97 protein-coding genes and 1 other RNA gene (2 of these 98 running past the window's edge) are annotated in these 115343 nt (G+C 33.8%); 58 read left to right on the top strand and 40 right to left on the bottom strand.

Translation table 11 applies throughout. From position 1 onward, the window contains the following. The 8 genes from G7A72_RS02610 to G7A72_RS02575 all read left to right on the top strand — a co-directional run. On the top strand, positions 1-296 hold the 3' end of the coding sequence (locus G7A72_RS02610; protein WP_165151315.1) for a TonB-dependent receptor. It extends 2800 nt beyond the left edge of the window; only the last 296 of its 3096 coding nucleotides appear in the window; its start codon lies off the left edge, out of view; it ends in the stop codon at positions 294-296. A gap of 12 nt (positions 297-308) precedes the next feature. Continuing rightward, complete coding sequence (locus tag G7A72_RS02605) at positions 309-1934, top strand: RagB/SusD family nutrient uptake outer membrane protein (RefSeq protein WP_165151314.1); 1626 nt, start codon at positions 309-311, stop codon at positions 1932-1934. Positions 1935-2048: 114 nt separating this feature from the next. Next, on the top strand, positions 2049-2996 hold the full coding sequence (locus G7A72_RS02600; protein ID WP_241258567.1) for an alpha/beta hydrolase: 948 nt from the start codon (positions 2049-2051) through the stop codon (positions 2994-2996). After that, complete coding sequence (locus tag G7A72_RS02595) at positions 2993-3949, top strand: DUF4861 family protein (protein ID WP_165151313.1); 957 nt, start codon at positions 2993-2995, stop codon at positions 3947-3949. The genes G7A72_RS02600 and G7A72_RS02595 overlap by 4 nt, the downstream gene beginning before the upstream one ends. Before the next feature lie 23 nt (positions 3950-3972). Next, on the top strand, positions 3973-5169 hold the full coding sequence (locus G7A72_RS02590) for a glycoside hydrolase family 105 protein (RefSeq protein WP_165151312.1): 1197 nt from the start codon (positions 3973-3975) through the stop codon (positions 5167-5169). 44 nt (positions 5170-5213) lie between these two features. Next, positions 5214-7265 carry a pectate lyase gene (pelA, locus tag G7A72_RS02585; RefSeq protein ID WP_165151311.1) on the top strand — a complete coding sequence of 684 codons (2052 nt, stop codon included), beginning with the start codon at positions 5214-5216 and terminating at the stop codon, positions 7263-7265. A 31-nt stretch (positions 7266-7296) separates the two neighbouring features. After that, positions 7297-8664, top strand: coding sequence for a glycoside hydrolase family 28 protein (locus tag G7A72_RS02580; RefSeq protein ID WP_165151310.1), 1368 nt, complete (start codon positions 7297-7299; stop codon positions 8662-8664). 10 nt (positions 8665-8674) lie between these two features. Beyond that, positions 8675-9421, top strand: coding sequence for a rhamnogalacturonan acetylesterase (locus G7A72_RS02575; RefSeq protein WP_165151309.1), 747 nt, complete (start codon positions 8675-8677; stop codon positions 9419-9421). Positions 9422-10112: 691 nt separating this feature from the next. Here G7A72_RS02575 and G7A72_RS02570 read toward each other — a convergent pair. The 3 genes from G7A72_RS02570 to G7A72_RS02560 all read right to left on the bottom strand — a co-directional run bounded on the left by G7A72_RS02570 (position 10113) and on the right by G7A72_RS02560 (position 13608). Further along, positions 10113-10310 (bottom strand): hypothetical protein, encoded by a 198-nt coding sequence (locus tag G7A72_RS02570; RefSeq protein WP_165151308.1) that lies wholly within the window; start codon positions 10308-10310, stop codon positions 10113-10115. Positions 10311-10712: 402 nt separating this feature from the next. Then, on the bottom strand, positions 10713-13166 hold the full coding sequence (locus tag G7A72_RS02565; RefSeq protein WP_165151307.1) for a TonB-dependent receptor domain-containing protein: 2454 nt from the start codon (positions 13164-13166) through the stop codon (positions 10713-10715). A gap of 97 nt (positions 13167-13263) precedes the next feature. After that, positions 13264-13608 (bottom strand): ArsC/Spx/MgsR family protein, encoded by a 345-nt coding sequence (locus G7A72_RS02560; RefSeq protein WP_165151306.1) that lies wholly within the window; start codon positions 13606-13608, stop codon positions 13264-13266. A 97-nt stretch (positions 13609-13705) separates the two neighbouring features. Between G7A72_RS02560 and G7A72_RS02555 the strand changes: the two genes are divergently transcribed. Together G7A72_RS02555 and G7A72_RS02550 are read left to right on the top strand one after the other, a co-directional pair. Further along, the gene (locus G7A72_RS02555; protein WP_165151305.1) at positions 13706-14617 is read left to right on the top strand and encodes a CPBP family intramembrane glutamic endopeptidase; all 912 of its coding nucleotides are present in this window, start codon (positions 13706-13708) and stop codon (positions 14615-14617) included. 39 nt (positions 14618-14656) lie between these two features. Further along, positions 14657-15706, top strand: coding sequence for an AMP-binding protein (locus G7A72_RS02550; protein WP_165151304.1), 1050 nt, complete (start codon positions 14657-14659; stop codon positions 15704-15706). Between the two features lie 76 nt (positions 15707-15782). Here the strand turns inward: G7A72_RS02550 and G7A72_RS02545 are convergent, their stop codons facing one another. The 4 genes from G7A72_RS02545 to prfB all read right to left on the bottom strand — a co-directional run bounded on the left by G7A72_RS02545 (position 15783) and on the right by prfB (position 20658). Then, positions 15783-16415 carry a hypothetical protein gene (locus tag G7A72_RS02545; RefSeq protein WP_165151303.1) on the bottom strand — a complete coding sequence of 211 codons (633 nt, stop codon included), beginning with the start codon at positions 16413-16415 and terminating at the stop codon, positions 15783-15785. Between the two features lie 150 nt (positions 16416-16565). After that, the gene (locus G7A72_RS02540; RefSeq protein ID WP_113665664.1) at positions 16566-18194 is read right to left on the bottom strand and encodes an acyl-CoA carboxylase subunit beta; all 1629 of its coding nucleotides are present in this window, start codon (positions 18192-18194) and stop codon (positions 16566-16568) included. A 165-nt stretch (positions 18195-18359) separates the two neighbouring features. Next, positions 18360-19358: a UDP-3-O-(3-hydroxymyristoyl)glucosamine N-acyltransferase gene (gene lpxD / locus G7A72_RS02535; protein WP_165153596.1), complete on the bottom strand. Its 999-nt coding sequence runs from the start codon at positions 19356-19358 to the stop codon at positions 18360-18362. A 201-nt stretch (positions 19359-19559) separates the two neighbouring features. Continuing rightward, a protein-coding gene (gene prfB / locus G7A72_RS02530; protein ID WP_113665666.1) for a peptide chain release factor 2 occupies positions 19560-20658 on the bottom strand; the annotation gives its coding sequence in 2 pieces (ribosomal slippage) (positions 19560-20594 and positions 20596-20658; 1098 coding nt in all). A 191-nt stretch (positions 20659-20849) separates the two neighbouring features. On the opposite strand from prfB, the gene G7A72_RS02525 reads away from it, so the two are divergent. Then, on the top strand, positions 20850-21872 hold the full coding sequence (locus tag G7A72_RS02525) for a low specificity L-threonine aldolase (protein WP_165151302.1): 1023 nt from the start codon (positions 20850-20852) through the stop codon (positions 21870-21872). Between the two features lie 72 nt (positions 21873-21944). Here the strand turns inward: G7A72_RS02525 and G7A72_RS02520 are convergent, their stop codons facing one another. Then, positions 21945-22265, bottom strand: a complete 321-nt coding sequence (locus G7A72_RS02520) for a YbaB/EbfC family nucleoid-associated protein (RefSeq protein WP_113665668.1) — start codon at positions 22263-22265, stop codon at positions 21945-21947. Between the two features lie 145 nt (positions 22266-22410). Between G7A72_RS02520 and G7A72_RS02515 the strand changes: the two genes are divergently transcribed. Next, on the top strand, positions 22411-24471 hold the full coding sequence (locus G7A72_RS02515) for a S9 family peptidase (RefSeq protein ID WP_371807556.1): 2061 nt from the start codon (positions 22411-22413) through the stop codon (positions 24469-24471). A 68-nt stretch (positions 24472-24539) separates the two neighbouring features. Continuing rightward, positions 24540-25580 carry a PLP-dependent cysteine synthase family protein gene (locus tag G7A72_RS02510; RefSeq protein WP_113635574.1) on the top strand — a complete coding sequence of 347 codons (1041 nt, stop codon included), beginning with the start codon at positions 24540-24542 and terminating at the stop codon, positions 25578-25580. Between the two features lie 83 nt (positions 25581-25663). Here G7A72_RS02510 and G7A72_RS02505 read toward each other — a convergent pair whose 3' ends face one another. Beyond that, a complete protein-coding gene (locus G7A72_RS02505) occupies positions 25664-27736 on the bottom strand; it encodes a hypothetical protein (protein ID WP_165151301.1) in 2073 nt (690 codons plus the stop codon). A gap of 675 nt (positions 27737-28411) precedes the next feature. Here G7A72_RS02505 and G7A72_RS02500 point away from each other — a divergent pair. Further along, positions 28412-30037 carry an amidase gene (locus tag G7A72_RS02500; RefSeq protein ID WP_165151300.1) on the top strand — a complete coding sequence of 542 codons (1626 nt, stop codon included), beginning with the start codon at positions 28412-28414 and terminating at the stop codon, positions 30035-30037. 36 nt (positions 30038-30073) lie between these two features. On the opposite strand, the gene G7A72_RS02495 is transcribed toward G7A72_RS02500, so the two are convergent. The 3 genes from G7A72_RS02495 to G7A72_RS02485 are packed head-to-tail and all read right to left on the bottom strand — an operon-like array spanning position 30074 to position 32015. Beyond that, complete coding sequence (locus tag G7A72_RS02495; protein WP_241258566.1) at positions 30074-30721, bottom strand: endonuclease III; 648 nt, start codon at positions 30719-30721, stop codon at positions 30074-30076. A 1-nt stretch (position 30722) separates the two neighbouring features. Continuing rightward, positions 30723-31112, bottom strand: coding sequence for a peptide-methionine (R)-S-oxide reductase MsrB (gene msrB, locus G7A72_RS02490; RefSeq protein WP_113633934.1), 390 nt, complete (start codon positions 31110-31112; stop codon positions 30723-30725). A gap of 36 nt (positions 31113-31148) precedes the next feature. After that, a complete protein-coding gene (locus G7A72_RS02485) occupies positions 31149-32015 on the bottom strand; it encodes an alpha/beta fold hydrolase (protein ID WP_113665672.1) in 867 nt (288 codons plus the stop codon). A 169-nt stretch (positions 32016-32184) separates the two neighbouring features. On the opposite strand from G7A72_RS02485, the gene G7A72_RS02480 reads away from it, so the two are divergent. The 6 genes from G7A72_RS02480 to G7A72_RS02455 all read left to right on the top strand — a co-directional run bounded on the left by G7A72_RS02480 (position 32185) and on the right by G7A72_RS02455 (position 41879). Further along, positions 32185-33606: a glycogen synthase gene (locus tag G7A72_RS02480; protein WP_113665673.1), complete on the top strand. Its 1422-nt coding sequence runs from the start codon at positions 32185-32187 to the stop codon at positions 33604-33606. Continuing rightward, positions 33603-34883 carry a glucose-1-phosphate adenylyltransferase gene (locus G7A72_RS02475; protein WP_165151299.1) on the top strand — a complete coding sequence of 427 codons (1281 nt, stop codon included), beginning with the start codon at positions 33603-33605 and terminating at the stop codon, positions 34881-34883. The genes G7A72_RS02480 and G7A72_RS02475 overlap by 4 nt, the downstream gene beginning before the upstream one ends. A gap of 67 nt (positions 34884-34950) precedes the next feature. Beyond that, positions 34951-36858, top strand: a complete 1908-nt coding sequence (glgB, locus tag G7A72_RS02470; RefSeq protein ID WP_165151298.1) for a 1,4-alpha-glucan branching protein GlgB — start codon at positions 34951-34953, stop codon at positions 36856-36858. Between the two features lie 196 nt (positions 36859-37054). Beyond that, positions 37055-39454 (top strand): glycoside hydrolase family 31 protein, encoded by a 2400-nt coding sequence (locus G7A72_RS02465; RefSeq protein ID WP_165151297.1) that lies wholly within the window; start codon positions 37055-37057, stop codon positions 39452-39454. A gap of 88 nt (positions 39455-39542) precedes the next feature. Next, the gene (locus tag G7A72_RS02460; RefSeq protein ID WP_165151296.1) at positions 39543-40358 is read left to right on the top strand and encodes a M48 family metallopeptidase; all 816 of its coding nucleotides are present in this window, start codon (positions 39543-39545) and stop codon (positions 40356-40358) included. A 195-nt stretch (positions 40359-40553) separates the two neighbouring features. Then, positions 40554-41879 (top strand): MFS transporter, encoded by a 1326-nt coding sequence (locus tag G7A72_RS02455; protein ID WP_165151295.1) that lies wholly within the window; start codon positions 40554-40556, stop codon positions 41877-41879. Positions 41880-41913: 34 nt separating this feature from the next. On the opposite strand, the gene G7A72_RS02450 is transcribed toward G7A72_RS02455, so the two are convergent. The 4 genes from G7A72_RS02450 to G7A72_RS02435 are packed head-to-tail and all read right to left on the bottom strand — an operon-like array spanning position 41914 to position 44797. Further along, positions 41914-42648 carry a head GIN domain-containing protein gene (locus G7A72_RS02450; RefSeq protein ID WP_165151294.1) on the bottom strand — a complete coding sequence of 245 codons (735 nt, stop codon included), beginning with the start codon at positions 42646-42648 and terminating at the stop codon, positions 41914-41916. A 16-nt stretch (positions 42649-42664) separates the two neighbouring features. Then, the gene (locus tag G7A72_RS02445; protein ID WP_165151293.1) at positions 42665-43726 is read right to left on the bottom strand and encodes a hypothetical protein; all 1062 of its coding nucleotides are present in this window, start codon (positions 43724-43726) and stop codon (positions 42665-42667) included. Next, positions 43710-44246: an anti-sigma factor gene (locus G7A72_RS02440; RefSeq protein ID WP_165151292.1), complete on the bottom strand. Its 537-nt coding sequence runs from the start codon at positions 44244-44246 to the stop codon at positions 43710-43712. The genes G7A72_RS02445 and G7A72_RS02440 overlap by 17 nt, the downstream gene beginning before the upstream one ends. Beyond that, positions 44243-44797, bottom strand: a complete 555-nt coding sequence (locus G7A72_RS02435; protein ID WP_165151291.1) for an RNA polymerase sigma factor — start codon at positions 44795-44797, stop codon at positions 44243-44245. Before G7A72_RS02435 ends, G7A72_RS02440 begins: the two co-directional genes overlap by 4 nt. A gap of 308 nt (positions 44798-45105) precedes the next feature. Here G7A72_RS02435 and lon point away from each other — a divergent pair, with 308 nt between their 5' ends. From lon to G7A72_RS02385, 10 genes are all read left to right on the top strand, one after another. Continuing rightward, complete coding sequence (gene lon / locus G7A72_RS02430; protein WP_165151290.1) at positions 45106-47556, top strand: endopeptidase La; 2451 nt, start codon at positions 45106-45108, stop codon at positions 47554-47556. A gap of 169 nt (positions 47557-47725) precedes the next feature. Further along, entirely contained in the window at positions 47726-48745 is a 1020-nt protein-coding gene (gene porQ / locus G7A72_RS02425; RefSeq protein WP_165151289.1) for a type IX secretion system protein PorQ, read from the top strand. A 37-nt stretch (positions 48746-48782) separates the two neighbouring features. Further along, on the top strand, positions 48783-49478 hold the full coding sequence (gene cmk / locus G7A72_RS02420) for a (d)CMP kinase (protein WP_165151288.1): 696 nt from the start codon (positions 48783-48785) through the stop codon (positions 49476-49478). Between the two features lie 75 nt (positions 49479-49553). Next, on the top strand, positions 49554-50930 hold the full coding sequence (locus G7A72_RS02415; protein WP_165151287.1) for a nucleoside permease: 1377 nt from the start codon (positions 49554-49556) through the stop codon (positions 50928-50930). A gap of 388 nt (positions 50931-51318) precedes the next feature. Continuing rightward, the gene (rpsA, locus tag G7A72_RS02410) at positions 51319-53097 is read left to right on the top strand and encodes a 30S ribosomal protein S1 (RefSeq protein WP_113665688.1); all 1779 of its coding nucleotides are present in this window, start codon (positions 51319-51321) and stop codon (positions 53095-53097) included. Positions 53098-53325: 228 nt separating this feature from the next. Further along, positions 53326-53880: a fasciclin domain-containing protein gene (locus G7A72_RS02405; protein WP_165151286.1), complete on the top strand. Its 555-nt coding sequence runs from the start codon at positions 53326-53328 to the stop codon at positions 53878-53880. Positions 53881-54088: 208 nt separating this feature from the next. Further along, a complete protein-coding gene (locus G7A72_RS02400; RefSeq protein ID WP_165151285.1) occupies positions 54089-54355 on the top strand; it encodes a hypothetical protein in 267 nt (88 codons plus the stop codon). Positions 54356-54749: 394 nt separating this feature from the next. Then, the gene (locus G7A72_RS02395; protein ID WP_165151284.1) at positions 54750-56744 is read left to right on the top strand and encodes a gliding motility-associated C-terminal domain-containing protein; all 1995 of its coding nucleotides are present in this window, start codon (positions 54750-54752) and stop codon (positions 56742-56744) included. Positions 56745-56775: 31 nt separating this feature from the next. Next, positions 56776-57711, top strand: coding sequence for a type IX secretion system membrane protein PorP/SprF (locus G7A72_RS02390; RefSeq protein ID WP_165151283.1), 936 nt, complete (start codon positions 56776-56778; stop codon positions 57709-57711). 10 nt (positions 57712-57721) lie between these two features. After that, positions 57722-59851: an OmpA family protein gene (locus G7A72_RS02385; protein ID WP_165151282.1), complete on the top strand. Its 2130-nt coding sequence runs from the start codon at positions 57722-57724 to the stop codon at positions 59849-59851. Positions 59852-59911: 60 nt separating this feature from the next. Here the strand turns inward: G7A72_RS02385 and pheT are convergent, their stop codons facing one another. Further along, positions 59912-62332: a phenylalanine--tRNA ligase subunit beta gene (pheT, locus tag G7A72_RS02380; RefSeq protein WP_165151281.1), complete on the bottom strand. Its 2421-nt coding sequence runs from the start codon at positions 62330-62332 to the stop codon at positions 59912-59914. Between the two features lie 265 nt (positions 62333-62597). On the opposite strand from pheT, the gene G7A72_RS02375 reads away from it, so the two are divergent. The 3 genes from G7A72_RS02375 to G7A72_RS02365 all read left to right on the top strand — a co-directional run bounded on the left by G7A72_RS02375 (position 62598) and on the right by G7A72_RS02365 (position 65690). After that, positions 62598-64103 (top strand): aldehyde dehydrogenase family protein, encoded by a 1506-nt coding sequence (locus G7A72_RS02375; RefSeq protein ID WP_113665694.1) that lies wholly within the window; start codon positions 62598-62600, stop codon positions 64101-64103. A gap of 65 nt (positions 64104-64168) precedes the next feature. Beyond that, on the top strand, positions 64169-65236 hold the full coding sequence (locus G7A72_RS02370) for a 2,3-butanediol dehydrogenase (protein ID WP_165151280.1): 1068 nt from the start codon (positions 64169-64171) through the stop codon (positions 65234-65236). Between the two features lie 79 nt (positions 65237-65315). After that, the gene (locus G7A72_RS02365; RefSeq protein WP_165151279.1) at positions 65316-65690 is read left to right on the top strand and encodes a DUF779 domain-containing protein; all 375 of its coding nucleotides are present in this window, start codon (positions 65316-65318) and stop codon (positions 65688-65690) included. Between the two features lie 2 nt (positions 65691-65692). On the opposite strand, the gene G7A72_RS02360 is transcribed toward G7A72_RS02365, so the two are convergent. The 5 genes from G7A72_RS02360 to G7A72_RS02340 all read right to left on the bottom strand — a co-directional run bounded on the left by G7A72_RS02360 (position 65693) and on the right by G7A72_RS02340 (position 73207). Beyond that, on the bottom strand, positions 65693-66619 hold the full coding sequence (locus G7A72_RS02360) for an AraC family transcriptional regulator (RefSeq protein ID WP_165151278.1): 927 nt from the start codon (positions 66617-66619) through the stop codon (positions 65693-65695). Between the two features lie 77 nt (positions 66620-66696). Beyond that, positions 66697-67560 carry a bestrophin family protein gene (locus G7A72_RS02355; protein WP_113665698.1) on the bottom strand — a complete coding sequence of 288 codons (864 nt, stop codon included), beginning with the start codon at positions 67558-67560 and terminating at the stop codon, positions 66697-66699. Between the two features lie 28 nt (positions 67561-67588). Then, a complete protein-coding gene (locus tag G7A72_RS02350) occupies positions 67589-68902 on the bottom strand; it encodes a TolC family protein (protein WP_165151277.1) in 1314 nt (437 codons plus the stop codon). A 78-nt stretch (positions 68903-68980) separates the two neighbouring features. After that, complete coding sequence (locus G7A72_RS02345) at positions 68981-72076, bottom strand: efflux RND transporter permease subunit (RefSeq protein WP_165151276.1); 3096 nt, start codon at positions 72074-72076, stop codon at positions 68981-68983. Between the two features lie 72 nt (positions 72077-72148). Continuing rightward, positions 72149-73207: an efflux RND transporter periplasmic adaptor subunit gene (locus tag G7A72_RS02340; protein WP_165151275.1), complete on the bottom strand. Its 1059-nt coding sequence runs from the start codon at positions 73205-73207 to the stop codon at positions 72149-72151. 398 nt (positions 73208-73605) lie between these two features. On the opposite strand from G7A72_RS02340, the gene G7A72_RS02335 reads away from it, so the two are divergent. The 5 genes from G7A72_RS02335 to G7A72_RS02315 all read left to right on the top strand — a co-directional run bounded on the left by G7A72_RS02335 (position 73606) and on the right by G7A72_RS02315 (position 79412). Next, positions 73606-74199, top strand: coding sequence for a 2OG-Fe(II) oxygenase family protein (locus tag G7A72_RS02335; protein ID WP_165151274.1), 594 nt, complete (start codon positions 73606-73608; stop codon positions 74197-74199). A 719-nt stretch (positions 74200-74918) separates the two neighbouring features. Beyond that, positions 74919-75419 (top strand): CAP domain-containing protein, encoded by a 501-nt coding sequence (locus G7A72_RS02330; protein ID WP_165151273.1) that lies wholly within the window; start codon positions 74919-74921, stop codon positions 75417-75419. A 462-nt stretch (positions 75420-75881) separates the two neighbouring features. Then, the gene (locus G7A72_RS02325) at positions 75882-76367 is read left to right on the top strand and encodes a histidine phosphatase family protein (protein ID WP_165151272.1); all 486 of its coding nucleotides are present in this window, start codon (positions 75882-75884) and stop codon (positions 76365-76367) included. Next, complete coding sequence (gene ppk1 / locus G7A72_RS02320) at positions 76364-78451, top strand: polyphosphate kinase 1 (RefSeq protein ID WP_165151271.1); 2088 nt, start codon at positions 76364-76366, stop codon at positions 78449-78451. Before G7A72_RS02325 ends, ppk1 begins: the two co-directional genes overlap by 4 nt. A 70-nt stretch (positions 78452-78521) precedes the next feature. Then, positions 78522-79412, top strand: a complete 891-nt coding sequence (locus G7A72_RS02315; RefSeq protein ID WP_165151270.1) for a Ppx/GppA phosphatase family protein — start codon at positions 78522-78524, stop codon at positions 79410-79412. 12 nt (positions 79413-79424) lie between these two features. On the opposite strand, the gene G7A72_RS16570 is transcribed toward G7A72_RS02315, so the two are convergent. From G7A72_RS16570 to G7A72_RS02300, 3 genes are all read right to left on the bottom strand, one after another. Continuing rightward, on the bottom strand, positions 79425-80000 hold the full coding sequence (locus G7A72_RS16570; RefSeq protein ID WP_241258565.1) for a DNA polymerase III subunit gamma/tau: 576 nt from the start codon (positions 79998-80000) through the stop codon (positions 79425-79427). A gap of 74 nt (positions 80001-80074) precedes the next feature. Then, entirely contained in the window at positions 80075-81160 is a 1086-nt protein-coding gene (gene dnaX / locus G7A72_RS02305) for a DNA polymerase III subunit gamma/tau (RefSeq protein WP_113665706.1), read from the bottom strand. Positions 81161-81427: 267 nt separating this feature from the next. Further along, positions 81428-81727 (bottom strand): hypothetical protein, encoded by a 300-nt coding sequence (locus G7A72_RS02300; protein WP_113665707.1) that lies wholly within the window; start codon positions 81725-81727, stop codon positions 81428-81430. A gap of 118 nt (positions 81728-81845) precedes the next feature. Here G7A72_RS02300 and rnpB point away from each other — a divergent pair. Both rnpB and G7A72_RS02290 read left to right on the top strand, forming a co-directional pair. Then, positions 81846-82169, top strand: an RNA gene (rnpB, locus tag G7A72_RS02295) — RNase P RNA component class A. A gap of 221 nt (positions 82170-82390) precedes the next feature. Further along, positions 82391-83326 carry a ketopantoate reductase family protein gene (locus tag G7A72_RS02290; RefSeq protein ID WP_165151269.1) on the top strand — a complete coding sequence of 312 codons (936 nt, stop codon included), beginning with the start codon at positions 82391-82393 and terminating at the stop codon, positions 83324-83326. Between the two features lie 149 nt (positions 83327-83475). On the opposite strand, the gene G7A72_RS02285 is transcribed toward G7A72_RS02290, so the two are convergent. From G7A72_RS02285 to G7A72_RS02275, 3 genes are all read right to left on the bottom strand, one after another. Next, on the bottom strand, positions 83476-84309 hold the full coding sequence (locus G7A72_RS02285) for an OmpA family protein (RefSeq protein ID WP_165151268.1): 834 nt from the start codon (positions 84307-84309) through the stop codon (positions 83476-83478). Positions 84310-84360: 51 nt separating this feature from the next. After that, entirely contained in the window at positions 84361-85362 is a 1002-nt protein-coding gene (locus tag G7A72_RS02280) for a glycosyltransferase family 2 protein (protein ID WP_165151267.1), read from the bottom strand. A 66-nt stretch (positions 85363-85428) separates the two neighbouring features. Then, positions 85429-85875 (bottom strand): type I restriction enzyme HsdR N-terminal domain-containing protein, encoded by a 447-nt coding sequence (locus G7A72_RS02275; protein ID WP_113633896.1) that lies wholly within the window; start codon positions 85873-85875, stop codon positions 85429-85431. A gap of 91 nt (positions 85876-85966) precedes the next feature. On the opposite strand from G7A72_RS02275, the gene holA reads away from it, so the two are divergent. From holA to ettA, 3 genes are all read left to right on the top strand, one after another. Continuing rightward, positions 85967-86971 carry a DNA polymerase III subunit delta gene (gene holA / locus G7A72_RS02270; RefSeq protein WP_165151266.1) on the top strand — a complete coding sequence of 335 codons (1005 nt, stop codon included), beginning with the start codon at positions 85967-85969 and terminating at the stop codon, positions 86969-86971. 75 nt (positions 86972-87046) lie between these two features. Then, on the top strand, positions 87047-87229 hold the full coding sequence (locus tag G7A72_RS16565; protein ID WP_113665712.1) for a CAL67264 family membrane protein: 183 nt from the start codon (positions 87047-87049) through the stop codon (positions 87227-87229). Between the two features lie 86 nt (positions 87230-87315). After that, positions 87316-89010: an energy-dependent translational throttle protein EttA gene (gene ettA, locus G7A72_RS02260; protein ID WP_113633893.1), complete on the top strand. Its 1695-nt coding sequence runs from the start codon at positions 87316-87318 to the stop codon at positions 89008-89010. A 64-nt stretch (positions 89011-89074) separates the two neighbouring features. Here ettA and G7A72_RS16670 read toward each other — a convergent pair whose 3' ends face one another. From G7A72_RS16670 to G7A72_RS02250, 3 genes are all read right to left on the bottom strand, one after another. Beyond that, positions 89075-89200 (bottom strand): hypothetical protein, encoded by a 126-nt coding sequence (locus tag G7A72_RS16670; RefSeq protein ID WP_256371164.1) that lies wholly within the window; start codon positions 89198-89200, stop codon positions 89075-89077. A 78-nt stretch (positions 89201-89278) separates the two neighbouring features. Then, positions 89279-89695, bottom strand: a complete 417-nt coding sequence (locus tag G7A72_RS02255) for a thiol-disulfide oxidoreductase DCC family protein (RefSeq protein ID WP_165151265.1) — start codon at positions 89693-89695, stop codon at positions 89279-89281. A gap of 105 nt (positions 89696-89800) precedes the next feature. Beyond that, the gene (locus G7A72_RS02250) at positions 89801-91966 is read right to left on the bottom strand and encodes a DNA mismatch repair protein MutS (protein ID WP_165151264.1); all 2166 of its coding nucleotides are present in this window, start codon (positions 91964-91966) and stop codon (positions 89801-89803) included. 146 nt (positions 91967-92112) lie between these two features. Here G7A72_RS02250 and ung point away from each other — a divergent pair, with 146 nt between their 5' ends. Next, positions 92113-92793 carry a uracil-DNA glycosylase gene (ung, locus tag G7A72_RS02245; protein ID WP_165151263.1) on the top strand — a complete coding sequence of 227 codons (681 nt, stop codon included), beginning with the start codon at positions 92113-92115 and terminating at the stop codon, positions 92791-92793. A 220-nt stretch (positions 92794-93013) separates the two neighbouring features. On the opposite strand, the gene G7A72_RS02240 is transcribed toward ung, so the two are convergent. From G7A72_RS02240 to G7A72_RS02220, 5 genes are all read right to left on the bottom strand, one after another. After that, on the bottom strand, positions 93014-93388 hold the full coding sequence (locus tag G7A72_RS02240; RefSeq protein ID WP_165151262.1) for a DUF4258 domain-containing protein: 375 nt from the start codon (positions 93386-93388) through the stop codon (positions 93014-93016). A gap of 36 nt (positions 93389-93424) precedes the next feature. Then, positions 93425-94624: an alanine dehydrogenase gene (locus G7A72_RS02235; RefSeq protein ID WP_165151261.1), complete on the bottom strand. Its 1200-nt coding sequence runs from the start codon at positions 94622-94624 to the stop codon at positions 93425-93427. A gap of 94 nt (positions 94625-94718) precedes the next feature. Then, positions 94719-95192, bottom strand: a complete 474-nt coding sequence (locus G7A72_RS02230; RefSeq protein WP_165151260.1) for a GNAT family N-acetyltransferase — start codon at positions 95190-95192, stop codon at positions 94719-94721. Between the two features lie 8 nt (positions 95193-95200). Then, entirely contained in the window at positions 95201-95608 is a 408-nt protein-coding gene (gene tsaE, locus G7A72_RS02225; protein ID WP_121365308.1) for a tRNA (adenosine(37)-N6)-threonylcarbamoyltransferase complex ATPase subunit type 1 TsaE, read from the bottom strand. A 72-nt stretch (positions 95609-95680) separates the two neighbouring features. After that, a complete protein-coding gene (locus tag G7A72_RS02220; protein WP_165151259.1) occupies positions 95681-97234 on the bottom strand; it encodes a PglZ domain-containing protein in 1554 nt (517 codons plus the stop codon). A gap of 535 nt (positions 97235-97769) precedes the next feature. Between G7A72_RS02220 and G7A72_RS02215 the strand changes: the two genes are divergently transcribed. The 6 genes from G7A72_RS02215 to G7A72_RS02195 all read left to right on the top strand — a co-directional run bounded on the left by G7A72_RS02215 (position 97770) and on the right by G7A72_RS02195 (position 101412). Next, complete coding sequence (locus tag G7A72_RS02215; RefSeq protein ID WP_206531525.1) at positions 97770-98432, top strand: PIN domain-containing protein; 663 nt, start codon at positions 97770-97772, stop codon at positions 98430-98432. Between the two features lie 84 nt (positions 98433-98516). Beyond that, complete coding sequence (locus G7A72_RS16505; RefSeq protein WP_206531524.1) at positions 98517-98672, top strand: hypothetical protein; 156 nt, start codon at positions 98517-98519, stop codon at positions 98670-98672. A 183-nt stretch (positions 98673-98855) separates the two neighbouring features. After that, positions 98856-99722, top strand: a complete 867-nt coding sequence (locus G7A72_RS02210) for an alpha/beta hydrolase (protein WP_165151258.1) — start codon at positions 98856-98858, stop codon at positions 99720-99722. 500 nt (positions 99723-100222) lie between these two features. Then, positions 100223-100504, top strand: a complete 282-nt coding sequence (locus G7A72_RS02205; RefSeq protein WP_165151257.1) for a hypothetical protein — start codon at positions 100223-100225, stop codon at positions 100502-100504. Positions 100505-100522: 18 nt separating this feature from the next. Beyond that, the gene (locus tag G7A72_RS02200; RefSeq protein ID WP_165151256.1) at positions 100523-101062 is read left to right on the top strand and encodes a GNAT family N-acetyltransferase; all 540 of its coding nucleotides are present in this window, start codon (positions 100523-100525) and stop codon (positions 101060-101062) included. Between the two features lie 23 nt (positions 101063-101085). Next, a complete protein-coding gene (locus tag G7A72_RS02195; protein WP_165151255.1) occupies positions 101086-101412 on the top strand; it encodes a hypothetical protein in 327 nt (108 codons plus the stop codon). 116 nt (positions 101413-101528) lie between these two features. Here G7A72_RS02195 and G7A72_RS02190 read toward each other — a convergent pair whose 3' ends face one another. From G7A72_RS02190 to G7A72_RS02175, 4 genes are read right to left on the bottom strand one after another with little or no spacing between them, the layout of a single operon-like run. Beyond that, positions 101529-102929, bottom strand: a complete 1401-nt coding sequence (locus G7A72_RS02190) for an efflux transporter outer membrane subunit (RefSeq protein WP_165151254.1) — start codon at positions 102927-102929, stop codon at positions 101529-101531. Next, the gene (locus G7A72_RS02185; RefSeq protein ID WP_165151253.1) at positions 102919-106089 is read right to left on the bottom strand and encodes an efflux RND transporter permease subunit; all 3171 of its coding nucleotides are present in this window, start codon (positions 106087-106089) and stop codon (positions 102919-102921) included. The genes G7A72_RS02190 and G7A72_RS02185 overlap by 11 nt, the downstream gene beginning before the upstream one ends. A 33-nt stretch (positions 106090-106122) precedes the next feature. Beyond that, positions 106123-107229 carry an efflux RND transporter periplasmic adaptor subunit gene (locus tag G7A72_RS02180; RefSeq protein WP_165151252.1) on the bottom strand — a complete coding sequence of 369 codons (1107 nt, stop codon included), beginning with the start codon at positions 107227-107229 and terminating at the stop codon, positions 106123-106125. A gap of 22 nt (positions 107230-107251) precedes the next feature. Further along, positions 107252-107749 carry a GbsR/MarR family transcriptional regulator gene (locus tag G7A72_RS02175; protein WP_165151251.1) on the bottom strand — a complete coding sequence of 166 codons (498 nt, stop codon included), beginning with the start codon at positions 107747-107749 and terminating at the stop codon, positions 107252-107254. A gap of 163 nt (positions 107750-107912) precedes the next feature. Here G7A72_RS02175 and G7A72_RS02170 point away from each other — a divergent pair, with 163 nt between their 5' ends. The 8 genes from G7A72_RS02170 to G7A72_RS02135 all read left to right on the top strand — a co-directional run. Further along, positions 107913-108779 carry a DUF1080 domain-containing protein gene (locus tag G7A72_RS02170; protein ID WP_241258564.1) on the top strand — a complete coding sequence of 289 codons (867 nt, stop codon included), beginning with the start codon at positions 107913-107915 and terminating at the stop codon, positions 108777-108779. Between the two features lie 121 nt (positions 108780-108900). Next, complete coding sequence (locus G7A72_RS02165; protein WP_165151250.1) at positions 108901-110130, top strand: HD domain-containing protein; 1230 nt, start codon at positions 108901-108903, stop codon at positions 110128-110130. 40 nt (positions 110131-110170) lie between these two features. Next, positions 110171-111214 (top strand): UDP-3-O-(3-hydroxymyristoyl)glucosamine N-acyltransferase, encoded by a 1044-nt coding sequence (lpxD, locus tag G7A72_RS02160; RefSeq protein WP_165151249.1) that lies wholly within the window; start codon positions 110171-110173, stop codon positions 111212-111214. Then, complete coding sequence (locus G7A72_RS02155) at positions 111207-112595, top strand: bifunctional UDP-3-O-[3-hydroxymyristoyl] N-acetylglucosamine deacetylase/3-hydroxyacyl-ACP dehydratase (protein WP_113666049.1); 1389 nt, start codon at positions 111207-111209, stop codon at positions 112593-112595. Before lpxD (G7A72_RS02160) ends, G7A72_RS02155 begins: the two co-directional genes overlap by 8 nt. 87 nt (positions 112596-112682) lie before the next feature. Then, on the top strand, positions 112683-113468 hold the full coding sequence (lpxA, locus tag G7A72_RS02150; protein WP_113665729.1) for an acyl-ACP--UDP-N-acetylglucosamine O-acyltransferase: 786 nt from the start codon (positions 112683-112685) through the stop codon (positions 113466-113468). A 59-nt stretch (positions 113469-113527) separates the two neighbouring features. Beyond that, positions 113528-114094, top strand: a complete 567-nt coding sequence (efp, locus tag G7A72_RS02145; RefSeq protein ID WP_113665730.1) for an elongation factor P — start codon at positions 113528-113530, stop codon at positions 114092-114094. Positions 114095-114162: 68 nt separating this feature from the next. Continuing rightward, positions 114163-115092: a UDP-3-O-(3-hydroxymyristoyl)glucosamine N-acyltransferase gene (locus tag G7A72_RS02140; RefSeq protein WP_165151248.1), complete on the top strand. Its 930-nt coding sequence runs from the start codon at positions 114163-114165 to the stop codon at positions 115090-115092. A 1-nt stretch (position 115093) separates the two neighbouring features. Further along, positions 115094-115343, top strand: partial view of a hypothetical protein gene (locus G7A72_RS02135; RefSeq protein ID WP_091169631.1) — the 5' portion only. 113 nt of this gene lie beyond the right edge of the window; only the first 250 of its 363 coding nucleotides appear in the window; its start codon is at positions 115094-115096; its stop codon lies off the right edge, out of view.

Raw genomic sequence — 115343 nt, 5'->3', positions numbered from 1 at the left:
CTTCAAACCAATATCCAATGGCTCAAAACGAAGGGACGTATTGGAATTCTAATGGTGTAGGATACTACAGAGACAACTCATTTGTGAAAATTAAAAATATTACTCTAGGGTATACTTTTGATAAAAATATCATAGAGAAATTTAAAATGAAGTATTTGCGTTTTTATGTAAATGTTCTGAACCCGTTTGTATTTACTCGTTATGACGGTTATGATCCAGAATGGGCTGCCGCAGGATTCGGTGTAGGACGTGTAGCATCGATTACTTATCAAATGGGAATGAGTATTAAATTTTAAAACAAAATCAAAATGAAAAAAATAATAGTAAGCCTGTCAATAGCTTTATTAACACTAAGTTCTTGTAGCGATTTCATAGAAGAAGATAATAGATCTAATGCAGAAACGAATGAATATCTTAAAGCATCCGGATTTGAGTCTTTAATTAATGCAAATTATGCGCAATTAAAAGATATTTATGGTGGTGAACCATGGTTATTTGTTGCAGGTACTGATTTATATTCCGAAGGGAGAAATAGAGAACCGATAGAATTGAGTCAATACACACAACTAACTCCAGCATCTCCAAATGTTGATTACTTATACAGAGAGTGTTATAAAGCTATTCAGAGAGCTAATACGGCATTGTATTATAGTACATTAACCGAAAAAACGACCACATTAACAAATCGTATCGGAGAAGTAAAATATTTAAGAGCAAATGCTTATTTCTTATTGGTGCAAACCTATGGCGGTGTAAGTTTAGATACGGAGTATCATGCTTCTCCAGTACTTTCTTTTGAAAGAAATACCGCTGAAGAAGTCTATACTTTTATTATTAAAGAATTAGAAGAATCACTTTCTTTATTACCAGCAGGTGCCTTTACAGGTCGCGTTACTAAAAGAGCTGCACAAGATTTATTAGCAAAAGTTCATTTGACAAGAGGATATGAAACTTTTGGAGCAGCCAGTGATTTTACAACTGCGGCTAAATATGCAGATGAGGCCATTGCAGGAGAAACATTAACGCTTAATTATAATGATTTATGGTTTCCGTCTACTACTGCTATAGATATTAATAAGGAAACTATATTCTCAGTTCAGTTCAGCGCTGGTTCTAATAGTTCTAATCCACAAACCACGGGTAATGGTCAAGCCAGTTATTTCAGTTCTTATTTAGGAGGTTCAGAAGTGGCTACGAAAGCACCTTACCGATCTTATACTTTATTACCAACGGATTTCGCTATAGGACTGTATGAAAAAGGAGATAAGAGATGGGAAGGAACGTTTATGACGCAAGCGTATGCGACCTATTATGATTTTTATACAAAAGCAGATAAAACAGGTTTAACAGTAGCACATTTTTATGTGCCAAAATGGATGACAGATGCTGAACTAGCAGCTTATAAATTGGCAAATCCTAAAGCAACAATACATTTATATGGTTCTTACGGTACTTCGGTTACTTTCAGTAATGATTATCAAACCATACCTGTTCGTAAATTCGATGATCCAAAAGCACCTTTTGCCACCAGCGCATCAAGTCCTAGAACAAGTACACGTGATTTTGTAGTTTCAAGATTAGCGGATACCTATTTGATTGCTGCCGAAGCTTATTTGCGCACCAATCCGACAACTGGATTGGCAAGGCTTAACGAAGTAAGAAGGAGAGCTGGTGTTATAGCTGCTACAAGTGGGCAGTTCAATATTGATTATATTTTAGATGAAAGAGCAAGAGAAATGATTGGAGAATATAACCGTTGGTTCGATTTGAAACGTACTGGAAAATTGATTGAAAGAGCTTCTTTATACAATCCAAAAATCAAAGCTTCGAACTTTGACGGAGCTAATGGAGAGAAGAAAATTTTAAGACCAATTCCACAGGAAGCATTAGATTTAAATCAAAATAAAAGTTACCCACAGAATACTGCGTACTAAATAATAAAATTAGTTTTTGGTTGAATTTTTTGAGTTTGTTAAAAAAGGGGCTTGATTGGTTTATCAAGCTCCTTTTTTCATAAGGAATACATTTAATCCGTTATTTTAAATAAAATGATAAAACCTTGCTGTCTCATTTTGATTTTATTTACAAATTTGCTTCATTCACAGATTCACTCTAATAGAGATACTTCTTATACGGTGCAAAGCACTTTTAATAAAGACAAAATCAAGTTTCCCTTTATTGAAATCGTTCAGGAACAAGAATATGAAAGTGTGAATCAGATACAGGAATTGGTTTATAAAAAAACGGAGACAAGGGAACTGCATTTAGATGCCTATTTTAAAAAAGGGAATTCATTAAAACCAGCGGTAGTATTAATTCATGGTGGCGGATGGAAATCAGGGAATAAATCACAGATGAAATTTTTAGCACAAGAAATCGCTTCAAGAGGGTATTCTTGTTTTGCTGTTGAATATAGATTATCTCCGGAAGCAGCATATCCAGCAGCAATATTTGATGTAAAAGAAGCCATTAAGTACATTAAAGAGAATGCTAAAAATTTTAATGCAGATCCAAGTAGATTTGCTGTGTTAGGTTGTTCTTCAGGCGGACAAATGGCGGCTTTGATTGGGACTACAAATGATAATCTAGAATTTGAAGATCAAAAAAGTGATTTTAACCAAAACGCAAATGTGCAAGCCATTATAGATATGGATGGTATTCTGGCTTTTAAACATCCGGAATCTCAAGAAGGGAAAGTTGCCGGTGAATGGTTAGGCGGAACTTTTGAAGAAAAATCAGATATTTGGAAGCACGCTTCGGCCTTGACACATACGGACAAAAATACTCCGCCCGTATTATTTATAAACAGTGATATGGTGCGTTTTCATGCAGGACGAGAGAATATGATTGCCATTTTGAAGCAAAATAGAATTTATAATGAAACTAAAGAATTACCAAACGCACCACATTCCTTTTGGTTTTTCCATCCCTGGTTCGAAAAAATTGTAACAGATACAACTGATTTTTTAGATAGAATTTTAAAATATAAAAGATGAAAACAGTAAAAATAATAGCTTGCTTTACGTTGCTTGGAGTATTAAATATTCAAGCCCAAAAAAAGAATGATTCAAAAACCTATGCTGAAATCTCCTTAAAGGAAGGGGGCAAATGGGAAGGTAGAAAATACATTGGTGGGACTTTCAAAAATGTTGAAAAACTCAAATTAGCTCCGGAACATACGGATCATTCGTTTGATATTCGCTATGAAGGTCCGGGTTGGGAAAGCAACAAAATTGGATACCGATTGTATCTGGACTGGAGAAATGCTATTGATATTTTTGGAAAAAAAACCGAAGCGATCATTCTTCCGCAAGTTGGTCAGGATGGTTTTGATTCCTACCACGAAATGAGCGATTGGGGTTCGGATATTTTAAAAGCTGGAAAAGGAATCGGAATTGGTTCCATCGATCGGTATTTAAATAAACAAAGAGTACACTTTTATGAAGTGGATTCGACTATTGCCAAAGTAGAAAACAAAGTGAAATCTTCCGGTGTGAAAATCAATTACTACGGATGGAAATCAGCTTCGGATAAAATTGATTTCACCTCAGAATTAACTATTAATCCTGATCAGCGTTATACTAAACACACTATTCAAGCCTCACAAGCAATTGCGGGCATTTGTACCGGAATTGTAAAACAAAAAAACACCGAAGTACTCAAAAAAGTAAGCCGAAACAAAAAATGGGCATACCTAGCTACTTATGGCGCACAGACTTTGGTGCCAGATAAATTGGGGATGGCTATTTTCTATGAAATTAAAACCATCGAATCTGAGGTGGATGCTGAATTTGATCATCTTTTAATTTTTAAACCAACAACAAAACCTACTTCTTTTTATTTTTTAGGTGCATGGGAACAAGAGGTAAACGGGATTAAAGCCAAGGAAGATTTCGTGAAATACTTAGATGAAAAATTAGCCCTATTGAATAAAAAAAGAAAAATGTAATCCTTTACTATTACAATCTTACTATGAAAAACAACATTTTAAAACCACTAATAGCAGTCCTTTTAATCGCTTTTGTTTCATTGCAAATGAACGCACAAAAGGACAAAACCATTTCAAAAAAATTAAAATGGTCGGAGCGAATGGCTTTGTCAATCATGATGCAACACAAAGAATCCTATATGATAGATGATGCCATTACCCCAAAATGGGATTATGTGCATGGTTTAGTGTTGACCTCTTTTGATGAATTGAACAAAAAGCATCCAAACCAAAAATACAGTGCGTATAGTAAAACATACGTTGATAAACTGGTTCAAGAAGATGGTACGATTGATACTTATAAATTAGAAACTTATAACATAGATATGGTTGTTGCCGGTCGCTTATTATTTGATTTGTATGCAACTACCAAAGAGGCTAAATATTTAAAAGCACTTCAAACACTACGAAAACAAATTGAAGAGCAACCTAGAACAGCCAGTGGCGGTTTTTGGCACAAGAAAATCTATCCAAACCAGATGTGGCTGGATGGCTTATACATGGGGGAACCTTTTTATGCGCAATTCACCGTAACCTTCGAAGACGGAAAGAACTTGTTTGATGTTGCCAAACAATTTGAATTGATTCAAAAAAACGCTCGAGATTCAAAGACTGGATTGTTTTATCATGGTTGGGATGAGAGCAAACAAATGCCTTGGGCAAACAAAACAACCGGAACTTCCCCTAATTTTTGGTCGCGTTCTTTGGGTTGGTATGCAATGGCTCTTGTAGATGTATTGGATTATTTTCCAAAAGACCATCCCAAGCAAAAAGAATTGGTGAGTTACTTGAATCAATTAGCGAATAATTTAGTTAAGTTTCAGGATAAATCCGGACTTTGGTATCAAGTTACAGACAAAGGTGCTGTAGGCGGAAACTATCTAGAAGCTTCAGGAACTGCAATGTTTACATATGCTTTTGCAAAAGGGGTGAACAAAGGGTATTTGCATAAGAAATTCAAAACTGCGGCTAAAAAAGCATTTTCAGGTATGACAAAGCACTTAATTAAGGTTGGTCAAAATGGTGAAGTTACTATTACACAAGCATGCGCCGTAGCAGGTTTAGGAGGTAATCCATATCGTGATGGCTCTTTTGAATATTATGTAAACGAAAGAAAAAAAGACAACGACCCAAAAGCTACCGGACCTTTTATTTTAGCGGCTTTAGAGTTGAATAAATAAACTTGAATTTTTAAAGTGCAATTGTTTTCCTAATAGTTTAAAAAATGAGTTGTTTTCAAAAAATAATAATTGCGTTCGTATTTGTTTGCACTGCAGGTTCAGGTCTTCAATCACAAATATTGAATAAAAACTGGAAAGATATTGTTGCCATAGATGACAAAGCTTGGTTCAGTTCCACGGAAGCGCGAGAGATTGCCGAAAATGTGTTGCTTTACCAACGCAACATTGGCGGATGGCCAAAAAACATTCAAATGCAGAAAATACTTTCAGAGGAAGAAAAACAAAATCTGGAAGCGCTTAAAACGGATCCGATGGATTCGACTACTGATAATGGTGCGACTTGCATGGAAATGCTTTTTTTGTCTAAAATATATGCACAAGTTCCCAATGAAAAATATAAAAAAGCATTCTTAAATGGTTTGGATTACTTGCTGGCCGCTCAATATGAAAATGGCGGATGGCCACAGTTTTGTCCGTTAAAAAAAGGATATTATTCGCACATTACGTTTAATGATGATTCGATGGTGAATATTTTGGAAATTTTAAAAAATCTAATAGACGGAACGGATTATTATTCCATAAAACCATCGCAAGAAACGCTTTTGAGACTACAGAAAGCTTTTGATAAAGGAATTGATTGTATTCTAAAAACGCAATACAAACAAAACGGACAGTTAACGTCTTGGTGCGCCCAGCATGATGAGTTTACCTTGCTTCCTGCTAAAGCTAGGGCTTACGAATTACCATCATTAAGCGGAAAAGAATCGGCTAAAATAGTACTGCTTTTGATGGCTATTGAAAATCCATCCAAGGAAATAATTACTGCGATAAATAGCGCAGTGGTTTGGTTCGAAAAAACAAAAATAACAGGAATTAAAGAAGAGCGTCAGAGGGTTGGGAATACTAAAGTCTTCGATAAAGTGATGGTGAAAGATCTAAATGCAGCTCCTTTATGGGCTCGTTTTATGGAATTGGATAGTAATACTCCTTTTTTCTGTGATCGCGATGGTGTCAAAAAAGGAGCTTTAGCGGAAATTGGTTCAGAGCGCAGGAATGGTTATGCGTGGTACACCAATGAACCAAAGGAGGTTTTGAAAAAGTATCCGCTTTGGAAAAAAACACACATGGTTTCGCTTGACAAATCGAGTATAAAAAACACTAAATCTTCAAAAAACGAATGGTACAGTGTCGTTGCAAAAGATGGAAGCGGTGATTACAGTTCAATTCAAGAAGCGATAAACGATTCGAATTCATTTCCGTATCAAAGGAAAACTATTTTTATAAAAAACGGAATTTACTACGAGAAAGTAAAAATTCACGAGTGGAATACTAACATTTCTTTGATTGGAGAAAGTAAAGAGCAGACGATAATTGCCTACGATGATTATTTCAACAAGATTAATTTAGGCAAAAACAGTACTTTTTATACCTACACGATGTTAGTGGAAGGGGAAGGTTTTGTGGCTCAAAATTTAACCATACAAAATTCCTCCGGTGAAGTGGGGCAGGCGGTAGCTTTGACTTTAAATGCCAACAAAGTCTTGATTTCGAATTGTATTATTTTAGGCAATCAGGATACTTTGTACGCAACAGGAAATGGAAACAAACAGTATGTGAAAGACTGTTATATCGAAGGAACCACGGATTTTATTTTTGGAAAAGCAACTGTTTTATTTGAAAATTGCACTTTGCATAGCTTGAAAGATTCCTATATAACGGCAGCTGCTACTCCAGAAGACGTTGCTTATGGGTTTGTTTTTAAAAACTGTAAATTGATTGCTGCTCCAGAAGTTACGGCTGTTTATCTCGGACGCCCTTGGCGCATTCATGCTAAAACAGTTTTTTTAAATTGTGAAATGGGAAAACACATCAAACCGGAAGGATGGCACAACTGGTCCAAACCAGAAGCTGAAAAAACGGTACTTTATGCCGAATACAATTGCACTGGTGATGGATTTCTTCCCAAGAGCAGAGTGACTTGGTCGCATCAATTACGGAAATCAGAAGCGAAGAAATATACGCTAGAAAACTGTTTGGGTTCGGATTTTTCCAATGCGATAAAAGCAGGTTTGTTGGAATCAAAAATAAAGTATTAAACAACTTTTTTTCAAATCAAGATTAAAAATCATGAAATATAAACTTCTCCTTTTATTGCTGGTTTCGTTAAATTGTTTTGCCCAAAACAACAGTTTTCCATCGGACAGCGTTGATTTAATCCTAAAGCGGATTCAATTGCCTCAAATCCCATCCTTTAAAATTGTAGTTACTGAATTAGGAGCAAAAGGAGATTCCATTAGTGATGCGAAACCCGCTTTTGATAAAGCGATGGCACTTTGCAAAAAGAATAATGGAGGTACAATCGTAGTTCCTAAAGGCGTTTATACGCTAAACGGACCCATTCACTTTGTGAGTAATGTGAAGCTTTTAATTGAAAAAGACGCTAAAATCCGCTTCAGTGATAATCCTAAACATTATTTACCACTGGTACTCACGAGCTGGGAAGGAACTATGATTTACAATTACAGTCCGCTTATTTATGCCTACGGCTGTACTGATATTGCTATAACTGGAGAAGGAACCATTGATGGAGAAGGAAGTAAAGTCTGGCATAGTTTTAAGGCAAAAGAAGGAGCCGACAAACTATTAACCCGAGAAATGAATCATAAAAATGTGCCTTTGAAAGACCGAAAATTTGGACCGGAACATTTTCTGAGACCGCAATTAATTCAGTTTTTTAATTGCAAAAATATTTTGGTAGAGAATTTGAAAATTGAGGATTCCCCTTTTTGGTGTCTTCATTTATTGAAATCGCAAAGTATTACCGTCAGAGGATTAAGATACAAAGCTTTTAACACTAATAATGACGGAATTGATCCGGAATATGCCAAAGATGTTTTAATCGAAAATATTGATTTTGATAATGCGGATGATAATATTGCCATTAAAGCAGGTAGAGATCATGAAGGCAGAGCAAACAGCGAAACCCCGAGTGAAAACATCGTGATTCGCAATTGCAATTTCAAAGGATTGCACGGAGTGGTTATGGGCAGTGAAATGTCAGCGGGCATCCGAAACGTTTTTATTGATAATTGCAAGACTGTTGGGTATTTGAAACGGGGAGTTTATTTTAAAACCAATGCCGACAGAGGTGGCTTTATCAAAAATATTTATGTCAGAAAAATTCAATTGGATGAGGTTGAGGATTGTATTTATATCACTGCGAATTATATGGGGGAAGGCTCAGGTGATTTCCCATCGGATGTATCCGATATTTTCTTGTCCAATATTTTTTGTAAAAAGGCTAAAGAAACCGCGATTATTATTCAGGGATTTGCCCAAAAGAAAGTACGAAACATACATTTGGACACCATTGAAGTACAATCCGCAAAAAACGGAATGACGATTCTGAACACGGAAAATGTAACCATGAATGATGTTATAGTTGGTCAAAAGGCTACAATTCCCACTTCAGCAAGTAAGTCCGTTAAACATTAAACAGAAGATTATGAAACACTCATTTTTCTTATTATTGTTTATTTCGCTCAACTGCTTAGCTCAAAAAACAACGATTTACGGCATAGGCGATTCTACGATGGCCAATAAAATCAAACCGGAAGAAAATCCGGAACGCGGCTGGATGCAAATGATATCGCAGTTTTTTAGTGCAGATGTTGTGATTGATAACAGAGCAGTCAACGGTCGCAGTACACGCAGTTTTATCAATGAAAAAAAATGGGATTCGGTTTATAAAGTGTTGAAGCCCGGAGATTATGTTTTCATACAATTTGGGCATAACGATCAAAAAAATGCAGATTCCACCAGATATACCAATCCTCATACGAGTTATCGCTATAATCTAATTCGTTTTGTTCAAGAAACGAGAGAAAAAGGTGCCGTTCCAATTTTATTTTCTTCCATTGCCCGACGAAATTTTAACGAACAAGGTGTATTAATTGGTACACATGGCGATTATCCGCTCGAAACCCGTTTGGTAGCCCAGCAATATAAAGTACCTTTTATTGACTTGGAATATTTTACAGAACAATTAGAAGAATCGTACGGTCCCGAAAAATCAAAAGAATTGCATTTGCATTTTAAAGAGGGTGAACATCCCTATTATCCCGAAGATAAAGAAGATAATACCCATCTTTCTGAAAAAGGGGCTACAGCAATCGCAAAATTGGTTATTGATCAAATACGATTATTGGAAAGTCCTTTGGTTAAAAAGCTGAAGAAAGGAATTAGAAAATAAGTTTTAAATCTACGTTGTTTTTTATTTTAATACTGCTATCCGAAAGTCTTAATTTAATCGAAAAAAAGAAATGGCTACAAATTAAATATAGGTTTTAAGTAAATTTAGTCAAAGCTTAGATATCTTTAAGCACCATAAATAAGCACCAAAACGGGGCTTTTATCATTACTAAGTTACATTCAGATTAAATGTAACATCAGAGATATTATTTATATTAAATTTACTATAAATTATACTTTGCTTTGCTGATTTCAGCAAGAACTAACAATATGACTTTTCTATCTGATGCCATTCATTGTGAATAAGTTAGATGTTGTAACTGCTACTAAAGTTAAATAATAATAACCAAAATTAACAAACTTGCTGTTTAAGTATTTGAAAAAAAAATTAAATTTATTGATCCTGATCAAGAAGAAACCGTGGAAAAATACAATCCAAAATAAAATGAAAGAAAATAAAGAGGTTAAAAAAGTTATTACAAAAAGAATAATTAGAACTGAAAGCTATAACGACAAAACTAAAAATAATAATTAGAACCTTTGCATTTCAAAAAATCAGCTAAAAGCTTTACATCTTCTAGTAAAAGGTTCGAATTTTGTACCATAAGGTTCACATACTGGGACAAATCAGATTTTTCTGATTTGTTTCTTTTTTTTACTGTTTAAATTATTGTATATCAGTAACATAAGTCTTAATTCTTCATTGATTCTAATGTTCGAACTTGATTATTTTCAAAAGTGAGTTTTTCAGAAAATAATGAACCAATTATCTTTGTTTTACTTTTAGCAAATCCCTCTTCGTACAATGTCAAAAATTGTGAAATTTGGTTTATAGCCTTATCTAAGAAAGGTTCAACATTGGTGACTTTACTGTTTTTTGTATTTAGCATCGATCCAAGTCTTTTTATTCGTTCACCTGTTTCTTTTTTATCTTGCGATAATCATTTGGATCTAAATCTCTTGCAACCAATAAATTTCTTGCTTTGGCCAATCTTAATATTTGTCTCTTCAAGTTCTTTTGTAAATTGATTACTATCTTTTCGCCGGTATTTAGTTTTATTTTGAAATACTGATGTTATTGCTTCTCTATTTAAACTCTCATTTTAAATTTATATTTATCAATGTTTTTTTTGCTATTTATAGATGTTAAAGTATCAAATCTCAAAAACCGGGAAAGAGCAAAAAATTGGACCAAGTTCAAAAGTTGTGGATTATCTAAAAGGGTTAGATAATCTGAAAATAAAAAAATGATTTATAAAAAAAGGACCCATTTTCATGAGTCCTTAATTTTGTTATCCTTGATAATCACCTTCATTATCACCTTGATTTCGTTTAGGTTGTTCTCTTTCGTTTTTAGGTTTGTTAAAACGATAAGTAAACGATAAATTAAATTGTCTTTCTCTCCATTGCATTTCGCTGTAAGAATCAACAATTCCCGGAAGGTTAGCTTCCATCATTCTTTTTCTTGAATTGAAAACATCACTCACGTTGAATGAAAGTGTTCCTTTGTCTTTTAGAACATCTTTACTGAATGCTATATTTGCAGCAAAAATTCCTAAGCTTCTTCCTTGAGCATTATTTTGAGGACCGTTATACGTTGCATTAGTCTGCCAGTCAATTTTGTAAGGCAGTGTGATTTTTGAAGTTAGTCTTGTAGACCATGAAGTTGCGATGTTATCAAAATTTTGTACAATTTCAATATTGTTAAAATCAGTATAAGTAAAATCTCCTTGAGTTTCGTTTCTGAAGAAATTGAAATTACTGTTTAATTTCCACCATTTGAAAGGAGAATAGTTTAATGTGAATTCAAATCCTGTTCTATATTCAGTTGCCAAGTTGATTGGAGAACTAATAATAATAGGAATTCCGTTTACAAAATCACCTGATTCTCTTCTTGCAAATTGGAATACATCAGTTGTTTTATTAACGTATAATGAAGTATTGAATGTTAGTTTCTCCCATCTTTTAATGTAACCAAAATCAATAGCATCTGAAAACGCTGGATCTAAATCTGGATTTCCAACAAAAATATTGATGTTACTTGACAAGTTGCTGAACGGATTCAACATTCTTCCTCTTGGTCTTTGAATTCTTCGGCTGTAACTTACAGAAGCGCTACTTTTATCTGAGATTTCGTAAGTGAAAAACGCACTTGGAAAAAAGTTATTGTACTTTTTAGTATTGAAATCGTTAGTCGCTAATTGATTGATTTCAATATTGGAATCTTCAAAACGCAATCCAAATAAAGCTGAAAGTTTATTGATTTTCACTCCGTATTGCGTGTAAAGTGCATTTACTTTTTCTTTGTATTCTAATGTATTCGTGAAATTTTCGTTGATTACGCCATCATTATCAACTCTGTAATCTGTAAGTAATTCCGAGAAATCACCACGGTAACCTGCTTCAAATTGACTTCCTTTTCCAAAAGGTAAAACATAGTCCATTTGAAGTAAATTTCTGCTTTGAGTTTGATTGTTGATAGTATTGTCAAATTTTACTACACTTGTATTTGTTGCTGTGTCTGTAATTAAAGCGTCATTAATGTCATCATTTGTAGAGAACGAACCGTCAATTGTTAATTTATGACCGTCTTTTTTAAATTTCTTAGTAAAATTAGTTGCAAATTCTACGTTTTCACTGTCGCTATTTTCTAAATTGATACGGTTACGAGTGTAGTCATAATTAAAACCGGCATCATAATTATTTTGGAAAACGTTATCCACATTGTTACCATTACTTTTTCGGTAGTTGAAAGTGTTAGTCCAAGAAAGGCTTTCACTTAAATACCATTCCATTCCAAAGTTTCCATTGTAACCTTTGCTGTCTCTTTCGTTTTCTCTAGTTTCGTTTACATAATTTCGAGTTGTATTATCAGCATTTAAATATCTTGAATCTGTAAATGCATTTCCAGGATTACTGCGGTCATTGTATCCCTGTGTTGTAAAAAGATTGAAGTTCTTTGATTTATAATTTAAGGTTCCGCTTAAACCATAATTTTCAGGATATCCGGCAGATGCAATGATTGTTCCGTTTAAACCTTGGTTTTTCCCCTTTTTTAATATAATATTCAGTAATCCTCCACCACCTTCGGCATCATATCGTGCCGATGGATTAGTGATTACTTCAACTTTTTCAATCGCATCAGCAGGAATCAATCGCAATGCTTCAGCAATATTAATAGCATTTGAAGGTCTGCCATCAATAAGAACTCTTACATTTTCATTTCCACGAAGGCTTATGTTTCCTTCAACATCAACAGCAACAGAAGGAATGTTGTCTAAAACATCACTTACAGTTCCTCCTTTTACCATGAGGTCACTACCTACATTATATACTTTTTTATCTAATTTTATTTCAACTGTCGTTTTTTCGGAACGAATGATAACCTCATTCAATTGATTAGCATCTTCCTCTAAACTGATTAAACCTAAACTGGTAGTTTTTTGAAGATTTTTTACTTTAAACTCGCTTAATTTAAATGATATAAACTCGATTTTTATGTCATAAATACCGGGGTTTACTTCAATATCAAATTCTCCAGTCGCGTTTGTAATTCCACCGGCTACTGGTTTTGGATTATTAGGCACTGAGAAAGTAATTGTTGCGTATTCAAGTGGTTGTTTGCTTATTTTTTCTACTACCTTTCCGGTAATTTTGATTTTTGGAACAGCAGGACCTTGTTGGGCAAAACTGAATAAGGTTGTTAAAAAGAGAACAAGAATTAATACGGATTTTATTTTTTTCATTTTAAAAAAACTTAGGTTATGGCATTTAGATTGCAAAAGTAAGATTTGGTTTAATACTATAAATCACAAATAAATGTTAATTAAAACATGCGAATTTTCATAATATAAACGATTCTATTTTCTCTAAGTCACGTCCAATAATCGCCGATTCCCCAATAACAACAATGGGTCTTTCTATAAGAATTGAGTTATCGACCATTGCTTGGATGATTTCTTCTGAATTCATTTTTTTATCTCTAAAAATTTCAATCCAAATTTTTTCTTTTTGGCGAACTAATTCAATAGGTTTTTTGTTCAGTTTTTGAAGGATGGAGGATAATTCTTCAAAAGATGGCGGGTTGGTCAGATAATTAATAACTTCGAACTCTTTTTTAGAATTTTCTAGAAGTGCTAAACAATTTCTTGATTTTCCACAGCGTGAATTATGGTATATTTGTATCATATTTTAATGAAAGTAAGTAAGGATTGAAAAGTATATTAAGTGTAGCAAAAATAACATTTGTTATAGTAATTAGGTAAAAATATTAAACTAAAAATACATGTTTATAGAACAAGGTTTTAAATCAGAAAATAAGTTTTGGAAGTATATTGTGGGCTCTCTACTAATTATTTTCGCTTCATTTCTGGGTCAGTTGCCACTCCTGATGGCTTTGCTTTTTGAGACATTTGCAAATGGAAAACCTTATCCTTCAAGCAATGAGGCAATCATGCGTTTTTTTGAACCTAATTTCACTTTGTTTTTAATCATGATTTCGTTTGTATTTATTATGCTTGGAATCATTTTGGTCATCCGCTATTTGCACCATCAAACGGTACTTTCTGTAACCACTTCAAGAGCGAAAGTAGATTGGAACCGAATCGTGTTTTCATTTTTGATTTGGGCAGCAATAACTATTGTATCGACATTGTTATTTTATTATTATTCTCCAAGTGATTTTGTCATCAACTTTAAACCTGTTCCATTTGCTATTTTGGCAATAATCGGGATAGTACTTATTCCTATTCAAACCAGTTCTGAAGAATATATTTTCAGAGGCTATTTGATGCAGGGATTTGCGAATCTTGCTAAAAACAAATGGTTTCCGTTACTGATGACTTCACTTATTTTTGGGGGCATGCATTGGTTTAATCCAGAAGTAACTAAGATTGGTCCAATTGTTCTGGTTTATTACATTGGGACTGGATTGTTTCTGGGAATTATAACGCTTATGGATGAGGGAATGGAATTGGCTTTGGGCTTTCATGCAGCTAATAATTTAGTTGGTGCATTGTTAATCACTTCGGATTGGTCTGCTTTTCAAACGCATTCTATTTTTAAAGATATTTCAGATCCTTCAGCAGGATTAGATGTAATTTTACCAGTTGTCATAATTTACCCGATACTTTTATTTATCTTTAGTAAAAAATACAACTGGACGAACTGGAAAGAAAAATTAAGCGGCAATATCTAGTTGATTTAAGCATTAAATAATTTAAAAAAATACTCGCTCATGACCAATACAATAACTTATCAGAATGTTCATAATCTGTTTAAATTGAACGGATTTCACCTAAATCGAAATGATTTATGTCGAGTTGCGTATAGTTTTATCAAAGAAGGTGATGAATATGAAAAGTCTGTTGGAGACTTCATACTTGATTGGTTTGACAATAAATCCTACTTGGAACTCAATACATCCGGGACTACGGGAACGCCAAAAATAATCCGAATTGAGAAACAAGCAATGGTCAATTCAGCGATTGCTACTGGTGATTTTTTTGATTTACAACCGGGCGATAGAGCATTACACTGTTTGCCAACGAAATACATCGCTGGAAAGATGATGTTTGTTAGAAGCTTTATTCTTGGTCTTGATATCGATTTTGTGGCGCCAAGTTCGCATCCAATGTTGAAAAATGACACTAAATATGATTTTGCAGCTATGGTTCCTTTGCAAGCCCAAAACTCTTTAGCAGTATTAAATAATGTGAAGAAGATGATTATTGGCGGAGCAAAAATGAACAATGGTTTAGAAAAAGAACTTTCTAAATTGAAAACACAGGTGTATGAAACCTACGGTATGACTGAAACTATCACGCATATTGCAGCTAAAAAAATAGGAGAGAAGGCATTTTCAGTTTTACCTAACATAAAAATTGCCAAAGATGACAGAAATTGTCTGGTGATTGATGCACCTAAAATTTCAGAAGAATCTATTGTTACGAATGATTTAGTGGAATTAGTTGGTGAGAATCAATTTGCTTTTTTAGGAAGAATAGATAATGTAATCAACAGCGGTGGGATTAAATTAATCCCTGAGAAAATTGAGGAGAAATTGTCTGCAAAGATTCAATCCAGATTTTTTGTAACTGGAATACATGATGTTGATTTAGGCGAAAAATTAGTTTTAGTAATCGAAGGTGAAGATCAAACTTTAGAGGATAGTATTTTTGATGGTTTAGATAAATATGAAAAACCAAAAGAAGTATTTTATGTAGCAAAATTTTCCGAAACCGAAAATGGTAAGCTCAAAAGAAAAGAAATACTGGAGGGTATATAAATTAGTATAAGTATCAAATTCAAAAATAATCTTTTCTAAAAGACACTTTTGAATTTGATACTTTTTTTAATGAAAATCAGTTTATAAATCGGTAATTGAATTTCAAACCTAAACTATTTTCAGCATGTCCAAGCGCCAGAAATTGGGTTAAATTCATGGAAACTCCAAATTTATTTTTATTAGGGCTAATTATGAAATACCGACCCACATACAATCCGGAACATATACCAAATTGTTGATCACTGGCATATTCTGAAACAAAACCCATTCCTATTTTTCTGTCTTCATCAGATAAAACATATCCCACTCCCGTTTCTGCACCCCAAAACCAATGCGAATTCATATTGAATTGAATATTAGGTTTGAGACTAAAGAGGCTAAAGTTATTATGACTGGCCCTTTCTTGAAGTGTACTTTCAGGGGTTAGAATTCGGGTGTTTTTTCGGATGAACCGATAATCATAATCAAATCGGAGTCCTAACTCTATTTTCTTTGAAATCAATTTCCCAGCTCTCGCATTCAAACCAATCGCCAGTCGGTGAGTCCGATACATCATGATATGAACCGGCAAAGATGCATTGAGTCCTGATTCAAAATAAATAGGTTTCTTTTCTTTTTGAGTACCAGCATTGCCTAATTTGTTTTGTGCACAAATTGAATGGCCTATTAGTAGCATTATACTAAATAGTAAAACCAAAATCTTTTTCATTTCTTATTCAAGTTTAAATTAATAAAATGAATTAGGTTAAGATTTTTTAAATATCGTATAACAAATGAGGCTATTTTACAACTGCCACGAAGCAGGAGTAAAACAGCCATAAATATACAAAACATTAGTATAAGTATTTGAAAATCAGTACTAAACTTGAATGACTCCTAAATTAAATTTTTTCTCAATTGGCGAGTGGTTTGCCGCTTCAATTCCCATAGATATCCAAGTTCTGGTGTCTTTTGGATCGATAATCGCATCTGTCCATAAACGTGATGCAGCATAATAAGGAGAAACTTGTTCGTCATATCTCGCTTTTATTTTATCAAACAACTCTTTTTCTTTGATTTCATCTACGACTTCACCTTTTGCTTTAAGCGATGAAGCTTCTATTTGTGCCAATACTTTTGCAGCCTGCGTTCCGCCCATAACGGCTAATTCAGCACTTGGCCAGGCAAAAATTAATCTTGGGTCATACGCTTTGCCGCACATTGCATAATTTCCTGCTCCGTATGAATTGCCTACAATGACTGTAAACTTTGGTACAACCGAATTTGAAACGGCGTTTACCATTTTGGCACCGTCTTTTATGATTCCGCCATGTTCAGATTTAGATCCAACCATGAATCCGGTTACATCTTGTATGAACACTAAAGGGATTTTTTTCTGGTTGCAATTGGCAATGAAACGCGTGGCTTTATCCGCACTATCAGAGTAGATTACACCACCAAACTGCATTTCGCCATTTTTAGTTTTCACTACTTTTCGTTGATTAGCCACAATTCCTACTGCCCAACCGTCAATTCTGGCATAACCGGTAATAATGGTTTGACCGTAACCATCTTTGTAGGCTTCAAATTCAGAATTATCAACTAAACGATTGATGATTTCCATCATGTCGTACTGCTCATTTCTGGCTTTTGGCAAAACGCCATAGATTTCATTTTCGTCTAAAGCCGGTTTTTCAGCTTTAATTCGGCTGAAACCTGCTTTGTCAAAATCACCTATTTTGTCGACTATATTTTTAATTTTATCTAATGCATCTTTATCATCTTTGGCTTTGTAATCCGTAACGCCCGAAATCTCACAATGGGTTGTTGCTCCTCCCAATGTTTCATTATCGATGCTTTCGCCAATAGCAGCTTTCACTAAATAACTTCCTGCTAAGAAAATACTTCCCGTTTTATCTACAATCATGGCTTCGTCGCTCATAATTGGTAAATAAGCACCTCCGGCAACGCAACTTCCCATTACAGCAGAAATTTGAGTTATTCCCATACTGCTCATCAGGGCATTATTTCTAAAAATACGTCCGAAATGTTCTTTATCAGGGAAAATTTCGTCCTGCAATGGCAAGTAAACTCCTGCACTATCCACTAAATAAATGATTGGCAATCTATTTTCCATTGCAATTTCTTGCGCGCGTAAGTTTTTCTTTGCGGTGATAGGAAACCAGGCACCTGCTTTCACGGTAGCGTCATTAGCCACAACAATACATTGTTTCCCTCTAATGTACCCTATTTTTACCACAACACCTCCTGATGGACAGCCGCCGTGTTCCGCATACATTCCTTCACCAACAAACGCTCCAATTTCTATACATTTCGCCTTCGGATCCAATAAATAATCGATACGTTCGCGTGCAGTCATTTTGCCTTCTCCGTGTAATTTCTGGATGCGTTTTTCACCGCCTCCCATTTTAACTACGCTCAATTTTTGACGCAAAGCGGAAAGTAAAAGTTTATTGTGGTCTTCGTTTTTGTTGAAGTTCAAATCCATGATGAAATAATGTTAAAAAAGTTTGCGCTAAAATACAAAATCCAACTAAATAAATTTTATTATTTTAAAGTGTAAATAATGAAAATCGAATATTTGTTTACTATTAAAACAAAAAAACAGAAGCGAACTTCTGTTTTTTTGTGAATTCAATAAAAAAGCTAGTAATTATTTTTTAGATTCATTTACGAGTCTTTTCAAAATTGCCCATTGTTTCAATGCATCTCGGGCTTCTACAGCCGGATATCCTAACATGGTTTTTCCCGCTGGAATATCTCCTGTAACACCTGAACCGGCACCTACAATAGCTCCGTCACCAATAGTGGTATGGTCTTTTATAGATGCGCTTCCACCAATGATTACGCCGTTACCTAAAGTTACGGATCCTGCCAGTCCACTGTTTCCAGCCATAATACAAAACTTACCTAATTTACTGTTATGACCTATTTGGACTAAATTATCAATTTTGCAACCGTCACCTAAAATGGTAGAACTGAATTTCCCTCTATCAACGCATGTATTGGCGCCAATTTCTACATTATTACCTATAATTACATTTCCAATTTGTGGAATTTTTACCAAACCTCTTTGTGGATCAGGACGAAAACCAAAGCCATCAGCTCCAATTGTTGCATTGGGATGTAAAATACAGTCGTTTCCTATATGGCAACGTTCTCTGATTACAGTTCCTGACCAGATAACCGTATTTTTTCCAATGGTGCATTCATCTAGAATGGTCACGTTAGGATAGATTGTTGTGTTGTCACCAATGACAACTTTTGGTCCAATATAAGATCCAGCACCAATTCTGACTCCATTGCAAATAGTTGCTGTTTCGTCTATTATTGCAGTTGGATGAATGTCAATATTGAATAATGGTGTAGGAGGAGCAAAAAGTTCTAATACTTGTGACATTGCCAAATCAGCATTTTTTACTTTTATAAAAGCTCTATTTTCGCCAGGTTGTATCGATATGTCTTCATTAACAACGGCAACAGAAGCATTAGATGAAGCCCATAGTTTTTCATATTTCTTGTTTCCAATAAATGAAATTTCAGATTCATTAGCGGCTTCAAGTTGTTCAGGAGCCGTAATTTTTTGCGTTATGCTTCCTACGATAGTGCCCTTAAGAATATCGTTTACTTCTTCAATTGAATAAGATTTCATGGAGTATATAGGAATTAGTTTTGTTATCGTTTTCAAATAAAATCATTTAACGTTGAAATTGCAAATGTTTTTTTGAATTAAAAATAAATGTTTACTTTGGTTAAAAATAAAACCCCTTAAATTCATCGATAATATGATGTTTAGGGGGTAATATTTATGAGAGCATTGTGAAAATTTATAAATCGTGCTTATAATAATATCTTATTCTTCTTCTTTTTGCCCCATCATCATTAAATAGGCTTTCAGAAATTCATCAATTTCTCCGTTCATAACACCATCAACATTACTGGTTTCATATCCGGTACGAACATCTTTGACCAATTTATAAGGTTGCATTACATAATTCCTGATTTGGGAACCCCATTCTATTTTCATTTTTCCTGCTTCAATATCCGCGCGTTGTGCCTGTTTCTTTTTTAACTCAATTTCGTATAATTGCGATCGTAACATTTGCATGGCACGTTGTCTGTTGTCTTGCTGGGAACGTGTTTCAGAGCATTGTATTTGAATTCCGGTTGGTTTATGAAACAATTGCACTTTGGTTTCCACCTTATTTACATTTTGTCCTCCCGCACCGCTGGATCTCGAAGTCGTAATCTCGATATCAGCAGGGTTTATCTCAATTTCTATACTGTCATCTACAAGTGGATAAACATATACTGAAGCGAATGAAGTATGACGTTTGGCATTGCTGTCAAACGGTGAGATTCGAACCAATCGATGTACTCCATTTTCTCCCTTTAGATAGCCAAAAGAATAATCACCTTCAAATTCAAGGGTTACAGTTTTTATACCTGCTGCTTCTCCTTTTTGGAAATTCAGTTCTTTGATTTTATAGCCATATTTTTCGCCCCACATCATGTACATGCGCATCAGCATTTCGGCCCAGTCACAACTTTCGGTTCCACCGGCACCAGCAGTTATTTGTACCACGGCACTCAATGTATCACCTTCGTCCGAAAGCATGTTCTTGAATTCGATGGCTTCTATATGTGCTTGAGTAGCGATGTAATGTTCGTCTAATTCTTCTCCGGTTAGTTCACCTTCTTTATAAAAATCATAGGCGAGTTGCAATTCTTCAGTCATTTCGACTGCTTTATTGTAGTCTTCAATCCACTTTTTCTTGTTTCGGAGATTTTTTACAATGAGTTCAGCATCTTTGGCATTGTTCCAAAAGTCAGGCGCAAAAGTTTTCTCTTCTTCGTTCGAAATCTCAATTAGCTTGGCATCAACGTCAAAGATACCTCCTCAACGCACCAAGGCGCTCTACAATACCTTTAATTTGTTCGGTAGTTGTCATAAAATTATATTAATTTGATAGGTCTGTTTTCAATATTTATCAAAAATGCCGTTGTGTACTACAATTAGTTTAGTTTTAACGGAACTAGTTGGAATTAACAAACGGTATTGTGTAAATTTGTGGCACAAAAATAGAAAAATTTTACGCAGGGGCAAGTCGTGATTTGTCCTTATCAAAAATAAAAAAATAATATGGAAATAAATTTAGTTAGCGATACGATTACAAAACCTTCACGCGAAATGTTGGTTCACATGTTGAATGCCGTAGTAGGTGATGACGTTTACAAACAAGATCCTACGGTTATTGAACTTGAAGCTAAGGTTGCAGAAATGTTCGGAATGGAAGCGGGACTTTTCTTTCCTTCAGGAACTATGGCCAATCAAACGGCGATAAAACTACATACACAGCCTGGAGAACAATTGATTGCCGACAAATATGCGCATGTTTATCATTACGAAGGCGGTGGAGTTTCCTTTAACAGTGGTGTTTCGTGTTGTTTGTTAGATGGAAATCGAGGAATGATAACTGCGGAACAAGTGGCTGGAGCGATCAATGATCCGGAATTTTACCACAGTCCGTTAACGAGTTTAGTTTGTGTGGAAAATACAACCAATAAAGGCGGTGGTGCTTGTTATGAACTGGAAGATTTGCAAAAAATAAAGATGGTTTGTGATGCCAACAATTTGAAATTTCACATGGATGGTGCCCGAATCTGGAATGCTTTGGTAGCCAAAAATCAAGATCCAAAAGCATTTGGGAAATTATTTGATACCATTTCAGTTTGTTTGTCAAAAGGTTTGGGAGCACCAATTGGTTCGGTATTGTTAGCTGATAAAGCTACTATTCACAGAGCGTTGCGTATCCGAAAAATATTAGGTGGCGGAATGCGTCAGGTAGGATATTTGGCGGCAGCCGGAATTTATGCTCTAGATAATAATGTAGAACGTCTTGCTGAAGATCACCGAAGAGCTAAAGAAATTGGAGAAGTTTTGAAAAACTTAAGCTGGGTTGCATCAGTAGAGCCTGTTGAAACTAATATTTTGATATTCACACTGGTTCCAAATTGTATAGAGAAGAATTTAATTGAATTGTTGAAACAAAAAAATATTTTAATCAGTTCGATGGGTCATGGAAAACTGCGAATCGTTACGCATCTTGATTATAAAGAAGTAATGCACACGTATGTTTTGGAAACGTTGCAAAAATTGGTTTAAAAAAGTTATGAGTTATGAATTATGAGTTTTTCAAGTTGTCAAAACTCATAATTCATACTTTATAATTCATAATTACTTAAACAAATCTTCCATTCCGGGAATCATTGGCATATCCATTTTAGTAACGGCATCCAGTTCGTTCTGATTCACATTTGTCGCTTTTTCAATCGCTTTATTCAATACTAAAATTAAATAATCTTCCAGTTGATCTTTATCTTCTAATAAAGTGTCGTCAATGGTGATTGATTTTATAGTTCTGTTAGCAGTCAAAGTAACTTTTAATAAAGTATCGGTACTTTGCTCGTCAATTAGAACAGTATCTAAACGTTTTTTTGTGTCTTCTATCTTTTGTTGGGTCTCTTTAAGTTTGCCCATCATTCCCATTAAATCCATGTTTTAATTTTTTAAATTAATTTGATTTACAAAATTACTATATTGCATAGTCATAATCAATAAAATATTCATGAAAAATAAACTCATCCTCAGTTGTCTTTGTGTTATTTTTGCAGCATCAAATACTAAAATTAAAGCACAAAAAATGTCAAAAAATATTCCAACTCCAATAGCTAAAATAATTCCAAAAACTTTAGAAAAACACAATCAAAAACGTGTTGATAATTATTTTTGGTTAAACGACAGAGAGAATCCTGAAGTAATCGATTATTTGAATCAGGAAAATACTTATTATGACGCTATGACTGCGGATACGAAAGGTTTTCAGAAAGAATTATACGAAGAAATGAAAGCCCGCATCAAGGAAGACGACCAATCGGTTCCTTATTTATACAATGGTTATTATTACATTACGCGTTTTGAAACCGGAAAAGATTATCCTATTTATTCTCGAAAAAAAGGAAGTCTTACCGCTAATGAGGAAATTTTATTCAACTGTAATGACTTGGCCAAAGGGCAAACCTACTTTCAATTAGGTGGTTTGAGTGTGAGTCCAGATAATAAATTTGCGAGTTTTGGTATTGATACTGTGGGAAGACGTATTTACACAATACAAATTAAAAATCTTGAAACAGGAGAAATTCTTTCGGATAAGATTGAAAATGCTACCGGAAGTTCGGTTTGGGCCAATGATAATAAAACAATATTTTATATCAGACAAGACAAAGTTACGTTGCGTTCTGATAAAGTTTTCAAACATAAATTAGCCTCAGATGCTGCCGATGATGTATTGGTTTTCAATGAAAAAGATGATACATTCAATGTTTCTGTAGGGAAAGAAAAATCAAAAAAATACATTGTAATAGGTTCTGGAAGTACATTAACTACTGAATATAGAATTTTAAATTCGGATAATCCAGACGGAGAATTTGTCGTTTTTCAACCAAGGGTTCGCGGATTAGAATATAGTATTTCTCATTTTGGTGATTCTTTTTACATCATGACCAATAAGGACAAAGCGACTAACTTCAAGTTGATGAAAACGCCGGAGAACGCTACTGCAAAAGAAAATTGGAAAGATGTAATCGCGCATAGAAAAGATGTTTTACTGGAAGATATTGAGATTTTCAGCAACTATTTGGTTGTAGAAGAACGTTCTAATGGTTTGAATCACATTCGTATTATGCCTTGGAGTGGAGAAGGAGAGTATTATTTGCCTTTTGGGAGCGAAACATATAGCGCTTACACAACGACAAATGTTGATTTTGACACTGATATTCTGCGTTACAGCTACCAATCATTAGCCACGCCATCTTCGGTTATTGATTTTAATATGAAAACCAAGGAGAAAGAAATCAAGAAAGAGCAACAAGTTCTAGGAGGCAAATTTGATAAAAATAATTATATCGAAGAGCGTGTTTGGGCTACAGCAACAGATGGAACCAAAGTGCCAATCTCATTGGTTTACCACAAAGGATTGAAAAAAGACGGGAATAATCCGGTATTGCTTTATGCCTATGGTTCGTATGGAGTGACAATGGATGCTTATTTTTCATCGACACGTTTGTCGATTTTGGATCGAGGATTTGTTTTTGCAATAGCGCACATTCGTGGTGGCGAAGATTTAGGAAGACAATGGTATGAGGACGGAAAATTATTGAAAAAGAAAAACACATTCACTGATTTTATTGACTGTTCCAAGTTTTTGATTCAGGAAAAATATACTTCACCACAACATTTATATGCCGAAGGCGGTTCAGCAGGCGGATTATTAATGGGAGCAGTAGTCAATATGGCACCGGAATTGTACAATGGAGTAATTGCCCAAGTCCCTTTTGTAGATGTAATTACCACGATGCTTGATGATACTATTCCGCTTACAACTGGAGAATATGACGAGTGGGGAAATCCAAACGAGAAAAAATCGTATGATTATATGTTGTCGTATTCGCCTTATGATAATGTAAAGGCTCAAAAATACCCTAATATGTTTGTTTCTACCGGACTTCATGACTCTCAAGTTCAGTATTGGGAGCCTGCAAAGTGGGTTGCAAAGCTACGAACCCTAAAAACAAATGATACTTTTTTATATCTTAATACGAATATGGATGCCGGTCACGGTGGTGCTTCAGGACGATTTGAAGCTCTAAAGGAATTAGCAAAGGAATATAGTTTCTTATTAGATTTAGAAGGAATTAAAAACTAATCAGATTTTTTTGTTAAATTTGTAACATTCGTGTTTAATGAAAAATTGCCACGACTAACTATTTTTTTATGAAAAAAGAAATAACAGCTTATAATAATGTCTTAGAATTAATAGGTAATACTCCGCTTATTAAGCTAAATAAAGTAACTGAAAATTTAGAAGGAAATTTTTACGCTAAAGTAGAAGCTTTTAATCCAGGACATTCCTCAAAAGATAGAATAGCATTATACATAATTGAAGAAGCTGAAAAGAAAGGTATTTTATCTCCGGGTGATACCATAATTGAAACCACTTCCGGTAATACTGGTTTTAGTTTAGCAATGGTCAGTATCATAAAAGGCTACAACTGCATTCTTGCCGTTAGTTCTAAATCATCTAAAGATAAAATAGATATGCTTCGCAGCTTAGGTGCTAAAGTGTACGTTTGTCCTGCGCATGTTTCTGCTGATGATGAGCGTTCTTATTATAACGTAGCCAAACGTTTGCACGAAGAAACTAAAGGTTCTGTTTATATTAATCAGTATTTCAATGAGTTGAATGTTGATGCGCATTATAAGTCTACCGGTCCGGAAATTTGGAAACAAACTAACGGAGCAATTACACACTTAATTGCTTGTAGTGGTACAGGTGGTACTATTTCAGGAACTGCAAAATACCTAAAAGAACAAAATCCAAATATTAGAATTCTTGGCGTGGATGCTTTTGGTTCAGTATTGAAAAAATATCATGAAACCAGAGAATTTGATAATGATGAAATTTATCCATACAGAATAGAAGGTCTGGGGAAAAATTTAATTCCATCTGCAACGGATTTTGATATTATTGATAAGTTCATGAAAGTGACGGATGAGGAAAGCGCTCATGCTGCCCGAGAAATCACTAGAAAAGAAGGTTTATTTGTTGGATATACTTCAGGAGCAGTGATGCAAGCGATAAGACAATATGCAGAAGAAGGTGAATTTGACGCCAACAGTAATGTAATCGCAATTTTCCCTGATCATGGTTCTCGTTACATGAGTAAAGTATTTAGCGATGATTGGATGAACGAACAAGGTTTCTTTGACAGCATCAACGAAGAAGAAGTTCAAAAAATTGAAATGATAAAATAAGTTAAAAATTATACATGAAAAAGTCCCATCTGCTTTTGCGAATGGGACTTTTTTATTGAGTTTAAATAAGAATACTTTTTTATTTAATCCAATAATTCAGGATTATTAAGTATCAATTCAATTTTTTTAATAGTGATTGTGATCTGACTCATTTGTAATTCTATATTTCTAAAAAAGAGGCTAATATCTCTATTGACCCAACTTTCAGAAATAACTCTGGCGCCCAAACTAATTCTTAAAATAGCACTTTCAATTTCATTAGTATATTTTACATTAACTGCTTGACCAATATGACATTTTTGGGCAGCAAGACGAATGATTTCTAAAGAGGACCCTTCAAACTGATCCGATAAATCAGAATTTAATAAAGTGTATAATTTCTTTACTTTATCAACAGATAAGACTTCATTGTTTTTAAAAATAAAGAAAGGAAAAATGGTACGTATATTTCTTATTCCAAATTCTTTACTGCTGTAGCTCTTGGTTTTAGTTTCGTCCCCATAAATAGGCTGTAAAAAAGTAGCTTCTTTTATGGAGTCATCCACAAAATTGCAAAACATCTCAATACCCATATTTCGATATAAAATAGGTGTTTTGTAATACCTGTCCATTTCAACCACTGCAGCATTCCAGCGCATATAGGAACCATAGTTATAGCCGTCAGATAATTCAGTGGAACAAAACCAGGAAGTCGGCCAATCAGAACGATTATAATATTGGGTTAAGCCTTTGGGTAATGTGTTTTTTACAGATTGAATTAATTTATTGACACTTTGAGGTAAAATTAATGCACCGCAGTATGGAGGGCCAGTGAAGAATTTACTCCCCGTTATGGTAACAATATATCCTTTATTTAAATAATTTTGTATGTCTTTTGGATCTAATCGTAACTGTGAACCATCTACAATTATTTGAATTGATAAATCTTCAAGTGTATTTAGTTTTTTAATAAATTCGTCGCTAGGAGATTGATACCCTAGTTTTGATTGGTCCATAGTATGTAATACGATGTGCCTGCCTTGATTTTTAGTCTTAATAACGGCATCAAATACTTCCTGATCTAATTGAGCTGAAGATTTTAATGCGCCATTTTCATCTCTAAAAGGAATTTGAATTAAATCAACATCTCTAAAACCTTCAATTTTTGTGTCTTTTTTAATTGGATAATTTAAAGCAGTAGTATTTTCAAAATGACATCCTTTTAATGCCGCAGCTACACCACTACCAGTTTCATCAGAGGCAACCAGAATATGTGTAATTTCTTTATCGGAAATAATTTGCGTTATGGCTGCTATTTGAAGTGAAGAATCAGTACCGGATGGTGAAAAAATTATTTCACATTCCTCATTTAATTTAAATATATGTCTCAGGTTATTTTTCAGCAATTCAGAAAACTCGATCGTAGTTTCTTGAAAACCTTTTTTCAAGCTATTTCTAATCAATATACTTCTCACTTTATCTGTTTTATCAAAAGCAAAATTAGAAACGCTCGATGCCGTAGACGAAGCAAAGGTAAATGCATCAGGTCTTGGGAATGGGCGACATCCGTATTTGTTTAGCAAATGAATCTCGTCGATATTCAATCTAAGATCACCGCCAGACATCAACATGTATTCTGTAGGTTTTGCAAGATTTTCGACAATAGGTTTCCAAGATTCTTTGAGTTCAATTTTAGAATTTTTCATACCATGAAAAGACTGAAGCTCTTCGTTTAGTAATGAAGATTCAGCATTTAGATAAATATCATTTTTGATTAAATTAATTAGAACATAATCAAGATTTTCTAATTTTTCTTTATCATTTTTTGGCAGTAAATTATAGAATATTCTGATCACTTCAAGAGCAGCAATATCACATAAAACAACATCTTTTTTCTCGGCGTTCAAAGCTTTGTACCATAGCTGCCATTCGATTCCATATCTTAAATAGACTAAAGCTAAAATGGGTTTGTTCAAAAAGGAGGAACCAATTATAATTGATTTATTGGGAACAATTTTGAAAACAGTAGGCTCACTAGTCGACGTGATAATATTGATGTTATTTATCTTTGGGACGGTATTGAATCTTTTTAAAATGCGAACTAAATAGTTTACATTTTCTTTTTCAAATAAACTGGTTCTTTTATATTGATTTTCAATTAGAATATTATTTGTCATATATGTTATAATTTTAAGCGTTCCTTAGAACGATATTCTGTATTTGTAAATTTAGATTGCTAACTAAACTCAGGCAATCAGGGACAATATTTTGTAATAAATTATCACAAAAAATAATTGTGTTACCAATGGTTTGAGGTTTCGCCTATTTTAGCGTTACATATTGCAAAAGTCAGCAAATATAAGAAACTTGGCAGCAGTAAAAAAGACATTAAAAAATACTCGTTTACGAAATCATCTATTTTTATTTAAAGTCAGTTATTTAAACGGTATTTATAAAGTGATTTACATGGATAAACTTGTTAAAAAAATAATTTCTATATTATTGATTTAATGTTTGAAAACTTCAGAAAAAGTGAAAAAAAATAGGAGAACACATAATTCCAAGAAACTATTTGGTTTGTGTTGTAAATATTTTTAGCATATTTTAAAAAGTAATTCAGAGAAGACTTTTAATAATAAATCACAGAGGCTATATTTATATAGGTATCTGTCAATTTTTGATTTCCATTTTAGTTTTGTTTTTCTATGTTAAGGAATTTTAAATTTTATTCCATTCAGCACACAAACTAAACTTTAACATTTGTTCCAATTAACAGCGTCTTGTCTTTAGCGAAAAAAAACTAATTTAGGGCATTATTATGCGAATTTTTAGCCAAATAAATGATTTAACCTATGAAAAGAAGATCTTTTTTAACCACTGCAACACTTGCCTCAGCAGGTTTAACCACACTTTTGATTACTGGTTGTACTTCAAATACAAAGAAAAAGGATGAAGAAACAGTATCAGTCGAAGAGACTAATGAAGCCTTTGAATTGGACGAAGAAACAATCGGGAGTTTAAGGGAGAAATTAACTTCTGGAAAATATACTTCGGAACAATTAGTTCAGTTGTACTTGAAACGCATCGAAGCTATTGATGCTTCTGGACCGCAATTGAATTCGGTTATCGAAATTAATCCTGATGCAGTTGCTATTGCAGTTGCAATGGATAAAGAGTTCAAGGCAGGCAAAATCAGAGGGCCTTTACATGGAATTCCTGTTTTAATAAAAGACAATATAGACACTGCAGATAAAATGCAAACAACGGCTGGTTCTCTTGCAATGGAAGGGAATATTGCTTCAAAAGATGCTTTTGTGGTAAAAAAGCTCAGAGAAGCCGGAGCTATAATCATTGGGAAAACAAATTTAAGTGAATGGGCTAATTTTCGTTCGACCCAGTCGTGTTCCGGATGGAGCAGCAGAGGTGGGCAGACTAAAAATCCGTACATTTTAGATCACAATCCATGTGGTTCAAGTGCTGGATCAGGAGCTGCAGTTTCAGCGAATCTTTGTGTAGTTGCTGTTGGAACTGAAACCGACGGTTCTATTGTGTGTCCAGCATCGGTAAATGGAATTGTGGGTATTAAACCGACAGTAGGTTTGGTTAGCCGCACAGGAATTATTCCAATATCAAAAACGCAAGATACGGCCGGTCCAATGGCGAGAACGGTAACTGATGCAGCTATTTTACTAGCAGCAATAATGGCGATTGACGAAGATGATTCAGTAACTCTCGAAAGTAAAGGAAAATCACAGACGGATTACACAACGTTTTTAGATGCCAATGCTTTGAAAGGCAAACGCATTGGTGTTGAGAAAAAACCACAGGGAAATAATAAATATATTAACGCACTTTTAACTGATGCTATAAACCTGCTCAAAAAGCAAGGTGCTACCATTGTTGAAATCGATTTTTTAGATAAAATTAATGCTGCAGGTCAGGCTGAATTTGAAGTTTTGCAATATGAATTTAAAGACGGATTGAATAGCTACTTGGCTACAGCCAATGCAAAAGTGAAAAATTTAAAAGAAGTCATTGATTTTAATACCGCTAATGAAGATAAAGCAATGCCGTATTTTAAACAAGAGACATTGGAGAGTTCAAATGCAAAAAAAGGACTTGATGATAAAAAATATACAGAAGCATTGACTGCGAGTTTTGAAGGAAGTAAAAGTATTTTGAATGCTGTTTTTAAAGCAAATAAATTAGATGCTATTTGCGGAATAACTATGGGACCGTCATGCAGTATTGATATGATTTACGGCGATCGTTGGGGCAGTTATTCATTGACTTCGCCAGCTGCGGCAAGTGGTTATCCGCATATTACAGTTCCTTGCGGACTGGCTTATGATTTGCCTGTTGGGTTGTCATTTTTTGGAAAACCATATACAGAAGGTGAATTAATAGGATTAGGATTTGCTTATGAACAAGCGTCTAAAAAGCGTTTAAAACCTAACTTTAAGCCTTCTTTTTTATAAAAAAATATTTTAAAAGGGTAATAAGTACTTCACTTTTTACCCTTTTATTTTTTTATAATACTGACAAATCGAATTAATAGGACATTCTGGACATTTAGGTTGTGGGCGGCAAATTTCTCTTCCTAAAAATGAAATAGCCATCCCAATTTCGCCCCAGATTTCTTTTGGAAGCACTTGCATCAACTGTTTTTCGGCTTTAATTCCGTCTTTAGTTTCTGAGATTAATCCAATTCTGGGTGCAACTCTGATAACATGTAAATCGGCTATAATTCCCTCTGCTAGAATTTTTGCTTCTCGCATAATTACGTTGGCTGATTTTCTTCCAATTCCTTTTAATGCAACTAAACCTTCCATTGTCAGTGGAATATTTGCATCATTTTGAACTGTTTTCGCTATTTCCAAAAGCCATTTTGCTTTGGTTCCAAAATTCCTCACTTCAGAAATATACGGAAATAATGCTTCCTCATTAGTAACGGCTAAACTTTCCATATTTGGATATGCATCAAATAAAGCAGGAGCAATTTTATTGATATTAGCATCAGAATCCTGAGCCGAAAGTACCACCATAACCATAAGTTGGTATAAATTATGGTACTCCAGCGGATGTTTTTGTCCTTTATATTTCGTTAGGATAGGTTTTAGTTTTTCAGTCCAATCAGTAGAATTCCCAAATAAGTCCATCATACTATTCTTTAAAGTCTACTGATAAAGAGTTTACGCAATAACGTTGTCCGGTTTTTGTAGGTCCGTCATCAAATACATGTCCTAAATGACTGCCGCAATTAGCGCACAAGATTTCGGTACGTTTCATGCCATGAGAAACATCTGATATGTATTTTACTTTTCCAGGAATGGATTCGTCAAATGAAGGCCAACCGCAATGTGCATCAAATTTTGAATTACTTTCAAATAAAGGTTCTCCGCAAGCACCGCAACAATAAGTTCCTTTTTCGTAATGTAAATTATAAGTTCCCGTATGAGGATATTCTGTTCCTTTTTGTCTAAGAATTCGGTAACGTTCTTCTCCCAATTGTTCTTTCCATTCTTGTTCTGTTTTTTCTAAAGGATATTTCATGATCTATTTTTTTTACTAATTATAAAATGTTAAGTTCTATTTATTTTGAATGAATTGAACCGTTTTTTCAATTACTTTAGAATTGCCAAGAATTTTGCGATGCCCTAAACCATCGGTTAATAGTAGCTCCCCATTTTTTAGATACTTATGAATATGAATTCCCGCTTTTACAGGAACTTCAGGGTCATTATTATCATGAATTACTAAAACTGGAATCGCTGTTTCTTTTGCAGCCAAAAAAGCAGAATAACTGTTCATTTTCTCTCCGTATTTTTTTTCGAAATGCAAACGCAAAAGAGTGCTTACAGTTGGTTTGAGTTCTAATTTTGCCACAAAATCATCTATAATATCTTCAACGATATCGCCACTGCCAATAACTACAGCATAGTTTACTTTTAAACCTTTTTTTATTGCATTTAATACGGACATTCCACCCAATGAATGACCGATTGCAGCTTCGAAGGGACCAAATTGCTTTTCTATTTCTAAAATTGTAGCGATAAAATCGACCATGATAGTATCTTTTCCTGGTGATTTTCCGTGGGCTGGAGCATCAAAACTAAGGGTTGAGTATCCTACTTTGAGCAATTCGTCGGCTATTTTGAATAATTGTGTTCCTCGACCTGACCAACCGTGTACCAACAAAACTTTCTTCTCGCTTTTGCCATATTCGTACACAACAACTTCTTTGCCAATTGCAGGAATCGAAACTAATTTTTGGAGACTGTTTCTATCCATTTCTAATTCTCGTTTTGGAATTTTATGTTTTATAGGTGTTGTAAATAGTTTAGCAGCAAATAATGTAATTAATTTTGGCGAAATAAAAGAGATTAATTTACTGGTTAATAAAATAATCTTAGGAATTTTCAATGATTGGGTATGATTAGCAGATTTTTTTGTCATTTCAATAAATTTTCAAGCGGGTTATAATATTATAATTTTTTTAGTAAATTTAGAAAAACATAAAAGTAGTATTTTTTATAAAGTTTTTATGGGTATTAACATAAAAGACGGAAATATTAGTAATTAATCGAGTAGTATTACAATACTCAAAAACATCAAAATTTCATATATGGAAATATTTCATATCAGTGCAGAGTGTTATCCTGTTGCAAAAGTAGGAGGTTTAGCAGATGTGGTTGGCGCGTTACCAAAATATCAAAACAATGCAGGACATTTAGTAAGAGTCGTTATGCCATGTTACGACACCAAATTCAGGAAGGATAATGATTTTGAATGTGTTCATTGGGGTCATGTAAAATTGGGTAATTTTAATTTTCCTTTCAATATTTTAAAAGAAAAAACTGACCACCTTGGATTTGAATTGTATTTGGTCGAAATTCCAGAATTGTTTGATAGAAAAGATGTTTATGGATATAAAGATGATATTGAACGATTTTTGTCTTTCCAAATTGCCGCTTTGGATTGGATAATTGGTAGAAAAGACATTCCAGATGTTATCAATTGTCACGATCATCACACAGGTTTGATTCCATTTATGATGTTGTACTGCCATAAATATGAAAAACTGCGCAATACACCGTCTATGATTACGATTCATAATGGTTTGTATCAAGGTCAGTTTGGATTTGATAAATTGTATTATTTACCCGAATTTGATTTAGCGCATGTAAAAGTTTTAGAATGGGATAATTGCATTAATTCATTGGCAGTTGCTGTAAAATGTGCTTGGGCTGTAACTACTGTTTCGCCAAGTTATCTAAACGAAATCAATTATTCTTCAAATGGATTGGAATCCTTATTTAATTTGGTACGCTATAAATCCAAAGGAATTCTAAACGGAATTGATATTGAGGTTTGGGATCCGGCCAAGGATATGATGCTGGAAAAAAATTATTCGATTAAAAATTTTGAAAAAGGAAAACAAGAAAACAAAGATAAATTGTGCAACCTTTTTAATTTAGATCCAACAAAACCACTTTTTAGTTTCATTGGAAGACTATTAGAGGAAAAAGGAGGCGATTTATTGCCACATGCCGCCGCTCTAGCCTTATCAGAGAATTATCAGCAAATAAATATTTTGATTTTAGGCTCAGGAAATACTGCCATAGAAAATCAGTTGAATAGTTTGCTACAAGATTACAAAGGGAATTACAACACATTTATTGGTTATAACGAAGAATTAGCGCACTTAATTTATGCTGGTTCTGATTTTTTGCTAATGCCTTCCAGAGTAGAGCCTTGTGGTTTGAACCAAATGTATTCCTTGCGTTACGGGACAATTCCCATTGTACGTCGAACGGGCGGATTAAGGGATACTGTAGTTGATTTTGGCGATGACGGAAATGGGATTTGTCATGATCAAGCCACAGTTGGTGATATTTGTTACTCCATTCAAAGAGCAGTCAATTTATATGATGATAAAAAACATCTGAATGAAATTAGAAAAATAGGAATGAACACAGACCATTCTTGGGAACGTGTTTGTCAGGAATATATAGAAATGTACAAACTAATAATTAACAAGAAATGAAAGCCAAAAAGAAAAATGTTATTGCAATAATTTTAGGTGGTGGGCAAGGTTCCAGATTATATCCTTTGACAGAAACGAGATCAAAACCTGCTGTACCGATAGGGGGAAAATATAGATTGGTTGATATTCCAATATCAAATTGCATGAATTCAGATATTTACAGAATGTTTGTATTGACACAATTTAATTCGGCTTCCTTAAATGCGCACATAAAAAACACGTATAACTTTAGTATTTTTAGTCATGCTTTTGTTGATATTCTTGCAGCTGAACAAACTCCCGATAATCCAACTTGGTTTCAAGGAACTGCTGATGCCGTAAGACAATGTATGCCTCATTTCTTGAATCATGATTTTGATTATGCCTTGATACTTTCCGGGGATCAGTTGTACCAAATGGATTTCAATGATATGGTAGAGGAACACATCAAGAGAGAAGCTGATATTACCATTGCGACGTTACCCGTAAATGCAAAAGATGCACCTGAATTTGGAATTTTGAAAACAAACTCCGAAAGTTGTATTGAATCTTTCATTGAAAAACCAGCGAAGGAATTATTGCCAGATTGGGAATCAGATGTAAGTGAACAAATGAAAAGCGAAGGCAAACATTATTTAGCTTCGATGGGAATCTATATTTTCAACAGGAAATTGTTGGTAGATATCATGTCTAACAAAGAAACCAAAGATTTTGGTAAAGAAATTATTCCGCATGCTGTAGGAAACAAAAAGATTTTAAGTTACCAATATGAAGGATATTGGACAGATATTGGTAATATTGATTCATTTTTTGAAGCAAATATTGGGTTAACTGATGACTTACCAAAATTTAATTTATTTGATAACGATAATAAAATTTTCACCAGACCTAGATTACTCCCGCCGTCCAAATTCCAAAAAACAATGATTGATAAATCATTAATTTCGGAAGGTTGTATTTTAAATGCAAAAGAAATAAATCGATCTGTGATTGGGATCCGATCAAGAATTGGCGAAGGAACAATCATTCAGAATTGTTATGTAATGGGGAATGATTTTTATCAGAATATAGATGATATGAATGAAGATCTTAAAACCGGGAAACAACTAGTGGGAATTGGAGAAAGATGTTTTATAAGCAATGCTCTAGTGGATAAAAACTGTCGAATTGGGAATGATGTTTACATCAACGGTGGAAACCATTTAGAAGATTTCTCGAATGAATTGTATGCCATAAAAGACGGAATTGTTGTTATTAAAAAAGGAGCAGTTATACCGGATAATTACATCATAAAATAAATTTTTAAACTGTTTTTTCTTAAAAATAATATTCTATTTCTAAAAGGTAGAATTATACAATTATTATATGAGTAAAGTAATTACGCATTCTCTTTTTACCGATTTTGATATAGACTTATTTAAAGCTGGGAAACATTTCCGTCTCTACGAAAAACTTGGAGCACATCTTATTTCAGTTGGCGGAGTTGACGGCGTTTATTTTGCAGTTTGGGCTCCTACGGCACATTCGGTATCGGTAGTTGGGGATTTCAACTTTTGGATAGAAGGCGAACATTTGTTAGAAGTTCGTTGGGATTCATCCGGAATTTGGGAAGGTTTTATTCCAAATGTCAAAAAAGGGACAACCTACAAATATAAGATACAATCTAATAATGGCGGTATAGTAACTGAGAAAGCAGATCCTTTTGCTTTTTACTGCGAAAAACCTCCACATACGGCTTCAGTAGTTTGGGATTTAGATTATAAATGGAAGGATAAAAACTGGATGGAAACGCGTCAAAACCATAACGGTCTTGACAAGCCTTACTCAGTTTACGAAGTCCATTTAGGATCATGGAAACGTCATGCCAATGATAATCGTTTTCTAACCTATCTTGAATTTGCCGAAGATTTAGTACATTATATAAAAGAAACCGGCTTTACGCATGTAGAGTTCATGCCAATAATGGAATATCCATACGATCCGTCTTGGGGATATCAATTAGTGGGGTATTTTGCACCAACTTCCCGTTTTGGGAATCCGCAAGAATTCATGCATTTAGTAGACAAATTGCACGAAGCAGGAATTGGAGTAATTCTCGACTGGGTTCCTTCTCATTTTCCTGATGATGCGCATGGTTTAGGATTTTTTGACGGATCAAATCTTTTTGAACATCCGGATCGAAGAAAAGGCTATCATCCTGATTGGAAAAGTTTAGTTTTTAATTATGGTCGAAATGAAGTTCGCTCCTTTTTAATAAGCAATGCTTTGTTTTGGCTGCATCATTATCACGCCGATGCGTTGCGCGTAGATGCTGTTGCCTCGATGTTGTATTTGGATTATTCTAGAAATGATGGTGAATGGGAACCTAATATTTACGGTGGAAGAGAAAATTTGGACACGATCAGTTTTCTGAAAGAATTTAATGAAGCTGTTTATTCTAATTATGAAGGCGTACAAACCATTGCCGAAGAAAGTACATCCTTCCCGATGGTTTCCAGACCTACATCTATAGGTGGTTTAGGTTTTGGAATGAAATGGATGATGGGTTGGATGCACGATACGTTAGAATATTTTCAGAAAGATACCGTATATCGAAAATACCATCAAAATGATTTGACTTTCTCCATGACGTATACTTTTTCGGAAAATTTTATGCTTCCGCTTTCTCACGATGAAGTGGTTTACGGAAAAAAATCCATTGCAGGAAGAATGCCTGGAGATGAATGGCAAAAATTTGCGAATCTACGATTACTCTATGGCTATATGTTTATGCATCCCGGAACTAAATTGTTGTTTATGGGTTGTGAATTTGGACAAAGTAGCGAGTGGAATTTTGAAGGAAGTTTAGATTGGCATCTTTTACAATATCCTTTTCATGCAGGAGTCAAAAAATTAATAACGGATTTAAACAAATTATATAAAACCCAACCTGCCTTGCATGAAAAACAATTCAGTGCAGATGGTTTTGAATGGATTAATTATTCCGATCATCAAAACGCGGTAATGTCCTTCATTCGAAAAGGAAATAATCCAAAAAATGACGTCATTATTGTGTGCAATTTTACGCAAGTAGTACGACCTAATTATCGTATTGGTTTCCCCAAAAAAGGAAAATTGACAGAAATTTTTAATAGTGACGCTTCAGATTATGGAGGAAGTGGAGTTTCAAACGCTAAAAAAATTGCAATTGAAGCAATGCCTTATGATGGAAGAGATTATTCAACAGAATTACTTTTGCCACCTTTAAGTGTTACTGTTTTTAAAATTGGATAATTATAAAATTGTTCTTTTATAGATAAGCATAACTAATGGTTTTCATTTATAATGGAAACCATTATTACATATAGTTGATTGTTACATTGAAACAAACTACAACGTTATCGTGAATAAAATCCACATATTTAACAGTTTACCAAGTAATTTTGTAAGTTTGAATTTTAGATAAAGATTAAAGTAAATACCATAAAATATGATTACAAATACAGAATTAGAATATAAGGGAGATTTATACCCTACTAAAATAGTCTCTTTTGAGCATGAAGTTGATACGATAAGTTTCCATACTGATAATAGTGTCATATTAAAAGTAACCGTATTAAGAGATAGTTTAATTCGGTTTAGATTTACTACAAAAGGGTATTTCAGCAATGATTTTTCTTATGCTGTAGATAAAAATCATTCCCATGGATATAATCATCTGGAAGTTTCAGAAGTAGAGGATTATTATCAGATTAAAACCAGTAAGGTAAAGTGCAGGATTCAAAAAAGTGACATGAGATTGTCTATTTTTGATTTAGAGGACACTATTATTTTAGAAGATGAGTTGGGATTTCATTGGGAAGAAAGCTATGAATATGGTGGAAATATCGTAAAAATGAGTAAAGCTTCTAAAGATGGAGAATGTTTTTACGGACTTGGCGATAAAGCAACTCAACTGAACCTTAAAGGTAAGAGACTGGAAAATTTTGCTACAGATCAATATGCTTTTCAAAAAGACCAAGAACCTTTGTACAAAGTAGTTCCGTTTTATATTGGATTACAAAACAAACAATCGTACGGTATTTTCTTCGATAATACTTTTAGAACCTATTTTGATTTTTGTCACGAACGAAGAAACGTTACCAGCTTTTGGGCTGAAGGAGGTGAGATGAATTACTACTTCATTTATGGGCCTGAAATGCAAGATGTCGTTACAACCTATACTCATTTAACGGGTAAACCAGAGCTACCGCCGCTTTGGGCACTTGGATATCACCAATGTAAATGGAGTTACTATCCGGAAAGTAATTTGAAAGAAGTTGCTGCCAAATTCAGAGAATTGAAAATTCCTTGTGATGCTTTGTATTTGGATATTGATTATATGGAAGGTTTTCGATGTTTCACCTGGAACAAAGAATATTTTCCCGATCCTAAAAGAATGGTGGCTGAATTAGCTGAGGATGGTTTCAAAACTGTGGTCATTATTGATCCGGGAATCAAGATTGACAAAGAATATTCAATTTATAAAGAAGCTTTAGAAAAAGATTATTTCTGTAAAAGAGCTGATGGTCCATACATGAAAGGGAAAGTTTGGCCGGGAGAATGTAACTTCCCGGATTATACAAATCCTGCGGTAAGAGAATGGTGGGCAGGATTATTCAAAGAATTAATATCAGATATTGGGGTAAAAGGAGTGTGGAATGATATGAACGAACCTGCCGTTATGGAGGTTCCTAATAAAACGTTTCCTATGGATGTACGTCACGATTATGATGGAAATCCTTGCAGTCATAGAAAAGCGCACAATATTTACGGCACACAAATGGCCAGAGCTACTTACCACGGTGTGAAACGTTTTGCGTACCCAAAAAGACCTTTTGTAATAACAAGATCAGCGTATGCAGGCGCACAGCGTTACACATCGTCCTGGACCGGAGATAATGTGGCCACTTGGGAACATTTGTGGATAGCAAATATTCAGGTACAACGCATGTCAATTTCGGGAATGGGTTTCACAGGATCTGATATTGGTGGATTTGCAGAGCAACCTTCAGGTGAGCTATATGCACGCTGGATTCAATTGGGCGTTTTTCATCCATTTTGCAGAACACACTCTTCAGGAGATCATGGAGATCAGGAGCCATGGGCTTTTGATGAAGAAGTTATCGATATCACCAGGAAATTTGTCAACTTGAGATATCAATTATTACCTTATTTATATACGATGTTTTGGCAGTATATTGAGGAAGGAATTCCAATGCTCAAACCATTGGTTTATTATGATCAGGAAGATATTCAAACGCATTATAGAAATGATGAATTTGTTTTTGGAAATCAAATACTAGTTTGTCCTATTTTAGAACCAAATTCTTTGGGACGAAGAATGTATATTCCTCGTGGACAGTGGTATAATTATTGGACAAATGAAGTGGTAAAAGGGGGAAAAGAAATTTGGGTAGACACTAAATTCGATCAGATTCCAATTTTTGTGAAGGCGGGAGCAATTATTCCTAAATATCCAGTGCAACAATTTGTAGGTGAGTTAGAATTTGACGAGTTGACTTTAGATATTTATTATAAAGAAGGAAAAGAAAAATCTGTCGTGTATGAGGATGCTCAAGATGGGTATGATTACAAAAAAGGGAGATACAGCTTCTTATCGTTTCAAACAACCGGTAAAGAGAAAGAATTGATTATCCAATTGCATAAAGAAGGAAAATACGATACGAATTATTCTAAATACAAAATAAATCTTATTGGATTACCATTTAAAATAAAGACGATTGAAATCGATAACGTAGAAGTCCCATTTGATAGTTTTACTTTAGAAAATGATAATTATTTAATTGTGGATAAGGAGTTTACAACTTTTCATATCATTGGAGAATAACAATAAAGTTGAAACTTTTATATTTAATTGTGTAAATATTAGACGTTAGAATTCGTGTATTTTTGTTAATTATTTAATATTTAAAATTATGAAAAAACATTTATTAATAGGGATTTTTGCAGCAGGATTAGTTTATTCTTGTGCTACTAATCCACTTACAGGGAAGAAAAGTTTGAATTTTGTTTCTAACAGTGAACTGTTTCCAACATCTTTTCAACAATATGGTACTTTTTTAAAGGAAAATAAAGTAATTACCGGAACTGCAGAGGCTAGAAAAGTGGAAGCAGTTGGGATGCGAATTAAGGCTGCAGCCGAAAAATATTTGACCTATTTAGGTCAATCACAATATTTGACTGAATACCGTTGGGAATACAAATTAATTGACAATAAGGAAGTGAATGCTTGGTGTATGCCAGGAGGGAAAATTGTTGTTTATTCCGGGATTTTGCCAGTAACATTGAATGACTCGGGTTTAGCGACTGTAATGGGACATGAAGTATCTCACGCATTGGCAAATCACGGTGCGCAACGTATGAGTGCTGCTCAATTGCAACAATTAGGTGCGGTAGGAGTTGCAGTAGCGACTGGAGGTAAAAGTGAACAAACACAACAAATATGGGGTCAAGCTTATGGATTAGGGTCTCAGTTTGGTGTTATGCTTCCTTTTAGTAGAAATCACGAAACTGAAGCAGATAAAATTGGTCTGACTTTAATGGCAATTGCTGGATATAATCCGGAGGAATCTATTACTTTCTGGTCTAGAATGGCTGCAAAATCTTCAGGTCAAGCACCGCCGGAATTTATGAGTACGCACCCTTCTGATGCTACTAGAATTGCAAATTTGAAAGCATTGATCCCGGAAGCTAAAGCTTTAGCAACCAAAGTGGGTATTATCTATAAGTAACAATTTGAAATCATAGTGTTCTTTATCGAACATCCAAATGGGCTATTCTCAAATGAGAGTAGCCCTTTTTGGTATACTATTTTGAGACTTTTAAATACATTGCAATTATGACGCAATTTGTTAATATCAAATAAAGCTGTTTTTTGAATTTTATCAATAAAAATTAAATAAATTCGCAGCATAAATTAAGTAAACATGGCAGATTTAGAAAAAGGGAGTAAAAAATTATTAAATGCTTGGGCTTTTTATGATTGGGCAAATTCAGTTTATACACTAACTATTGCATCTGCAGTGTTTCCAATTTTTTATGAAGCCTTGTTTTCTGAGCGAAATCATTACATTGATGTTTTTGGCTTACATCTAAAAAATTCAGCTTTAATCAGTTTTGTTACCGCTTTTGCATTTTTATTAGTGGCTTTTATTTCTCCACTATTATCTGGTATTGCTGATTATGTTGGAGATAAAAAATCATTTATGAAATTCTTCTGTTATTTGGGAGCTTTGTCTTGCATGGGATTGTATTGGTTCAATCTTGACAATATATACCTTGGTTTAGCATTTTATTTTCTAGGATTGATTGGATATTGGGGCAGTTTAGTTTTTTATAATTCCTATTTACCAGATATTGCTTATGTGGAGCAACAAGATAAAATCAGTGCCAAAGGATATTCCTTAGGGTATATAGGAAGCGTAATTTTATTGATTATCAATTTAGCGATGATTATGAAACCAAAGCTTTTTGGGATTTCTGGGACTGATGGTGAAGCAGCTATGAAAGCCATGCGATATTCCTTTGTAATGGTAGGTGTTTGGTGGGTTTTATTCAGTCAGTACACGTATTATTTTTTACCAAAAGGAAATAAAAACGCAAACAACAAAGTAACGCACCATGTTGTCTTGAATGGTTTTAAAGAGTTGAAAAAGGTATGGATTTTATTAAAAGAAAACATTGCATTGAAACGATATTTAGGAGGTTTCTTTGTTTCGAGTATGGCAGTGCAAACTGTAATGCTTGTCGCTACTTACTTTGGTGCACAAGAAATTGCTTGGTCTTCTAAAGCGGAGAGTACAACGGGTTTGATTATTTGTATATTAATCATTCAATTGGTGGCTGTTCTCGGCGCAGTTCTAACTTCTAGAGCATCAGAAAAATTTGGTAATATTCCAACTTTGATTTTTATTAATTGTATTTGGGCAGTATTTTGTGCACTTGCATTTTTTATCACTTTACCCATACATTTTTATGTAATGGCGTCAATTGCAGGTTTGGTGATGGGAGGAATTCAGGCTTTATCGCGTTCTACTTATTCTAAACTATTGCCAGAAACGCAGGATACAGCTTCTTTTTTTAGTTTTTATGATGTTGCTGAAAAAATTGGAATCGTAATTGGAATGTTAGTTTACGGAATTATCGATCAGATTACTGGCAGCCCGAGACTTGCAATCGTATTTCTGGGAGTGTTTTTTGTAATAGCCATTTTCATGCTGAAAAGAGTGCAAAAAAAAGGCGTTTTAAATTAATAAAACACCTTATTGTATAATGCTAAATTCGAAGTTAAGACTTTGAAATATTCCCTGATCCAGTCACTTTGGTATCTTTTTTCTTTGGATTGCCTTTGTATTCAATATCTCCAGAACCTGAAACTCTGGCATGAAGGCTTTCACTGCAGAAAACAGTATTGTCTCCTGATCCAGAAACGGTCGCTGTTACGTTTTTAGCTTTTAAATTTGCGGCATCTATATCGCCTGATCCGTTTAAATTACTGTTTAAATTTACCGCTGTTCCAGTTATATTTAAGTCTCCTGAACCATTTAAATTGGCGTCAAGATCGTTTGCTTCTACTTCTAAATTCATGTCGCCTGAGCCAATTAGTTTAGCTGAAAATGATTTTGATTGGATGCGATTTTTAGTCAACACATCTCCGGAACCGGTCAAAGAAACTTGATTAATACTTTCGAAAGGAACAGTTATAATAATTTGTTTTCCTTTGCTGCTACTAATGTATTTGTTCTTTTCTGAATAAATTTTCAAAACTTGATTCGCAACTTCAATTTTGATGTAAGGCAGTAAATTTTCTTCTCCTTTTACAGTTATGTTTCCCTCATTTCCAGAAACTAATTCTACATCAAAAAAGCCTACTACAGCAATTTCATCATACGAAGATGTCGTTCTTTTTTCAGATACAACGTTTCCGTTTCCATTTATTTTGGATTTAGAAGACCATTGTGCTTGAGCCATCGACGTGATTAATACTGCGCAACTGACAAATAATTGAATTGATTTTTTCATAAGTTTTGTTTTTAGGTTATTGGTTTTTAGTTAATATTACGTTTCCATAATCTGAAATTATATTCAAATTGTTAAGTCCTTTTTTCTTGTGAAAACCACTATATTTTTTTGAATTTGACACTTCTTCTTTAGAATCAATTTCTAAATCAGAATCATATTTAAAGTTTGCATATTTTAAAAGCACATTAAAATCAAAAGCAAAATTAGTGTGGTATCCAATGTTTATTCCCGTATATCCCGCCACTATAGTAACTGAATTTGCGTTTGCATTTATAGATTGAACGGTTAAAGAACTGTATTTTGTGTTCAGTTTTAAATAATCAAACACTTCTCCGATTTTTATCGTCAAATAATTTCCTGATGCGTCTAAGGTTTTTACATTTTGAATTCTGATTTTCCCATATTTACTATTGTATTTAATGGCATCACTTTGCTCAATTTCGATATCCGTGTAATCCGAAATTAAATCTAACTTAGTTGTTTCGCCAATTTTTAGATTCGAATATTTTGCTGTTACCATTCCATTTTTTAGAAATGCAATGCTCGAATTAGAGCAATATTCCATTTCAAGTGTACTGTTTCCAGACAATCTCCCCAAGATTACCTTTCCATATTTACATTTGATATCCGCTTCTGCATATAAATCAGAGGTGCTGATATTGCCGTATTTGTTATTGAGTTTTACACTTCCATTTTTTGGAATTTTGAGGGTGTAATTTATTTCAAAATTATTGTTTTTACCGTGAGCTTTGTAATTGGAATTTCCCAGAATTGTTTTGGCAGAAATCATTCCTTTCAAAGCGACTATATCAACAGCGATGGTTTCAATACGCTGGTTGACCCAATTTTCATTATCACCGCTAACTTTGATACTTATGTCAAGTTCAATTTTATCTTCGTTCCAAGTGGTTACTGAAATAGTGCCGTACGAATTCTCAATCGAAAGCGTTGCGTTAGGATTGACATAATACGCTTTTTTAATATTTTTTTCTTTCAAATGCAGGAAGTCATTGTCAATTGCATGTCCCAAAAATGGAATTAAAATAAATAAAATCAGTATTTTACATTGTTTTTTCATCAGCTATGTTTATTTTTTGTTCCTTATTTTCAATATGTTGCAGTACGCTTTGCAAAAAAGAAATCCGCGTCTGAAGATTGCTGATCATTGCATAAATAATCTGTTTACTTTCTCCATTGGTTTCAAGTTCCTTAATTATTTTGTCGTAATCATTGTCCAATGTTCGCATTTGTTTGAGTGCATCAGCAATGATTTTTTCGTTTTCAGGTGATTTTTTTTCTTTTATTTTTTCTAATTCTTTTTCAATTAAAATAGTAAAAATCGAATCTGTTTGTTTCGTTTCTTTTGATGCAAATTGCAATTCCTCAGTTTTTTTAGGAGTAATATTGAAAATTGAAAGTCCTAATATAAGTACTATAGAAGCAGCGATTCCAATAGAAACAAAACGTTTCCAATTCGATTTCTTAGATTTTAATTTTTGTTCAAATCGTTGCTCATGATTACTTTCAGGAGACTCGACATCCCATTGATTTTCAAATTTTTCAAATAATTGGTCTAGTTTTTTATTTTCCTTTTTCATATTTCCTCTAGTTTTTTTCGCAAACAATCTTTGGCTCTGCTCAGTGTAGTTCTGCAATTGGCATAACTGATATTCAAAATTTCGCTAATTTCTTCTTGGTCGTATCCTTCAATGAAAAATAGTGTTAAAACCATTCTGTAATTGTATTTCAATGAAGTGATGGTGTCTAGAATTTGTTTTACTTTTAAATCTTTGAAAGAAGTGTTTTCTAAAATGCCAATTTCAGTTTCCTCTATTTTATAAAGTGTAGCATCAAAATCTTCTGGTTTGAATTGGTTGTTCTTTTTATAAAAATCAATACTGCAATTCACCACAATTCTTTTTAGCCAAGCGCCAAAAGCAACTTCTTGCTTGTAATCATCTATTCGCGTGAATGCTTTTAAGAAACTTTCCTGCATTACATCCTCGGCAAAATGGCTGTCTTTTACGATTCGATGCGAGACATTATACATGGCTTTTGCATAGCGATTGTAAATTTCGCATTGTGCTTTTTGATTTTTTTGCTTGCAGAGCAAAATCAATTCTTCGATATTATGTTGATTTACATTCAAACAGCTGCTAGTAATTTAATAGTAAGGACTTGTTAATTTTTTCTTTGTTACACTTTTATAAAAATAAAACTAAAATTTTCATTTGATTGCTCCTGCAGTGATTAATTTGTTGCTGTTTTAATGGTCAGCATTTTTACTTTCTGATGAAAAATAGGATAAAGATAGTTTCTTTTGGCACAAAGATTGACTCTTTTACCGTTATGCAAATTTTGAGGATTAAACATCGCTTTTATATAAAAAGACTATTTTGAAACCTTATATTTGCTTAAAGAATGAATTTTTTAATGACAAAAAGACTTAAATAATATATGTCAAATCATAAAATACTTACTATTGACAATCTGTCACTTCAGGAATTTGATTCGGAAGCAGATTTAATTCCACTTTTGACTCCCGAGGATGAGGAGGAAATGAATAATGAGGCTTTACCGGAATTATTGGCGATTTTACCTTTGCGAAATATGGTTTTATTTCCAGGAGTTGTAATACCAATTACTGCGGGACGTGATAAATCAATTAAATTGATTAATGACGCCAATGCAGCTGGAAAAACGATTGGAGTTGTTGCTCAAATCAACGAAGAAGATGAAGATCCAACCAAAGATGATATTCATAAAATAGGTACAGTTGCCCGTATTTTGCGCGTGCTAAAAATGCCTGATGGGAATGTAACGGTAATTCTTCAAGGTAAAAAACGTTTCGAAATTGATGCTGTTATTGCTGAAACGCCTTATATCACTGCGAAAATCAAGGAAGTTCCTGAAAAAAGACCAAAGAAAAATGATACTGAATTTGTAGCGATTCTGGATTCAATCAAAGAATTAGCGATTCAAATTATTAAAGAAAGTCCAAACATTCCCAGTGAAGCTACTTTTGCCATCAAGAATATTGAAAGCCAATCATTTTTAGTCAATTTTGTGACTTCTAATATGAATCTTTCTGTTAAAGAGAAACAAGACTTGTTGGCTATTAATGAATTGAAAGAAAGAGCTTTAGAGACGCTTCGTTATATGAATATTGAGTTGCAAAAACTCGAATTGAAAAATGATATTCAGTCCAAAGTTCGTTTCGATTTAGACCAACAACAACGTGAATATTTCTTGCACCAACAAATGAAAACCATTCAAGAAGAATTGGGTGGCGTTTCTCAGGAAGAAGAAATGGACGAAATGTTGCAAAAGTCTTTGACCAAAAAATGGGATGAGAAAACCAAAAAACATTTCGAAAAAGAATTGTCTAAAATGCGTCGCATGAATCCGCAAGCGCCAGATTTTGGAATTCAAAGAAACTATTTAGAGTTGTTTTTAGAATTGCCTTGGAATGAATATTCTAAAGATAATTTTGATTTAAAAAGAGCCCAAAAAATATTGGACAGAGATCATTTTGGTCTTGAAGATGTTAAGAAAAGAATGATAGAACATTTGGCAGTTTTAAAATTGCGAAATGATATGAAATCCCCAATTATTTGTTTGACAGGACCTCCAGGAGTTGGTAAAACTTCAATTGGACGCTCTATTGCAGAAGCTTTGGGTAGAAAATATGTTAGAATTTCCCTTGGTGGATTGCGTGATGAAGCGGAAATTCGCGGACACAGAAAAACCTATATTGGTGCGATGCCAGGACGAATTATTCAAAGTTTGAAAAAAGCGGGAACTTCGAATCCAGTTTTTGTTTTGGATGAAATCGACAAATTATCTAACAGTAATCAAGGTGATCCTTCATCTGCATTATTGGAGGTTTTAGATCCGGAACAAAACAATTCGTTTTATGATAACTTCCTTGAAATGGGATATGATTTATCTAAAGTGATGTTTATTGCCACTTCTAATAATATGGCTGCAATTCAACCTGCGTTGAAAGACAGAATGGAAATTATCAAAATGTCAGGTTACACAATTGAAGAAAAGGTAGAAATTGCGCGTCAGCATTTGTTTCCAAGACAATTGAAAGAGCACGGTTTGACAACTAAAGATTTGACCATTGGAAAAAAACAATTGGAGAAAATTGTTGAAGGATACACCCGTGAATCTGGAGTTCGTGGTTTAGAAGCTAAAATTGCTCAAGTAATCCGTAATGCAGCCAAATCAGTTGCGATGGAAGAAGAGTATAACAAGAAAGTTACAGATGAAGATATCATAAAAACACTTGGTGTTCCCAGATTAGAAAGAGATAAATACGAGAACAACGATGTTGCCGGAGTGGTAACTGGTTTGGCTTGGACCTCTGTTGGTGGTGATATTCTGTTTATAGAATCGTTGCTTTCTCCTGGTAAAGGAACCATGACTATTACCGGAAACTTAGGTACGGTCATGAAAGAATCAGCAACAATTGCTTTAGAATACATTAAAGCGAATGCAAAACTTTTAGGATTGGATTCCGAGATTCTTTCTAAATATAATATTCACTTGCATGTTCCCGAAGGAGCTACTCCAAAAGACGGTCCAAGTGCCGGAATTGCGATGTTAACTTCTTTGGTTTCTTTATTTACACAAAAACGTGTGAAGAAAAATTTAGCAATGACAGGAGAAATTACGTTGCGTGGAAAAGTATTACCAGTAGGCGGAATCAAAGAAAAAATATTGGCAGCAAAACGAGCAAATATCAAAGAAATTATTCTGTGTCACGAAAATAAGAGTGATATTGATGAAATAAAACCTGAATATTTGGAAGGACTTTCTTTTCACTATGTAAAAGAAATGAGCGAAGTATTAAAATTTGCTTTGACAGATCAAAATGTAAAAAACGCCAAGGATTTGTAATAAGTTACAACTCCTAAATACAAAAAATCCAAATTTCAAAACTTGATTTTCAAGAGATGGAATTTGGATTTTTTATTTGCAATTACGAGTTTCAAAGTTGCCATTTATTGTATTTATAATTTTATCTTCGCAGTTGCGTTTTTATTTTATACCAACTGCAATTTAAAGCATGTTAAAAAAACTTCTACTATACTGTTTCCTTATTATTTGTGCTGTTTCTTACAGTCAAATAGGAGGGAAGTATACCTATCAGTTTTTGAATTTAGTGACTTCGCCAAGACAAGCAGCTTTGGGAGGAAAAGTAATTACAATTTATGATGATGACGTCAATCAGGTTCATTTTAATCCGGCAACCATAAATGCGGAAATGGACAACCATCTGGCTTTGAATTATGGCAGTTATTATAAAGAAGTTACTTACGGAACGGCTTCTTACGCCTATACATACGACCAGCATTTGCAAACTTTTCAGGCTGGAGTAAATTATGTCAACTATGGCAATTTTGAAGGTTTTGATGAAAACGGTCAGCCCACATCTGAATTTACAGGAAGCGAAATAGCCCTTTCGTTTGGGTATGCTTACAATATTCCGTACACCGATATTCATATAGGAGCTAGTGCAAAACTGATTTCTTCCAGTTTGGAAACCTACCATTCTTTTGGAGGAGCGCTTGACATTGGGGCTTTGTTTATTGATGAAAGAAATGATGTCAACTGGGCGTTGGCTATTCGGAATATAGGAACTCAGTTTTCAACTTATAATGGTACAAATGAGAAACTGCCGCTTGAAATCATTGCGGGAGTGTCACAAGAATTGGAAAACGTTCCGATTCGGTGGCATCTTACATTAGAAAATTTGCAGCAATGGAATATTGCCTTTTCAAATCCGGCCAGAGCAGAATCCTCTTTTGATGGTGAATCCACCGAAGAAAAAGTATCCATTGTGAATAATGCTTTGCGGCACGTAATTGTGGGTGTAGAACTTTTTCCGAAAAAAGCGTTTAACCTGCGAGTGGGATATAATTTTAGAAGAGCAGAGGAATTACGCCTTGTAGAACAAAGGAATTTTTCCGGAGTTTCATTGGGTTTCGGACTCAAATTAAATAAACTGAAATTCAATTATTCATATTCCAGATACACATTAGCTGGAAATACTAGTTTATTTGGGCTGACAGTTAATTTCCAATAATAATTTTGATATAATATAGAACTTTAAATTTTACATTTTGAATAAAAAAATTACTATCGCTATTGACGGTTTTTCCTCTACAGGAAAAAGTACATTGGCTAAACAACTTGCGAATCATTTAGGATATATTTATGTAGACACGGGAGCGATGTATCGTGCCGTAACTTTATTTGCGATGCAAAATGGTTATATAAATGCGGAATCTTTTGATAAACAAACCTTGATTACTAGTTTACCAAATATAAAATTGCAATTCAAATTCAATGCTGATTTAGGTTTTGGAGAAATGTATTTGAATGGGGTAAACGTTGAAACTGAAATCAGGACGATTGAAGTTTCTAGTTTTGTGAGTAAAGTAGCTGAAGTTTCGGAGGTTCGTGCCAAATTAGTGGAACAACAAAAAGAAATGGGAAAAGACAAAGCAATTGTAATGGATGGAAGGGATATTGGTACAGTAGTTTTTCCAGATGCGGAGCTAAAAATATTCATGACCGCCAGTGCAACTACAAGAGCACAAAGGCGCTATGATGAACTGGTTGCAAAAGGCGATACGGTCACATTTGAAGAAGTTCTCAAAAATGTGGAAGAGCGCGATTATATTGATACGCACCGTAAGGATTCTCCATTAGTTATGACTGAAGATGCGGTGGAAATTGATAATTCACATTTGAATCGTAAGGAACAATTTGATCTTGTTTTAGAATTGGTAAATGAAATTACTAAAACGATATAATTATTTGCAGATCTCATTTTTAATAGTAGATTTACGCCCTGTTAATTTTTAAAAAAACAAATAACAATTCATCTCATGGGAATTAAAAATAGATTGGTAATAATGAGCTTTCTTCAGTTTTTTGTTTGGGGAGCTTGGTTGATTACCATTGCGAATTATTGGTTTGGCACCAAGAATTGGGAAGGAACGCAGTTTGGGTTGGTTTTTGGAACAATGGGAATTGCTTCCTTATTTATGCCGACACTAACGGGAATTATCGCTGATAGATGGGTAAATGCTGAAAAATTATACGGAATACTTCATATTTTATATGCTGCAGTTCTATTTTATATGCCACAAGTTTCCACTCCGGAAACCTTTATTTACATTATGCTTTTGGCAATGTGTTTTTATATGCCAACGATTGCTTTGAGCAATTCAATATCGTATACGGCATTAAAATTAAACAATAAAGATGTAATAAAAAATTTTCCACCCATTCGCGTTTGGGGAACAGTTGGGTTTATTGTAGCGATGTGGATTACCAATTTAACTGGAAATAAAGCGACTGAATATCAGTTTTATATTGCAGGTTTAGCCGCTATAGTTTTAGGGATTTATTCTTTTACTTTACCAAAATGTAAACCCCAGCGCTTATCGAAAGAGAATGCTTCTGTTATGGAAACATTAGGATTAGAGTCTTTCAAGTTATTTGCTGATTATAAAATGGCTTTATTTTTTGTTTTTTCTATGTTTTTAGGGGGCGCTTTGCAACTGACAAATGCTTATGGAGATGTTTTCTTAGATGAATTTAAACATTTTCCAAAATATGCAGATTCTTTTGTTGTGGAATATTCAACGATTATTATGTCAATTTCTCAAATATCGGAGACTTTATTTATTCTTGCAATTCCTTTCTTTTTAAGACGTTTTGGAATCAAACAAGTTATGTTGATTAGTATGTTGGCTTGGGTGTTGCGTTTTGGATTATTTGCTTACGGAAATCCTACAAGCGGATTATGGATGATTATTATGTCTTGCGTGGTGTACGGAATGGCATTTGATTTCTTTAATATCTCAGGATCATTATTTGTGGAAACGAATACAGATCCAAAAAATCGTTCTTCAGCACAAGGTTTGTTTATGATGATGACCAATGGTTTTGGAGCGGTTTTGGGAAGTTTTACTTCCGGATGGGCAATTGATAAGTATTTTACAAAATCATTTAACAATACTACTGAGTTAGCTGGTTTTTTGGAAACAGAAACTACAAATTCAAAAATGCTAGAATTTATAACTGGTCAAGGGAATGTAATAGGAGCTGATGGATTGTTCAGCAAAGTGGTTTTAATGAAAGACTGGCACACGATTTGGCTGGCTTTTGCAATTTACGCGCTGATAATTGCGGTTGCATTTGCTGTTTTGTTCAAGCACAAACACAATCCTTTAGATGTTGAAAATATAAGTCATTAAATCAGGATTTGAATAAATACAAACCCGATATTTTTTAGGAGATATCGGGTTTTTTTTTGTTGAAAATTACCAATTGTAGTTAACTAGCCCCGAGTGAAGTGGCATCCTTTTACACAGCTTCCAGCCTTCAAAAGGCTGGAAGCTGTGTAAAAGATACAGCGAAAAGCGGGAGCAGAGTTTCTAAAAACTACTAAATGTTCTGCTCCTAATAATCAACCGATTATCGAAACATAAATATTTTGTAATTTAATATAAAAGTGTTACTTTTGCAGTCCTTTTGGTGAATAAGAGTTTCCTTTAGGGTTCAATTAATTATACAAACAACTTCTGCTGTTTTCTGGCACATTAAGAAACTCGAGAGAATACAGAATACAAATTTTTAATCAGCATGTCTGAACAAGTAAAATCACAAGAAGAGTTTTTAGCAAATTTTAACTGGCACAATTTCGAAGAAGGTATTGATGCTGTTGATGAGAAAAACTTATTAGAATTCGAAGAACTAGTTTCAAAAACATTTATCGCTACTGATCAAGAAGAAGTGGTTGATGGTACAGTTGTTAGAATTACAGATAGAGACGTTATCGTTGATATCAACGCAAAATCGGAAGGTGTTATTTCATTGAACGAATTCCGTTACAACCCAAACTTAAAAGTAGGTGATACTGTTGAAGTATTAATTGACATCCGTGAGGACAAAACTGGTCAATTAGTTTTATCTCACAGAAAAGCACGTACTATCAAATCATGGGATAGAGTTATTTCGGCTAACGAAACAGGAGAAATCGTTAATGGTTTTGTAAAATGCAGAACTAAAGGTGGTATGATCGTTGACGTTTTCGGAATTGAAGCTTTCTTACCAGGATCTCAAATTGATGTTAAACCAATTAGAGATTACGATGTATATGTAAACAAAATGATGGAATTCAAAGTGGTAAAAATCAACCACGAATTCAAAAATGTTGTTGTTTCTCATAAAGCGCTTATTGAAGCGGATATCGAAATCCAGAAAAAAGAAATCATCGGTCAATTACAAAAAGGACAAGTATTAGAAGGTGTTGTTAAAAACATTACTTCTTATGGTGTCTTTATTGACTTAGGTGGAGTTGATGGATTGATTCACATTACTGACCTTTCTTGGTCAAGAATCAACCACCCATCTGAAGTTCTTGAATTAGATCAAAAATTAAACGTTGTAATCCTTGATTTCGATGACGAAAAAACAAGAATACAATTAGGATTGAAACAATTAAACGCTCACCCTTGGGATGCTCTAGATGCTAAATTAGCAATTGGAGACAAAGTAAAAGGTAAAGTAGTTGTAATCGCTGATTACGGTGCTTTCATCGAAGTTGCTGAAGGTGTTGAAGGTTTGATCCACGTTTCTGAAATGTCTTGGTCTACTCATTTACGTTCTGCTCAAGATTTCGTAAAAGTAGGTGATGTTGTTGAAGCAGTTATCTTAACTTTAGACAGAGATGACCGTAAAATGTCATTAGGTATCAAACAATTGTCTCAAGATCCTTGGACTGATATCACTTCTAAATATCCTGTAGGTTCTAAACATTCAGGTATCGTTAGAAACTTTACAAACTTTGGTATTTTCGTAGAATTAGAAGAAGGAATTGATGGATTAATTTACATCTCTGACCTTTCTTGGACTAAGAAAATCAAACACCCATCTGAATTTGTAAATGTTGGTGAAAAATTAGACGTAGTAGTATTAGAATTAGATGTTGATGGACGTAAATTATCTTTAGGTCACAAACAAACTACTGCTAATCCTTGGGATCAGTATGAAGATTCATTCGCTGTAGGAACTATCCACAATGGTGAAATTTCTGAAATCGTTGACAAAGGAGCTACTGTAGAATTTGGAGATGATATCGTTGCTTTCATTCCTACTCGTCACCTTGAAAAAGAAGACGGAAAGAAATTGAAAAAAGGTGATTCAGCTGATTTCAAAGTAATCGAATTCAACAAAGAATTCAAAAGAGTAGTTGCATCTCACACTGCTATCTTCCGTGAAGAAGAAGAAAAAAATGTGAAAACTGCTACTGAAAACACTTCATCTAACTCATCTACAAATGCACCAGCTGCAACTTTAGGTGATAACAATGATATGTTAGCTGCATTGAAAGCTAAAATGGAAAAATCAGAGAAAAAATAATTTCTTGAAATTTTTTGAATATAGAAAGCCTCGCAATTTGCGAGGCTTTTTTTTGTTTAAAAGTTTTAGCAGCAGAACATTTTTACTTTATATCATTTTCACAATAGTAAAAAAAAGTAGCTTTCAAATAGTTTAAAATCAGTATTTTAAAAAATATTTTAATTTTTTTAAAACCAAAAGTGCTTATAGTGCGTAAATGCTTTTATATAACTTAAAAAAATAGATTTTATGAAAACTAGAAAATTTTTATCGATTGCATTATTTACGGTAGTATTAGGAGCAACTTCTTTCGCTCAAAAAACAGTAATGGTTGGTGGTGCTGCGATGTATCCGTCTAAAAACATTGTTGAGAACGCAGTAAATTCTAAAGATCACACCACTTTAGTTGCTGCAGTAACCGCAGCCGGTTTAGTTGAAACATTACAAAGTAAAGGACCATTCACAGTTTTTGCCCCAACAAATGCCGCATTTGATAAATTACCTACAGGAACTGTAACTACATTGTTAAAACCAGAAAACTTAAAAATGTTGCAAACTATACTTACGTATCATGTTGTTGCAGGAAAAATGAATGCTTCGGATATTGCCAAAGCAATTAAAATGGGCAATGGAAAAGCTACAATGAAAACAGTAAGTGGTGGAACTTTGACTGCTTGGATGAAAGGTAAAGATTTATACATCACTGATGAAAATGGTGGAAAATCTAAAGTAACAATTGCTGATGTTAACCAATCTAACGGTGTGATTCACGTTGTTGACGCTGTTGTATTACCAAAAAAATAATTTTTTATAGAGGTTGAAATTTGTTAATCTTTAGAGCCTTGTAATTATTTGCAGGGCTCTTTTGTATTATGTAAAGTCCATATTCTAATTTAGGAAGCAGAATATTAAGCAATATGCTTAATATTCAAAAATTTGAGGGATTTTAATTTTAGAAAAAAGTATGTAAAAATCGTATGAAAATGTTTATTTTTGGTAAAATGAAACTTTTATGATTATAAAATTACCCTTAATTAGAGTTAAACACCTTTATTGTTTTTTTTCTTTTTTTCTTTTTATTTTTTGTACCTATGATGCCTATGCACAATGTTCAGGAATTGCTGGAAATGATGATAATAGCTTAACTATTTGCGATATTACAAACGTATCTAGTACAGCTGTAAATTTGAATTTGCAATTAGGTTCTAATATTTCTGACGGAACTTGGAAAGATGATGATAGATCAGGAGGATTAAATAGAACGACGGGGAATTCTTAATGCTCAGTTAATTAAGAAAAGTGGTGTCTATAAATACACGTATACTGTTTCGGATGGGTTAGGTTGTACAGATTCGGCGGTTATATCCATAACAGTAGGTGGATATACAGGAGTACCGGGGTCCAATGCTTCAATTTGTAATACCAAACAAGCTTATAATTTATTTGAGGCTTTTAATGGTGATTTTTTAGCGCCACAACTGGGTGGTACTTGGGTTGGAAATACAAGTAATGTAGGCTTAAATAATAATATACTGGATGCTACAAATTTAAATCCTGGTAGTACTTACGAATATACGTATTCAATACCAGCTATTGGTTCTTGTGCAGCGCCTCCAGAAGTTAAAATTTTTGTAACAATTTATCGATCGCCACAGCCTGGAACTCCGTATGATTTGAATTTGTGTTCCAATGAACTAAGTGCTTACACCAATTTTAATTTAAACGATCAACTAATAGGGGAGGATAGTAACGGTATTTGGACTGAGACTGTAACGGATGAAATCGACAATAACGACGATACTGATTCCACTATTAATATCCAAAATATTTATAATACCAAAGGACCTGGGACATATCGTTTTACTTATACAGTATTCACGGATAATAATGTTTGTGATGATCAGTCATCAAGTGTAGATATTACCATTGAAAAACAACTCGATTATACAGGAGCAACTTTAACTGTCAATACACCCATTTGTGAAAAAGAAATTGCAGTAACAGCTTTTTCAGCCACTTTGAAAGATGTTGTGAATATTCCAGATGGAAGTTATAGCGTTACGTATACTATATCAGGTATTGGATCGCCAATAACAACTATTCAAAACTTTTCAAATAATGTTTTGACTTTTCCAATTGCTTCTAATAATTTTTCTGTTCCCGGAAATTATACTATCACGGTTACAAATATTGTCAGTGGCACATCACTTAATATTTGTAATAATATAATTCCTTTAATTTCGGGAGTGATTAAAATTAACCCAATTCCTAAAATCAATAACGCTACACTTACTATTGCTCCAGTTTGTCAAACTTCTGAAGCCGTAGTAGAATTTTCGGGGACCTCCAATCTTACTGACGGAAGTTATACTATTGTTTATAATTTATCTGGAAGTAATATAGCCACGGCACAATCGACTGTTATCAACGTTACCGGTGGACTTACTTCATTTTTTATACCAGTAGGTTTAATTCCAAATATTGGTACTACAACAATTGCAATTACAAATATCAGAAACCTCACTACCGGCTGCACCAATATTGCAACCTTGTCTAAAGATTTTGTTGTTAAAGCATTGCCAGATGTAACCAATTTAGTAGTTACTATTAAAGATGTTTGCCAAAATCAACCTGTCACTGTGGAACTCTCAGGATTAGGGAATTTAACATCTATTTTTTTAAGCTATACTCTATCAGGTGCTAATAACAGTGCTTCGCAAATAGTAACCTTAGCAGTGAATTCTGGAAAAGCTAGTTTTGTAATGCCGGTAACTAATCTTCCTAACACAGGTAATACTTCATTTACGATTACTGACCTTACTAATGTAAATAATGGTTGCTCAGCAATAATAAATCCAAATTCTAAGAGCTTTTTAATAAATGTAATACCAAACAATCCAACAGTTACGAATCAGGAATTTTGTAAAGTTGAAAATGCTACTGTTGCCAACTTAATTCCAAATGGTTCGCAATACCGATGGTATAATTCATTGACAAGTACGACTGCTCTAAATAGTAGCGCACTTTTGGTAACAGGTAATTATTATGTAAAAGAAATAAATTCTGTAACAGGATGTGAATCCGGACTTGAAATGGTAGCAATTGTAATAAATGAATTATCAACACCAATTTTAAATCAAGATGGTGAAAACTTTTGTGGATTAGATAATCCTACAATTCAAAATTTATCTGATAATGTTACTAGTAACGGTACTTTAGTTTGGTTTGATGGTGCAGTAAGTGGAAATCTATTGCCTGCCACTACATTGCTTCAAGATAACCGTATCTATTACGGATTTGATTCTACGACTGCTAATAATTGTTTTTCAACAAATCCATTACAAGTTACTGTATCCCTTACAAATTGTGATGTTACGGCTGATTTCTTTATACCTGATGGATTTTCACCAAATGGGGATGGCGTAAATGAAACATTTAGCATTCCGGACATTGATTTTTTATATCCGAATTATACATTGGAAATTTTCAATCGATATGGAAATTTGATGTACACCGTAAATAAAAATAAACCGGATTGGGACGGAACAGCATCGGATTCTAGTACTGACATCAATGGAAAAGCACCAAATGGAGTTTATTTTTATGTTATTAATTTTAATAAAGGTAACACTTCACCAAAACAAGGACGACTTTATTTAAATCGTTAATGGTTCTTTACAAGTTAAAAACAAATTTCAAATGAAAAAAACACTACTATTTTTAAGTTTTTTCTTAATCATAATTAAAGCATCAGCACAACAGGATCCACAATACACACAATATATGTTCAATATGAATGTGCTAAATCCTGCGTATGCCACAGGAGTTGAATCCACTTTAAATCTTGGAGCTCTATATAGAACGCAATGGGTAGGAGCTGTTGGCGCCCCAAAAACATTGACTCTTTTTGCCCATATGCCAGTAAATAAAAAAGTTGAAGTTGGTTTCTCATTAATTTCGGATGATATTGGAGACGGTGCTAAAAAAGAGAATAACTTTTTTGCAGATTTTGCTTATTTGTTAGAATTCAATAATAATCATAAATTATCTCTAGGATTAAAAGCGGGTTTAACATCCTTAGCAACTAATTTTAATGGGTTTGTTTTTGAAAGTGGCAATGCTTCAACAGATTTAGCATTTTCTGAAAATATTAATGATGTCATGCCAAATATTGGTATCGGAGCATTTTACTTCACGGAAGAGTACTATGTAGGTTTATCAGCACCTAATTTGCTTGCTACAAAACACATTGAGGAACGTTCAGGAATTAACTCTTTTGGCTCAGAAAATATTCATGTATTTCTAACTGGTGGTTATGTTTTTGATATCTCTCATTCATTCAAATTTAAACCATCTTTTATGTCAAAATATGTTAAAGGTGCACCAATTTCGCTAGACATTTCTGCTAACGTTCTATACAATGACCAATTTGAATTTGGAGCTGCATATCGATTTGGAGATTCCGTAAGTGGTATGATGAATGTAAAAGCAACGCCTAACATCAGAGTTGGATATGCCTATGATTACAATACGTCTAATCTGGGGCAATTCAATTCTGGAACACATGAAATTTTTGTATTGTTTAATTTGGATTTATCTAGTAAAGGATATGATAAGTCGCCAAGATTTTTCTAACATATAAAATATGAAAAAAATAGTACTGATTTTAATCGTATTTTCAATACAATTAATAAACGCCCAAGAACAAGATTTAAAAAGAGCCAATCGTTTTTTTGATAGAACTTTTTATAATGAAGCTATTCCCTTGTATGAATCCATTATTCGAGAAAACAGTTCAGTAACGGTAGTTAAGAACCTCGCTGATAGTTATTATTTCACGAGTGATTTTGCAAATGCACAGCGCTATTACAAACTATTGATAAATAATTATAATAAAGATCTAGAAGAAGGGTATTATTTTAAATATTCCCAAACTTTAAAAGCTACTGGAAATTATAAAGCTGCAAATTCAGTTATGAGAAACTATTTTTCTTCATTAACGGATCAAAAATTTTTGATTGACTTTGAAAAAGAGCTAGTCAACCTAGAAAATGTTTCTGCTATTGGTGATCGATTCGAAATAAAAAATTTAGGGATAAATACACCAAATTCTGAGTTTGGAGCAGTCTCAGAGAGAGGCAATTTAGTGTTTTCGGGAGTAAAAAAGAAAGCAGGTTTATTTGATAAAATGTATAAATGGAATGGTGAAACGTATTTGAATTTAATTTCAATTCCTTTGAAAAATATAAATTCCAGTGATTCAATTGTAAATTATTTTTCTAAAGAAATAAATACTTCCATGCACGAATCTAACGCTGTATTCACCAAAGATGGAAAGACAATCTATTTCACTAGAAATAATTATAAAAAAGGAAGAAGAGGTAAGAATAAAGACAAAGTTTCAAACCTTCAAATTTTTAAGGCTCAATATGTTAATGATAAATGGACAAATATAGTTTCGTTACCATTCAATAGTGAAAATTATTCTACAGAACATCCAGCATTGAGTACTGATGAGAAAACTTTATACTTTGCATCCGACATGCCAGGATCACTAGGATCTTTTGACATTTTTTCAGTATCAATAAGTGGTGATGCATATGGTACTCCCCAAAATTTAGGTAATCTAATTAATACTTCCAAAAAAGAACAATTTCCTTTTATTTCAAAAGACAATAGATTATATTTTTCGTCAAATGGACATGAAGGTTATGGATCGTTGGATGTTTTTGTTTCGCAGTTGCAAAATAACGTATTCTTAAAAGCTGAAAACGTAGGTTTGCCTCTGAATTCTGGATATGATGATTTTGCTTTTTACATAGATTCAGAGTATAATGAAGGTTATTTTTCATCCAATCGATTAGGAGGAAAGGGTAGTGATGATATTTATTCTTTAAAAGAGGTAAAGAAATTACTAATAGAGGATTGTAAGCAATTTATTTCCGGTATAATTTCAGATGTAGATACAAAATTACCATTAGAGAATACTGTAGTTGTTTTACAAAATTCTGATGCAATAGAATTGCAAAGAATTGTAACATCTGCAGACGGTGCATTTAATTTTACAGTTTCTTGTGAAACAGAATTTAAAGTAAATGCATCCAAAGAAAATTATACCAACAGTTTCAAAATAGTTGCTCGTAGCAAAGAAAGAAATAAGAGGAATGATGCCTCAATGGAATTAAAATCCATAGAAGAAATAGCAAGAGCAGCGCAATTGATTCTTGATGAACAGAATAAAACAGAATTAGCTACCTTAGCCTTGAAGAAAAAAGAAGCAATTTTAGCGCAGGAGCAAAACAAAAAAGATCTTGTAATAGCAGCCAAAAATGATAAAGATTTAGCCGAAGCTAAGAAGAAAGAAAAAATAGAAGCAATTGTAGCGAATGAAAAAGATGTAGTTCAAGAAAAAAATAGATTAATCATTAAAACAGATCCGATCTATTTTGACTATAATTTGTGGTATATCAGAAAGGATTCAAAACCTATTTTGAACAGAGTTGTTGAATTAATGAAAAAATATCCTGAAATGGTTGTTGAAATTGGTTCGCATACAGATAGCAGAGGTAACAACACGTTTAATATGAATTTGTCATCCAGAAGAGCGCAAGCAACAAGAACTTATTTTCTGGAACAAGGAATCCCTTCCAAACGAATTCTTGCTAAAGGATATGGAGAGACGGTCCAAAACATAAAATGTATTCCTGAGGACTCTTGTACTGAAGAGCAACATGAGTTAAACAGACGTAGCGAATTTGTAATTAAAAATATATAAAAACAAAATCCCGATTCTAATTTTAGAATCGGGATTTTATATATTATAAAAAAAAAGAAATTATCTTAAACTTGCTCCAAGTTCAGTTTCAAAATTCTTTTGCAGTTTGCTCATAATTTTGTCAATTTGAACATCCGTCAGTGTTTTAGAACTGTCTTGAATGGTAAAGCTTAAAGCGTATGATTTTTTACCTTCAGGAAGATTTTCTCCTTCATAAACATCAAATAAATTAATATCTTTTAAAAGTGCTTTCTCAGTTTGACGAGCAATGTTGTAAATACTGTCATACGTTATATTTTTATCAATTAATAACGCCAAATCCCTACGAACTTCAGGATATTTAGGAATTTCAACATATTTGATTTTTGTGGAGATTTTCTTTAGAATTGTATCCCAATCAAAATCAGCATAAAAAACTTCTTGTTTGATTCCAAAATGTTTTAGAATCGATTTTTTTACAATTCCAAACTCTAAAATGGTTTCATTGCCAATCGAAATAGCTAATCCTTCAGAAAAAACATCCGAAGTGACGGGATTATTTTGTGCTTTATCTAAACCTAATCTTGAAAGTATCCCTAAAATATATCCTTTGAACAGAAAGAAATCAGATGGCCTCTGCGCAGAGGTCCAGTTTTCTTGATTTCTATTACCAGTAAGGAATAAACTCAAATGTTTTTTCTCTTCGTAACCAGCAAGGTAATTATGATAGGTTTTACCAAATTCGAATAATTTTAAATCGGCATTCTTACGATTGATGTTATAAGATACAGCTTCCAATCCTGAAAATAACAAAGATTGACGCATTGTGGATAAATCAGCACTTAGCGGATTAAGCATCGTCACATTGTGTGCAACATTCAATTCGTCCGAAAGTGTAGCATAAGTAGCCGTAGTCAATGAATTTGCCATCATTTCATGAAAACCCTGAGAATTCAATTGAGTGGCAATCGTATTTTGAATTTTGTAATCTTCGTTTCTAGGTGAATTCGAAACCGTGGCATTTAACTTTTTAGAAAAATTAATGTTGTTGTATCCGTATACTCTTAATATTTCCTCGATTACATCAATTTCTCTTTGTACATCCACACGGTAAGATGGAATAGTCAATCCCAATCCTGCATCTGAAACGCTATTCACTTTAATATCTAAAGAAACTAATATTTTCTTAATGGTATCTTTTGGAATTTCCTGACCAATAATTTTTGCGACTTTACTAAAGTTTAAGAAAACAGAAAAATCTTCAATTTTCTTAGGATACATATTCATAACATCAGATGTTATTTCGCCTCCAGCTACTTCTTGAATCAATAAAGCAGCACGTTTCAATGCATATTCTGTAATAGTTGGGTCAATTCCTCTTTCAAAACGGAAAGAAGCATCTGTATTTAATTGATGTCTTTTGGCCGTTTTACGAATACTTATTGGATTGAAATAAGCACTTTCTATAAATATAGAGTTGGTGCTTTCAGAAACGCCTGATTTTTTCCCGCCAAAAACTCCGGCAATACATAAAGGTCCTTTTTCGTCACAAATCATTAAATCTTCTTCATGTAATGTTCTTTCCACATCATCAAGAGTAGTAAATTTGGTTCCTGCAGGAAGAGTTTGAACTACAATTTTCCCATTAATTTTTGAAGCATCAAAAGCGTGAAGTGGTTGCCCTAATTCATGTAAAACATAATTAGTGACATCAACAATATTATTTTTTGGATTTAATCCAATGGCTTTCAATCTGTTTTGTAACCAAGCTGGAGAAGGTTTAACCTCAATACCAGAAATTGTCACCCCGCAATATCTTGGGGCAAGTTTAGGTTCTTTTACATCAATGTCAATTTTTAGAGTTCTTTTGTCGACTCTAAAATTACTTACGGATGGTGTAATCAATTCTACGTTGACACCACTTTGCAGCATTCCGGCTCTTAAATCACGAGCAGTTCCTAAATGGCTCATTGCATCAGCACGATTGGGTGTTAGTCCAATTTCGAAAACCTCGTCATTTTCAATTTTGAAAACTGTTGCCGCTGGAGTTCCAGGTAATAAGGCATCATCCAATATCATAATTCCGTCATGACTTTCACCAAGACCTAATTCGTCTTCAGCGCAAATCATTCCGTGACTTTCCTGTCCGCGAATTTTTCCTTTCTTAATTGAAAAAGAGACTCCTTCTTTATCATATAGTGTCGTTCCAATAGTAGCAACCGGAACTTTTTGTCCTGCAGCAACATTACTGGCACCACATACAATTTGAACAGGAACACCATTTCCTAAATCAACGGTAGTTATTTTTAGTCTGTCAGCATCCGGGTGTTGAATACAAGTAAGTACATGTCCCACAACAATGCCTTCTAATCCGCCTTTTACCGATTGGTATTTTTCAACAATCTCTACTTCCAGACCTAAATCGGTTAGTAATGCTGCGGTTTCTTCGGATTTCCAGTCTATTTTAATGAATTGTTTTAACCAGTTGTAAGATATTTTCATCTGTTAATTTTAATGAGACTGCAAATATAAGGATTGCTTATTGGAGTAAGAAACAATTTTTTTGGTTTTTTTGTGTCAGATTTGGGCTAATTACTACTGGAATTAAATGTTAATATTGCATTGTAAGCCATAATTAAATGTGAATTAAACAATAAAATTAGGTTAAAAAAATACATATGAAAATTTAATGCTATTAGTTGAATGAATTGTGCTATGAAAAGAAGAATTAGCAAACTAAATTTGAGAAAAATAAAAATTTAACGATATGGATAACGTAGTACAAAGACCTGAATTTAAGGCTAAATATGATAATTATATAGGTGGAAAATTTGTTGCACCAGTAAATGGTAACTATTTTGATGTAGTTTCTCCTATTGATGGAAAAGTATTTACACAAGCGGCGCATTCAAGTAAAGAAGATCTAGAGCTGGCTGTTGATAAAGCACATGAAGCATTTCAGACATGGGGAAAAACATCTGTAACGGAACGTAGTAACTTATTGAATAAAATTGCTCAGGTTATTGAAGATAACTTGGAATACCTTGCAACTGTTGAGACGATTGATAACGGAAAAGCAATTCGGGAGACATTAGCGGCAGATATGCCTTTAGCAATTGATCACTTCCGCTACTTTGCTGGAGTTATTCGTGCTGAGGAAAGCTCTATTACCGAGTTAGATTCGCAAACGGTTTCTATCGCTTTAAGCGAGCCTTTAGGAGTAATTGCTCAAATTATTCCTTGGAATTTCCCAATTTTAATGGCTGTTTGGAAACTTGCTCCGGCATTAGCAGCTGGAAACACTGTAGTTTTAAAACCAGCAGAAAGTACGCCAATTTCTATTTTAGTTTTAATGGAATTAATTGGCGATATCCTTCCTCCGGGAGTTATAAATATTGTTAACGGTTTTGGTGCTGAACTTGGAAGAGCTTTGGTAACGAACAAAAAAGTGTCAAAAGCAGCTTTTACCGGTTCTACGCCAACAGGTCGTTTAGTAATGCAATATGCTACCGAAAATATTATTCCAGTAACCTTAGAATTAGGTGGAAAATCTCCAAATATTTTCATGAAATCAGTAGGTGATGCGGATGATGATTTCTTCGATAAAGCGATTGAAGGTGCGGTAATGTTTGCTTTAAACCAAGGTGAAATTTGTACCTGTCCTTCTCGATTATTGGTTCATGAGGATATTTACGATAAATTTATTGCCCGAGTAATTGAAAGAACGGAAGCGATAAAAATGGGAAATCCATTGGACAGAACAACAATGATGGGAGCTCAAACTTCTTTGGTTCAAAAAGAGAAAATTCTATCGTATATAAAATTAGGAAAAGAAGAAGGTGCAGAAGTTCTAACGGGTGGTGAAGAAAATCATCTGGAAGGGAATTTAGCGGAAGGATATTATATCAAACCGACACTTTTCAAAGGGCACAACAAAATGCGTATTTTTCAGGAAGAAATTTTCGGACCCGTTTTAGCGGTAACTACTTTCAAAACCACTGAAGAAGCGATAGCTATTGCAAATGATACGATGTATGGTTTAGGAGCTGGACTTTGGACACGTGACGCACACGAAATTTATCAGGTACCAAGAGCGATTCAGTCAGGTCGTGTTTGGATTAATCAATACCATTCTTATCCTGCAGGAGCACCTTTTGGAGGGTACAAACAATCTGGAATTGGTCGTGAAAATCATAAAATGATGCTAGGTCATTATCGCCAGACAAAAAATATGCTGATTTCTTATGATAAAAAGAGATTAGGTTTCTTTTAGAGATGAAATAAAAATTAAAAAAAGGTAAGTTTTAAAGCTTACCTTTTTTTATAAATCAAAATATTATGTTACCAAAAACAATGAAAGCTGCCCGCTGGCATGCTGCAAAAGATATTAGAGTAGAAGAAACAGAAATCCCAACAACAGGTTCAAACCAAGTTAAAATTGAAGTTCAATTTGCAGGAATTTGTGGTTCAGATCTTCACGAATACACACATGGTCCCATGTTGATTCCAGTTGAAAAACCGTATCCTTTAAACGGTCATCAAGGCACAACTACTTTAGGACACGAATTTGCCGGAATTATTTGTGAACTTGGGGAACAGGTGAAGCATCTAAAAATAGGAGATCGAGTGGTAGTTGAACCGCTTTTCAAAAATCCAGATAGTCCATTTATTACCAACGGAGAGTATAATCTGTCAGAACCACTTGGTTTTGTTGGGTTAACATCTAATGGTGGTTTTGCAAAATATACGGTTGTCGAAGATTATATGGTCCACAAAATACCGGATTCAATGAGTTTTGAACAAGGTGCTTTGGTAGAACCTGCTGCAGTTGCCGTTTATGCTGTTTTGCAAAGTGGTTTAAAAATGGGACAATCTTGTTTGATTTATGGTGCTGGACCAATTGGACTTTTGTGTGTTCAGGCTGCTATTGCTGCCGGAGCTGCAGAAATAATTGTTGTTGATATTGCTGAAAAACGTTTGGAAAAAGCCAAAGAAATTGGAGCAACAACTATCATCAATGGTAAAAGTGAAAATATTCCGCAACAAATTAAAGAGTTGACTTCTGGTGGTGTTGATATTTTTCTTGATGCTGCTGGTGTTCAAGCCTCATTTGATGGAGGAATTGCCAGTTTAAAAAATGGTGGAACAGCTGTTTTAGTGGCCTTATTTGGAAAACCGGTAACACTCGATGCTTTTGATCAGGTTGTTCGCGAAATCACAATCAAAGGGATTATTGCCTACAGAAATATATTTCCTCAAGTAATAAAATTGATTAACCTTGGCCGTATGCCGGTTGAAAAATTAGTAACAAAAAGAATTACTTTAGATGATATTGTAACGGAAGGATTTGAAGTCCTGGTTTCGAATCCATCTCAAGTTAAAATTTTGATTGATATTAACGGATAGAATAAATCCGTTATTAATTTAATAAAAGTATACAGCCATAATTTTCAATAATTGTGGTTGTATTTTTAAATCACACACTATGATAAAAAGAATTGATGCAACAGAAAAAGCAATAGAATTAATCAAAATATTGCAGGAGAAACATGGTGATTTAATGTTTTATCAAGCTGGAGGGTGTTGCGAAGGAACACAACCACAATGTTTTGAAAAAGGAGGTTTCTACCAAAGATTGGGTGATGTTTGTATAGGTACAATAGAAAATACGGAGTTCTGGGTAGACAAGGATTTATTCGAATATTGGAAACACGCTCATTTTACTTTGGATGTTATTGATGCGTTTGGGGTTGGAGGATTTTCTTTAGAAACACCTTTGAAAAAAACATTCCGAATCGAATATAGAATTTTTACACCTGAAGAAGAATTATCGCTTGAACCAGTAACGTATATTGAATAAATCTAATTGATTACGTACAATAATTGGTATTGTTTTGGAGTAATTCCTTCATGTTTTTTAAACAAACGAATAAAGTAATTGGAATCTTCAAATCCGGATAAGTAGCAAACTTCATTAATTTGTATTGTAGGATTTTTGAGTAACTGTTTGGCGCATCTTATTTTCTCACCAATCACAAATTCGATAGGACTCATACCTAATTCTCTTTTGAAAAGTCTATAGAACGAAGTAGAGCTCATACAGGCTTTTTCGCTTAGATTTTTCATGCTGATATTTTCCTTTAAATTCAAGCGGATAAATTCTACCACTTGTGTAATGGGGTTTCTTGGGTCGGCAAATAAACCATCATCTATTGCTTTTGCGGTTTGAGTTTGAATTATCCGAATCAGTAATTCCTGTAAAGTCAAATCGGCCAAAGCATCTTTTGTAATAGAGGTGCTCATGCATTCTTTGATCAATTTATTAATGGTTGTTGCTAATTCCACATTATTATAAAAAAAATAATTTTGGTAATCCAATTGCCAGAATTGGTTTTTTCCTTCTTTTGGATACCGTTCGTTCAAAAACTGCAAAGTATCTGTAATTTTAGTTTGGTCTATCGCCAAAGCCAAACACTGCGTAGGATTATTTTTTGAAGCTTCCGGAAAATCTATTTTCATTTCCACATTCGAAGGAATCACAACGGTTTCTCCCGGTAAATAAACAAAACCAGGATCGTCAAAAAGATGCATTACTTTTTTACCTCGTAACATGCTGGTCACCACAAAATCATTAAATTTCAAAGGAACTAATGCCGTAGATTCATAGGTTTCAAAAAGATTCAGCTCACAATGGTTTAGGGAGTACACTGTTCTATTTTCGACTAATGTTTTTAATGATTTCTCGTTGGATAAAAGAGGTGGATTTATAAGAGCCCGGTTACTATTCATATATTTTAAACTTTAAAAAAAGACAAAGTCTAAATTTAATAAAAAATAATTAGAATCAGAACACGGTTTAACAAAAATTAAAGTAACTCTTCTACATGTTTTTTTATGTTCTCAGCAATTTTATGTGTAGGTAAATCATTAGCATCCGTACCAAAAGGATCTTCAATTTCCTCAGCGATTAACTCTAAACTAGCCAAAACATAAAAAATAAATACTACTACAGGAATGACAAAATACCCTAAACTAATAGCATATCCAAAAGGAAGTGTAAGTACATAAAAAAATATGAATTTCTTTAAAAAAGCGCTGTAAGAGTAAGGAATAGGGGTGTTTTTAATTCGTTCGCATGCACCGCAAATATCAGTAAAGGATTTTACTTCTTCGTTTAAAATTATCAGTTGATCACCCGTTATTTTTTTGGAATCGTATAAGTCATTAATCTTTTGAAACAACATTTTCGCAACCTGATTCGGCTTGTGTTTGTGATGATCAATTTCTAAATCTACATCGTCAAACAATTGTTTACTAGTTTCGTCATCTTTTAAATGTTTGTTTAAAATAGAAGCATAACTGGGAATTAGGTTTCTGAAATATGCTAAATCTTTTTCATCTGTTAAAATCACGGAGAGTTTAATGGCAAAATTACGACTATTGTTTACTAAAGCGCCCCACATTTTTCGTCCTTCCCACCAACGATCGTAAGCAGTATTAGTTCTGAAAACCAATAGTAAAGAAATCACGAAACCAAGCATCCCGTGCATGAGAGTAATGTTTTTTACGTAACTTTTATCAGTCAACTTCCAGTATTCTACTTCTAGATATCCTATTATCCCAGAATAAACTGCGATGGCAAACATTATTGGCAATAATGTTCTAAAAGTGTCCGATTTCTGTAATCTAAAGATAAAAGTAATCCAGTCTTTTGTATTGTATGAAATCATTTAAGCTGCTTTTTTTAACAAAAGTAAATTAAAAAATAAGATTTCCAGCTAATTCACGTAGTGCAATTTCAGATAGTTTTCCTTGAAATTGAGCATTGCTGTAACGTACTTTGGCGTTTACATAATTCAATTGCGCTGTTCTGAATTCTAAAGTAGTTATCGTTCCAATGCGAAATTTGTCTAAAGTTATGTTCAAATTTTGTTTGGCAATCAATTCATTATTTTCTTCTAAAGCAATCAATTCTAAATTGGTTAAATAAGTCTGATAAGAAGTCGCCAGCTGCGAGTTTAAAACCAAATTTTGCTGATCTATATTTAACTTCGAATTTTCAATTTGAATCTTGGCGATTTTCTCATTTCTATTTTGTGCAAAACCATCAAATATATTAAGTGAAGCACTAAAACCATAGTTCAAGCCTCTTGATTGCGATTGTGCCACGAACCCAAGGCTGGATTGACTTTCTGAAAAATTATAGGCGCTATTTACGCGAACAGTAGGGTAACGTCCAGCTTTAATTTGCTTTAATTCTAATTCGGCTACTCTCTTATTAATAATTTGAGTTTCTAATTGTGGATTTTGTTTTTCCGCTAAAGCTCTTAATTCTGGTAGTAAAAGTAAGGAATCTACTTTCAGAACTTCAATAACTTTGAAATCTGTGGCAACATCTCTGGCCAACAGTTGATTTAATAAAATTTTACTGTTGGCATACAATTCTTTTTGTCTTAATAATGCGACCTGATCCGTATTCAAATCCACTTGGGCATTCAAAACTTCTAATTTTGAAGCTTTTCCAATCGTGAATCTGTTTTGTGCCAATGTCAATCGCTGGTTTGAAATAACGATTGTCGTGTCTAGTGCCGCTAATTGTTGTTGTTGCTGAACCAAATCATAATAAGCAGCATTCACGTCACTGATTCTTGTTATCAATGTCAGTTTTAATTGTGCTTCACCCAGTTTTTGCAACTCTTTCAACTGATCCATTCGTGCAAACATCCGCATTCCATCAAAAATGGTCCAATCCAGTCCAACGCCATAGGTTAAACTGTTGTTTTTGGCATTGTCTAATTTTGTTTCAGTTCCGTCCTGACGCGTTTGTGAACTGTTTTGAATACTGTTATTATCAAGTATATTAGCAGTAACAGTAGGCAACATTCCAGCGTTTCCGATAGCAACATTTGTTTTTTGAATGGTCAAATTATTGGTGGCAATCTTTATTTCGTAATTGTTTTCCAAAGCTATTTTAACAGCGCTTTCTAACGTCAGCACTTCCTGCGCACTAGCTGTTGCAGCGCAGAACAAGATTAGTATAAAGCTTTGAAAAAGTATTTTAGTATGTGTCATAATTATATTTTTTTTGACTCGAATCACTATTTATTCAAATGAATATTTTTAACCCAAATCATCAGCGTTCCATTAAAATTAGTTGAAATCTTTTTCATATTCTTCAATATGATCAAATTCAGGATAGTGTTTTCTGGCTTTGGACCACATTAGATACATTGCCGGAATAACAAATAATGTTAATACCAATGAGAAAATAGTTCCTCCTACAATTACAACTCCCATGCCAATTCTACTCGTTGAAGCCGCTCCAAGAGACAGTGCAATCGGTAGTGCACCTAATGAAATCGCCAAACTCGTCATTAAAATTGGGCGTAATCGTGCTTCCGAAGCTTCTAATATGGCTTCTAATTTTGGTTTGCCTTGTTCCCGCAGCTGATTCGCAAACTCGACAATCAAGATTCCGTTTTTGGTTACCAAACCAATAAGCATTACAGTTCCAATTTGGCTGAAAATATTCCACGTCTGGTCAAACAACCATAAGGAGAATAAAGCTCCTGCAACTGCCATGGGTACGGTTAGAATAATAATGAAAGGATCAATAAAACTTTCAAATTGTGCCGCCAAAATCAAAAATATCAACAGTAAAGCCAAGCCAAATGCAAAAGCAGTGTTTGAACTACTTTCGACAAAATCCCTTGATTCTCCACCTAAATCAGTGGTAAACGTATCGTCAAGAACTTTGGCTTTTATTTCGTTCATCGCATCAATTCCATCGCTGATACTTTTGCCCGGAGCAAGACCGGCAGAAACAGTTGCCGCCATATAGCGATTGTTGTGGTACAATTGTGGCGGATTACTTTTTTCTTCAATGGTCACCACGTTGTCCATTTGAATCAATTGTCCCATATTATTTTTAACAAACATAGAGGTTAAATCCAGTGGTTTTGAACGGTCTTTTTGGTCAAATTGCCCAATAACCTGATATTGTTTTCCATTTCTCATGAAATAACCAAAACGTTGTCCACTCAATGAAAGTTGTAACGTTTGCGCAATATCAATCACTGAGATTCCTAAACTCTCCGCTTTTTCTCTGTCAATAGTGACATTGACTTCTGGTTTGTTGAATTTTAAATTCACATCGCTAACTGCAAAAGTTGGGTTTTTAGCAACTTCATCCATGAAAACAGGAATTTTTTCTTCCAGTTTTTTAAAGTTTGGTGCTTGAATAATGTATTGAATCGGCAATCCACCGCGTCGGTTTACGGCGATAGTTGGTTGCTCAATTACGGATGTTTTTGCATCCGGATATTGCTTCGTCCATTTGGTTAATTTTTCTGCAATTTCTTTTTGAGAATCGGTTCTTTCATTTGGTTGGACCAATGATACCCGAATAAAACCACTATTTACTGATGAAGATCCAAAACCAGGAGATGTAATTACTAAGGCAACTTTTTTTCCCGGAATCGAGTCATCAACTAACTTTGAAACTTCCTGCATAAAGCGATCCGTATATTCATAGGAGGAACCTTCAGGTGTTGTCATTCTTAAAACAAAACCACTTCGGTCATCATAAGGTGCCGTTTCTTTTTGCAAAAGGTTGAAAAACAAATAAATTAATCCAAAACAAGCAATTAAGATAGGGAAACTCAACCATTTTTTCTTCATAAAACGACTTAATGCACTAGCATAACCACTATTTAGTTGTTGAAAGTAAGGTTCCGTTCGAATGTAGAATTTTGATTTTTTTTGTTCGCCGCCTTTCATTAAATAAGCGTTCAACATTGGGGTTAAAGTCAACGATACAAATGCCGAAATCAGTACAGCTGCGCCAATGACGACGCCAAATTCCCTAAACAGTCGCCCAACAAATCCTTCGAGAAAAATTACCGGAAGAAATACCGCTGCCAAAGTGATAGAAATCGAAATTACCGCAAAGAATATTTCGTTAGATCCTTTGATGGCTGCCTCGATAGGCGTCATGCCTTCTTCTACTTTTTTGAAAATATTCTCGGTGACCACAATTCCATCATCGACCACAAGTCCCGTTGCCAGAACAATTGCCAACAAAGTCAATACGTTTATAGAAAAACCAAAAAGCCACATGATAAAGAACGTAGCGATTAACGAAACAGGAATATCAATCAACGGTCTAAAAGCAATCGCCCAATCCCGGAAGAATAAATAGATAATCAAGATTACCAGAACAATTGAAATCCCTAATGTTTCCGCTACTTCAATAACTGATTTTTTTACAAAAATAGTATTGTCAATGGCGATATTCAGTTTAATATCTTTGGGTAAATCCTTTTTTAGTTTTTCGAATTCCTTATAAAAAGCAGTAGAGATATCTAAATAATTAGCTCCTGGAAGTGGCACAATGGCGACACCAACTAATGGCGTTCCAGATTGTGTCATTTTGGTTTCTGTGTTTTCTGGTCCAAGGCTCGCTAATCCTACATCGCTGAAACGTACTACTTTTTCACCTTCAGTACGGATAATGATATTGTTAAATTCTTCAGCAGTAGAAAGGTTTCCAACTGTTTTTACCGTCAATTCGGTGTTGTCACCAGTTAGTTTTCCCGAAGGCAATTCTACATTTTGTTTGTTCAATGCATCTCTCACTTCCGATACGGTACATCCATAAGAAGCCAGTTTAACCGGATCAATCCACAAACGCATCGCGTATCTTTTTTGTCCCCAAATTTGAACACCGCTCACGCCAGGAATAGTCTCCAGACGTTGTGAAATCACATTTTCAGCATAATCACTCAGTTCTAATGCATTTCTCGTATCACTTTGGACGGTCATCGAAATGATGGCATCACCATTTGCATCCGCTTTGGAAACCACTGGTGGAGAATCGATATCCTGAGGAAGATTTCTAACGGCTTGCGATACTTTATCACGCACATCATTGGCAGCATCTTCCAGATTTTTATCCAGATTAAATTCGATTGTAATATTACTGCTTCCTTGCGCACTGGAGGAAGTTACGTTTCTAATTCCGTCAATTGAATTGATTGCTTTTTCAAGCGGTTCTGTAATTTGGGATTCGATGATATCAGCATTTGCACCTGCATAATTTGTACGAATCGAAACTTGAGCGGGATCAATCGAAGGAAATTCTCGAACACCCAGAAAGGTGTAGCCAATTAATCCAAACAAAACGATGGCTAAATTAATTACTATGGTAAATACGGGTCTTCTAATACTTGTTGTGGATAAACTCATTTTTTTTGAATTATGAGTTATAAATTATGAGTAATGTGTAAACTCATAATTCATAATTTATAACTTTTAAAATTATTTTATTAGAACTTTTACGGGAGTTTCATTTTTTAATGACATAACACCGCTTGTAATCACGGTATCACCAGCTTTCAAACCAGAAAGTACAAGTATAGAAGCATCAGTTCGTGTGGCGGTTTCTATCATTACTTCTTTGGCTTGACCATTACTGGAAACGAAAACTTTTTTACCGTTTTGAACTGGAATAATGGCTTCAGTAGGAACAACAATTGCATCTTTTATGATATCCAATGGCAATTCGACATCTGCAAATGTTCCCGGCAATAATTTTCCGCTTTTATTTTCGGCAATCGCACGAACTTGTAATGTTCTGGTAGCAACAGCCACTTCAGGTTCGATTGCGTATACTTTGGCAGTATATTTTTCATCAGAACCAGCGACTTTAAACGTTAAGGTTGTATTTGTTTTTACCTGACTGGCGTATTTTTCAGGAATTGAAAAAGTAATTTTTAATTTTCCGGTGTTCACTAATTTTGCCACTAAAATGGCTGGTGTGATGAAGGTTCCCGGTGAAATAGAACGCAATCCTATTCTTCCTGAAAAAGGCGCTCTAACAGATGTTTTGGCGATTTGTGCTTTTATCAACTGACTTTGGGCTTGTGCCGATTTTAAATCAGCACGTGCCAAATCATATTCTTCTTGACTGATGGCTTCTTTTTGCAGTAATAATTTGGCTCTTCTTTCGTTTTCCGAAGCCAATCCCTCTCTGGTTGAAGTTTGTCTTAATTGAGCTCTTAACTCTAAATCATTGACTTTAAAAAGTACTTGACCTTTACTCACATTACTACCTTCCTGAAAATAAATACCTTCTACAATTCCGGAAACTTCACTGCGAATTTCCACTTGTTCATTTGCCTCAATAGAACCGGAAAGAGACAAGTTATTATCAAAAGTTTCATATTCAACTACGATTCCGTTTACGCTCATCGATTTGCCTTTTCCTTTTGGGTCTTTTGAATCTTCATTTTTACTTTTGTTTTCTGAGATTCTGTAACCGATAAATCCAATGATTCCAATTGTTAGCACGGCATAAACTAGGTATTTAATTTTCATGGGTTTAATATAAAGTAGGATTAGTTTTCAATAATTTTAGTTAAAACAAATTTAGGTTTTAGAAACGGAAATTGTGATGTTGTTAATTTTTATTTAACGTTTGTACATACAAATATTAACATATAAAAATCTATTATTTGTCAAATAATACAATTCATTACAAATAATAGATTTTAGGACTCCTAAAATTGCAAAAGGTTTAATCAGGAAGTAAAAAAATGAATTTTTATGCAAGAATTCAGTGCGAAAGATCAAGAGCAAAATTCAATAATGACTGTTTTTATTGAAGAAAGTATAAATTTAGTTTTTAATTTTTTATTTATTACATATTCAGACGCTAACGGATTTGATTAGTGTACCTTGCCCCGTTGGCGGTATTTTCAGTCAATTCAAAAGACATGGAAAATACGTTCGAGGATTTAATTGCCTCATATATTGAGAGTAAAGTAGGCATATCGGAACATTTTTTAAGTACTGATTTAGCCAATAATTTAAAACAAAACTTGATTACTCTAAATCAAAAAAGCCTCCTGAAAGATGCTGGAATTGGAAATTCACAAAAGGTTTCTTATGATAGTGCTATACGCAGCGACTCTATTTATTGGTTGGATAAAAAGCACAACAATGTATTTGAAAATGAATTTTTTATTCAAATAGAAGCCTTTATTGTTTATTTAAATCAAAGTTGTTATGCAGGAATAACAGGTTATGAATTTCACTACTCTTTATATGAATCGGGAGATTTTTATCTGAAGCATTTGGATCAATTCAAAAATAATTCTGGTCGAAAATACTCTATGATTAGCTATTTAAATAGCAATTGGCAGGAAAGCGATGGTGGCGAGCTACTCATTCATCAATTAGACCAAAATTTGAAAATTGCTCCTACGCATGGTAAAACAATTTTCTTCAAGAGCGACGAATTAGTCCATGAAGTTTTAGTTACCCAAAATACCAGAATGAGCATTACGGGTTGGTTGAAAATCGATTAATTCCTACAAAAAAACACATTCATTGGGATGGATTTTTTTCAAGCAACTCCTTTACAAGTCCTATAGGTTAAGAACTTCTACAACTTTACATCTACTTAAGATGCTTCTTCATTATTCAATATTCTGCACATATTGAATGCTTTAATTAAGAAAAAATTGCACTCTGTTAAAGAAAATACTCCAGCTATAGGAACCGAAAAATGGGGTAATCCAACTCTTGTTTCTATTTTTTTACGTGATTTAGTTTTTATAAATTTTTTTATTGAAATTTTCGTCAATAACATGCAAAGGGTTACCTTATATTCCAAGCCCAGATTTTCGTCTTAAGGTATACTTTTTTTAAAGTAATGAAGCACATAATTCACATAACCAACTTTTAGATTTTATTTATTATGGTGGTAGCGAAAAGAAATTCTGTTTTCAAATTTTTTAGGTATTTATTTTCTAAAACACGAATATTTAAGAGATAAATTATTGGTAAATAATCCTTTAAACAATTATTTTATACTAATAAATAGGCTTTTTTAATAATAATTCAAATTATTATTCTCATATTATGTAAGAAAAAAAATACTAGAAATTATTATGTATGTATTTCATCGATTATTTTAGGTATTTAAACGATATTATTTATACTTTTGGATAAGAGTTAAAAACATATATCTAATTCTTAAAGAAGTTTGCCCCACAATCTACTTTAAACTTAAACTACTACAATTATGAAAACAAATTTACTCCGTGTAGTATTGCTTACTTTAGTAATATTTATGATGAATTCTTGTTCATCAGATTCTGAAACAACTACAGAAGAAATTAAATCTGAAATAATTGAAACTTATTCCTATTCAGCTTCAGAATTAGAAGCGATGAATTTGATAAACGAATATAGAGTAAGTAAAGGGTTAAATGCATTAAAAAAAATAAATCATTTGTCTCATAAAGCTGAAGAACATGATTTTTTCATGATTGGAAATAATATAGTAAATCATGCTAATTTTAGCGATCGTTCACAAAATATTATCAGCGCATTAGGAGCTAAAAGCGTAAGTGAAAATATTGCATATAATTATAAAACTTCTCAAGCTGCATTAACTGCATGGTTGCTTAGTTCAGGACATAAAGAAAATATTGAGGGAAATTTCACCCACTTCGGGATTTCAATTAGAGAAAACCCCGTTAACGGGAGAAAATATTATACTAATATTTTTATAAAAATTTAATTTTGTTTTTTAGTAAAAGAAGGCTGTCACCCCCCAATGACAGTCTTTTTTTATTTTCAATATTTAATAATATGCATAGGTTAGTAACTTCTAGTTTTCAATATTATAATTGATTGAGTTCTATCTTCTTATTTTTAAAAATAATTTCTACTAAAAATTATTAATCGAATATCCATTTTTATAGGGTAGTGCCAAAATTATATTTTAATTCTATTGAATTTCAAATAACATTTTCTTGAAACTCGTTGACGTTGAGCAGTTTTATATTCTGTTTAAAATCTCTTTATTTTTATTCTTCTCCTTTTTAAAATTTCTAATATAATTCATATTTATTGATTTTACTTTTTTCTATCCTAATTTCACAAAATAATGATAAAAGTTTAAATGATTATCTTTTGTTTTGTAAATTAGGGACTAAAATTTTTGTCTATTTCTTGATTTTTCACCATTTTATTCATCATTATGAAAAACTTAATATTGGTTCGCCATGCAAAATCAAGTTGGGAAGTTCCCATGCATGATAAAGATCGCGGTTTGACTTGTCAAGGTGTAAAAGATGCTCATCTGGTAGCGACCGAAGCTAAAAATTCAATTCCTAAAACATATATAATTTGGAGTAGTAATGCGAAAAGGGCGACTGATACTGCTTTAATTTTTGCTCAGAATATTTCGTATCCTATTGAAAGTATCATTTACAAAGACGACCTTTATACTTTTGATGAAAAGAAATTGGAAAAAGTAATCAAATCTTGTAATAATAATTTTGATAGTGTTATTCTTTTTGGACATAACGCGGCAATTACAGATTTTGTTAATAAATTTGGTGACGTTTCCATTGAAAATGTTCCTACATCTGGTTTTGTGTCATTTAAATTTGATACGGATGATTGGAAAAAAATAAAGAAAGGCAAAATAAAAAAAATAATATTCCCCAAAGATTTAAGATGAATAAAGTATTAGAATATAAATACATTGATAGAGAAAAAAGCTGGTTAGCTTTCAACGCCAGAGTGCTTCAAGAAGCTGGTGATCATTCCGTTCCGTTACTAGACAGGTTACGTTTTTTAGGTATTTTTTCGAACAATTTAGACGAATTTTTCAGAGTACGATTTGCCGCCATCAGACGTTTAAGCTTAACAGGCATATCCGGCGAAAAATATCTTGGAGGTATATCTGCTCAGCAATTAGTCAAGGATATTACCGAAATCGTTATTCAGCAACAGTCTGAAAGTCTTCGAATATTGAATATTATCGAAAGCGAACTGGAAACTAAAAATATTTTTATCATTACCGAAACCGACATTACTGTTGAACAAGAAATTTTCCTGAAAGATTTTTTTATTCAAAAAGTGAGTCCGGAATTAGTTACCATAATCTTAAATGATTTGGCAGAATTCCCCGTATTGAAAGATACTTCAGGTTATTTAGCGATTAAATTGGTAATGAATAAAAACTCAGAGGTTCGTTATGCAGTTATCGAAATTCCTAAAACCATTAACCGTTTTGTTGTTTTACCATCCAATAATGAAAAACAATATATCATTCTTTTGGATGATGTTATTCGCCATAATCTTAGTAATATTTTTAATATTTTTGATTACAAAAGCGTTTCGGCTCACATGATAAAAATCACCAGAGATGCGCAACTTGACATCGATAGTGATTTAAGTAAAAGTATGATCGAAAAAATATCATTGAGTGTAAAAGACCGAAGAATAGGGGAGCCGGTACGTTTTATTTACGATCAGTTAATTGAAGAAGATACTTTAAAGTTTTTTCTGGATAAAATGAAAATTGTCTCCACTGACAGTATCATTCCAGGCGGTAGATATCACAATAGAAGGGATTATATGAATTTCCCAAACCTTGGAAGATATGATTTATTATATCAAACAAATGATCCGCTTCCTATTCCGGGATTAAGTCTTGAAGGAAGTATGCTCGAAAAAATAAGCGAAAAAGATTATTTATTAAATGCGCCGTACCAATCATTTTCCTATTTGACCAAGTTTTTGCGTGAAGCGGCTTTAGATCCCAAAGTAATTTCGATAAAAATCACACTGTATCGATTGGCAAAAAATTCTCAAATTATCAGTTCGCTAATAAATGCGGCCAAAAATGGAAAAAAAGTTACCGTTCAAATCGAATTGCAAGCCCGCTTTGATGAAGCATCCAATATTTCCTATGCAGAGCAAATGCAATTGGAAGGTATTGAACTTATTTTTGGTATAAAAGGCCTGAAAGTGCACAGTAAAATTTGTGTTATTGAAAGAATTGAAAATGAGAAAATAAAAAGATACGGATTTATTTCAACAGGAAATTTCAATGAATCAACTGCCAAAGTATATACGGATGTCACTCTGTTTACAAGTCATCAGCAAATTTTGAAAGATATCATGAGAATTTTTGAGTTTTTTGATATCAATTATAGAGTGCATCGATACAAACACCTTATTGTTTCACCACATTACACTAGAACTAAATTCGTTAAGTTAATTGACAGAGAAATTACGCATGCACTAGCAGGAAGGAAAACGCATATAAAACTAAAAATGAATAGTTTATCTGATTTTGCAATGATTGATAAATTATATGAAGCAAGCAGGGCTGGAGTAAAAATTCAACTTGAAGTTAGAGGGATTTGTTCTTTAATTCCCGGAATTCCCGGAATGAGTGATAACATCGAGGCAATAAGTATCGTCGATAATTATCTGGAGCATTCTAGAATTTATATTTTTGGAAATGCCGGACAAACTGAAGTTTATATTTCGTCAGCGGATTTCATGACTAGAAATCTTGATGGAAGAGTTGAAGTGACATGTCCCATTTACGATCAGGGAATAAAAAATGAGCTAATTGATAATTTTGATATTGGTTGGAAAGGAAATGTAAAGGCCCGTTTTCACTCTTACAAATTAGATAATAAGTATCGCCCTAGAAATCATAATCCTATTTTTAGAGCACAATTAGAGACCTATAAATACTACCAAAAAAAGCTGGACGCAGTATTAACTGAAGAGGAAAAAGTATAATTGTTTGTTCATGATTAAAGGGGAACTTTAACAAAACAATTAATAAGGAATTAAACGAATCAAAACGAAGATGATTAAAATAAAAAAATATGCAGCAATTGATATTGGTTCCAATGCCATGCGTTTGTTAATTGCTAATATTGTGGAACAAGAGGGAAAAGAGCCTCAGTTTAATAAAAGTTCCCTGGTTAGAGTACCCATTCGTCTTGGGCAGGACGCTTTCACCGTTGGAGAAATTTCAGAGGAGAATATTGAAAGAATGTGTGATGCAATGAAGGCTTTCAACTTGTTGATGAAGGTTCATAAAGTAGAGCGCTATATGGCTTTTGCTACCTCAGCGATGCGTGAGGCCTATAATGGTAAGGAAGTTGTAGCATTAATTAAGAAAAAAGCAGATATAAAAATAGAAATTATTGATGGGAAAAAAGAAGCTGCTATCATAGCTTCCACTGATTTACATCATTTGTTAAAAACAGATCAAACCTATCTTTTTGTTGATGTTGGTGGAGGAAGTACTGAGTTTACACTTTTTTCTAACGGCAAAATGATTAATTCAAGATCGTTCAAAGCCGGAACCGTCCGTTTATTGAATGATATGGTTTGCGATGTTGTATGGGATGAAATCGAAAAATGGATTAAAACCAATACGCAAGAATATGATGATGTTACGCTGATAGGTTCTGGAGGAAATATAAATAAGCTCTTTAAAATGTCGGGGAAAATGCAAGAAAAACCACTTTCCTACATTTATATGAATTCGCAATATGCTTTTTTGAATTCTCTTACTTATGAACAAAGAATTTCTGAATTAGGTTTGAATCCGGATCGTGCCGATGTTATTATCCCTGCGACAAGAATTTATCTGAATGCGATGAAGTGGAGTGGAGCAAGAAATATTTATGTTCCTAAAATAGGTCTTTCGGATGGAATTGTAAAAGCAATGTATTACGGTAAAATATAATTTTAATACAGATTATGCGTCTAAATCTAATCCAAATGTTGTTCGTAAAAGCTCAATATTTGGATTTATTTCTAACAATCTGTTGTAGCGGTCTTGGTCATTAAAGCTTCTTTTGTTCTCTATACTTTCATTTACAATAACCTCAATTGTAAGGTCATGATTTTGTAAATGACCTTTTAAATGTCCTAAAAGTCCATGTATTTCTTTTTCGAAATCTAATTTTGATCCTTCATTAGGCAATTCAATTGTGATGGCGGTTCCATTTAATTTTGGATCGTTAATAAGCAATAGAGACTCCATAATTCTATAGCCTTTATCGCCTAAACGTTGCGCATATTTATTCCACTGCAGCAACATTTCAGTCTCTGAAAAAGCTTCTGTTGGCAAATGAAGTACTTCTTTGACGATTCCTTTATTGCTTTCTTCTAATGCTTTTTTAGCACGAATACTGGCTAATGAAAACGCGGAAACCTTTATTCCTTCGGATTGTGGAATACTACTTTTTGTTGCGGGACTGGGAACTGGAATTGATGGAACAGCAGTTTTAGTTTCCGGTTCTTTTGATGGAACTGATTCTCCAACAGGCATAGCAGTTTTTGAATCTTCAACTTTCGTTTGAACGGTTATTGAATAATCATTCTTTCTATAATAAGTAGGTGGAATTATATATTGCTCAACTTTTTTTTTTCTCCATCATAAGTGATAGAGGCAAGTTGCATCAAACAAAGTTCAACAAGAAGTCGTTGGTTTTGGCTCAGTTTGTATTTTAAATCACAATCATTTGCAATCTCGATTCCTTTTAAAAGAAAGTCTTGACTGCATTTTTGTGCTTGCACGCCATACATTTGTTGCGCTTGTTCACCAACTTCTAATAAAGATAAAGTTGCTGGTGTTTTAGAAACCAATAAATCCCTAAAATGTGAAGCTAATCCCGATACAAAATGATGTGCATCAAAACCTTTGGCAAGAATTTCGTTAAAAGCCATCAATAAATCTGGGATTTTGTTTTCCAAGATTAAATCGGTTACATTGATGTACGTTTCGTAGTCCAATACATTCAAATTCTCTGTAACGGCCTGACGTGTTAAATCTTTTCCACAAAAAGAAACTACTCGATCAAAAATAGACAACGCATCACGCATTGCGCCATCCGCTTTTTGAGCTATAATGTGCAAAGCGTCATCTTCAAAAACTACGCCTTGGCTAGTGGCTACTTCGGCAAGATGTTCTTTAGCATCTTTTACGGTAATTCTTTTGAAATCAAATATTTGACAACGAGAAAGTATCGTTGGAATAATTTTATGTTTTTCGGTCGTTGCCAAAATAAAAATGGCGTGTTTTGGCGGTTCTTCCAGTGTTTTCAGAAAAGCATTGAAAGCTGCCGATGATAACATGTGAACCTCATCTATAATATAGACTTTGTATTGTCCCGTTTGTGGTGGAATCCGAACTTGGTCAATAAGATTCCTAATATCATCAACAGAATTGTTAGAAGCAGCATCTAATTCGAAAACATTAAAGGCAAAATCTTCATTAGGATCATCATATCCTGGCTGATTAATTTTACGAGCCAAAATACGGGCGCAAGTTGTTTTCCCCACACCACGAGGTCCTGTAAATAACAATGCTGACGCTAAGTGATTGCTTTCTATGGCATTCAATAAAGTATTGGTAATGGCTTTTTGTCCAACAACATCTTTAAATGTTTGAGGACGATATTTACGGGCCGATACAACAAATTGTTCCATAGAAATTTTATTCGAAAGCAAATATAGGTTTTAATTTAAAGATGCAAAAATTTAAGGATTGAAAGATTTTATAATTTTCAGAATGGTTTTTGTTCTCCAAATTTCCTAGCCTAGATTACTTCACAGCACTATAATTTTGTCGGAGTTCAGTGAACTGCGTTTGTATTTAAAATCCTTATTCGCCGGTGTTCGGCGGATAAGATTACAACGAATAGCTGGAATTAGCTTCTAAAAAAATAATTGATTTAGGTTCTTTTAGAAAAGGATTTACTTGTCTCTTCCTTTGATGCTAAGATCGATTAAAACTCTTGCGGCACCATTATCTGAATTTGCTGCATATCCAGCTACAAACACACCTTTTTTACCCGAAGTTGATTTTATGCCATAAACTGTTGCTTCGTCATCTGGATTGGTGTCTCCTTCGTAACGGTAAATATGTTGAATTTCATAATGGCTTGGATTTTTTACAATATCTTCTTCATGAAGATTAAAATCAAAGGTAAATCCCATCTCATTCAAATCGTCTAAGGCTTTAGAAACGGTGGCATAATGATACATATTTGACATAATAGAGATTTTTTAGTTATTTATTAAAGGTAACTATTTTATTATGAATTGGTTGTAAAAGGCTTGTTAAAGTAAGCAATAGTAAATGAAAAAAAAGAATTAAATAGTGTAAATTTGCCCTGCAGACCGCCTTATCGCCGTTTTGAGCAATCAAGAGGGAGGAAAGTCCGGACACCAAAGGGAAGCATAGCGGGTAACACCCGTCGGTCACGTCTTTACGGACGAGATTAGGACAAGTGCAACAGAAAGTATGTACAGGTAATGCTGTAGTGAAACCAGGTAAACTCTATGCGGTGAAATATCAAGTATATCAGCATTTAAGGGCTTCTCGTCCGTTGTTGAAGGGTAGATAGCTTGAGTCTCGCAGTAATGCGGGATCTAGATAAATGATAAGGCTCTAATTTATTGGAGACAGAATCCGGCTTATAGGTCTGCATTTTTTTTATTAAAATATTTAATAAAATAAAGATTGTGAAATCTAAAAAAAAAACCATTAAGAAATTAAGTGTCATTAAGTTCCAAAGCTTAATTTTCTAAATTTCTTAATGGTTTTCTTTTTACTTAGTAGTTATAAAATCGCCAATAACAACAAGTTTGGATTAGTAAAAACAATAGATAAAAAACTAAGCCAGAAAGGTCAACTAAAAGATAAATTTTATACCGATGAAAACAAGAATTGGAATTTTAGGATTGGGTGGAGTAGGCGGTTATTTTGGTGGGTTATTAGCCAAAGCTTATGCTGAATCAGATGCAATCGAAATTATTTTTATTGCTCGTGGCAAAACTAAAAAAGCCATTGCTGCAAATGGTTTGAAAATCATTTTGGATGAAAGTGAAATGATTGTTTTTCCAAAATTGCTTTCGGATGATGCAGAAAAGATTGGTAAACTGGATTACTTAATTTGTGCCACAAAAACCTATGATATTGAAACTAGTTTTGAATCCATAAAAAACTGTATAACTTCAAAAACTATAATTTTACCTTTATATAATGGCGTTGATGCAACAGAACGCATACTAAATTTGTTTCCTGAAAATAATGTTTTGCAAGGATGCGTTTATATTGTTTCTATGATTGAATCTCCTGGGGTGATAAAGAAAATAGGGCATTATGAAAAGTTATTTTTTGGGTCTAAAAACACTTCAATTTCTTCATTAAAGGAACTGCAATCTATTTTCGAAAAGGCTTCTGTCGAAAGTTATCTTGTTGAAAATATAGAAGAAACAGTTTGGGGAAAATTTATATTTATTTCAGCTTTGGCTTCAGTAACTTCTTATTTGAATGAGAATATTGGTGGGATTCTAAATAATCCGGATAACAAAGCAATTTATATTTCACTTCTCAATGAAATTACTGCTGTAGCTCTGGCAAAAGGATTAGCGTTGCCAAATGATATTATTGTTCAAACAATCATTAAACTCGAAAAATCACCACAAGATAACACATCATCTATGCATAGGGATTTGTTGGCAGGTCATAAAATAGAAGTGAATTCCTTAACCGAGTTTGTAGTTAAAGAAGGTTTGAAACATGATGTTCCTACTCCAATGTATCGAATAATTTTAGATAAATTAATGGATAGTAATATTTACAATTAAGAAATTTAAATATTCTTTTCTAGCGTATAATATAACTTCACGATTTTTATTGAATGATAAAAATGAAATTACACAACCATGTTTATCAATAAAAAAAAAGAGGTTGTCTTTTTTAGACAACCTCTTTTAATAAAAATTTTTCACAAAAATTATGGTCTTTGTTTTTTCATTTCTTTTTCAATCATTTCGTAGAATTGATCAATTTTAGGTAAAACTACAATACGAGTTCTTCTGTTACGAGATCTGTTTTCAGCAGAATCATTTGCTACTAAAGGAATGTAAGAGCTTCTTCCTGCCGCAATTAATTGCTCTGGTTTAACACCTAATTGATTCGTTAATACACGAATGATAGAAGTAGAACGTTTTACACTTAAATCCCAGTTGTCTAATAAAACTCCTGTACCATTGTAAGGAACATTATCAGTATGTCCTTCAACCATACATTCAAAATCAGGTTTGTCATTCACTACTTTTGCAACTTTCGCCAAAACCATTTTAGCTCTGTCTGTTACTTCGTAGCTTCCGCTTTTAAATAATAATTTATCAGCAATTGAGATAAAAACAACACCTTTTTCAACATTTATTTCGATATCCGGATCAGATATTCCTACTGAACTTTTTAAACTAGTTACTAATGCAAGTGTCACACTGTCTTTTTTAGTTAAAGCATCCTGCATTCTGCTTATTTTTAAATCTTTCTCTTTGATAGATTCTAAAGCTTTTTCAATGTTTTGAGCACCCTTAGTTGACAATACAGTCATGTCTTTCGAAACACTGATTAAACCCTGATTTTGCTCTTTTAAAGTAGCTGCTGTTGCTGCAAGACCTGCTTTTTCTTCTAAACAAGTGTTTAATTTTACAGTAGCTGTATTTAGTAAATCTTGAGTTTCTTTGTTTCGAGCTTCTAATTCAGTGTATTTCTTTTTAGAAACACATGAATTTAAAAGGGCCATTACTGATAAGGCAATTACGATTCTTTTCATAAATTGTTTAAATTTAGATTAAAGGTTAAAGACAAATTTAGCTTTTAAAATTTATTTGATTCCAAATAAATCGTTAAAAGCTTTTAATTTTCTGATGAAGTATATGTAAACGATACTTTTGACGGTATAGTATGCTGATTCTTGAAATTCATTCCTTTTTTTATAATTATCAGAAAAAAGTGTATAAAAAGACCCATGTGCTTTCATAATTGCCCAAAAATGCTTGAACTTTCCTTGTGTTAAAAACTGAATTCCTGCAATTCCATCTAAAAGCATTCTGCCTAATAGTATCCTGTAAAGTTGCTCTTTCGGAAGATTTTTGGTCAGCATTAATAAAGAGTTTCTAAAATTTAAGTAGGTCTTCATTGGATGGCCTTGCTGTAAAGTGGCGCCACCTACATGATAAACTACAGATCCAGAATTGTATTTAATTTTATATCCTTTATTAAAGGCACGCCAACACAAATCAATTTCTTCCTGATGCGCAAAAAAATCATCATCAAAACCATTTAGTGTTTTATAAACAGAACTTCGGATAAAAAAACAAGCTCCTGATGCCCAAAATATTTCACGAGTATCATCATATTGACCGTTATCTTTTTCTAAAGTATCAAAAATACGACCCCGACAAAAAGGATAACCATATTCGTCAATAAATCCACCAGCAGCACCAGCATATTCAAAGTATTCTTTACGTTTATAATCTAATATTTTGGGTTGAATAATAGCAGTTTTTGGTTCGTTCTCGAAAGTATCAAGAATAGGTTTCAGCCAATTCTCGGTCACTTCGATATCCGAGTTTACTAATGCATATATTTCAGCATCAATATGTTTTAAAGCTTCATTGTAGCCACTTGCAAAACCAAGGTTACTTTCGTTTTTTATAATTTGTACTGATGGAAAAAAAACCTTGATGTAGGAAATAGAATCATCTGTAGAGGCATTATCAGCAACATAAATTGTAGCTTGTGGAGAATAATTAACTACAGATGGAAGAAACTTTTCAAGCAATAAAATTCCATTCCAATTTAGTATGACAACAGCTATATTCATTTTTGTTTTTATATTTTCAGATTTTAGACTTTATAGATTTTAAAATTTCAAGAAGTCTAAAGTAAGCTAATTATTATAATTTGGCAGATTCTCTAGAAATGCATATTTCTCGTTTTCAAAATCCATTTGGCAAAAGTAATGATTCAATCCATTGGTTACCATTAGGAATTGGGCTTTCATCGTCATGTTATAACGGGCAATTTGGTCGAAAGTAGCTTGTGCAATTTTGATTTCTGGCGCTTTGCATTCAATTAAGATGAAAATAGAGCCATCAGGATTGAAAACCACGACATCGTATCTTTTGCGCAAGCCATTGACTTTTAAAACTTTCTCGACATTAATCAATGATTTTGGATATTTTTTTTCTTCCAATAAAAACTGAACTACATGCTGACGAACCCATTCTTCGGGAGTAAGAATGATAAATTTTTTCCTGATTTCATCAAAAATGGAGACTTTATTTTCGCTATTTTTGAACCGAAAGTTATAAAGTTGAAAATTTAGTTTTTGCATAAAGCAAAAGTATTAAATAAGTTTAAAATTTAAAGTTTAAAGTTTCATCCGAAGCAACAATCTTTAAACTTCAAACTTTAAACAAAAAGGAATGGACGAGGTTTTAAAAATTGTAAATGATATAAAAAGCGGCAACATCAAACCCATCTACTTTTTGATGGGTGAAGAGCCTTATTATATTGACAAACTATCAGATTATATTGAAGAAAAAGTCTTATCCGAAGAGGAAAAAGGCTTCAATCAAACGGTTTTATACGGAAGAGACGTTTCTATAGAAGATATTATTTCGACAGCCAAACGCTATCCAATGATGGCAGAACGTCAAGTAGTCATCGTAAAAGAAGCCCAGGATTTAATTCGTACCATAGATAAGCTCGAAAGTTACGCTGATAATCCAATGGCAACAACAGTATTAGTTTTTTGCTATAAATACAAAACATTGGATAAACGCAAAAAAGTAACCAAGTTATTAGCGAAAAACGGTGTCGTTTACGAAAGTAAAAAACTATATGAGAACCAAGTAGGAGATTGGATCAAACGTGTTTTGTCAGGCAAAAAATATTTAATTGAGCCTAAAGCAAATGCCATGTTGGTGGAATTTCTTGGGACTGATTTGAGTAAAATAAACAATGAACTCGAAAAATTACAAATTATTTTGCCAGTTGGAAGTACGATAACTCCAAAGGATATTGAGGAAAACATAGGGTTTAGCAAAGATTTCAATGTTTTTGAATTGCGAAAAGCACTTGGCGAACGCAACCAATTAAAAGCCTATACGATTGCTGAAAATTTTGCGCAAAATCCAAAAGACAATCCAATAGTAGTAACGACTAGTCTGGTTTTTAGTTTCTTTATTCAATTATTGAAATACCATGGTTTGAAAGACAAAAATCCCAAGAATGTAGCAGCAGTTATTGGTGTAAATCCATTCTTTTTGAAAGAGTATGATGTGGCTTTGAAAAATTATCCAATGAAAAAGGTCAGTCAAATTGTAGGTGCTTTAAGAGATATTGATGTCAAAAGTAAAGGAGTTGGGGCAAATGCGATGTCCCAATCTGATTTGTTACGAGAAATGCTTTATAAAATATTTAATTAAAGGGCAAAAATTTCCGATATTTGCACTCCCGTTCCGAGGCTTCGGAATTGGATCATTAAAATAAATTCCACAATTATGTCAATGAATAAAAATACGATTCTGGGTTGGGCCACTCTGATAATGATAATCATGGGCTTATTGCTTATTGCATTAGGTGCTTTTAGGTATGATGATGTAGCAGGATGGGGCTTCGCAGCAGTAGGTGTTGGCTTTTTAGCTAATGCGTGGGTGTTTAGTTCACTCAAGGGAAGACTTTAGTTAATCAAAAATTACGAATTTAAAATTGAAAAAATTAGATAAGAACTAATTATCTAAAAGTATAATAATCAGAAAATCTATAAAAAATGGCAGACGATAAAAAAGTGATATTCTCAATGTCAAAATTGAGCAAGACCTATCAAGGAGCAGATAAACCAGTACTTAAAAACATCTATTTGAGTTTCTTTTACGGAGCTAAGATTGGTATTTTGGGATTAAATGGTTCTGGAAAATCTTCCTTATTAAAAATTATTGCAGGTGTTGATAAAAACTACCAAGGTGATGTAGTATTTGCACCAGGATATACAGTAGGTTATTTAGAACAAGAACCTATTTTAGATGATAGTAAAACAGTTATTGAAATTGTACGAGAAGGTGTCGCTGAAACGATGGCAGTTTTAGATGAATTTAATAAAATCAACGATAGTTTTGGTTTACCTGAAGTCTATGAAAATGCTGATAAAATGGAGCAATTGATGGATCGTCAAGCGCTTTTGCAAGATAAAATTGATGCATTGGGAGCTTGGGAAATTGATACCAAACTGGAAATCGCCATGGATGCTTTGCGTACTCCGGAAGGTGACACGCCAATCAAAAATTTATCCGGTGGTGAGCGTCGTCGTGTAGCTTTATGTCGTTTGTTGTTGCAACAACCTGATGTTTTGCTTTTAGATGAGCCTACGAATCACTTGGATGCAGAAAGTGTACTTTGGTTAGAACAACATTTAGCACAATATGCCGGAACTGTAATTGCAGTAACGCACGACAGGTATTTCTTGGATAATGTTGCTGGTTGGATTTTGGAATTAGACAGAGGTGAAGGTATTCCTTGGAAAGGAAATTATTCTTCTTGGTTAGACCAAAAATCAAGCCGTATGGCATTAGAAGAAAAAGTAGCTTCGAAACGCAGAAAAAACTTAGAACGCGAGTTGGACTGGGTTCGTCAAGGTGCCAAAGGACGTCAAACAAAACAAAAAGCGCGTTTGCAGAACTACGATAAATTATTGAACGAAGACCAAAAACAATTGGATGAAAATCTGGAAATTTATATTCCAAATGGTCCACGTTTAGGGACGAATGTAATTGAAGCCAAAAATGTTGCTAAGGCTTTTGGAGATAAATTACTGTATGATAATTTAAATTTCACATTGCCTCAAGCAGGAATTGTTGGGATTATCGGACCAAACGGGGCTGGTAAATCAACCATTTTCAAGATGATAATGGGTGAAGAAAAGCCAGATTCAGGAGAGTTCTCAATAGGAGATACTGTAAAAATTGCTTATGTAGATCAAGCGCACTCAAACATAGATCCTAATAAATCGATTTGGGAAAATTTCGCTGACGGTCAGGAATTGATTATGATGGGCGGAAAGCAAGTTAATTCAAGAGCTTATTTGTCACGATTTAATTTTGGTGGCGGAGAACAAAATAAGAAAGTTTCTATGCTTTCTGGAGGAGAACGTAACCGTTTACACCTAGCGATGACTTTGAAAGAAGAAGGAAACGTACTTTTGCTGGATGAGCCTACGAATGATTTAGATATCAATACACTTCGTGCATTAGAAGAAGGTTTGGAGAGTTTTGCTGGTTGTGCGGTTGTTATTTCTCACGACAGATGGTTCTTAGACAGAATTTGTACGCACATTCTAGCTTTTGAAGGTAACTCTGAGGTGTATTGTTTTGAAGGTGGTTTTTCTGAATATGAAGAAAATAAAAAGAAACGTTTGGGTGGTGATTTAACTCCAAAACGATTGAAATACAGAAAATTAATTAGAAGTTAATTTTTCTAATTATAGATAATAGCAGCAAGAGGATGTCCACAAAGGCATCCTCTTTTTTATGCCATTATTTTTTTCTATCGGAATTCATCATAATGAAAACTGCTGAAATAATTCCTACGATGACTAATCCGAATACGACAACCATTATAAAGGTTCCGTTGTCCCAAGAAAAAAGAGTGGTGTCTTTCATGATCCATTTATTTTTAAGATTGTTCAAATATATTATTCTTGCAAAATAAAAGGCATGATAATTATCATGATTGGGTGTTTAATCTAAAAATTTGGCTTGGAGCTCCTTTGTGGGAATTAAGCAAGCTTCCTTTTTCCCATACCATTTGTATCGGTTCTTAGCGATATAATCATAAATATGGTTACTGAATGAAGTGGGTAATATAGAAAATAGTGAAGCAAAATAAAATACTCCACCTAAATCTTTTGCAATCTCTAAAGCTGCTTCGGATTTATAATAGTAAGCAAAACCAGGCTGATACAGAATAATACTATCTGTTTTTTGTGTGTCAATACCCAAGTGTTTGATTATTTTTTGACCCAAATCAGATTGTAAGGCTACAAACCGGAAAACATCTTTTTTATCATGCTTAATAATCGTTTGCACCGCGGAATCACACAGATTGCAAACGCCGTCAAAGAGAATTATTTTTTTGCCTTTAGGAATATTGAGCATTTTTTTTGTTTTGTTATTTCATTGCGAGGAACGAAGCAGTCGCATTTAGTTGTTCAACTTGTTTCCTGTTAGTGCGATTGCTTCGTTCCTCGCAATGACTTTAGTTTACTTCTTCCCGGCTTCCACAAACTCCAGCGCTTCCAGACTGACTTTTGAAGTAAATACGCCGTAGTTCACTGTTACTTTGTTTTTTTCAATAGAATCGATGGTTCCTACTGCTTTTCCATCAAACATTCGCACGCAATCACCTACTTTTAGAATTGGTTTTGGTTTTTCAATCACGACTTTCAATTTCTTCTCTTTCTTTTCTTTTCTGATCTCTTCAACCTGCACCGTAACTTCTTGAATGACTTCTTTTTTCTTTTCAATCAGCGCTTTTGTCTCTTTTGTTGTGGCTTTCTTACGCTTTGAATTTTCGATTTCAATGATTTTCAAAAATTCACCAAGTAGTTCTTTCTTGTTTTTATTGTTGAAATATTTCTCTGAGATGTCTTCAATTTTTTGTCCAATGTAAATCGTTTTCTGGTTGCTGTCGTACAATTCTTGATAGCTTTCCAGTTTTTGTTTGATTTTTACATTAATAGTTTCCATTTTCTTGCCTTCTTCACGCGCTTTTGTTTCTTCTTCTTTCAGCGTTTGTGAAGTTTTCTCCATTTTAGAACGTTCTTTCTGAAGGGTGGCAATGGTTTTATCAAAACGTACTTTTCCAACTTCAATTTTCTTTTTCGCCCGATTGATTAAGCTGAAAGGAATTCCGTTTTTCAAAGCTACTTCAAACGTAAAGGAACTTCCTGCTTGACCCAAAACTAATTTGTACAATGGCTCTAATGTTTTTTCATCAAAAAGCATGTTGGCATTGGTGGCAAAAGGTAGTTCGTTCGCCAGAATTTTTAGGTTTGAATAATGCGTTGTAATAATCCCGAAAGCTTCTCTATGATAGAATTCTTCTAAGAAAATTTCTGCTAAAGCACCTCCTAATTCTGGATCAGAACCGGTACCAAATTCATCAATAAGGAACATGGTTTTTCTATTGCACTTCTTCAAGAAATAGTTCATGTTCTTTAATCGGTAACTGTAGGTACTTAGATGATTTTCAATAGATTGATTGTCACCAATATCTGTTAAAATTCTATCGAATAAAAACGTTTCACTGCGTTCGTGCACCGGAATCAACATTCCGGATTGCAGCATTAATTGAAGTAGTCCTACGGTTTTTAACGAAATAGTTTTCCCTCCCGCATTAGGCCCGGAAATCACTATGATTCTACTTTCCTGACTTAATTCAATAGTTTGCGGATGCGTAATTTCATTTTTTTGTTTGTTGTTCAAATACAGAATTGGATGGAAGGCATCTCTAAAATAAAGGCGGCGTTCCTCTGTAATTGTTGGTAAAATTCCATTGATTTTATTGGCATATTTTGCTTTCGCAGCAATTACATCAATATCACTAAGAAAATCCTGGTATTTGATTAAAAGCGGTAAATATGGGCGAATATAATTGGATAACTGTTTTAAAATTCGGGTAATTTCTTCTTTCTCTTCGTATTCAAGATTACTCAATTCACGGGAATATTGTAAAGTAGCTTCGGGTTCAATATAAGCAATACTTCCTGTTTTGGAACTGCCCAGAATGGATCCTTTTACTTTACGACGATACATCGCTAAAACTGCTAAGACGCGTCGATTTTGAACAAAACTTTCTTTAATATCGTCTAAATATCCCAATGAATTGTATTGCGTTAGTGCAGTACCAAAACTTTGATTCACTTTCCCACGAACAGCATTCATGCTGCGACGGATGTTCAATAAATCAGGGGATGCATTGTCTTTAATTTCGCCATATTTATCGACTACTTCGTCCACCATCGTGATGATTTCTTTAGTCAGTTCGACTTGGTTTGCTCTTGCGTTTATATTTGGATAATAATCTTCGAATTTTCTCAAAAAACTCAATAGGAAATTTACTGTTGAAGAAATGGTAGCTATTTTTCTAAAGCTGCCTACTTCTAAGAAACTGTCTTCAATGGCCAGAAATTTTATTTCATGCGTGATAGCATCAAAACCATGATTGGGAATCGCATTGTTATTTTGGAAAGACGAAACATATTCTGAGGTTTGCATTAATGCTTGCATCAATGTTTCCTTGTCTTTAAAAGGGGTTATTTCTAATGCTTTTTGTTTTCCAATGTCAGTATTACAAATGGTCGAAATGGTTTCGAGAACCGTTGGAAATTGTAAATCTTGTAATGTTTTTTCAGTGATGGATATCATTTATCGTATAATTCTTTTCAACACAAAAATAGCTAATAGTTAAGACTATTTAACAGACTTTCACAAAGAATTAATGAATGTTTATTATCCTTTTTATGATTCAAAAAAAATATTCTCTCTGTATCTTTGCTTTCTAATATTTAATTATGCAAATCAATCTCAATCCCACTTGGCAATCCATTTTATCAGATGAAATCCAGAAACCCTATTTTCAGGAATTAATGGAAACGGTTGATAAAGAATATAAAAATCATACGTGTTATCCCCCTAAAGAATTGATTTTTGCTGCGTTTAATTATTGTAGTTTCAAAGATGTAAAAGTGGTTATCATTGGTCAAGATCCGTATCACGGTAAGGGCGAAGCCAATGGTTTGTGTTTCTCTGTGAATGATGGTGTTCGAATTCCGCCTTCGTTACGCAATATTTTCAGGGAAATGAGTGAAGATTTGGGAACTATTTTCATGCCCACTTCCGGTAATTTAGAAGCTTGGGCAAAGCAGGGTGTTTTGTTGTTGAATGCCTCGCTGACGGTCAGAGAAGACAATGCGAATAGTCATAAACACTTAAAATGGAATCTTTTTACGGATGCAGTTATCCAAAAAATTTCGGAAGAAAAAGAGCATGTTGTTTTCTTGCTTTGGGGGAATTTCGCCCATAAAAAAGGACTTAAAATAGATCGAACAAAACATTTGGTTTTAGAATCCGGGCATCCTTCGCCAATGAGCGCCAATCAAGGAAAATGGTTCGGGAACAAGCATTTTAGTAAAACGAATGCGTATTTAAAACAAAACGGATTAGAATTAATCAATTGGATTTCAGTAGATTAATTGTGTTTTTTGAAAGCGTAAATTGGTATTTTACCTGCTTTGCGTGAGTGATGGAAGTGGAGCTCTTTTTTGAGAGGCGTTTTAGCCTCCAAAAAAAGCGGGAACGTACAGCACGACCCGAAGTTGCGAGGAGGAACGACAGAGCAATCTTTGGGGTCACGCCCAAATTAAAATAGTTTTATTTGAAAAAATTAACCGTAAATAACACTAATTAAAACACCTATTTTTTTATAATATCCTCTAAAACAGCTTTGTCAGCGTAATTAATGACTTTCAAAGTAACCTCTTGGTTTTTGATTGTTTTTCCTTCGATGATGTATAGCTTTCCTTTTTTAAGTTCTTTATTACTTTGGTCGAAATCTACGTCACCAAATTGCAATGTGTTTTTGATATCGGCAGTGTCAATCCATTTTTCAGCCAAAATCATTGAAGCTTTATCCGAATAATAAAACGGTTTGTTTCTCAAATCATTCAAAACTCTTGCATTTGGAAAATAGTTACAACGGGTATCTTTACCACTGAAAACTAACGCTACAAAAAACAGTCCTATTACTAAACCTACTAGATAATAGGCAAAACGATGTATAAACTTCATGAATTAAATTTTTGGCAAAGGTAGAAGAAAGTTTTCTTAAAAAACAATTAAATTGATGTCGTTATAAGGCAAATCAAACCATTCGCCTATGGAAGTATTAGTGAGGATTCCGTGGTACATATAAACGCCATTTTTCAACCCTTTATCGCAACGAATAGCACTTTCGATGCCGCCATCTTCAGCAATTTTCATCAGGTAAGGGGAAATTATGTTGCTTATAGAAAGTGATGCCGTTTTAGAATATCGGGAGGGTATATTAGGCACGCAATAATGCAAAACATTGTTTTTGATAAACGTTGGTTTCTCATGTGACGTCACTTCCGAAGTCTCAAAACAACCGCCGGTATCAATACTTACATCTACAATTACGGCTCCATTTTTCATGTGTTCTACCATGGTTTCTGTAACTATAACTGGACAACGTTCTTTGCCACGCATGGCGCCAATGGCTACATCACAACGTCTGAGTGCTTTAAGTAACGCTTTTGGTTGTATCGTGGAAGTGAAAATCCTTTGGTTTAAATTATTTTGCAAACGACGCAATTTGGTAATAGAATTATCAAAAACTTTGACACTGGCGCCTAATCCTATAGCGGTTTTAGCGGCAAATTCTCCAACGGTTCCTGCGCCCAAAATAACCACATCAGTAGGAGGGACGCCGGTAATGTTCCCGAATAATAATCCTTTTCCAAATTCGTTGGTAATCATCAACTCAGCAGCGATAAGAATGGATGCTGTTCCGGCAATTTCGCTCAAGGATTTCACCGCAGGATACGTTCCGTCTTCGTCCTTGATGTATTCAAAAGCCAGTGCGGTAATTTTCTTTTTCGTTAACGCCTCAAAATATGTTTTCTTTCGGGTTTTCAATTGAATGGCGGACAGCAGAATTGTTTGCGGGTTCATCATTTCAATTTCGGCAAGCGTGGCTGGTTCCACTTTCAAAATCATGGGGCAACTGAATACTTTTTTGGTGTCATTAGTAATTTCAGCACCTGCATCAGAATATTCTTTGTCGGTATAACTCGAACTCAATCCCGCTCCCGCTTCAATCATAACGCGATGGCCATGATAGGTAAGCGAGTTAACAGCATCTGGGGTAAGACAAATTCGGCGTTCCTGATAACTCGTTTCTTTTGGAATCCCAATAAAAAGTTCGCTTTTTTGTCTTGCAATTTCCAGTTTTTCCTCTTGTGGTAAAAGCTGTTGTTTTGTGAATGGCGTTATAGTTATTGACATTGATGTTGTTAAATTAAGGGTACAATTTACGTAAAAAGTTTTATAAACAGTACAAATTCAATCGTGTTAAATTCATTTGGAATGTAACAGAATCTCAGCGAATGATTCTTTCCATTTTTATATCGGCTCGTTCATAAACGCCATCTTCCAATGGTACTTCTACGAAACCAAATTTTTCATACAAATGAATAGCCGACAGTAATTTCCGGTTAGAATATAAAATCACTTTCTCCATTCCTTTTGCTTCAGCAACAGCAAGACAATGCAACATTAGTTTCTTGCCAATTCCTAATCCTTGTACACCATCTGTAACTGCCATTTTACTCAGTTCGAAAGTCGTATCGTCAATTTTTATTAAGGAAACCGTTCCTACGATTTCATCTTTATATTTTGCATAAAAAATCATTCCACCTTTGTCTATAATCTGACCTTGCGGATCCGAAAGTACGATTTCATCTTTGGGTTCAACCCTAAAATGTTTTTGCAACCATTCCAGATTTAAAGTTTTTATAGCTTCTTTGTATGTCGGGGAAAAAGGTATAATTTCAATAGTATTGTCTACACTCATGTTTACTTTCAGCTTAAAGTTAAAGAACGTTTTCCATCAGCGAGTAGCGAAATAGTGATAACTGAATGTACCTCGGGAATCAAATTTGGAATCTTCTCTGCCCATTCTATAAAGCACCAATTGCCGGAATACAAATAATCATCAACACCCATATCCAAAGCTTCTTCCTCTTTGTTTAATCGATAAAAATCAAAATGATAAACCAGCTGGTTATCATCGGCTTCATATTCATTAACTAAAGAAAAAGTTGGACTGCTTGTTGCTCCGGTTACGCCAAGTGTTTTACATAATTGCTTAATCAAAGTTGTTTTTCCAACGCCCATTTCTCCGTGAAAAAGAATCACTTTTTTGGGATTTTCGGATATTATTTTTTGTGCAACTTCCTCGAGTTGGTCTATAGAAAAAATGATATTCATTCTTATAAAATTGTTTAAAGTTTAAAGTTTAAGATTCTTGCCGTACACTGAAAACTGAGACTGACTACTTTCTTATTTCGGGTTAAAAACTAAAAACGGAATAATCATTTCTTCTAATGAAATTCCACCGTGCTGATACGTGTTTTTGTAATAACTTACATAATGATTATAATTGTTGACATAGGCCAAGAACAAATCATTTTTTGCAAAAATATAAGAACTACTCATATTTATGGTAGGCAAACCAATATTTTTTGGTTCTTTCACAGCATAAACATCTTTGTGTTCGTAGGTCAAACTGCGCCCTGTTTTATAACGTAAATTCAAACTAGTGTTTTTGTCACCCACCACTTTCGATGGATTTTTTACGTTTATCGTCCCGTGATCGGTAGTCAAAATCAATTTGAAACCCATTTTTTGGGCCTGTTGAATAATTTCTAAAAGTGGGGAATTCTTAAACCAGCTCAACGTCAGCGAGCGATACGCTTTATCATCTGAGGCCAGTTCTTTTACCACATCCATCTCCGTTTTGGCATGCGAAAGCATATCTACAAAGTTGTATACCACGGTAACTAAATCATTATCTTTCAAGGCTTTGAAGCTTTCGGATAATTTTTTTCCGCCGGCAAGACTGGTAATTTTAAAATAATCTTCCTTGATATTCAAACCCAATCGTTTCAATTGCGCTGTCAAAAATTCTGCTTCAAAAAGGTTTTTTCCGCCTTCTTCCGGGTCATTTTTCCAATATTGCGGAAACTGTTTCTCCATTTCTAATGGCGTTAAACCAGAGAAAATCGCGTTTCTCGCATATTGTGTCGCCGTAGGAAGAATAGAGTAGTAAGGCACTTCTTTTTCCAGCTTATAGTAATTTCCTACTACACTTTCAAAGGTTTTCCACTGGTCGTAACGCAGGTTGTCAATCACGACAAACAAAATGGGCTTGTCTTTTTTCTTGAGTTCAGGAAGTACTAATTCTTTGAATAAGGTGTGTGATTGAACGGGTTTATCGGCTTTTGCGGCAAACCAATCCTCGTAATTGCGCTCAATGAATTTTCCAAATTGCGAATTGGCTTCTGTTTTCTGGGATTCCAAAATTTCAATCATACTCTGATCATCGATATTCTCCAATTCCAGTTCCCAAAAAATCAATTTCTTGTACAACTCAATCCAGTCTTCATAGGAATTTACCATCGCCATTTCCATGGTGATTTTTCTAAATTCCTTCTGATAATCCAGCGTAGTTTTTTGCGAAATCAATCGGGAATGATCCAGATTTTTCTTTAAACTCAACAAAATCTGGTTCGGATTCACGGGTTTAATCAAATAATCAGCAATTTTAGAACCTATGGCTTCCTCCATAATGTATTCTTCCTCGCTTTTCGTAATCATAATCATGGGAACCGAAGATTTTTTCTCCTTCATTTCTGACAGCGTTTCCAAGCCGCTCATTCCGGGCATATTTTCATCTAAAAAAACAATATCAAAATTGTTTTCTTCAAAAATCCCAATGGCGTCAAGTCCGTTGTTACAGGTTGTTACCTCGTAATTTTTCTTTTCCAGAAATAGTATATGTGGTTTCAAAAGGTCGATTTCATCATCAACCCAAAGTATTTTTATTTTATCCATAATTGTATCAACAAGAGTTCTAACGTACTAAATTAAAGTGCCAAATTACATTTTTTTGCAACGGCTACCTGCTAATATTATGATAATTTTTTAACACACTTACGCTGCATTTTATAAAAGTACAATTCACTTTCGTTTTGTTTTAGGTTTGTTTCTGGGCGTGTCCCATCCTCCGTAAACTCCGTCTGGGTCGGGCTGTACGCTATATCTTTCCTTTTTAAAGAAAAAAGGAAAGGATGCCGCTTCCATCCCTTACGCAGTTGCGAGAATGATTGGGGTTTACAATTACGTTTGGGAACGGAGGTTTCTGGAAACTAACTTGGATTATATTATTTGTAATGAATTTATTATATATTTGGAAATAACAATATTCTGTTATTTGTTTGAATGAGCTAAAATATGGATAGATTAAGTTTCAAATTTGAAGGTGAACTTTATTGGAATTATGAGTTATTAACTAAAAATTAAATTCCAATTAATCCCAAAGCCAGAGCAAAGATGGGAGAATATTGTTTGTAATTATAAAATAAAAACTATGGCAAAAAAAATTGAGAAGCTAGATGCACTAATTTTTATTGATACAAATATTTTTCTTGATTTTTATAGAATTAGGAGAACAGATGTTTCAATGAAGTATTTAGAGGAAATTGTCAAACACAAAGACATTATTATTACCTCCAGTCAAGTAGAAATGGAATTTAAAAAAAATCGTCAAAGCGCAATATTAGAGTCAATAACGGAGGTAACAAAAAAAGGGAATATTAATTTAAGTGTTCCGGCCATTTTATCAGATAGTCAAGCTTTAAAAATGATGAAAAAAGCAAAACAAGATATTGATGACCAGCAAAGAAAATTAAAATTGCAAATAGAGAGAATATTAAAAAATCCAAATCAGAATGATCAAGTCTTTAAATGTCTCCAAAAAGTTTTTTCCAACAAATCGATTATAAATCTTGACAGAGAAAATAAATTAAGATTTACTATTAGAAATCTAGCAAAAAAACGTTTTTTATTAGGTTATCCGCCGAGAAAAAAAGATGATAATTCAATTGGGGACGCTGTCAATTGGGAATGGATAATTAAATGTGCAGAACTCACTGGAAAACACATAATAATTGTTACAAGAGACACAGATTTTGGTACAATTAGTGAATCGGAATCATATCTAAATGATTGGCTTAGGCAAGAGTTCAAATAAAGAATAAGTCAAAAGCGTAAACTAATATTAACTGACAAGCTTTCTAAAGCATTTCAGCTAGTTAAAATACCTGTTACAAAAGAGATGATTGAAGAAGAAAAAATTGTAATTAATGATAATTTTATCTTGACCCAACAAAGACTACAAGAAACAATAAGAAGATTTTCTGAAACAATTAAAGATTCAAATATATTTGAGACAATGAACAATATTAATAAATTTAAATTACCTGAAAACTAATAAAAAAGCGACCGATTCAATCTTATAAAGTACTGGTTTTGTTTGTGTGTAGTGATGATCTATTCCTGCAAACGTGATCGTCCCACTCTTGACCACAAACAAATTGCTTTGAATTTAAAAAAACGAATAATATAAAAGAATGTCACACAAATTTATTTTTAAAAATATTCGAAGAAAAACAAAATGATGAAACCAATACTGATTTTAATAGTGCTCTTTTTTACAACAGCTTCAAATTCTCAAAATAATAAGCCAAAAGAGAATAGTAAACCTTTTGTTCTGGGAAGCATCGAAGAAATACATTCAAAAATATTATCCGAAAAAAGAATACTAAACATTTATTTACCGGAAGGATATCAACAAAATGATACCATCACCTATCCCGTAATCTATTTACTAGATGGTTCCACAGATGAAGATTTTATTCACGTTGTTGGGCTTTTTCAATTCAACAGTTTTTCATGGATCAATAGAGTTCCAAAATCAATTGTTGTGGGAATTGCAAATGTGGATCGTAAAAGAGATTTTACATATCAAACCACCATCGAAGCGGACCAAAAAAGATATGCAACTGCGGGGAAATCGGCAAATTTTATTTCATTTTTAGAAAAGGAATTACAGCCCTATATTGAAAGGAAATACAAAACAAATGATTCAAAAACTATTATTGGACAATCATTAGGCGGACTTTTGGCCACCGAGATTTTACTTCAAAAACCCAATTTATTTAATAAATACATCATCATAAGTCCCAGTTTGTGGTGGGACAATGGCTCTTTGTTGCGTCATAATTCAGTTATTTATCAAGAAAACTTCAATAAAAAAATTGATATTTACATCGGAGTTGGAAAAGAAGGACTTGCACCAAGTGAGATTTCGCATGTTATGGAAGTAGATGCAAATCTATTAACAGAAAAATTAAAAAGTACAAAATCTAAAACGATTACAGTAAACTTTGACTATTTGCCACAGGAAGACCACGCCACGATAACACATCAAGCTATTTTTAACGCTTTGAGAATTTTGTATCCGATGCGCACGGAAAAGTAAAAGCAAAAGGCACTTTTATCAATGGACTGATGGAAAGCGAGTGGTTCTTTTAATCAGTATGACAAAATGATCAATTAGAATATCAAGAGACTTTTGAAAACGATAGAATCATCAAAAAAAGATAGTCCAATGTATTGCTTCGGCATTTTTAAAGAGCTGTTAATCAATTATGTTATAAGCAATAAATTTCGTTGCTGAAATTCTGTTTTTTTTAAATACAGTAAATTAATTTCTTTAAGAATTACTTATTAAAAAAAACAGGGAATTTATTGAGCCTCGAAAAAATAGGAATTAATAAAATTTGGGTTTTACTTTTTGAAACAATAACCCTGATAACATTAAGAAAATAAGATATTACGCAGAGAAAAATTAATATAAAATTGGCAGTAACAAATCGTAGAGATTTTATTTTTGTAATGTAGTATTATGGCGAATAAAATTGGTCAAGTTTTTGTATTGCCACAGTACTGCAATTTATTATTAATTAAATTTTTATTATTATGACAGAAGATTTCAAACTCATTGATAAAGAAGATATTGCGCTTCTTAAATTTCCCAAAACAGATGTTCTAAACGACATTGACGAAATAAAAACCAGAACCGGTGAAATCAACAGAGCCCTATCATTGGGTAATTTAGAGCATTCAAAAATTAAAATATTCTTTGAAGACAGCGAATCCAAAAAAGTTGTAGATACTACGGTTTGGGCTGTTACAGACAAAAATGTTATTTTAAAGCAAGGTGTGATGATTCCTATTCACAGAATATATAAGTTGTTTTAGTATTATAAAGAACAAAAAATGAACATCCTAATTCTCAAAACAGAACGATTGATTTTAAGACCAATTACGCTATTGGATTTGGATTATATTCATGAATTGCATTCTTTGAAAGAAACAGATGAATTCAATACGTTAGGAATTCCGGAAAATAGTGAAGAAACAAAACTGCTTTTAGAAAAGTGGATTTTCGAAAACAATAAAGCACTTACGACCCATTTTACTTTTGCGGTCGAATTCAGTACAGGAAACCAAATTATTGGATTAATTGGAATCAATTTGGGGAAAGTGAAATATAAAAATGCCGAAGTTTGGTTTAAATTTCACCCTAACTATTGGAACAAAGGCTTCGCTACAGAATCTTTGAAGGAAATTCTCCGTTTTGGTTTCAATGAACTGAATCTGCATCGGATTGAAGCGGGTTGTGCTGTTGGGAATGTTGGTTCCATACATGTTTTAGAAAAAACCGGAATGACTAGAGAAGCACACACCCGAGAATTATTGCCATTGTCATCTGGCTGGTCCGATAATTACGGTTACGCTATTTTAGCAACCGATTAATAAAATTCAACAAAAACCACACTATGAAATTTACCACAATCAATCTTGGAGACAATAAAATTGAAGTTTTTAATTCTTTTATCGGAAGAGAAACAATAGTACTAAACGGTAAAGTAGTTTCGGAGAAAAGTTCGATAACCGGAGCAACACATCATTTTAAAATGATTGAAAATGATCAAGAAGTAGCGTGTAAATTTATTTTGGGTTATGGACTAAATGGAGTGTTAATGAGTTTGTATAAAGACAACAAACCAGTAATTGAGTCTCAAAAAAGTATATTCTTTGGATTTGTATTTCTGACGCTTATTTGCTTTGGTTTTGTGTTTTTTTATAACGTAATCTTTCACTGAGAACGTCAATAATACCATTTAAGACAATTATAATTTAAAAGACAAAACCACTGCCGGTACAAAGAGCAGTGGTTTTGAACAAACAGGAATCAATACTATTTAGTCAAGCAATTTGATTACTGCCAGCCGCCACCAAGGGCTCTGTACAATTGAATTATCGCTTTGTATTGTTGGAATTTATTGTCTATCAAGCTTAGTTCAGCATTCAAAGCATTGTCTTTTACGGTCAAAACTTCTAAATAATTGGCTAAACCATATGTCAATAATTCATCCGAATAATCGGTGGCTTTATTCAACGCATCGACTTGTTTTTCTCTAACCGTAAGTTTATACGTCTCATTATTGTATTGTGCCAAAGCATCCGAAACTTCTTTTCCAGCAGTCAATAATGACTGTTCAAATTGAAGAAAGGCTTTTTCCTGATTGGCTTTAGCAATTTCAAACTTCGTTTTAATTTGGCGTTGATTGAAAATGGGTTGCGTCAATCCCGTAATTACATTGGCGAAAATTGAATTGGCACTAAACCATTCTTTCAAATCGATACTCTGAAGTCCGCCAGTTGCAGTAACTTTCAATGTTGGATAAAAATTACTTTTGGCAACATTAGTCTGTTCAAAGTTTGAAATCAAGTTGTATTCAGCTGCAATCACGTCAGGTCTGTTTCGCAGCAAAGTTGCAGGAACCCCAAGTGTAATTGTAGGTTGCATGGATTGAGACTCGAATGTGCTTCTTTCAACTTTGGCAGGACCTTGACCCAAAAGAATACTGATGGTGTTTTCAAGAATAATAATGCTATTCTTTAAATCGGCAATGATGATTTGGGTAGCATATTTCTGAGCTTCTGTTTGCTTAACGCCAACTTCAGTTACATTTCCCGCTTTTTTCAATGCTACAATAGTTTCAACACTTTTATCTCTGTTTACCAATGTTTTCTCCGCTAATTTTATTTGCGCATCAACCGAAAGCAATTGATAATAAGTAGCGGCAATGTTAGCAATCAACTGCGTTTTTACGGCTTGATTGGCAGCAGTTGTTTGCAGATATACAGCATTTGCAGCACGCTTGTTGCTTCTTATTTTTCCCCAAATATCAGCTTCCCATGAAAGATTTCCTGTTAACTGATATTGATTGGTACTTCTGTCTTGCAACAATGCACCAAACTGACTATTCCTAGAAAGTTCCTGATGTGTCCAGTCGGCACCGGCAGAAAGAGTAGGGAAGTACCCTGCTTTTCCTTGCTTCATCGATGCTTCTGCCGCTGCAATATTTTGCATGGCAATTTTGATATCCAAATTATTTTCTAATCCTTTCTTGATATATCCCTGCAAAATCGGATCCGTGAAAACGTTCTCCCAGGCAACATTTGCAAGTGAAATGGTATCGGTTGAAACAATTTCGTTTCGGTATAAATTTTCCGTTTTTAATTCTGGTCGGTCGTATTCTTTGGCAACAAAGCACGATTGCATTACTGTTGCGGTTGCAACAAGTACTGCTATTTTAGTTAACTTATTCTTCATTTTCTTTGTTTAAAAGTGCGACATCTGAATCCTGATTTTCTATAGGAAGTGGTTTTGTAGAAATTTTTTCCTGTAAGGTTTGGAAAACAATAAACAATACTGGTATAACAAAAACTCCAAAAATAGTTCCTATTAACATTCCACCAATAGCTCCAGTTCCAATAGCATTGTTTCCAATAGCTCCAGCTCCTTTAGCTAACATTAAAGGCAATAATCCAAAGATAAATGCAAATGATGTCATCAATATTGGACGCAAACGCGCGACTGCACCATGAATAGCAGCTTGCGTAATACTCATTCCTTTTTTTCTGGAATCTACAGAAAACTCGACAATCAAAATGGCGTTCTTAGCGAGTAATCCAATAAGCATAATAAGTGTTATTTGTAAGTAAATATTATTACTCACATCGAATAAATAAGCAAATAAGTACGCTCCTGCTAAACCAATTGGCAATGAAATTAATACGGCAAAAGGCAACATATAACTTTCATATTGAGCAGCTAACAAGAAATATACAAATACCAAACACAATAGGAAAATATACAATGTTTGACCGCCTGCACTTATTTCCTCACGGGTCATTCCTGAAAACTCGTAGCCATAACCAATAGGTAAGTTTTGACTTGCCACTTCCTCAACTGCTTTGATGGCATCACCAGAACTGAAACCTACGTTTGGAGCACCTGTGATTTTTACAGAAGTAAACAAATTGAAACGCTCTATTGCTTGAGGGCCAAATACTTTTACTAACGTCACAAATTGCGAAATAGGTGCCATTTGACCGTTTTTATTTCTGACCAATACTTGATTTAATGATTCGGGATTACTTCTAAATTCAGGTTCAGATTGGTAAACTACACGAAATTGTTTTCCAAATTTGTTAAAATTAGAAGCATAAACCCCACCATAATATCCTTGCATCGTTCCTAAAACATCAGTAACTGTTAAACCTGATTTTTTTATCGAAGCAACATTCAAATCAATTCGGTACTGCGGATAATTTGGAGAAAAAGAAGTAGTTGCATATTTGATTTCAGGACGGCTGTTTAAAGCTGCCAAAAATTTATTATTTACTTCACTTAACTCCGAGATTGTTCCTCCTTTTTGATCTTGTAATTGAAATTCAAAACCATTGGTAAAACCAAAACCAACAAGTGTAGGACGAGCAAAATAAAGTACTTTTGCATCTTTTACTGAAGCTGTACGCTTGAATAATTCCTGTACAACTGCATTTATTTCTTGATTCGTTTCTTTACGTTCTGCCCAAGTTTTCAATTTCACGATTACCATTCCGTAGTTGCTACCGGTACCACTTAGTAAACTACGACCTGAAATACGAAGCACTTCTTTTATTTCAGGAATGTCTTTAACTTTATTTTCAATTTGTAATAAAACCTCTTCTGTTCTTTCTAATGAAGTTCCTGGCGGAAGCGAAATATCTGAAAGAATAGCACCTGTATCTTCACCCGGAACAAAAGCCTTTGGAGTAATATTTAATAATAAGATAAAAATCCCTGCAAAGATGGCAATTCCTAAAAATGCCAACCATTTTCGTTTTATAAAAAACTCAATAGATCTTTTATATTTAGCGGTTGTGGTTTCAAATCCAACATTAAATGCAGTAAAAAAGCGCTCTGCAAAACCTTTTTTCTTAGCACTTTTATCGTGTTCTTTTAAGAAAATGGCACATAAAGCCGGGGAAAGTGTCAAGGCATTAATAGCTGATAATACGATTGCAACAGCTAAAGTTATTCCAAACTGCTTGTAGAAAACTCCCGCAGATCCACTGATAAATGAAACTGGAATAAATACTGCCGACATAACTAACGTAATGGAAATAATTGCACTACTAATATCCTGCATGGCACTGTGAGCCGCTTTTTTGGGATTATGTTCCCCAGCTTCCATTTTGGCATGCACGGCCTCAACGACGACAATGGCATCATCGACCACAATTCCCACAGCGAGTACTAAGGCAAAAAGCGTTAGTAAATTTATGGTAAAGCCAAATAAACTTAGGAAAAAGAACGTTCCCACAATTGCAACAGGAACAGATATTGCAGGTATAAGGGTTGATCTCCAGTCTTGTAAGAAGATAAAAACTACGATGAATACCAATATAAAGGCTTCAATTAAGGTATGAATCACTTTAGTAATAGATTCGTCTAAGAAGTCGTTTGCATTAATTAAAGTGGCATATTTTACCCCTTTTGGGAAATTTACTTCCGCTTCATCTAATACTTTTAAGGAACCTTCAATTACTTCTTGTGCATTAGATCCTGCAGTTTGAGCAATTGCAATGGCAATGGATTTGTTTCCGTTTGTGTACGCATTACTGGCATAGTTTACAGCTCCCAATTCAATTTTTGCAACATCACCTAACTTAAGGATTTCTCCGTTTTCGGTTGAACGAACGATAATTTCTTCGAACTCTTTTACATTTTGTAAACGACCTTTATATTTTAAAGCATATTGAAAAGATTGGTCACCACTTTCACCTAATTGTCCTGGAGCGGCTTCAATATTCTGCTCAGCCAATAATGCTGTAATGTCCGAAGGAACAAGTCCATATGCACCCATTACATCTGGCTTAAGCCAAATGCGCATGGAGTAGTCTTTTTGTCCAAAAATCATTGCTTCTCCAACTCCAGCTACACGTTTTATTTTTGGTAAAATATTAATGTTAGCATAATTTTGAAGAAAAGTATCATCATAATCGGGGTTATCACTATATAATGATAAAATCAAGATATTATCGCTCTGTCTCTTTGAAGTTGTAACACCGGCTCTTGTAACTTCCTGAGGTAGCAAAGGTGTAGCACGTGAAACACGATTTTGCACATTTACAGCGGCTAAATCTGGATTTGTCCCTAATTTAAAGTATATATTAATGGCTGCCGAACCATCATTATTTGATGTAGAAGTCATGTAAGTCATGTCTTCGACACCGTTGATTTGTTCTTCTAATGGAATTACCACCGAGCTCATTACCACTTCGGCACTGGCTCCTTGATAATTTGCTGATACAGTTACTGTAGGTGGTGCTATTTCTGGATATTGTGAAACTGGAAGTGAGATTAACCCTAAAACTCCCAAAATTACGATGATAATAGATATCACCGTTGACAATACCGGTCTGTCAATGAATTTTGAAAACATATTTTATTATTTATTCAATAGTTAGTGTGTGAATTATTTTTTTGCAGGATTGATTATGGTATTAAAATCGACTACTTCAGGTTTAATAAGGGTTCCTTCAGTAACAATCCCAACACCTTCAACAAGTATTTTATCATTTAAATTTAATCCGCTATCCACTACAAAAAATTTGCCTCCAGGAATTGCACGAACTACAATAGGAACCGCTTGTACTTTGTTATTTTTATCCACAACAAGGGCAATACGCTTGTCTTGCAATTCTAATGTCGCATTTTGTGGGACAATAATAACATCTTCTAAATTTGTTGGGATTTGTATCGTTCCACTTCCTCCAGAACGCAACAATTTGTTTCCGTTTGCAAAGCGTGCTCTTACATTAAACGATCCTGTTTGTGCATTGGCTTGTCCACTAAAGGTTTCAATTTTACCCTTTTGTTCATAAGGCATACCATTGCTCAAAACCAAATTCACCGCTTCCATTTTGTTTATTTTTTCCTGAAATGACTTTCCTTCAGCATTCATCATGATATCCAATTGTTCTTTTTCATTCACTGAGAAATAAGCATAAATGGTACTTACATCTGAAATTCGGGTTAATGGTTCAACGGTTTGGCTACTGACATAACTTCCCAGTCTTAAAGGTAAATTCCCTACGATTCCATTCACGGGACTTTTTATAGTAGCATAATTAATTCTGGCAACGATACTTTGATAGGTACTTCTAGCACTAGCTAAATTTGCTTTTGCAGTTTCTAATTGCACATCACTGATAATGTTGCGCTCTACCAAAGGGATTAATCGATTTACCTCCACTTGAGCCGCAGCAACTTTTGCTTTTGCAGCACCAGCTTCTTGGGTTGCTGTTTGTGTCTCTAACTTAAAAAGCAATTGCCCTTTTTTAACTTCTTGGCCTTCTTGCACATATATTTTTTCAATATAGCCATCCACTTTTGCACGAATGTCAATATCAGTAATTCCTTCTAAACTGGCAGGATACTCCGCTAATAAAGTGGTATTAGAGTTTCCTATTTTGACTACTTTATAGGACATAACTGGAGGAGCTGTTTGAGCAGTTTCTTTTTTGCAGGAGAATAAGCTTATTGATAACAAAATTATACTTATAAAATATTTCTTTTTCATACGGACTATTTACTAAAATTGATTAATTATTTTTACTATTACTGATTTCTATTTCTTTGAATTTTTCGATGGTTTTAATCAAAAGCTCTTCTACTTCACATACATGGGCTTTATAGGCTTTTACATTTTCCATGTTGCATTGTTCCTCTTTACAGGAAATAGTTTGCTCTCTGTAGGTGATTAATTTGTCTATTATTTTTTTTTCAAAATCAAGGATTTTGATATAATTAAAAAGTCTTTCACTAAATGGAGATGGTTTAAAATATTTTTTACGATCGCCACTTACTGTGTAGTAATTTATTTTATCCATCTTTAGCAATAGATTTAAGTTTGTGGAAATAGAGCTTTTACTGGCAGCCATTTTTTCAACTATCTCTTCAAATGTTAACCCGGTCTTGCAACCATCTACTATTAATAATCCAAGAATTCTGGAACCTAGTGGCGGTAAATTGTATAATAACTCAAAATGAATTCCGAACATCTCGATGAGTTCTTCTCTCTCTTTTTGGATTGTTGCCATGATTTTTTTTGCAAAAGTAAAGTTAGTTCGTAATTTACCGAACTAAACGAACTTAAAATTATGTTAATTTTCAAGAAAACGATTTCTCTATAACTTATTGTCGTTCGAATAAAAATCTAAAGTTTAACCCTCAATTAGTTATATTTAAATTAAAAGTTAGTTCGTGAAAAAAAAATGCTTAATATTGAAAAGAGAACAATTAGCCTATATTGTATTAAACCAAATGAATTTAACTATGAAATCTAAAGACTTCACGAACTCTTTTTTAATGATTGCCTTATTTTCTGCAACGACAGCTATGGCGCAACACAAATATGTCAACACGCCGCCGGAGGTTTCACCAATGCCAATGAAACCGGAAATGACTGAAATTTGGGAACCAGAAGTGAAAGTTATTACTCCCGCAAAAACCATTGGAAATGCACCTTCGGATGCCATTATTTTATTTGACGGTAAAAACTTAGATCAATGGGTAAGTCAAAAAGATGCCAGCAAAACTGCACCTTGGAAAATTATTGACAAAGATTACATGGAAGTTGTTCCGGGTTCTGGAGCCATTCAAACCAAAATGGCTTTTGGTGATTGTCAGTTGCACCTGGAATGGAGTGCGCCGGATGTTGTTTTAGATGGTGGACAGGCAAGAGGAAATAGTGGTGTATTTTTCCAAAATAGGTATGAATTGCAAATATTGGATTCCTACAATAACAGAACATACAGCAATGGCCAGGCGGGAAGCATCTATAAAGATCATCCGCCATTAGTTAACGCGGTAAAAACACCATTAGAGTGGAATGCTTATGATGTAATTTATACGGCACCTCGATTCAAAGCAGATGGCAAAATTGATGCTCCAGCTAGAATAACCGTATTTTTGAATGGGGTTTTGGTACAAAATAACGCGACTATTAACGGATTGACACTTTATATTGGTTTACATAATTATCCGTCCTCTCATGGCGATGATGTTATTTCGCTTCAAGATCATGATTCTAAAAATCAATTCAGAAATATTTGGATTAGAAAACTTTAAAAAATAGACCAACGGAGCGCAACAAACGCTCCGTTTTTTTTTGCTCTAAATCAGAAGCAGGAACGTTTCTGTTTTGAAATCTAAATTACTTATATTTGTTGACCTTAAAAACAAACTTATAGTGAGTCAAATCAATAAGCTGAAAATATTCAATGATCCCATTTATGGGTTTATTACCATTCCAAATGCCTTAATTTACGATTTAGTTCAGCATCCCTATTTTCAAAGATTGCGTCGAATTTCCCAAATGGGATTGTCGTATTTAGTATATCCTGGTGCCAATCATACTCGTTTTCATCATGCTTTAGGTTGCATGCATTTAATGCAAAAAGCAGTCGATGTATTGCGTTTCAAAGGAGTTTCAATTTCTCCCGAAGAAGAAAATGCCTTGTATATTGCTATTTTATTGCATGATATTGGGCACGGACCGTTTTCGCATGCAATGGAAAAAAGCATTGTTGAAGATGTGCATCACGAAGAAATATCGCTTTTATTCATGAACCAATTGAATGTGGAATTCAATGGTCAGTTGAGTTTGGCAATTCAGGTTTTTAAAGGAGAATACAACAGGAAATTCATGTTGCAATTGATTTCTAGTCAGTTGGATATGGATCGAATGGATTATTTGAAACGCGATAGTTTTTACTCGGGCGTGGCAGAAGGAAATGTCAACTCAGAACGACTGATTCAAATGATGAACGTGGTGGACGATTATTTGGTAATTGAAGAAAAAGGAATTTATTCTGTAGAGAAATTCTTAATGTCTAGACGCTTGATGTATTGGCAGGCATATTTACACAAAACGAGTTTAGTGGCAGAGTTAATTTTGATGAAAATCTTAAAGCGCGCCAAAGAATTAACTTTGAAAGGAGTGCAATTGCCATGCAGTGAACCGTTATTGTTTTTCATGCAAAACAAAGTTACGATTGATACTTTTGATGCTGAAACCTTGGATTTATTTGCTCAATTAGATGATTTTGATATTATTGGAGCTTTGAAATCTTGGCAAAAACAGGATGATTTTATTCTGTCGTCTTTAAGTAAAATGATAGTAAACCGAGATTTATTAAAAATAAAATTAACGAGTGAAAAAGTAGCGATTGAAGAATTACAACCGCTTAAAGAGCGGTTTGCATTGGAAAATAATATTTCATTATTAGAAACTAATTATTTTATTTTTAAAGGGAAAATAAAAAACCAAGCATATAGCAAAGAAGCGGAACCGATACGTATTTTGAAAAAAGACAGTACAATTGAGGACGTCATAGAATCTTCTGACCAGCTGAATTTAAAATCGTTATCTAAATTAGTGACTAAGTATTATATCTGTTTCCCAAAACAACTGTTATAAAAACGTCATTTAAAATCTATTTTTTTATATTTTTGTCGCGATGAAATTTACAGCAGAACAAATAGCGGGGATTTTAGAAGGAGAAGTTGTTGGGAATCCCATGGCGGAAGTTTTTAGATTGTCAAAAATCGAAGAAGGTATGGAGGGATCGCTTACTTTTTTATCAAATCCTAAATATCTTAATTATATATATTCTACAAAAGCCTCAGTAACAATTGTTAATGAGACTTTTGTTCCGGAATCACCTTTGACAACCACATTGATAAAAGTACAGGATGCTTATGCGGCATTTTCTAAATTATTAGAATTTTACAATCAGGTGAAATTGAATAAAAGTGGAATAGAGCAACCTTCTTTTCTTTCGCAGAGTGTAAAATACGGAGATAATTTATATCTTGGCAGCTTTAGTTATGTGGGACAAAATGTAGTTTTGGGTGAAAATGTAAAAATTTATCCTAATTGCTTTATTGGTGATAATGTGGTAATTGGCGATAATGTATTGTTATTCGCTGGCGCAAAAATATATTCGGAGACCGTAATAGGGAATAATTGTACGATACATTCCGGAGCAATTATCGGTGCTGATGGTTTTGGTTTTGCACCAAATCCAGACGGAACGTACACTAAAATCCCGCAAATAGGCAATGTAATTATTGAAGATAATGTTGATATAGGTTCATGTACCACAATAGATAGGGCTACAATGGGATCAACAATTATTAGAAAAGGAGTAAAGCTTGACAATCAAATTCAGATTGCCCATAATGTAGAAATTGGCGAAAACACTGTAATTGCCGCTCAAACGGGGGTTGCTGGTTCTACAAAAATTGGAAAAAATGGGATGATTGGCGGTCAAGTTGGAATATCCGGACACTTAAATATTGGCAATAATGTTCGAATCCAAGCGCAATCGGGTGTAGGTAGAAATATAAAAGATAATGAAATCTTACAAGGAAGCCCTACATTTGGTTACAATGATTTTAGTAAATCGTATGTTCATTTCAAGAATTTACCAAAAATCGTTGCTGAAATAGAAGAATTAAAAAAACAAATATTAAACCAAAAAAATGGAAACAATGGTTAAACAGAAGACCATCAAAACAGAAATTTCGCTAACTGGAGTTGGATTACACACAGGAAAAGAAGTAAAAATGACTTTTAAACCTGCTCCAGTGAATAATGGTTTTACTTTTGTTCGAGTAGATCTGGAAGGGCAACCTATTATTGAAGCAGATGCAAATTATGTTGTAAACACGCAAAGAGGAACTAATTTAGAAAAATTAGGAGTAAAAATTCAGACACCTGAACATGTTTTAGCAGCATTAATTGGTTGTGATTTAGACAATGTCATTATTGAATTGAACGCCTCCGAACTTCCTATAATGGATGGATCTTCTAAGTATTTTGTAGAAGCGCTTGAAAAAGCAGGTTTTGAAGAGCAAAATGCGAAAAGAAATGTATATGTGGTGAAAGAAGTGATTTCTTTTACTGATGAAGCATCAGGAAGTGAAATTTTAGTAATGCCAAGCGATCATTATTGTGTAACGGCGATGGTTGATTTTGGGACTAAAATTTTAGGAACTCAGAATGCAAACATGAAAAGCATTGCTGATTTCAAAACTGAAATTTCAGAGTCCAGAACCTTTAGTTTCTTGCATGAATTAGAATCTCTTTTAGAAAATGGATTGATAAAAGGAGGTGATTTAAATAATGCTATTGTTTATGTTGATAAAGAAATTTCAGCAACTACAATGGAAAATTTAAAAGTTGCTTTTGGAAAAGAAGAAATTTCCGTTAAGCCAAATGGTATTTTAGATAATCTCACATTACATTATCCAAACGAAGCTGCAAGACATAAATTACTTGATGTAGTAGGTGATTTAGCTTTAATTGGAACAAGAATTCAAGGAAAGGTAATTGCCAATAAACCAGGTCATTTTGTGAACACACAGTTTGCGAAAAAAATGGCAAAAATCATAAAAATTGAACAAAGAAATTATGTTCCTGTTTATGATTTAAACTTAGAACCTTTGATGGATATTCATAAGATTATGGCGGTTCTACCTCATAGACCACCATTTTTGTTGATTGACAGAATTATTGAAATGTCTGAAACCCATGTTGTGGGGATGAAAAATGTAACCATGAATGAAAATTTCTTTGTGGGTCATTTTCCTGAAGCTCCAGTAATGCCGGGTGTTTTAATTGTGGAAGCAATGGCACAAACAGGAGGGATTTTAGTATTAAGTACAGTTCCTGATCCAGAAAATTATTTGACTTATTTTATGAAAATTGATAATGTCAAATTCAAACATAAAGTATTACCGGGTGACACTTTAATTTTTAAATGTGATTTAATTACGCCAATCAGAAGAGGAATTTGCCATATGCAAGCAAACGCATATGCAAATGGAAAACTAGTTGCTGAAGCAGAATTAATGGCGCAAATTGCAAAAAAACAATAGACTTAGGTTGAAAACTTTACAATTGAATCTCAACAAGAATTGATTGGAGTTTTTATTCTGATAAATATAAAAAATAAATAATAGCTGATGAATCAACCACTAGCCTATGTTCATCCAGGCGCCAAAATAGCCAAAAATGTTGTCATCGAGCCATTTACAACCATACACAATAATGTAATTATTGGAGATGGAACATGGATTGGTTCAAATGTCACCATCATGGAAGGGGCAAGAATTGGAAAAAATTGCAATATATTTCCGGGTGCTGTAATTTCAGCAGTGCCTCAGGATTTAAAATTTGGTGGAGAAGAATCTTTGGCAATAATTGGAGACAATTGTACGATTAGAGAATGTGTCACCATTAACAGAGGAACGATTGCATCAGGTCAAACGACTTTAGGTAATAATTGTTTGGTAATGGCTACCGCTCATATTGCTCACGATTGTCATATAGGAGATAACGCTATTATTGTGAACGGAGTCGCTTTGGCCGGTCATGTTACCGTTGGTAACTACGCTGTTATTGGTGGGTTGGCTGCAATTCATCAATTTATTCATATTGGCGATCACGCAATGATTTCTGGTGGATCTCTGGTTCGAAAAGATGTTCCGCCTTTCACAAAAGCAGCGAAAGAACCATTGTCGTATGTTGGAATTAATTCCGTAGGATTGAGAAGACGCGGTTTTACTACCGAAAAAATACGTGAAATTCAGGATATTTACAGAATTTTATATCAAAAAAATTACAATACCACTCAGGCTTTGGGAATAATTGAAGCAGAGATGGAAGCTACGCCAGAAAGAGATGAAATCATTGATTTTATTAGAAATTCATCAAGAGGAGTAATGAAAGGTTACTCGGGGAACTACTAAAAAATAAAGTAATTTCAGTTACCAAAAAATAAAAATAGTAATAAAAAATAAACAATAAAATGGCATCGACATCAGATATTAAAAACGGATTGTGTATCAAATACAACAACGATATTTACAAAATCATTGAATTTCTTCACGTAAAACCAGGAAAAGGTCCAGCTTTCGTTAGAACTAAATTAAGAAGTTTGACAAACGGAAAAGTTTTGGACAACACTTTTTCTGCAGGTCATAAAATCGAAGAAGTTCGAGTTGAAAATCATAAATTTCAGTTTTTATATCCAGAAGGTGATGATTTTCATTTTATGAATACAGAGACTTTCGAACAAATTACTTTGAATAAAAATATTTTAGATTCACCGGATTTATTGAAAGAAGGAGAAAATGTAATGGTGAGTATCAATACAGAGACTGATTTACCTCTTTCTGTAGATATGCCGGCATCTGTAATTCTTGAAGTTACTTATGCGGAGCCAGGAATCAAAGGAAATACAGCTACAAATGCAACAAAATCAGCAACTGTTGAAACAGGAGCAACTGTAAATGTCCCTTTATTTATTAATGAAGGAGATAAAATTAAAATTGATACTGCATCAGGTTCTTATATGGAACGTGTAAAAGAGTAGATTACAGTGTTCAGTATTCAGTTTAAAAAGTAGCTGAATACTGAATATTGAAACCGAACATTAAATTTATGAAATTCCAAAAAGTTTACACTTTAGAAGAAATTGCTACTATCATCGACTGTGAATATGTTGGTGATAAAGATTTTCCAGTGACTGGAATGAATGAAATTCACGTTGTTGAATCTGGAGATATTGTTTTTGTAGATCATCCTAAATATTATGACAAAGCATTAAATTCAGCGGCAACAATAGTTTTAATCAATAAACACGTTGCTTGTCCAGATGGAAAAGCACTGTTGATTTCTGAAGATCCTTTTAGGGATTTTAATAAATTGACAAATTATTTCAAGCCATTTCAATTTTCGAATGTTTCAATAGCTACTTCAGCTTATATCGGTGAAGGAACTGTAATTCAGCCCAATACATTTATTGGAAATCATGTTGTTATTGGAAATAATTGTTTAATTCATTCCAATGTTTCGATTTATGATTATACCGTTATTGGAAATAATGTAATCATTCATGCAGGAACTATTCTGGGTGCTGATGCATTTTATTACAAAAAACGTCCTGAAGGATATGATCAATTACTTTCTGGTGGTAGAGTGGTCATCAAAGATAATGTGGGAATAGGGGCCCTTTGTACTATTGACAAAGGAGTTACAGGTGATACCACTATTGGTGAGGGTACAAAAATTGACAATCAGGTACATGTTGGACACGACACTGTTATTGGGAAAAAATGTTTAATTGCTTCCCAAACCGGAATTGCAGGCTGTGTGATTATTGAAGACGAAGTTACTATTTGGGGACAAGTAGGAACGACCAGCGGAATAACAATAGGAGCTAAGGCAGTGATTATGGGACAAACTGGTGTCACAAAATCTGTTGAAGGTGGGAAATCCTATTTTGGTACTCCAATAGAAGAATCAAGAGAAAAATTGAAACAACTGGCTAATATCAAGAAGATACCAGAAATTCTTAATAAACTAAAGTAATATGTCTGCTAAAGAAATCGTTCAGCAATTTTACAAATCAGATGCTCTCATCGATAGCGAGGTCATAAAAGATTTTTTGCATCCTGAAGTTATCGTTGAATGGAACAGTAGCAAAGGATTAGTTCAATTGAATTATGATTCTTTGGTAAGTTTATCCAATGATTTGAGTAAGGCATATGTACGTTCTAAAGTTCGTATTAGTCATATTATTTCTGAAAATGATTTAATTTCAGTTCGGTATTCTCATTTTG

The sequence above is a fragment of the Flavobacterium sp. Sr18 genome, from assembly GCF_011064265.1.
GTDB lineage: Bacteria > Bacteroidota > Bacteroidia > Flavobacteriales > Flavobacteriaceae > Flavobacterium > Flavobacterium petrolei.
The sequence above is the reverse complement of the archived record's forward strand: the minus strand, read 5'-3'. Positions and strand labels throughout refer to the sequence as shown.

Excerpts from the sequence above, each read along its gene's own strand:
- G7A72_RS02605 (WP_165151314.1), top strand. The coding sequence starts at position 309 with ATGAAAAAAATAATAGTAAGCCTGTCAATAGCTTTATTAACACTAAGT.
- G7A72_RS02600 (WP_241258567.1), top strand. The coding sequence starts at position 2,049 with ATGATAAAACCTTGCTGTCTCATTTTGATTTTATTTACAAATTTGCTT.
- G7A72_RS02595 (WP_165151313.1), top strand. The coding sequence starts at position 2,993 with ATGAAAACAGTAAAAATAATAGCTTGCTTTACGTTGCTTGGAGTATTA.
- G7A72_RS02590 (WP_165151312.1), top strand. The coding sequence starts at position 3,973 with ATGAAAAACAACATTTTAAAACCACTAATAGCAGTCCTTTTAATCGCT.
- pelA (WP_165151311.1), top strand. The coding sequence starts at position 5,214 with ATGAGTTGTTTTCAAAAAATAATAATTGCGTTCGTATTTGTTTGCACT.
- G7A72_RS02580 (WP_165151310.1), top strand. The coding sequence starts at position 7,297 with ATGAAATATAAACTTCTCCTTTTATTGCTGGTTTCGTTAAATTGTTTT.
- G7A72_RS02575 (WP_165151309.1), top strand. The coding sequence starts at position 8,675 with ATGAAACACTCATTTTTCTTATTATTGTTTATTTCGCTCAACTGCTTA.
- G7A72_RS02570 (WP_165151308.1), bottom strand. The coding sequence starts at position 10,310 with ATGCTAAATACAAAAAACAGTAAAGTCACCAATGTTGAACCTTTCTTA.
- G7A72_RS02565 (WP_165151307.1), bottom strand. The coding sequence starts at position 13,166 with ATGAAAAAAATAAAATCCGTATTAATTCTTGTTCTCTTTTTAACAACC.
- G7A72_RS02560 (WP_165151306.1), bottom strand. The coding sequence starts at position 13,608 with ATGATACAAATATACCATAATTCACGCTGTGGAAAATCAAGAAATTGT.
- G7A72_RS02555 (WP_165151305.1), top strand. The coding sequence starts at position 13,706 with ATGTTTATAGAACAAGGTTTTAAATCAGAAAATAAGTTTTGGAAGTAT.
- G7A72_RS02550 (WP_165151304.1), top strand. The coding sequence starts at position 14,657 with ATGACCAATACAATAACTTATCAGAATGTTCATAATCTGTTTAAATTG.
- G7A72_RS02545 (WP_165151303.1), bottom strand. The coding sequence starts at position 16,415 with ATGAAAAAGATTTTGGTTTTACTATTTAGTATAATGCTACTAATAGGC.
- G7A72_RS02540 (WP_113665664.1), bottom strand. The coding sequence starts at position 18,194 with ATGGATTTGAACTTCAACAAAAACGAAGACCACAATAAACTTTTACTT.
- lpxD (WP_165153596.1), bottom strand. The coding sequence starts at position 19,358 with ATGAAATCTTATTCAATTGAAGAAGTAAACGATATTCTTAAGGGCACT.
- G7A72_RS02525 (WP_165151302.1), top strand. The coding sequence starts at position 20,850 with ATGGAAATAAATTTAGTTAGCGATACGATTACAAAACCTTCACGCGAA.
- G7A72_RS02520 (WP_113665668.1), bottom strand. The coding sequence starts at position 22,265 with ATGGATTTAATGGGAATGATGGGCAAACTTAAAGAGACCCAACAAAAG.
- G7A72_RS02515 (WP_371807556.1), top strand. The coding sequence starts at position 22,411 with ATGTCAAAAAATATTCCAACTCCAATAGCTAAAATAATTCCAAAAACT.
- G7A72_RS02510 (WP_113635574.1), top strand. The coding sequence starts at position 24,540 with ATGAAAAAAGAAATAACAGCTTATAATAATGTCTTAGAATTAATAGGT.
- G7A72_RS02505 (WP_165151301.1), bottom strand. The coding sequence starts at position 27,736 with ATGACAAATAATATTCTAATTGAAAATCAATATAAAAGAACCAGTTTA.
- G7A72_RS02500 (WP_165151300.1), top strand. The coding sequence starts at position 28,412 with ATGAAAAGAAGATCTTTTTTAACCACTGCAACACTTGCCTCAGCAGGT.
- G7A72_RS02495 (WP_241258566.1), bottom strand. The coding sequence starts at position 30,721 with ATGATGGACTTATTTGGGAATTCTACTGATTGGACTGAAAAACTAAAA.
- msrB (WP_113633934.1), bottom strand. The coding sequence starts at position 31,112 with ATGAAATATCCTTTAGAAAAAACAGAACAAGAATGGAAAGAACAATTG.
- G7A72_RS02485 (WP_113665672.1), bottom strand. The coding sequence starts at position 32,015 with ATGACAAAAAAATCTGCTAATCATACCCAATCATTGAAAATTCCTAAG.
- G7A72_RS02480 (WP_113665673.1), top strand. The coding sequence starts at position 32,185 with ATGGAAATATTTCATATCAGTGCAGAGTGTTATCCTGTTGCAAAAGTA.
- G7A72_RS02475 (WP_165151299.1), top strand. The coding sequence starts at position 33,603 with ATGAAAGCCAAAAAGAAAAATGTTATTGCAATAATTTTAGGTGGTGGG.
- glgB (WP_165151298.1), top strand. The coding sequence starts at position 34,951 with ATGAGTAAAGTAATTACGCATTCTCTTTTTACCGATTTTGATATAGAC.
- G7A72_RS02465 (WP_165151297.1), top strand. The coding sequence starts at position 37,055 with ATGATTACAAATACAGAATTAGAATATAAGGGAGATTTATACCCTACT.
- G7A72_RS02460 (WP_165151296.1), top strand. The coding sequence starts at position 39,543 with ATGAAAAAACATTTATTAATAGGGATTTTTGCAGCAGGATTAGTTTAT.
- G7A72_RS02455 (WP_165151295.1), top strand. The coding sequence starts at position 40,554 with ATGGCAGATTTAGAAAAAGGGAGTAAAAAATTATTAAATGCTTGGGCT.
- G7A72_RS02450 (WP_165151294.1), bottom strand. The coding sequence starts at position 42,648 with ATGAAAAAATCAATTCAATTATTTGTCAGTTGCGCAGTATTAATCACG.
- G7A72_RS02445 (WP_165151293.1), bottom strand. The coding sequence starts at position 43,726 with ATGAAAAAACAATGTAAAATACTGATTTTATTTATTTTAATTCCATTT.
- G7A72_RS02440 (WP_165151292.1), bottom strand. The coding sequence starts at position 44,246 with ATGAAAAAGGAAAATAAAAAACTAGACCAATTATTTGAAAAATTTGAA.
- lon (WP_165151290.1), top strand. The coding sequence starts at position 45,106 with ATGTCAAATCATAAAATACTTACTATTGACAATCTGTCACTTCAGGAA.
- porQ (WP_165151289.1), top strand. The coding sequence starts at position 47,726 with ATGTTAAAAAAACTTCTACTATACTGTTTCCTTATTATTTGTGCTGTT.
- G7A72_RS02415 (WP_165151287.1), top strand. The coding sequence starts at position 49,554 with ATGGGAATTAAAAATAGATTGGTAATAATGAGCTTTCTTCAGTTTTTT.
- rpsA (WP_113665688.1), top strand. The coding sequence starts at position 51,319 with ATGTCTGAACAAGTAAAATCACAAGAAGAGTTTTTAGCAAATTTTAAC.
- G7A72_RS02405 (WP_165151286.1), top strand. The coding sequence starts at position 53,326 with ATGAAAACTAGAAAATTTTTATCGATTGCATTATTTACGGTAGTATTA.
- G7A72_RS02400 (WP_165151285.1), top strand. The coding sequence starts at position 54,089 with ATGATTATAAAATTACCCTTAATTAGAGTTAAACACCTTTATTGTTTT.
- G7A72_RS02390 (WP_165151283.1), top strand. The coding sequence starts at position 56,776 with ATGAAAAAAACACTACTATTTTTAAGTTTTTTCTTAATCATAATTAAA.
- G7A72_RS02385 (WP_165151282.1), top strand. The coding sequence starts at position 57,722 with ATGAAAAAAATAGTACTGATTTTAATCGTATTTTCAATACAATTAATA.
- pheT (WP_165151281.1), bottom strand. The coding sequence starts at position 62,332 with ATGAAAATATCTTACAACTGGTTAAAACAATTCATTAAAATAGACTGG.
- G7A72_RS02375 (WP_113665694.1), top strand. The coding sequence starts at position 62,598 with ATGGATAACGTAGTACAAAGACCTGAATTTAAGGCTAAATATGATAAT.
- G7A72_RS02370 (WP_165151280.1), top strand. The coding sequence starts at position 64,169 with ATGTTACCAAAAACAATGAAAGCTGCCCGCTGGCATGCTGCAAAAGAT.
- G7A72_RS02365 (WP_165151279.1), top strand. The coding sequence starts at position 65,316 with ATGATAAAAAGAATTGATGCAACAGAAAAAGCAATAGAATTAATCAAA.
- G7A72_RS02360 (WP_165151278.1), bottom strand. The coding sequence starts at position 66,619 with ATGAATAGTAACCGGGCTCTTATAAATCCACCTCTTTTATCCAACGAG.
- G7A72_RS02355 (WP_113665698.1), bottom strand. The coding sequence starts at position 67,560 with ATGATTTCATACAATACAAAAGACTGGATTACTTTTATCTTTAGATTA.
- G7A72_RS02350 (WP_165151277.1), bottom strand. The coding sequence starts at position 68,902 with ATGACACATACTAAAATACTTTTTCAAAGCTTTATACTAATCTTGTTC.
- G7A72_RS02345 (WP_165151276.1), bottom strand. The coding sequence starts at position 72,076 with ATGAGTTTATCCACAACAAGTATTAGAAGACCCGTATTTACCATAGTA.
- G7A72_RS02340 (WP_165151275.1), bottom strand. The coding sequence starts at position 73,207 with ATGAAAATTAAATACCTAGTTTATGCCGTGCTAACAATTGGAATCATT.
- G7A72_RS02335 (WP_165151274.1), top strand. The coding sequence starts at position 73,606 with ATGGAAAATACGTTCGAGGATTTAATTGCCTCATATATTGAGAGTAAA.
- G7A72_RS02330 (WP_165151273.1), top strand. The coding sequence starts at position 74,919 with ATGAAAACAAATTTACTCCGTGTAGTATTGCTTACTTTAGTAATATTT.
- G7A72_RS02325 (WP_165151272.1), top strand. The coding sequence starts at position 75,882 with ATGAAAAACTTAATATTGGTTCGCCATGCAAAATCAAGTTGGGAAGTT.
- ppk1 (WP_165151271.1), top strand. The coding sequence starts at position 76,364 with ATGAATAAAGTATTAGAATATAAATACATTGATAGAGAAAAAAGCTGG.
- G7A72_RS02315 (WP_165151270.1), top strand. The coding sequence starts at position 78,522 with ATGATTAAAATAAAAAAATATGCAGCAATTGATATTGGTTCCAATGCC.
- G7A72_RS16570 (WP_241258565.1), bottom strand. The coding sequence starts at position 80,000 with ATGCCTGTTGGAGAATCAGTTCCATCAAAAGAACCGGAAACTAAAACT.
- dnaX (WP_113665706.1), bottom strand. The coding sequence starts at position 81,160 with ATGGAACAATTTGTTGTATCGGCCCGTAAATATCGTCCTCAAACATTT.
- G7A72_RS02300 (WP_113665707.1), bottom strand. The coding sequence starts at position 81,727 with ATGTCAAATATGTATCATTATGCCACCGTTTCTAAAGCCTTAGACGAT.
- G7A72_RS02290 (WP_165151269.1), top strand. The coding sequence starts at position 82,391 with ATGAAAACAAGAATTGGAATTTTAGGATTGGGTGGAGTAGGCGGTTAT.
- G7A72_RS02285 (WP_165151268.1), bottom strand. The coding sequence starts at position 84,309 with ATGAAAAGAATCGTAATTGCCTTATCAGTAATGGCCCTTTTAAATTCA.
- G7A72_RS02280 (WP_165151267.1), bottom strand. The coding sequence starts at position 85,362 with ATGAATATAGCTGTTGTCATACTAAATTGGAATGGAATTTTATTGCTT.
- G7A72_RS02275 (WP_113633896.1), bottom strand. The coding sequence starts at position 85,875 with ATGCAAAAACTAAATTTTCAACTTTATAACTTTCGGTTCAAAAATAGC.
- holA (WP_165151266.1), top strand. The coding sequence starts at position 85,967 with ATGGACGAGGTTTTAAAAATTGTAAATGATATAAAAAGCGGCAACATC.
- G7A72_RS16565 (WP_113665712.1), top strand. The coding sequence starts at position 87,047 with ATGTCAATGAATAAAAATACGATTCTGGGTTGGGCCACTCTGATAATG.
- ettA (WP_113633893.1), top strand. The coding sequence starts at position 87,316 with ATGGCAGACGATAAAAAAGTGATATTCTCAATGTCAAAATTGAGCAAG.
- G7A72_RS16670 (WP_256371164.1), bottom strand. The coding sequence starts at position 89,200 with ATGAAAGACACCACTCTTTTTTCTTGGGACAACGGAACCTTTATAATG.
- G7A72_RS02255 (WP_165151265.1), bottom strand. The coding sequence starts at position 89,695 with ATGCTCAATATTCCTAAAGGCAAAAAAATAATTCTCTTTGACGGCGTT.
- G7A72_RS02250 (WP_165151264.1), bottom strand. The coding sequence starts at position 91,966 with ATGATATCCATCACTGAAAAAACATTACAAGATTTACAATTTCCAACG.
- ung (WP_165151263.1), top strand. The coding sequence starts at position 92,113 with ATGCAAATCAATCTCAATCCCACTTGGCAATCCATTTTATCAGATGAA.
- G7A72_RS02240 (WP_165151262.1), bottom strand. The coding sequence starts at position 93,388 with ATGAAGTTTATACATCGTTTTGCCTATTATCTAGTAGGTTTAGTAATA.
- G7A72_RS02235 (WP_165151261.1), bottom strand. The coding sequence starts at position 94,624 with ATGTCAATAACTATAACGCCATTCACAAAACAACAGCTTTTACCACAA.
- G7A72_RS02230 (WP_165151260.1), bottom strand. The coding sequence starts at position 95,192 with ATGAGTGTAGACAATACTATTGAAATTATACCTTTTTCCCCGACATAC.
- tsaE (WP_121365308.1), bottom strand. The coding sequence starts at position 95,608 with ATGAATATCATTTTTTCTATAGACCAACTCGAGGAAGTTGCACAAAAA.
- G7A72_RS02220 (WP_165151259.1), bottom strand. The coding sequence starts at position 97,234 with ATGGATAAAATAAAAATACTTTGGGTTGATGATGAAATCGACCTTTTG.
- G7A72_RS02215 (WP_206531525.1), top strand. The coding sequence starts at position 97,770 with ATGGCAAAAAAAATTGAGAAGCTAGATGCACTAATTTTTATTGATACA.
- G7A72_RS16505 (WP_206531524.1), top strand. The coding sequence starts at position 98,517 with ATGATTGAAGAAGAAAAAATTGTAATTAATGATAATTTTATCTTGACC.
- G7A72_RS02210 (WP_165151258.1), top strand. The coding sequence starts at position 98,856 with ATGATGAAACCAATACTGATTTTAATAGTGCTCTTTTTTACAACAGCT.
- G7A72_RS02205 (WP_165151257.1), top strand. The coding sequence starts at position 100,223 with ATGACAGAAGATTTCAAACTCATTGATAAAGAAGATATTGCGCTTCTT.
- G7A72_RS02200 (WP_165151256.1), top strand. The coding sequence starts at position 100,523 with ATGAACATCCTAATTCTCAAAACAGAACGATTGATTTTAAGACCAATT.
- G7A72_RS02195 (WP_165151255.1), top strand. The coding sequence starts at position 101,086 with ATGAAATTTACCACAATCAATCTTGGAGACAATAAAATTGAAGTTTTT.
- G7A72_RS02190 (WP_165151254.1), bottom strand. The coding sequence starts at position 102,929 with ATGAAGAATAAGTTAACTAAAATAGCAGTACTTGTTGCAACCGCAACA.
- G7A72_RS02185 (WP_165151253.1), bottom strand. The coding sequence starts at position 106,089 with ATGTTTTCAAAATTCATTGACAGACCGGTATTGTCAACGGTGATATCT.
- G7A72_RS02180 (WP_165151252.1), bottom strand. The coding sequence starts at position 107,229 with ATGAAAAAGAAATATTTTATAAGTATAATTTTGTTATCAATAAGCTTA.
- G7A72_RS02175 (WP_165151251.1), bottom strand. The coding sequence starts at position 107,749 with ATGGCAACAATCCAAAAAGAGAGAGAAGAACTCATCGAGATGTTCGGA.
- lpxD (WP_165151249.1), top strand. The coding sequence starts at position 110,171 with ATGAAATTTACAGCAGAACAAATAGCGGGGATTTTAGAAGGAGAAGTT.
- G7A72_RS02155 (WP_113666049.1), top strand. The coding sequence starts at position 111,207 with ATGGTTAAACAGAAGACCATCAAAACAGAAATTTCGCTAACTGGAGTT.
- lpxA (WP_113665729.1), top strand. The coding sequence starts at position 112,683 with ATGAATCAACCACTAGCCTATGTTCATCCAGGCGCCAAAATAGCCAAA.
- efp (WP_113665730.1), top strand. The coding sequence starts at position 113,528 with ATGGCATCGACATCAGATATTAAAAACGGATTGTGTATCAAATACAAC.
- G7A72_RS02140 (WP_165151248.1), top strand. The coding sequence starts at position 114,163 with ATGAAATTCCAAAAAGTTTACACTTTAGAAGAAATTGCTACTATCATC.